Source organism: Paenibacillus nasutitermitis (genome assembly GCF_014641075.1).
Taxonomy (GTDB): domain Bacteria; phylum Bacillota; class Bacilli; order Paenibacillales; family Paenibacillaceae; genus Paenibacillus_Z; species Paenibacillus_Z nasutitermitis.
In genome coordinates, this window is sequence record NZ_BMHP01000002.1 from 1,152,762 (window position 1) to 1,268,104 (window position 115,343).

103 protein-coding genes and 1 other annotated feature (2 of these 104 cut by a window edge) are annotated in these 115,343 nt (G+C 52.5%); of the genes, 14 read left to right on the forward strand and 89 right to left on the reverse strand.

Annotation, left to right across the window (positions count from 1 at the left end):
* The 19 genes from glyQ to IEY46_RS15665 all read right to left on the reverse strand — a co-directional run.
* Positions 1 to 453: the 5' portion of a glycine--tRNA ligase subunit alpha gene (gene glyQ / locus IEY46_RS15575; RefSeq protein ID WP_188992890.1), read on the reverse strand. It extends 435 nt beyond the left edge of the window; only the first 453 of its 888 coding nucleotides appear in the window; its start codon is at positions 451 to 453; its stop codon lies beyond the left edge, outside the window.
* A gap of 360 nt (positions 454 to 813) precedes the next feature.
* Entirely contained in the window at positions 814 to 1,560 is a 747-nt protein-coding gene (gene recO / locus IEY46_RS15580) for a DNA repair protein RecO (RefSeq protein WP_188992891.1), read from the reverse strand.
* Positions 1,561 to 1,596: 36 nt separating this feature from the next.
* The gene (locus IEY46_RS15585; RefSeq protein ID WP_188992892.1) at positions 1,597 to 1,752 is read right to left on the reverse strand and encodes a YqzL family protein; all 156 of its coding nucleotides are present in this window, start codon (positions 1,750 to 1,752) and stop codon (positions 1,597 to 1,599) included.
* A 116-nt stretch (positions 1,753 to 1,868) separates the two neighbouring features.
* On the reverse strand, positions 1,869 to 2,786 hold the full coding sequence (gene era, locus IEY46_RS15590) for a GTPase Era (protein WP_188992893.1): 918 nt from the start codon (positions 2,784 to 2,786) through the stop codon (positions 1,869 to 1,871).
* Positions 2,787 to 2,812: 26 nt separating this feature from the next.
* On the reverse strand, positions 2,813 to 3,241 hold the full coding sequence (locus tag IEY46_RS15595; protein ID WP_373288814.1) for a cytidine deaminase: 429 nt from the start codon (positions 3,239 to 3,241) through the stop codon (positions 2,813 to 2,815).
* A gap of 42 nt (positions 3,242 to 3,283) precedes the next feature.
* Positions 3,284 to 3,643, reverse strand: coding sequence for a diacylglycerol kinase family protein (locus IEY46_RS15600; RefSeq protein WP_188992894.1), 360 nt, complete (start codon positions 3,641 to 3,643; stop codon positions 3,284 to 3,286).
* Entirely contained in the window at positions 3,643 to 4,140 is a 498-nt protein-coding gene (gene ybeY, locus IEY46_RS15605) for an rRNA maturation RNase YbeY (protein ID WP_188992895.1), read from the reverse strand. The genes IEY46_RS15600 and ybeY overlap by 1 nt, the downstream gene beginning before the upstream one ends.
* Positions 4,137 to 6,413 (reverse strand): HD family phosphohydrolase, encoded by a 2,277-nt coding sequence (locus tag IEY46_RS15610; protein ID WP_188992896.1) that lies wholly within the window; start codon positions 6,411 to 6,413, stop codon positions 4,137 to 4,139. Before IEY46_RS15610 ends, ybeY begins: the two co-directional genes overlap by 4 nt.
* Before the next feature lie 73 nt (positions 6,414 to 6,486).
* A complete protein-coding gene (locus tag IEY46_RS15615) occupies positions 6,487 to 7,458 on the reverse strand; it encodes a PhoH family protein (protein ID WP_188992897.1) in 972 nt (323 codons plus the stop codon).
* A gap of 6 nt (positions 7,459 to 7,464) precedes the next feature.
* Positions 7,465 to 8,658 carry a sporulation protein YqfD gene (gene yqfD / locus IEY46_RS15620; RefSeq protein ID WP_188992898.1) on the reverse strand — a complete coding sequence of 398 codons (1,194 nt, stop codon included), beginning with the start codon at positions 8,656 to 8,658 and terminating at the stop codon, positions 7,465 to 7,467.
* 100 nt (positions 8,659 to 8,758) lie between these two features.
* Positions 8,759 to 9,043: a sporulation protein YqfC gene (gene yqfC, locus IEY46_RS15625; RefSeq protein WP_188992899.1), complete on the reverse strand. Its 285-nt coding sequence runs from the start codon at positions 9,041 to 9,043 to the stop codon at positions 8,759 to 8,761.
* Positions 9,044 to 9,228: 185 nt separating this feature from the next.
* On the reverse strand, positions 9,229 to 9,723 hold the full coding sequence (locus IEY46_RS15630) for a hypothetical protein (protein ID WP_188992900.1): 495 nt from the start codon (positions 9,721 to 9,723) through the stop codon (positions 9,229 to 9,231).
* 53 nt (positions 9,724 to 9,776) lie between these two features.
* Positions 9,777 to 10,772: a flotillin-like protein FloA gene (gene floA / locus IEY46_RS15635; RefSeq protein WP_308422803.1), complete on the reverse strand. Its 996-nt coding sequence runs from the start codon at positions 10,770 to 10,772 to the stop codon at positions 9,777 to 9,779.
* 15 nt (positions 10,773 to 10,787) lie between these two features.
* Positions 10,788 to 12,173 (reverse strand): NfeD family protein, encoded by a 1,386-nt coding sequence (locus IEY46_RS15640; RefSeq protein WP_229750313.1) that lies wholly within the window; start codon positions 12,171 to 12,173, stop codon positions 10,788 to 10,790.
* Between the two features lie 110 nt (positions 12,174 to 12,283).
* Complete coding sequence (locus IEY46_RS15645) at positions 12,284 to 13,633, reverse strand: MATE family efflux transporter (protein WP_188992901.1); 1,350 nt, start codon at positions 13,631 to 13,633, stop codon at positions 12,284 to 12,286.
* A gap of 131 nt (positions 13,634 to 13,764) precedes the next feature.
* Positions 13,765 to 14,208, reverse strand: coding sequence for a GatB/YqeY domain-containing protein (locus tag IEY46_RS15650; protein WP_188992902.1), 444 nt, complete (start codon positions 14,206 to 14,208; stop codon positions 13,765 to 13,767).
* Between the two features lie 16 nt (positions 14,209 to 14,224).
* On the reverse strand, positions 14,225 to 14,398 hold the full coding sequence (rpsU, locus tag IEY46_RS15655) for a 30S ribosomal protein S21 (protein ID WP_188992903.1): 174 nt from the start codon (positions 14,396 to 14,398) through the stop codon (positions 14,225 to 14,227).
* A 160-nt stretch (positions 14,399 to 14,558) separates the two neighbouring features.
* A complete protein-coding gene (locus tag IEY46_RS15660) occupies positions 14,559 to 14,900 on the reverse strand; it encodes a histidine triad nucleotide-binding protein (protein WP_188992904.1) in 342 nt (113 codons plus the stop codon).
* A 148-nt stretch (positions 14,901 to 15,048) separates the two neighbouring features.
* The gene (locus IEY46_RS15665) at positions 15,049 to 15,444 is read right to left on the reverse strand and encodes a hypothetical protein (protein WP_229750314.1); all 396 of its coding nucleotides are present in this window, start codon (positions 15,442 to 15,444) and stop codon (positions 15,049 to 15,051) included.
* A gap of 332 nt (positions 15,445 to 15,776) precedes the next feature.
* On the opposite strand from IEY46_RS15665, the gene IEY46_RS15675 reads away from it, so the two are divergent.
* A complete protein-coding gene (locus IEY46_RS15675; RefSeq protein ID WP_229750315.1) occupies positions 15,777 to 16,355 on the forward strand; it encodes a hypothetical protein in 579 nt (192 codons plus the stop codon).
* Positions 16,356 to 16,367: 12 nt separating this feature from the next.
* Entirely contained in the window at positions 16,368 to 17,060 is a 693-nt protein-coding gene (rpiA, locus tag IEY46_RS15680; protein WP_188992907.1) for a ribose-5-phosphate isomerase RpiA, read from the forward strand.
* A gap of 104 nt (positions 17,061 to 17,164) precedes the next feature.
* Here the strand turns inward: rpiA and IEY46_RS15685 are convergent, their stop codons facing one another.
* The 6 genes from IEY46_RS15685 to IEY46_RS15710 form a co-directional block, all read right to left on the reverse strand.
* Complete coding sequence (locus tag IEY46_RS15685; protein WP_188992908.1) at positions 17,165 to 17,782, reverse strand: hypothetical protein; 618 nt, start codon at positions 17,780 to 17,782, stop codon at positions 17,165 to 17,167.
* 183 nt (positions 17,783 to 17,965) lie between these two features.
* The gene (locus IEY46_RS15690) at positions 17,966 to 21,451 is read right to left on the reverse strand and encodes an AAA family ATPase (protein WP_188992909.1); all 3,486 of its coding nucleotides are present in this window, start codon (positions 21,449 to 21,451) and stop codon (positions 17,966 to 17,968) included.
* Entirely contained in the window at positions 21,448 to 22,674 is a 1,227-nt protein-coding gene (locus IEY46_RS15695; RefSeq protein ID WP_188992910.1) for a metallophosphoesterase family protein, read from the reverse strand. The genes IEY46_RS15690 and IEY46_RS15695 overlap by 4 nt, the downstream gene beginning before the upstream one ends.
* 23 nt (positions 22,675 to 22,697) lie before the next feature.
* Positions 22,698 to 26,822, reverse strand: a complete 4,125-nt coding sequence (gene addA / locus IEY46_RS15700) for a helicase-exonuclease AddAB subunit AddA (protein WP_188992911.1) — start codon at positions 26,820 to 26,822, stop codon at positions 22,698 to 22,700.
* Positions 26,819 to 30,400, reverse strand: coding sequence for a helicase-exonuclease AddAB subunit AddB (gene addB, locus IEY46_RS15705; RefSeq protein WP_188992912.1), 3,582 nt, complete (start codon positions 30,398 to 30,400; stop codon positions 26,819 to 26,821). The genes addA and addB overlap by 4 nt, the downstream gene beginning before the upstream one ends.
* Before the next feature lie 212 nt (positions 30,401 to 30,612).
* A complete protein-coding gene (locus IEY46_RS15710) occupies positions 30,613 to 32,028 on the reverse strand; it encodes a class I SAM-dependent rRNA methyltransferase (RefSeq protein ID WP_188992913.1) in 1,416 nt (471 codons plus the stop codon).
* A 116-nt stretch (positions 32,029 to 32,144) separates the two neighbouring features.
* Here IEY46_RS15710 and IEY46_RS15715 point away from each other — a divergent pair, with 116 nt between their 5' ends.
* On the forward strand, positions 32,145 to 33,146 hold the full coding sequence (locus IEY46_RS15715) for a Na/Pi cotransporter family protein (RefSeq protein ID WP_188992914.1): 1,002 nt from the start codon (positions 32,145 to 32,147) through the stop codon (positions 33,144 to 33,146).
* Here the strand turns inward: IEY46_RS15715 and deoC are convergent.
* From deoC to gpr, 18 genes are all read right to left on the reverse strand, one after another.
* Positions 33,076 to 33,804: a deoxyribose-phosphate aldolase gene (gene deoC, locus IEY46_RS15720; protein ID WP_188992915.1), complete on the reverse strand. Its 729-nt coding sequence runs from the start codon at positions 33,802 to 33,804 to the stop codon at positions 33,076 to 33,078. The genes IEY46_RS15715 and deoC overlap by 71 nt on opposite strands.
* Positions 33,797 to 34,234, reverse strand: a complete 438-nt coding sequence (locus tag IEY46_RS15725; protein WP_188992916.1) for an NUDIX hydrolase — start codon at positions 34,232 to 34,234, stop codon at positions 33,797 to 33,799. Before IEY46_RS15725 ends, deoC begins: the two co-directional genes overlap by 8 nt.
* Positions 34,235 to 34,391: 157 nt before the next feature.
* Positions 34,392 to 35,768, reverse strand: a complete 1,377-nt coding sequence (gene mtaB / locus IEY46_RS15730) for a tRNA (N(6)-L-threonylcarbamoyladenosine(37)-C(2))-methylthiotransferase MtaB (protein ID WP_188992917.1) — start codon at positions 35,766 to 35,768, stop codon at positions 34,392 to 34,394.
* A gap of 4 nt (positions 35,769 to 35,772) precedes the next feature.
* Positions 35,773 to 36,561: a 16S rRNA (uracil(1498)-N(3))-methyltransferase gene (locus IEY46_RS15735; protein WP_188993897.1), complete on the reverse strand. Its 789-nt coding sequence runs from the start codon at positions 36,559 to 36,561 to the stop codon at positions 35,773 to 35,775.
* Between the two features lie 200 nt (positions 36,562 to 36,761).
* Positions 36,762 to 37,481, reverse strand: a complete 720-nt coding sequence (locus IEY46_RS15740; RefSeq protein ID WP_229750316.1) for a site-2 protease family protein — start codon at positions 37,479 to 37,481, stop codon at positions 36,762 to 36,764.
* Positions 37,482 to 37,551: 70 nt separating this feature from the next.
* On the reverse strand, positions 37,552 to 38,547 hold the full coding sequence (prmA, locus tag IEY46_RS15745) for a 50S ribosomal protein L11 methyltransferase (RefSeq protein ID WP_188992918.1): 996 nt from the start codon (positions 38,545 to 38,547) through the stop codon (positions 37,552 to 37,554).
* A 188-nt stretch (positions 38,548 to 38,735) separates the two neighbouring features.
* Positions 38,736 to 38,930, reverse strand: coding sequence for a hypothetical protein (locus IEY46_RS15750; protein ID WP_188992919.1), 195 nt, complete (start codon positions 38,928 to 38,930; stop codon positions 38,736 to 38,738).
* Positions 38,931 to 38,940: 10 nt separating this feature from the next.
* Positions 38,941 to 39,102, reverse strand: coding sequence for a hypothetical protein (locus IEY46_RS15755; protein WP_188992920.1), 162 nt, complete (start codon positions 39,100 to 39,102; stop codon positions 38,941 to 38,943).
* 105 nt (positions 39,103 to 39,207) lie between these two features.
* A complete protein-coding gene (dnaJ, locus tag IEY46_RS15760; protein WP_188992921.1) occupies positions 39,208 to 40,332 on the reverse strand; it encodes a molecular chaperone DnaJ in 1,125 nt (374 codons plus the stop codon).
* Positions 40,333 to 40,634: 302 nt separating this feature from the next.
* Entirely contained in the window at positions 40,635 to 42,473 is a 1,839-nt protein-coding gene (gene dnaK, locus IEY46_RS15765; RefSeq protein ID WP_188992922.1) for a molecular chaperone DnaK, read from the reverse strand.
* A gap of 48 nt (positions 42,474 to 42,521) precedes the next feature.
* Complete coding sequence (gene grpE, locus IEY46_RS15770) at positions 42,522 to 43,112, reverse strand: nucleotide exchange factor GrpE (RefSeq protein WP_188993901.1); 591 nt, start codon at positions 43,110 to 43,112, stop codon at positions 42,522 to 42,524.
* Between the two features lie 38 nt (positions 43,113 to 43,150).
* On the reverse strand, positions 43,151 to 44,176 hold the full coding sequence (gene hrcA / locus IEY46_RS15775) for a heat-inducible transcriptional repressor HrcA (RefSeq protein ID WP_188992923.1): 1,026 nt from the start codon (positions 44,174 to 44,176) through the stop codon (positions 43,151 to 43,153).
* Between the two features lie 521 nt (positions 44,177 to 44,697).
* Positions 44,698 to 45,159 (reverse strand): N-acetyltransferase, encoded by a 462-nt coding sequence (locus IEY46_RS15780; RefSeq protein ID WP_188992924.1) that lies wholly within the window; start codon positions 45,157 to 45,159, stop codon positions 44,698 to 44,700.
* 231 nt (positions 45,160 to 45,390) lie between these two features.
* Entirely contained in the window at positions 45,391 to 46,578 is a 1,188-nt protein-coding gene (hemW, locus tag IEY46_RS15785) for a radical SAM family heme chaperone HemW (RefSeq protein ID WP_188992925.1), read from the reverse strand.
* A gap of 207 nt (positions 46,579 to 46,785) precedes the next feature.
* Entirely contained in the window at positions 46,786 to 48,600 is a 1,815-nt protein-coding gene (lepA, locus tag IEY46_RS15790) for a translation elongation factor 4 (protein WP_188992926.1), read from the reverse strand.
* 68 nt (positions 48,601 to 48,668) lie between these two features.
* On the reverse strand, positions 48,669 to 49,133 hold the full coding sequence (locus IEY46_RS15795; protein ID WP_188992927.1) for a hypothetical protein: 465 nt from the start codon (positions 49,131 to 49,133) through the stop codon (positions 48,669 to 48,671).
* A 34-nt stretch (positions 49,134 to 49,167) separates the two neighbouring features.
* Positions 49,168 to 50,445, reverse strand: a complete 1,278-nt coding sequence (gene spoIIP, locus IEY46_RS15800) for a stage II sporulation protein P (RefSeq protein ID WP_188992928.1) — start codon at positions 50,443 to 50,445, stop codon at positions 49,168 to 49,170.
* Positions 50,446 to 50,652: 207 nt separating this feature from the next.
* Entirely contained in the window at positions 50,653 to 51,657 is a 1,005-nt protein-coding gene (gpr, locus tag IEY46_RS15805; protein WP_188992929.1) for a GPR endopeptidase, read from the reverse strand.
* A 191-nt stretch (positions 51,658 to 51,848) separates the two neighbouring features.
* On the opposite strand from gpr, the gene rpsT reads away from it, so the two are divergent.
* Positions 51,849 to 52,121, forward strand: coding sequence for a 30S ribosomal protein S20 (rpsT, locus tag IEY46_RS15810; protein ID WP_188992930.1), 273 nt, complete (start codon positions 51,849 to 51,851; stop codon positions 52,119 to 52,121).
* Positions 52,122 to 52,185: 64 nt separating this feature from the next.
* Here rpsT and holA read toward each other — a convergent pair whose 3' ends face one another.
* From holA to IEY46_RS15850, 8 genes are all read right to left on the reverse strand, one after another.
* Positions 52,186 to 53,208: a DNA polymerase III subunit delta gene (holA, locus tag IEY46_RS15815; RefSeq protein WP_188992931.1), complete on the reverse strand. Its 1,023-nt coding sequence runs from the start codon at positions 53,206 to 53,208 to the stop codon at positions 52,186 to 52,188.
* 263 nt (positions 53,209 to 53,471) lie between these two features.
* On the reverse strand, positions 53,472 to 54,590 hold the full coding sequence (locus IEY46_RS15820; RefSeq protein ID WP_188992932.1) for a zf-HC2 domain-containing protein: 1,119 nt from the start codon (positions 54,588 to 54,590) through the stop codon (positions 53,472 to 53,474).
* Entirely contained in the window at positions 54,587 to 55,135 is a 549-nt protein-coding gene (locus IEY46_RS15825) for an RNA polymerase sigma factor (RefSeq protein WP_188992933.1), read from the reverse strand. The genes IEY46_RS15820 and IEY46_RS15825 overlap by 4 nt, the downstream gene beginning before the upstream one ends.
* Before the next feature lie 322 nt (positions 55,136 to 55,457).
* Positions 55,458 to 56,411 carry a D-2-hydroxyacid dehydrogenase gene (locus IEY46_RS15830; RefSeq protein ID WP_188992934.1) on the reverse strand — a complete coding sequence of 318 codons (954 nt, stop codon included), beginning with the start codon at positions 56,409 to 56,411 and terminating at the stop codon, positions 55,458 to 55,460.
* A gap of 180 nt (positions 56,412 to 56,591) precedes the next feature.
* Positions 56,592 to 59,318 (reverse strand): ComEC/Rec2 family competence protein, encoded by a 2,727-nt coding sequence (locus IEY46_RS15835; RefSeq protein ID WP_188992935.1) that lies wholly within the window; start codon positions 59,316 to 59,318, stop codon positions 56,592 to 56,594.
* Between the two features lie 113 nt (positions 59,319 to 59,431).
* Positions 59,432 to 59,962 (reverse strand): deoxycytidylate deaminase, encoded by a 531-nt coding sequence (locus IEY46_RS15840; protein ID WP_188992936.1) that lies wholly within the window; start codon positions 59,960 to 59,962, stop codon positions 59,432 to 59,434.
* 30 nt (positions 59,963 to 59,992) lie between these two features.
* Positions 59,993 to 61,282 (reverse strand): homocysteine synthase, encoded by a 1,290-nt coding sequence (locus IEY46_RS15845; RefSeq protein ID WP_188992937.1) that lies wholly within the window; start codon positions 61,280 to 61,282, stop codon positions 59,993 to 59,995.
* Positions 61,283 to 61,349: 67 nt separating this feature from the next.
* Positions 61,350 to 61,982 (reverse strand): ComEA family DNA-binding protein, encoded by a 633-nt coding sequence (locus IEY46_RS15850; RefSeq protein ID WP_229750317.1) that lies wholly within the window; start codon positions 61,980 to 61,982, stop codon positions 61,350 to 61,352.
* 124 nt (positions 61,983 to 62,106) lie between these two features.
* Between IEY46_RS15850 and comER the strand changes: the two genes are divergently transcribed.
* Positions 62,107 to 62,946 carry a late competence protein ComER gene (gene comER, locus IEY46_RS15855; protein WP_188992939.1) on the forward strand — a complete coding sequence of 280 codons (840 nt, stop codon included), beginning with the start codon at positions 62,107 to 62,109 and terminating at the stop codon, positions 62,944 to 62,946.
* A gap of 58 nt (positions 62,947 to 63,004) precedes the next feature.
* Here the strand turns inward: comER and leuS are convergent, their stop codons facing one another.
* The 18 genes from leuS to IEY46_RS15940 all read right to left on the reverse strand — a co-directional run bounded on the left by leuS (position 63,005) and on the right by IEY46_RS15940 (position 80,893).
* Positions 63,005 to 65,446: a leucine--tRNA ligase gene (gene leuS / locus IEY46_RS15860; protein ID WP_188992940.1), complete on the reverse strand. Its 2,442-nt coding sequence runs from the start codon at positions 65,444 to 65,446 to the stop codon at positions 63,005 to 63,007.
* A gap of 76 nt (positions 65,447 to 65,522) precedes the next feature.
* Positions 65,523 to 65,766 (reverse strand) — a binding site (T-box leader).
* A gap of 178 nt (positions 65,767 to 65,944) precedes the next feature.
* Complete coding sequence (locus IEY46_RS15865; protein WP_188992941.1) at positions 65,945 to 66,718, reverse strand: class I SAM-dependent DNA methyltransferase; 774 nt, start codon at positions 66,716 to 66,718, stop codon at positions 65,945 to 65,947.
* A gap of 54 nt (positions 66,719 to 66,772) precedes the next feature.
* Positions 66,773 to 67,675, reverse strand: a complete 903-nt coding sequence (locus IEY46_RS15870) for a CvfB family protein (RefSeq protein WP_188992942.1) — start codon at positions 67,673 to 67,675, stop codon at positions 66,773 to 66,775.
* The gene (gene rsfS / locus IEY46_RS15875) at positions 67,672 to 68,019 is read right to left on the reverse strand and encodes a ribosome silencing factor (protein WP_188992943.1); all 348 of its coding nucleotides are present in this window, start codon (positions 68,017 to 68,019) and stop codon (positions 67,672 to 67,674) included. Before rsfS ends, IEY46_RS15870 begins: the two co-directional genes overlap by 4 nt.
* Before the next feature lie 3 nt (positions 68,020 to 68,022).
* A complete protein-coding gene (gene yqeK / locus IEY46_RS15880) occupies positions 68,023 to 68,592 on the reverse strand; it encodes a bis(5'-nucleosyl)-tetraphosphatase (symmetrical) YqeK (RefSeq protein ID WP_188992944.1) in 570 nt (189 codons plus the stop codon).
* The gene (gene nadD / locus IEY46_RS15885; protein ID WP_188993903.1) at positions 68,582 to 69,169 is read right to left on the reverse strand and encodes a nicotinate-nucleotide adenylyltransferase; all 588 of its coding nucleotides are present in this window, start codon (positions 69,167 to 69,169) and stop codon (positions 68,582 to 68,584) included. Before nadD ends, yqeK begins: the two co-directional genes overlap by 11 nt.
* A gap of 73 nt (positions 69,170 to 69,242) precedes the next feature.
* Positions 69,243 to 69,533 carry a ribosome assembly RNA-binding protein YhbY gene (gene yhbY, locus IEY46_RS15890; RefSeq protein WP_188993905.1) on the reverse strand — a complete coding sequence of 97 codons (291 nt, stop codon included), beginning with the start codon at positions 69,531 to 69,533 and terminating at the stop codon, positions 69,243 to 69,245.
* Positions 69,534 to 69,558: 25 nt separating this feature from the next.
* On the reverse strand, positions 69,559 to 70,467 hold the full coding sequence (gene aroE / locus IEY46_RS15895; protein ID WP_188992945.1) for a shikimate dehydrogenase: 909 nt from the start codon (positions 70,465 to 70,467) through the stop codon (positions 69,559 to 69,561).
* A gap of 49 nt (positions 70,468 to 70,516) precedes the next feature.
* Positions 70,517 to 71,638, reverse strand: a complete 1,122-nt coding sequence (gene yqeH, locus IEY46_RS15900; protein ID WP_188992946.1) for a ribosome biogenesis GTPase YqeH — start codon at positions 71,636 to 71,638, stop codon at positions 70,517 to 70,519.
* Positions 71,628 to 72,161 carry a YqeG family HAD IIIA-type phosphatase gene (locus IEY46_RS15905; RefSeq protein WP_188992947.1) on the reverse strand — a complete coding sequence of 178 codons (534 nt, stop codon included), beginning with the start codon at positions 72,159 to 72,161 and terminating at the stop codon, positions 71,628 to 71,630. Before IEY46_RS15905 ends, yqeH begins: the two co-directional genes overlap by 11 nt.
* Before the next feature lie 236 nt (positions 72,162 to 72,397).
* The gene (locus tag IEY46_RS15910) at positions 72,398 to 74,629 is read right to left on the reverse strand and encodes a DUF4129 domain-containing transglutaminase family protein (RefSeq protein WP_188992948.1); all 2,232 of its coding nucleotides are present in this window, start codon (positions 74,627 to 74,629) and stop codon (positions 72,398 to 72,400) included.
* Positions 74,626 to 75,888, reverse strand: coding sequence for a DUF58 domain-containing protein (locus IEY46_RS15915; RefSeq protein ID WP_188992949.1), 1,263 nt, complete (start codon positions 75,886 to 75,888; stop codon positions 74,626 to 74,628). Before IEY46_RS15915 ends, IEY46_RS15910 begins: the two co-directional genes overlap by 4 nt.
* Before the next feature lie 5 nt (positions 75,889 to 75,893).
* On the reverse strand, positions 75,894 to 76,850 hold the full coding sequence (locus IEY46_RS15920) for an AAA family ATPase (RefSeq protein ID WP_188992950.1): 957 nt from the start codon (positions 76,848 to 76,850) through the stop codon (positions 75,894 to 75,896).
* Positions 76,851 to 77,283: 433 nt separating this feature from the next.
* The gene (gene spoVAE / locus IEY46_RS15925) at positions 77,284 to 77,634 is read right to left on the reverse strand and encodes a stage V sporulation protein AE (RefSeq protein WP_188992951.1); all 351 of its coding nucleotides are present in this window, start codon (positions 77,632 to 77,634) and stop codon (positions 77,284 to 77,286) included.
* Between the two features lie 36 nt (positions 77,635 to 77,670).
* The gene (spoVAD, locus tag IEY46_RS15930) at positions 77,671 to 78,681 is read right to left on the reverse strand and encodes a stage V sporulation protein AD (protein ID WP_188992952.1); all 1,011 of its coding nucleotides are present in this window, start codon (positions 78,679 to 78,681) and stop codon (positions 77,671 to 77,673) included.
* Between the two features lie 2 nt (positions 78,682 to 78,683).
* A complete protein-coding gene (gene spoVAC / locus IEY46_RS15935; protein WP_188992953.1) occupies positions 78,684 to 79,175 on the reverse strand; it encodes a stage V sporulation protein AC in 492 nt (163 codons plus the stop codon).
* Between the two features lie 386 nt (positions 79,176 to 79,561).
* Complete coding sequence (locus IEY46_RS36785; protein ID WP_268239520.1) at positions 79,562 to 79,687, reverse strand: hypothetical protein; 126 nt, start codon at positions 79,685 to 79,687, stop codon at positions 79,562 to 79,564.
* Positions 79,688 to 79,768: 81 nt separating this feature from the next.
* Positions 79,769 to 80,893 (reverse strand): LacI family DNA-binding transcriptional regulator, encoded by a 1,125-nt coding sequence (locus IEY46_RS15940; RefSeq protein WP_188992954.1) that lies wholly within the window; start codon positions 80,891 to 80,893, stop codon positions 79,769 to 79,771.
* 139 nt (positions 80,894 to 81,032) lie between these two features.
* On the opposite strand from IEY46_RS15940, the gene IEY46_RS15945 reads away from it, so the two are divergent.
* Both IEY46_RS15945 and IEY46_RS15950 read left to right on the forward strand, forming a co-directional pair.
* Entirely contained in the window at positions 81,033 to 84,206 is a 3,174-nt protein-coding gene (locus IEY46_RS15945; RefSeq protein ID WP_188992955.1) for an alpha-amylase family protein, read from the forward strand.
* A 146-nt stretch (positions 84,207 to 84,352) separates the two neighbouring features.
* Positions 84,353 to 85,870 carry a DHA2 family efflux MFS transporter permease subunit gene (locus IEY46_RS15950; protein WP_188992956.1) on the forward strand — a complete coding sequence of 506 codons (1,518 nt, stop codon included), beginning with the start codon at positions 84,353 to 84,355 and terminating at the stop codon, positions 85,868 to 85,870.
* A gap of 171 nt (positions 85,871 to 86,041) precedes the next feature.
* On the opposite strand, the gene IEY46_RS15955 is transcribed toward IEY46_RS15950, so the two are convergent.
* Positions 86,042 to 86,608, reverse strand: coding sequence for a nitroreductase family protein (locus IEY46_RS15955; protein WP_188993907.1), 567 nt, complete (start codon positions 86,606 to 86,608; stop codon positions 86,042 to 86,044).
* 597 nt (positions 86,609 to 87,205) lie between these two features.
* Positions 87,206 to 87,640 (reverse strand): VOC family protein, encoded by a 435-nt coding sequence (locus tag IEY46_RS15960; protein ID WP_308422804.1) that lies wholly within the window; start codon positions 87,638 to 87,640, stop codon positions 87,206 to 87,208.
* Between the two features lie 242 nt (positions 87,641 to 87,882).
* Here IEY46_RS15960 and IEY46_RS15965 point away from each other — a divergent pair, with 242 nt between their 5' ends.
* On the forward strand, positions 87,883 to 88,773 hold the full coding sequence (locus IEY46_RS15965) for a sigma-70 family RNA polymerase sigma factor (RefSeq protein WP_188992958.1): 891 nt from the start codon (positions 87,883 to 87,885) through the stop codon (positions 88,771 to 88,773).
* A 124-nt stretch (positions 88,774 to 88,897) separates the two neighbouring features.
* On the opposite strand, the gene IEY46_RS15970 is transcribed toward IEY46_RS15965, so the two are convergent.
* The 8 genes from IEY46_RS15970 to IEY46_RS16005 all read right to left on the reverse strand — a co-directional run bounded on the left by IEY46_RS15970 (position 88,898) and on the right by IEY46_RS16005 (position 98,704).
* On the reverse strand, positions 88,898 to 89,734 hold the full coding sequence (locus tag IEY46_RS15970; protein ID WP_188992959.1) for a sugar phosphate isomerase/epimerase family protein: 837 nt from the start codon (positions 89,732 to 89,734) through the stop codon (positions 88,898 to 88,900).
* 91 nt (positions 89,735 to 89,825) lie between these two features.
* Complete coding sequence (locus IEY46_RS15975; protein WP_188992960.1) at positions 89,826 to 91,157, reverse strand: hypothetical protein; 1,332 nt, start codon at positions 91,155 to 91,157, stop codon at positions 89,826 to 89,828.
* A gap of 24 nt (positions 91,158 to 91,181) precedes the next feature.
* Complete coding sequence (locus IEY46_RS15980; protein ID WP_188992961.1) at positions 91,182 to 93,533, reverse strand: glycoside hydrolase family 2 protein; 2,352 nt, start codon at positions 93,531 to 93,533, stop codon at positions 91,182 to 91,184.
* Positions 93,534 to 93,583: 50 nt separating this feature from the next.
* The gene (locus IEY46_RS15985; RefSeq protein WP_188992962.1) at positions 93,584 to 94,807 is read right to left on the reverse strand and encodes a cellulase family glycosylhydrolase; all 1,224 of its coding nucleotides are present in this window, start codon (positions 94,805 to 94,807) and stop codon (positions 93,584 to 93,586) included.
* An 81-nt stretch (positions 94,808 to 94,888) separates the two neighbouring features.
* Complete coding sequence (locus IEY46_RS15990; RefSeq protein WP_188992963.1) at positions 94,889 to 95,719, reverse strand: carbohydrate ABC transporter permease; 831 nt, start codon at positions 95,717 to 95,719, stop codon at positions 94,889 to 94,891.
* A 5-nt stretch (positions 95,720 to 95,724) separates the two neighbouring features.
* Positions 95,725 to 96,609, reverse strand: a complete 885-nt coding sequence (locus IEY46_RS15995) for a carbohydrate ABC transporter permease (RefSeq protein WP_188992964.1) — start codon at positions 96,607 to 96,609, stop codon at positions 95,725 to 95,727.
* A 3-nt stretch (positions 96,610 to 96,612) separates the two neighbouring features.
* Positions 96,613 to 97,089 carry an Ig-like domain-containing protein gene (locus IEY46_RS16000; RefSeq protein WP_188992965.1) on the reverse strand — a complete coding sequence of 159 codons (477 nt, stop codon included), beginning with the start codon at positions 97,087 to 97,089 and terminating at the stop codon, positions 96,613 to 96,615.
* Positions 97,090 to 97,147: 58 nt separating this feature from the next.
* Positions 97,148 to 98,704, reverse strand: a complete 1,557-nt coding sequence (locus IEY46_RS16005; RefSeq protein WP_188992966.1) for an ABC transporter substrate-binding protein — start codon at positions 98,702 to 98,704, stop codon at positions 97,148 to 97,150.
* 230 nt (positions 98,705 to 98,934) lie between these two features.
* Here IEY46_RS16005 and IEY46_RS16010 point away from each other — a divergent pair, with 230 nt between their 5' ends.
* On the forward strand, positions 98,935 to 99,957 hold the full coding sequence (locus IEY46_RS16010; RefSeq protein WP_188992967.1) for a LacI family DNA-binding transcriptional regulator: 1,023 nt from the start codon (positions 98,935 to 98,937) through the stop codon (positions 99,955 to 99,957).
* 208 nt (positions 99,958 to 100,165) lie between these two features.
* Here IEY46_RS16010 and IEY46_RS16015 read toward each other — a convergent pair whose 3' ends face one another.
* Positions 100,166 to 101,023 (reverse strand): amidohydrolase family protein, encoded by an 858-nt coding sequence (locus tag IEY46_RS16015; RefSeq protein ID WP_188992968.1) that lies wholly within the window; start codon positions 101,021 to 101,023, stop codon positions 100,166 to 100,168.
* A 166-nt stretch (positions 101,024 to 101,189) separates the two neighbouring features.
* Between IEY46_RS16015 and IEY46_RS16020 the strand changes: the two genes are divergently transcribed.
* The gene (locus IEY46_RS16020; RefSeq protein WP_188992969.1) at positions 101,190 to 101,897 is read left to right on the forward strand and encodes a FadR/GntR family transcriptional regulator; all 708 of its coding nucleotides are present in this window, start codon (positions 101,190 to 101,192) and stop codon (positions 101,895 to 101,897) included.
* Between the two features lie 89 nt (positions 101,898 to 101,986).
* On the opposite strand, the gene IEY46_RS16025 is transcribed toward IEY46_RS16020, so the two are convergent.
* From IEY46_RS16025 to IEY46_RS16065, 9 genes are all read right to left on the reverse strand, one after another.
* Complete coding sequence (locus tag IEY46_RS16025) at positions 101,987 to 102,832, reverse strand: MurR/RpiR family transcriptional regulator (protein ID WP_188992970.1); 846 nt, start codon at positions 102,830 to 102,832, stop codon at positions 101,987 to 101,989.
* Positions 102,833 to 102,984: 152 nt separating this feature from the next.
* Positions 102,985 to 104,097 carry a serine hydrolase domain-containing protein gene (locus IEY46_RS16030; protein ID WP_229750318.1) on the reverse strand — a complete coding sequence of 371 codons (1,113 nt, stop codon included), beginning with the start codon at positions 104,095 to 104,097 and terminating at the stop codon, positions 102,985 to 102,987.
* A gap of 105 nt (positions 104,098 to 104,202) precedes the next feature.
* The gene (locus IEY46_RS16035; protein ID WP_188992971.1) at positions 104,203 to 104,907 is read right to left on the reverse strand and encodes a PIG-L deacetylase family protein; all 705 of its coding nucleotides are present in this window, start codon (positions 104,905 to 104,907) and stop codon (positions 104,203 to 104,205) included.
* A gap of 36 nt (positions 104,908 to 104,943) precedes the next feature.
* Complete coding sequence (locus IEY46_RS16040) at positions 104,944 to 105,756, reverse strand: carbohydrate ABC transporter permease (RefSeq protein ID WP_229750319.1); 813 nt, start codon at positions 105,754 to 105,756, stop codon at positions 104,944 to 104,946.
* A 56-nt stretch (positions 105,757 to 105,812) separates the two neighbouring features.
* Entirely contained in the window at positions 105,813 to 106,712 is a 900-nt protein-coding gene (locus IEY46_RS16045) for a carbohydrate ABC transporter permease (RefSeq protein WP_188992973.1), read from the reverse strand.
* Between the two features lie 78 nt (positions 106,713 to 106,790).
* Complete coding sequence (locus IEY46_RS16050; RefSeq protein WP_188992974.1) at positions 106,791 to 108,107, reverse strand: extracellular solute-binding protein; 1,317 nt, start codon at positions 108,105 to 108,107, stop codon at positions 106,791 to 106,793.
* Between the two features lie 54 nt (positions 108,108 to 108,161).
* A complete protein-coding gene (locus IEY46_RS16055) occupies positions 108,162 to 109,115 on the reverse strand; it encodes a GNAT family N-acetyltransferase (protein ID WP_188992975.1) in 954 nt (317 codons plus the stop codon).
* Positions 109,116 to 109,132: 17 nt separating this feature from the next.
* Positions 109,133 to 110,305, reverse strand: a complete 1,173-nt coding sequence (locus tag IEY46_RS16060; RefSeq protein WP_188992976.1) for an exo-beta-N-acetylmuramidase NamZ family protein — start codon at positions 110,303 to 110,305, stop codon at positions 109,133 to 109,135.
* A gap of 109 nt (positions 110,306 to 110,414) precedes the next feature.
* Positions 110,415 to 111,605 carry an anhydro-N-acetylmuramic acid kinase gene (locus IEY46_RS16065; RefSeq protein WP_188992977.1) on the reverse strand — a complete coding sequence of 397 codons (1,191 nt, stop codon included), beginning with the start codon at positions 111,603 to 111,605 and terminating at the stop codon, positions 110,415 to 110,417.
* 205 nt (positions 111,606 to 111,810) lie between these two features.
* On the opposite strand from IEY46_RS16065, the gene IEY46_RS16070 reads away from it, so the two are divergent.
* The 4 genes in view from IEY46_RS16070 to IEY46_RS16085 are tightly spaced (at most 46 nt apart) and all read left to right on the forward strand, a layout consistent with a single transcriptional unit that may run on beyond the window.
* Entirely contained in the window at positions 111,811 to 112,755 is a 945-nt protein-coding gene (locus tag IEY46_RS16070) for an N-acetylglucosamine kinase (protein WP_188992978.1), read from the forward strand.
* Positions 112,756 to 112,801: 46 nt separating this feature from the next.
* Positions 112,802 to 113,728 (forward strand): N-acetylmuramic acid 6-phosphate etherase, encoded by a 927-nt coding sequence (murQ, locus tag IEY46_RS16075; RefSeq protein WP_188992979.1) that lies wholly within the window; start codon positions 112,802 to 112,804, stop codon positions 113,726 to 113,728.
* Between the two features lie 30 nt (positions 113,729 to 113,758).
* A complete protein-coding gene (locus tag IEY46_RS16080) occupies positions 113,759 to 114,937 on the forward strand; it encodes a PLP-dependent aminotransferase family protein (protein WP_229750320.1) in 1,179 nt (392 codons plus the stop codon).
* Between the two features lie 24 nt (positions 114,938 to 114,961).
* Positions 114,962 to 115,343 carry the 5' portion of an amidohydrolase/deacetylase family metallohydrolase gene (locus IEY46_RS16085; protein WP_188992981.1) on the forward strand. Its footprint extends 773 nt past the window's final position, so 382 of the gene's 1,155 nt are visible here — the first part of the coding sequence; the start codon lies at positions 114,962 to 114,964; the stop codon falls past the right edge of the window.

Here is a 115,343-nt window from a genome sequence, read left to right on the forward strand (position 1 = left end):
ATTCACATCGAGACCACCAAGCTGCTGGAAGTAGGTAAACTGGGTGACCTCCATCCCATCAAGCCATACTTCCCAGCCAAGTCCCCAGGCACCAAGACCAGGATGCTCCCAGTTATCCTCAACAAAGCGGATATCGTGATGCAGCGGGTCGATCCCCAGTCTCTTCAAACTTTCCAGATACAGTTCCTGAATATTATCAGGCGATGGCTTCATAATGACCTGAAATTGATGATGCTGGTACAGCCGGTTGGGATTTTCTCCATAGCGGCCGTCAGCCGGCCTGCGGGACGGTTCGACGTAAGCGACATTCCACGGCTCCGGTCCGATCGTGCGCAGAAACGTCATCGGATTTAAGGTGCCTGCACCTTTCTCCACGTCATAAGGCTGAACAAGGATACAATTCTGCTCCGCCCAAAACTTCTGCAGCGTCAAAATCATCGTTTGAAAATTCATGGGATGGCCTCTCTCCTTTATTGTCCAATTGTTCCTGCTGGTTTTTTTCCCTCTTCATACCGGGTCCAGACGATATAAAAAGCCCTCGTCCTTATGTCTGACAAAGCTCAGACATAGGGACGAGAGCTATATCTCCCGCGGTTCCACCCTACTTGATTCCTGCTGCACCTGCATGCAAGCAGCAATCCGCTTTTTTTACCTTTCACGCGAACTCCGAAGCGCCTTTCACCGATAACGTCCGCCCAGGCTCCCACCACCCCTGGTTCGCTTCCACAGACAACTGTCCATCGATTACTTTCTTCATCATCGTTCCTGTTCATACTTGTATATGTTAGCTATTTGACCCGGGCATGTCAAGGCCTACAAGGGGTATTTATCCAACTGATCGAGAAAAGCCCGCGATTTAAGCGGAATATTAATATGCGTATCCACCAACAGCCGCATAGCCTGCTTCAATTGGACTTTGGTTTCATCCTTTACCTGGATATTGCCAAGCCGCGTCAAGTCCATTCTTCGGAACAACCGCAATAACTTGAGTACGCTGTCACCAAGAACCAGTGCGGAAGAATCCTTATAACGGCAGCGGCTGCAAAGCACACCGCCCGACCGCGCACTGAGCGCCATCTGCCCCTCCGTATTGCCGCAGGAGACACACTCATCGAAAATGGGACCGTACCCGGACACTTCGAGTATTTTCATTTCGTATAATTGAAGAATAGTCGGCCCGTCCTTGCCTTCAGCCAAAGCGCGCAAGCAAGCTAATAATTGCATAAACAGGTATCCGCTCGCTTCATCTTCGTTCGTCGTCCGGTCGGTCAGCTCAACCGCATAGGCCGCATAGGCGGTAAGCTCCAGCCCTTCACGCAAAACATGGTGAGATTCAATGATCTCACCATGTGTAAGTGTACCTAAGCCGCTATTGCGGTAATATAGATATTCCCCATGAGTGAACAACTGGGTCAGCGAACCATGACGGCTTTTGGCTTTTTTGGCGCCCCGCACAAGTATCGCCGCTTTGCCGTGGGTCGGAGTCAAAATCGTAATGATTTTGCCGCCTTCCCCATAGTCCATACTTCGGATGACAATGCCTTCAACCCGGTACTGCATAGACGTTCTCCCCTAACTCACGCAAGTAAAGATGCATCAAATGGAGGAAGCATCCTCCAGTTCAGACGCAAGCTGCGTTTCCTCGTTTGCCGCGGCAATATCGGCCTCCCCCAACTGATCCACATCTTTATAAAGCAAAAAAGCGTCCACATCCCCGGTAAGCGCAAAATACTTCCACGAAAAGTCTCGCATTCCTATCATCCCTTCCGCTTTGTATGATACGGATAGGATGCGCAAAAAGAGGGTTGTCCTATGCCAGACAAATAACGGGCATTATGCGCGAAGTCAGGGAGTGCGGGATGCTTGGTTTATTCGTTTCTGTATCCCAGATCTTTTAAAACCCGCTCCTGGTTGCGCCAGTCTTTCTTGACCTTGACCCAAAGCTCAAGGAAAACGCGCGAGCCAAGCAGCAGTTCAATATCCCGCCGTGCAAGGCGGCCTACTTCCTTCAGGAGCGCGCCCTGCTTGCCGATCACAATCCCCTTCTGCGAATCGCGTTCAACAAAAATAATCGCTCCGATATAAACTACCCCGTTATCCTGCACCTTCATATCCTCAATTGCCACAGCAATGGAATGAGGTACTTCCTCCCTCGTCTGATGGAGGATTTTCTCCCGGATCAGCTCGGCACAGACGAATTGTTCCGGATGATCAGTCACTTGATCCGCCGGATAATACTGCGGACCTTCAGGCAAGTATCGCGTCAGCACATTGAGCAGGGTATCAATATTGTTGCCCTGCAGCGCAGAGATCGGAATAATCTCGGCGAAATCATGAAGCTCCTTATAGGTTGCGATAAGCGGCAGCAGCTCTTCCGGGTGGATCTTGTCGATTTTGTTCATCACGAGAAAAATAGGCGTTTTGACCATTTTCAACTGCTCGATGATATAACGGTCGCCACCTCCCAGTCCTTCGGAAGCATCGATCAGGAACATGGCGGCATCCACCTCGCCCAATGTGCCGACTGCCGATTTGTTCATGTAATCGCCAAGCTTGGACTGCGGCTTATGGATGCCCGGCGTATCGAGAAATACAATTTGGGAATTGTCCTTCGTGTAGACACCATGGATTTTATTGCGCGTCGTCTGCGGCTTGTCTGACATTATGGCGATTTTTTGACCGATTACTTCGTTCATCAGTGTCGATTTGCCTACATTGGGCCGGCCAACGATCGCAACAAACCCGGAATGGTATTTCTCTTTTTTGCCTGTAGGTGTTTGATTCATAATAATGTTCCGATCCCCTTCCAAACTTAGCCTTTCCTTAATGAGAAAGCTCCCGGCAGCAGTTCTTCCACCGTCATGACTGACCGCCCGCCAGTCAGATTGCCCATGATGACAGGCATGTCCGGCTTGCAAAGCTCAACGAGCACCTGTCTGCATACCCCGCATGGCGTAATGGGATGGACCGTGTCCCCAATGACTGCAATAGCTGCAAACTGTCCTGGCTCCCGCCCGTCGGCAATAGCCCGGAACAAGGCGGTCCGTTCCGCACAATTAGTCGGTCCGTAAGCCGCATTCTCGACATTGCAGCCGAGGTGAATGTTTCCGCTGCTGTCCAGCAGAGCGGCGCCTACAGCAAAACCGGAGTAAGGCATATAAGCGCGGCCTCTTGCCTCAAGGGCATGCTCCAGCAGAGATTCCCATTCTGCAGGAAAAGCTTGCTTGCTGTCATCCATCATCTTTTTTTGGATGCTCCTCTCCACGTCAGAAATCAAGCAGCTTTATAAGACAATATTCCATAAATGCGGGATAAAAATGATGAATCCGATGATAATGGCTGCGATAACTGCCACCAGGACGGCTCCTGAAGCCGTGTCCTTGGCCGCTTTGGCCAGCGGATGAATATCCGGACTGGCCAGATCGACGACATTCTCGATGGCGGTGTTGAGCAGTTCGGCACATATGACGACTCCCATCACAAGCACCAATAGCGCCCATTCCATGGCCCGAATTCCAAGAATCATCCCCGTTGCGGTTACGATCAGAGCAGCAGTTACATGAATCCGCATATGTCGCTGCGTGCGCAGTGCCAGACGAATGCCGGCTGCAGCAAATCCGCAGCTCTGAATGAAACGGCGCATTAGCGGTGCAGACCTGCCCGCTGGAGAACCGCTTCCTGTTTGGCAGTCATGACTGCCTCACTCGCCTCATCCTGGTGATCGTAACCAATGAGGTGGAGGAACCCGTGAACGAACAGAAAACCCAATTCACGTTCCAGTGAATGGCCGTATTCCTGAGCTTGAAGTTTCCCGCGCTCGGCGGAAATAATGATATCGCCCAGCATCCCGTTCACAGACAGCGGATTATCCCCGTCCTCAACCTCGTAAATAATCTCCAGTTCTTCGTCCGTATGCTCCTGCATTGCAAAAGACAAGACATCCGTCGGCCGGTCAATGCCCCGGTAATCCCGGTTAAGCTGGTGAATTTCTTCATCATCCACGAAAGAGAGCGTCACCTCGCCTTCTGTCAGTCCCTCGGCTTCCCCCGCAAGCAGCAGCAGCTCCTCAAGACGCGCCAGGAACGCCTCAGGTATTTCCACCTTGTCCTGTTCATTATTCCACTCTAAACGCAAACTCATGCCAGACGCTCCTTTGGTTTACTGTCTTCCGGATATTCGATCCGCGAATGGAAAATCCCGATTACGGTTTCCTTCAGCGTTTGCGCGATTTGTTCCAATTCTTTGAGCGTCAGATCGCATTCATTGAACTGGCCGTCATCCAGGCGGTTTTTGATAATCTTATTGATCATCGATTCCACCGTCTCCATTGTAGGACTGCGCAAGCTTCTAACGGCAGCCTCGATGCAATCCGCGATGCCGACAATTGCTGCTTCCTTGGATTGCGCTTTAGGACCGGCATACCTGAAATCATCCTCGGTGAAATCTGTTACCTCACCGGCCTCTTCGGCTTGTTTCCATGCTTTGTGGTAAAAATATTGCAGGAATGTCGTCCCGTGATGCTGCTCGGCAATATCCCGGATCGGTTTGGGAATATTATGGTTCTTCAGCATTTCCACACCGTCGCGGGCATGTGCGATAATAATCGACTTACTCAGCTTGGGATCGATGGAATCATGCGGATTCTCGATATTGGTTTGGTTTTCGATGAAATAACTTGGCCGTTTGGTTTTGCCGATATCATGATAATAAGATCCCACCCGGCATAAGAGACCATTGGCCCCTATGGACTCGGCAGCCGCTTCGGACAAATTGCCGACCATAACGCTGTGGTGGTACGTCCCGGGCGTCTCCGTCAGCAGCTTGCGCAGCAGCGGATGGTTGGGATTGGACAGCTCCACCAGCTTCAAAGCCGACAAGATGCCAAAGGAAATTTCAAAGAACGGCATCAGGCCGATGACCAGAATCGCCGTCAGCAGGCCGCCCGCAAAAGCAAAAGCTATCGTGGTGACCATTTCGGTTTTCTCCGGCAGCTCGCCTCCCAGCAGGATCAATGCCAGTACGGAAGCTGAGCCAAGCAAGCTGACCATAATCCCTGCCTTTAGTATGGTTGACCGCTGGCTTGCCCGATGAATGGCAAAAATAGCGGCAAACGAAACGATGGTTGTAACAAAACCGTAATTGAAATCGAAAATACGGTTGGAATCCATGTTGAATATAATACTGCCGCTGATGGCGAACAGGAACGAGCAGACGACCGCGAGCTGAACATCGAGCAGCAGCGTGATGAGCATCGCGCCCATAGCCGTCGGGGCCAAATATCCCACATAAGGAATTGCATCGGTCTGCGTCAGTTCGACGATTCGCATAATCAGCAGATTCAGGATAAAAATAAGCAGCAGCATGGCAAGCTGGGCATTGTTATAGCGCACATTTGCCGTATTGAGCCCGGATGACTTATCCAGAAAACTGTATATAAACAAAAGGAACAATAACGTAAGCAGCAGCAGGCCAAGCTGAGGCCAATAGGACTTCTTGTCCTGCAGCAAATTAAACGAGGCAAGCCGCTCATACAATTCTTTGGTGACCATTTCGCCTTTATGCACAATAATGTCGCCCTGGTTAATGACTACCTCAGGCGTATTCTCCTTTGCCGCTACCTTCGCTTCGCTTGTTGCATCGGTATCAAGGAATTTATTCGGCATAATGGCGAACCGCGCCAGCTCCTGGACAATCTCCCTCGTTTTGCGTTCGCTGAGCGAGCTCGCATTGACCAGCTCGGCAACTTTGGTGCGGGCGGTCTCCGCTTCGCGCAGAGGATCACTCATCATTTTGCGTACGATGGCAAGGCCAACCTGCTGCATATCGGCTATCTGCTTCACGTTAAGCTGCGGGAGCTTGTAGTAGGTTTCTTCCGGGATGCGGTACTCCTGGTCTTTGACGGTCGTTGCCATTTCATCAAGCAGTGTACTGCTATAGGAATCCTTGCCGGCATGATTGCGTACGAATTGATCGACATAATCATTATAGAGTTGAGGGATTTCGGTCCGGTAAATTGTCACCTTGTTATCGGTCGTAACCTGATCATCCTGGTTCAACTGTTCCATGCGGGCAAATATCTGTTCCAGCAGCTGCTCGCTGCGCATCGCCAGAATGGTATACATCGGCTCCACGCGGTCGGCAGCTTCCTCCTGGGCTTTGATTCTCGCTTTATCGTCTTTAATTTGCGTTGGCGCCTCAATATCTCGCTCCATACGTTTGCCTTCTTGAATATCGTATGTTTTGGGAAGCAGATGAGGAGCCAGAACGGTATAAAACAGCACAACAAATAAAAACAGCAATATCCACCGCACTGCCGTGCTTTGCTTCCAACCGCTCCATGTAAAACGCACGTTTAGATCCCCCCTATTGCTGTGACCACCCCATAGGGTTGTTTCAACTGCGGGGCCGTCCATGCTGGGTATTATAAATCGGTTTCAGGTAGTAAGCTGGCGGCCCTTCTCCATTGAAAAAAAGCTGCCCTCGCGTTTAAACCTGACTCTCGGCGTCCTCGTTATACGCCACAATAATTTTTTGAACCAGCGAATGACGAACGACATCCTGCTCCGAGAATAGCACAAAACCGATTTCTTCGATATTCTGCAAAATCCGCTTCGCTTCGATCAGTCCCGACCGTTTCCCGCGGGGCAAATCGATCTGCGTAACGTCGCCGGTTACGACCATTTTGGATCCAAATCCAAGACGGGTCAGAAACATTTTCATCTGTTCCGGCGTAGTGTTTTGGGCTTCGTCAAGAATGATGAAGGAATCGTCAAGCGTGCGTCCGCGCATGTATGCAAGCGGCGCAACCTCGATCAAGCCCCGCTCAAAGGCTTTTGCCGTTTGATCCGGGCCAAGCACGTCATGAAGCGCATCATAGAGTGGCCTTAAATAAGGATCCACCTTTTCCTGCAGATCGCCTGGCAGAAAACCCAGATTCTCGCCGGCTTCAACCGCAGGGCGTGTCAGCATGATCCGTTTGACCGAACCTTCCTTCAGCGCGGCAACGGCCAGGACAACAGCCAGATACGTTTTTCCCGTTCCGGCGGGACCGATCCCGAATACAACATCCATTTTCTTGATCATTTTCACATAATGCCGCTGTCCGATGGTTTTGACACGGATCGGCTTGCCGCGGAATGTCGTGGTAAGCTCTGCTTTGAATAAATCCAGCAGCTGATCGGCCTGCATGACTTTCGCCAGATCAAGGGCATACATAATATCGCGCTCAGACGGGGTATATCCGCCCCGAAACAATTGCTGAAGAACGGTAAACAGCTGTTCCATGGACTCCACTTCACGAATAGGACCGGAAATCATGATTTCCGCTTCCCGCGACATAATGTCCGCTTCCGTCTGCTGTTCGATCAACCTTAAGAATTTGTCCTGCGGCCCAAAAAGCGCAAGCCCCTCCGCTGCGCTTGCGAGCGGGATTTTAATAATTCTGGTTTCATTTAGCAAAAATGCTCAATCTCCTTGTATATGAACTAACGGTCTTTCAGTTACGATCGACTGTTCCACCTCAAAAAGTACTTTCATATAAACTTTACCATTGTCCGCCTTTTCATGCAAAATGTTTTCCGCGCGGATCTTTGCTCCCGGACCGGCTTTAGTCAGCAAATCAGCCCTGGCCTGCAGCAATCCCGCCTGTTTGGCATCCTGCTCCGTCAGCTCCAAATGATCGAAACGGACTTCACGCACGGTTTCCTTCATACGGCCAAAGGGCATTTTTAACGTGCGCCACGAAGCCTGCTCCAGATGCCTTTGCGTTTCGTACTGCGTGTATGGAATCTTGCCAAAGCCGCCAATCCTCAAGCCGCGGCCCCATGCCACGGCATACCAGCGGACTTTGCTTTCTCCCGTATAAGCCTTCACCTTCTGCTGCAGGGGTGAAACAATCGAATATTCATGCCAGACCAGGCCTTTGACGATGCCTTTGGCCACAACCGTACGCGTGTGGGCTTCGTCCCCGTAAATTCCGGAGATGAGCACATCGCCTTCCTTGACTTTTGTATTCCTCTTGACGACAGGCCTGCCGGCTTCGGCCAGTATTTCGGTCACAACGGCATCTGCCGACGCCACGAGATGACGGGGACTGAGCAGCTTCCGGGGTTCGGGAATTGCGGTTTCTACCACCTGGATCGTAATTTTGGTTCCCTGTTTTTCCACACCGATCCAGGCGGCGCCAGGCAGTTTCTGCGTCAGCTTCCTGGACAGCACCTCGGGATTTTCAAGCCGGAATGACCATTGAAAGGGATAAAGCCCCTCCTGCCTGGCAGCTTGCATAATCTGTTCCTCCGAAAGACGCTCATTCCCTTTTATATCAATATTCCAAATTAGCGAAGATAACAGATACATACCAATAAAGAAGAGAATCAGACCCGCACCGAAGAAAAGCCTTTTTTCCAGCTTGACCAGCCAGAAGGGCAAACCGCGTCTGGACTGTACATGAATCCGGGAGCCTGTCCCTTTCAAAAGCGGACGAAGCTGAAAAAAATCCTTTATGGTTAAATCGGCAAGAAGCTCTCCCTGGCTTGTCCTGCGGATGGACCACAGCGAAAGACCGCTTGCCAACGCGCGGTTAACAAGCAATTCCAAAGCCTCTCCTCTAATGCTGACGGTAACAATTCCACGCAGCCATTGCAGCCACGAAGCATTCATAACGCTTCCCCCTAAAAGTTATTGTGTGGTTATACCTGGATGCTTGGGTTAACAAGCATTCAAGCAATAACTCACGTCGTAAGCATAAGCTGTCATTCATTTATCCCTGTTCCTTTATTTCTATATGCTTGATTTTCCCTTCCACGAAAACCTCTTCCGTCCATATGGTTCTAATGACCAGGCCTTCTCCTGTTATGACCAGCTCCCCTTTTCCAAGGGCAAGACGAAGACTTTCATCGGAGAAGTGGAGCACGCCGCGATGGTTCTCAATATAGAGCTGACGATCGCCTATCATCGTCACCCGGGGCAAATCGAATACGACATCCTGCGGTAAGTCCATCAGATCGGCAGCCATTTTACGCAGTTTGCGGTTTATGCGGCGCATGCGGACAACAAGCCCCCTTCCCATAACTGTACCAACCTATGCGAAAGATCTTGTAAATATGAGTCGTCAGGCGCCTCAACTCAAAACAAAGAAACCTCCAGTTCCGCTTTTAAGCGGTCTGAAGGCTTCTTTTGGCTGCTTCTATGGATGAATGCTTAATCCTAGGCATTTCTTGCTTGAGAGGCTTAGAACAGGCGATGGGAACGTTTGGCCCGCGGAGGGCCCAGCACCTCGGCAAGAACGACAGCACGCCGGAGTTCATCCTTCTCCAAATTCTTCAGCAAGGCTCCATTCGTTTTTCGCGCCGGGCGCGGGACTTGCTGTTCGGCAAGCGGGCTGCGGCGCGGCGCGGCTGGGCGGGCAGGAACACGTACTTTTGGTGGCTCGACATAGACGGGCGCTGCAAATTTTCGTTCCTCTTCATACTCAGCGCTTACCCCTTCGCCATCCCCATCGTAGGGGTTCTTGTAGGGAGGGGGCTCCACTGGGGAATTCATTGACTGATCATCCCTCCGCTGGTTTCCCTGGCTTTGGGGCAATCCGGGTCCTCCGCCAAAATCAGGCATTCTGCCACCAGGCGGTTTGGCTTTTTTGTTTTTATTAATTACGGAAAATATAAACCCGATTATGATAAAAACAAGAAAGAAATTTTTGGATATAAATTGAATCAGCTCGTTCACGAAATCACCTCCGGTAAAAACTTAACCGCCATCCTTACCAGGCAAGCTTGTATTTACTCTTCTTTATTATTGGACGAATTGTTATCCGGGGTTCCAATCGAACCGCGCATTTGCGTGTCCGCTTCGATATTTTTCAAGTTCATATAATCCATAACGCCAAGCTTGCCGCCCCTCAGAGCTTCAGCCATGGCAACCGGCACCTGGGATTCCGACTCCACAACCAGCGCGCGCATTTCAACGACCCGCGCCTTCATCTCCTGCTCATGGGCAACAGCCATCGCACGACGCTCCTCGGCCTTTGCCTGGGCGATTCGTTTGTCGGCTTCGGCTTGTTCGGTTTGCAGATGCGCCCCGATATTCTTACCTACATCGACATCCGCAATATCAATGGACAGAATTTCAAAAGCCGTTCCGGCATCAAGACCTTTGCCAAGCACCGTACGGGAAATCAGATCCGGATTTTCCAGCACATCCTTGTGGGAATTGGAGGAACCAACTGTCGTTACGATTCCCTCACCAACACGGGCAATGATGGTTTCTTCACCCGCTCCCCCTACAAGGCGTTCGATATTGGCGCGCACAGTAACGCGTGCTTTAACTTTTACTTCGATCCCGTTTCTGGCAACAGCAGCTACAATCGGCGTTTCGATAACACGCGGATTAACGCTCATTTGCACAGCCTGAAGCACATCCCGGCCGGCAAGGTCGATAGCCGCCGCACGTTCGAATACCAGTTCGATATTAGCCCGGTGAGCCGCGATCAGAGCATTGACTACACGGTCAACGTTACCACCCGCCAGAAAGTGGCTTTCCAGCTGGTTGATATTGAGTCCAAGTCCCGCTTTGGTCGCTTTAATCAACGGATTCACGATCCGGCTGGGAACGACGCGCCGCAGACGCATGGCCACAAGGGTAATGATTCCGACACGCACGCCCGAAGAAAGCGCCGCTACCCACAGCATAATCGGGAAGAAGCTAAGAAATACGGAAAGCACAATAATGGCCAGAACAATAATGATAATGACGGTTACAGTTGGATCCAGATCCATTTTTTCCCCTCCATGTTAAATGACTTCGTTCCATTGTTGCACAACTACTCGTGTACCTTCAACCTTTATCACTTTTATTGCCGTATTGGCAGCAATAAATTCGCCCAAAGTAACGACATCGACCCGCTGGTCGCCAATCATGGCTGTTCCCGCTGGACGCAGAGGTGTAATGGAATGTCCCTGCATACCCAGATATATCGCTTTGTCGGCAGTCGAGACATATCCCCGCTCTGTCGTCAGGCTCTCGCTGAGAATAAATCTGTTCCACACACCCCGGTGCGCAAAACGTTTGGCGATGATAAATACCAGAATCCCTGCAACCACAAGGGCTACAACCAGAGATACAACGGCTGATTTAGGACTCGGAGCCGCCAAAATAACCCCTGCGATAAGTGAAGCTGATCCCAGTATTCCCAATATCCCGAAACTCGACACAAAAACTTCGGTAATGAGTAACGCGACCCCGATTACGAACAGAATAACTTCTTCCATCCCGGCAAAGCCGGTGATGTAATGCCCGAAGAAATAGAGTCCGAATCCGGCCAGTCCGATAAGCCCAGGCGCCCCAAATCCAGGTACAACCAGCTCAATGGCAACACCGGCAATGCCGATGATCAGAAGCAGCGTTCTCACCACTGGCTGAGTCAGAAATTGTGAAATTTGCTCCAGCGTACTGGCTTTGATCTCCACCAGATTCGGCTGCTCGATACCCAAATGGGACAATACCTCATCGACCGAATTGGCGGTATAATCGGCATATCCCACCTTTAACGCGTCCGCAGCCGTCAGAGCAAGCAGTTCGCCCTTCTCTACAGTGCGGTCAAGCTGTTTGATTTCAAGCGTCACATCAGGGTTAACCATGGCGGTTGCCAAATTTGGATCGCGCCCGTTCAGTTCTGCTGCCGCTCTCATCTTCTGTGTCCAGTATGCAATGGTTTTCGGATTGGTGATCAGAGTACCTGTACCATCCACGACAGCGGCAGATCCAATAACACTGTTTGGCTCCATGGCCAGCTCGTCGGCATTAAGCGCAATATAGGTTCCAGCAGAAACCGCTCTGCCATGGACAAGCGCAGTAGTCGGAACCTTGCTGGTACGTACGAGATCGCCGATATCCTCTGCACTGATCACGCTGCCTCCAAGCGTGTCGATTACGAGCACAATGCGCTCAGCTCCGCCTTCTTCGGCTTCCTTGTAAGCGCGCTTGAGAAACTTCTCAAGACCTGATTCAATCGGCTGTTCCGCTTTAATGACATAGACAGTGGCCCCAATCTGACCGGTGCTTTCCTCGTTCTCCGCGGCAAATGCGGCTGGAACCGCGGCAGCAAACATCTGGATGAACAGGAACGCCGCAATGAACAATAATGCTCCTCTGGCCATCCACTTTTTAAATACTCTCAAGATTGAACCCCCTCTCTGAATAATGAACGGTAACACTTCTCTTACCTATATAATCCATCATACAACATTATAATCCTTCATACGATCTGAAACTGCTGCCGTTCCAAGTATTACACGTGAGCAGCCTCCTTGAGTCTGACGGAAGTCCAGTCCGTCCGGTAAAATCGGAGCATGACCGACGTGCCGAATACGGTGAGAAACGTGTAAAGCGCAATCCATGCGCCAAGACTTCCCCAATGGAATACAAAAATAAACAAATAGGCAAGCGGCACAAAAAGAAACCAGCTGAGAAAGAACGAAATGCGCATCAGAAAAGTGGTGTCGCCGATTCCCCGCAATCCGCCCGCATAGAAATTAAGCAAACCATCGAATATTTGCAGATAAGCAGAGACTTTGATCAGAAAAGCTGCCAGCTCATACACGCCGGGATCGCTGGAATACAAATGGGCGATCTGGTCCGCGAAAACCAGCTCGACGGTACCCAGCAGGATAATAAATATCGTGCCCAATATGGCTGTATCTGTTCCAGCACGGCGTCCGAGTAAAGCCATCCCTCTGCCTACGCTCTGCCCCACAAGAATCGTTGCTGTCGCTCCAAAAGCAAAAGCCGGCATAAAGCCGAAGGACATAACATTAAGGGCCACCTCATTGGCAGCAAGTGCGTGGTCGCCCAATCTGGCTACAAACACAGTAAAAATGAACATCGATACACTCAGCGAAAATTCCTGCAGGCCCAGTTTTCCGCTTTCCTGGGAGAGCAGCTTGAACTCCGGCCAACTGAAAGAAAAAGCGATCCTGCTGCGTGTCTGGTAACGTTTGTGCAGAACAAAGAAAAAGATATATGCACAAATGAGCAGTTGGAGCGCTTCGCCGATCAGCACAGCCAGTCCCGCTCCGGTCAGTCCCATTTGCGGGAACCCCAGATTGCCGAATGTCAAGGAGTAAGTCAGAAAAATCATCAGCAAATTGGAAATCAGCGAAACCACCATGGACATGGTGGTCGATCCGATTCCGCGCAAAAACCCATGAAAAGCAAAATTGATAATACCGAAAGACATCGCATAGAACCGCAGCTCTAAATAAAAGCCGCCTTGGCGGACCAATTCTTCCGAGCCTCCGGTCCAGCGGAGAATGTGATTGGCGCCAAGCCAACCTACCGCCAGTAAGACAACCGCAAAAAATAAACATAGATACATCGCCATATAAGTGCGCTGAATCCCTTTTCGCATATCATTGGAACCAAAATTTTGAGCAACCAGATAATTAATGGTATGGCCGATACCGGAGAAAATCGCGAAGGCATTGTACATAATAATATTGGAAACCCCAACAATTGCGATAATTACGAAACCCAGTTGACCCACCATGATGAGATTGATTGTCCCTGTTACAGTTTGAGTGGCAAAGGTTACTAACGAAGGTATTGCGATAAGCAAGATCTTCATCCAATTACGAAACATTTAAAGTTCCCCGTTTCCTTTCAGTTAGCCCTATTCTGGGCCAGTCGACAGCGTTGTGTCAATAGAACAGGAAAAGGGAATAATGAAAAAACACCCCCTCGTTAAAGGGAGTGTTTGGCTGTCAGCCTATGTTATTGCAGAAATTGCTGCACATATGTGTTTACTAGTTTACCATCAGCACGCCCTTTGGTCTTGGGCATGAGGGCACTCATTACTTTGCCCATATCGGCTTTCGATGAAGCACCGGTTTCCGCTATGGTCTGCTGAACAATTTCTTTGATTTCATCTTCGGTCAGCTGCTGAGGCAGGTACACACTAATAATTTCAATTTCTGCGGCGACGTCTTTTGCAAGATCATCGCGGCCGGCTTTTTTGAATTCTTGGAGGGAATCTTTACGTTGTTTGATTTCACGACTTATGATATCAAGCACTTCATTGTCATCAAGGGGTCGTTTCAAGTCAATTTCCTGATTCTTAATGGAAGCACGAATCATACGAATCGCGGAGAGCTTGAACTTCTCTTGACTTCTCATCGCTTGCTTCATATCGTCGTTCAATCGTTCGCTAAGGTTCATTAGTGGAAGGATCCTCCTAAAACTTTCTCTTACGCGCAGCCTCGGACTTCAGTTTGCGTTTAACACTAGGCTTCTCATAATGCTTGCGTTTCTTAACCTCGGCAAGGACACCATCTTTAGCGATAGTCTTCTTGAAGCGGCGGAGTGCAGCATCGATTGTCTCGTTTTTGCGAACTTTTGTTTCAGACACCAGTTTTCCCTCCCTCCGAGCAGACCGTCTAAGAAAGATAACACGGTTCATCACATTTAATTATATGATATAACCAAAGTCAGTGTCAACTTGAAAGGACATGCATATTTACGTCATTGCCGAAGCAGCCATTTTTCCTGATCTTCCCTCGAATCCAGGATTAACCGGCGAGCGATTTCATCTGATGGCCGCCCAGCAAATGCAGATGCAAATGATAAACGACCTGGCCGCCCTCCCTGTTGCAATTATTCACAAGGCGGTAACCGGATTCGTCGATATTCAGTTCTTTGGCGAGTTGCCTTGCTGTAGCGAACAGCTCTACCATAAGCGCGTCATCCTCATCCGTAACCTCATTCATCGTCGGTATATGTTTCTTGGGGATAATCAGAATATGTACGGGAGCAGCAGGCTGAATATCATGAAACGCCAGAACCCTCTCGTTCTCAAACACCTTCTTGGAAGGAATGTCGCCTTGAATAATTTTGCAGAATAAACAATCCATTTTATCGTATCCTCCTTCTGTCCGCAGCTCATTTTATGCCTCCATCATATCGAAAAAAGGCCTTCCCGTCCAACACCGTAAAGAAAAGAAGTACAAAAAAACCGGCGCGAAACGCCGGCTTTGCGCTGCATATTGGATAAAAGGCGGTTCAAAAAAAAGGCAGAAGCGACAAACCCAGCAGCGCAACAAGTGGAAAGACCTGACGGTAAAAGCGCCTGCGGGGATAATAGGGATAGGGATACAACGGCGGATACGGAAAGAATCCGGGTTGGGGAAAGAAGCCCCGGGGACTCGACCCTGCGTCGCTATGCGGCACCGCGATGATGACATTTTCATCGTCGATATGCTCGACAAATCCATCACAACACCAGCCGTCTTTGGTATGGACGAGCACATAACGGTGCATATGCTCCTTGCACCATTTTTTCATTTCATGTTTTTCCATAGGCTGCGTTACCGGCGCCGTTGCAGCCGGCATTTGTGCCATAGGCGCTTGTGCATTCGGCATTGTTGCGATTGGCAGTGTGGTAACCTTTTTTTCCATAATGTCATTACCTCCTTCTTCTCTTATATCCTATTCGCCCATAGGCGTTTGGCGCCTATGCTGTAAAAAAATAAGCCCATGACCCCGTTTGACGGAAATCCACGCACGAAAATATTGATGCTGAAACTTGCTTTGCGAGAGGGGCCTAACATCCGATAGGCCTTTCTGGGATGTGACGTGCTTGCTGCGGATGAATATCAAAGCAGCTAAAACGACGGGCAACGACTGCGAAGCAGCCCCTGCAACGGTTGGCAGGACCTCGGTTCGGAAGGTATACTTGCAGCAGGATGCCCGCATGCAGGGGTCAACAATGGGGAAAGGCGGAGAAATCATTGAAAGCCCGGACAAGGATGATTATGGTAGCCCTTCTGATCTTGGCAGCGGCATTTGCCGGCTATAAGATCTATGATTATTATCAGGAAGACAGCATGCTTTATCGGATCGTGACGCAGGACGGCTATGAGCTGGCACGCGCAGGCACGCCTGAAGCGGTATCGTTGGAATTTAAGGCGCAATGGCTGCAGACACCGGATAAAAAACTGAACGTTCCTGTCGGATACGGGCATCAGACGCTATTCGTGCTGGAGGAGCTGACGGAAACCTCGGAGAGCGCGACCTTCAGCTTAAAAGCCATACCCGAGCTTCGGAAAGAGAACGGGGAGTTTTTGTATACAACTATAATTCCAGCCAAGGGTGAAAGCGTCACTCCTTCTACTGGAGAAGGCTGGACTATGCTGGACAGCAGCGGAAGCCCAGTGAATGTCACCGGGGTTCGCTATAAGGCCGGACAGGTCGATGGTCCCTCTGCAAGGTTTAAGCTGGAAATCGATAAATCCGAGCTGGACAAGCTCCAGGATGGCTTTACCGCTGCATACTCCGGATTCATGTTGTATTCCTATACCAAGAATTAGCGGGTGATACGTATGGACAGCAAACGCATCGCGGCCGAACATGCCGTAACGTACATTGAGGACGGGATGGTCGTCGGTCTGGGTACCGGCTCAACCGCTTACTGGGCCATCCAAAAAATTGGCGAGCGCATCAAAGGCGGGCTTAAGGTGCGGGCCGTCGCGACCTCCCGGCAATCGGAACGTCTGGCAGTGGAAAATGGAATCCCGCTGGTCGGATTTGATGAAATTAACGGAATCGACCTCACAATTGATGGCGCCGACGAGGTCGACCAGGACCTGAACCTCATCAAGGGCGGCGGGGGCGCTCTGCTGCGGGAAAAAATCGTCGCCGCTTCCAGCCGCAAGGTGATTATCATTGCCGATGAGAGCAAATTGGTCGGCCAGTTGGGCGCTTTTCCCCTGCCTGTAGAAATTGCCGTATTTGGCAGTCCCTTGACCCTTCAGCACCTGGGCCGTTTCGGACGTCCCCTCAAGCTGCGGGCAGCAGATGGTCAGCCTTTTATAACCGACAATGGAAACTATATTATCGACTGTCAACTCAACGCTATTCCGCACCCCCTCAAGCTCCATGATGAAATCAATGCCATTCCAGGCGTGGTCGTAAATGGATTGTTTGTCCAAATGGCGGATCTTGTGATCATCGGCCGCCATGACGGCACGATAAATGAGCTGATACGGACGAAGCCCGGCACGGCCCAAAGCTGAAACAACTGCAATCGACCAACAAAAAAAAGAACCTGCATCCATGAAAATGGAGGACAGGTTCTTTTTTGCTGGTGATGACATGCGATGACAATGCTGCCATTGCTTTAGGTTTCTGGCTGATACATGACGTTAGCCGGCTCATCCATGATGGATTGAAGCTTCTGGGTCATTTTGACCCAGGAGTCGTCTACAAGAATGGTTTGGGCTGCAATTTCGGACAGCGTATCTTCGTCAAAGGTGGAAAGCGCAGCTTGCAATTGCGCATACCATTCTTCCACTTGCTTCAGATAGCTTCGTTCCGATTCGCTTAGCGCACCCTCATGATTGCCAATCATGCCGGTCGACTGCTCTACCTGCGACAAGAAAGTCGCAGATGTCCGTTTCGTAAAGGTGATCGGCTCCTTGCTTGATTCGTTTGCCTCATTTACCAGCGTATTCAGACTTTGCGCCTGCTTGAAGGCGGCCTGCAAAGCGGTTTTGGAGGAGATCCGGCCGGCAATATCATTCTGGTCCAGAAGCTCTTTCACATTGTATTGTACGGATTCCACATGCAGCTTTGCTTCATTCCCGGCATTAATAACAGCTAGTCCCCGGCTGACACGCTTGTCTTGATCATGATGCATCAACTTCGTTATCAGATATACGTTGCCGATCAGGCTGAATACCAGCAATACAAGTACAATAGGCGTGAATATATGCCGTTTTGTCTGTTGCTCTTCCACGAAAATACCTCCAAATCATAATTGGCGGCACAGCGTCTGTGCTTTCCTGCGAACTTTTTGCTTTACCTTCATTTACGTTACCCTGTTCCCGTCTGCAATGCAAGGGCGATTCCGGGCGCAATTGTGAGCAATTATTGCCGGGTTCAGAGCATGAAGGCTCTCCATGTGCAAAATGACCGCCGATCACATCGTTTCCAGCTCTACGCTGCTGCCCCGTACGGAGGGCTCGGCTGCTGTCACAATCAACCTGCGCGGCAGACGCGCCCGCAGCTCGGGAACATGGCTGATCACCCCGACAGACAACGTATCGTTATGCAGTTTCTCCAGAGCCGTAATAACCGTGTCCAGCAGTTCCGGATCCAGCGTGCCGAAACCTTCATCCAGGAAAAAAAACTGCAGCGGGTATTTGCCCCGCAGCTGGATCTGACTGGACAATGCCAGAGCGAGCGCCAGCGATGCCAGGAACGTTTCGCCCCCTGACAGTGTGGAAACCGGACGGCGCAGGGCCCCATTGGCATCATCGCGGATAACGAACCCCCCGCCTGAATCCACCTCCAGCGCATATCTCTGCTTCGTCAGAAATCCCAGACGCTCCGAGGCGGCGCGGCATACCTGCACGAGCTGCTCCTCGGCCACATATTCGACAAAGGCATTGCCCCGAAACAGGGTTTGCAGCGATTTCAGCCTTCCGCACAACTGTTCCATTTCAGCGCGTCTGGATTCAAGCTGCTGCCAGCGCTCCTGCTTGGTCTTCAGTTCGTCCCAGTCTCGTTCGGCTTTTGCTGCCTGCTGGAGCATGGCTTCATTGTTGATTCTGGCCTCCTGCAACGCGGCCGCGCACTGTTCCCACTGGTCGTCTGTAATGGTGCGGCCCTGCAGCTGATCGCGAAGCAGGTCAATTTGGGCCGCCAACTGCTGTTCAGCCTCCCGAAAACGGGTTATCTGTTCCGACAGGCTGCTCTGCTGCTCCAACAATGGCGCAAGGGCAGCCGCTTCTTCAGCCGTATCAAACGGAGACTGAAGAAGCGCAGTGTCCAACATTACTGCCGTTTCCTGACTTCTTGCGACAGCAGAGCTTTCCGCTTCCGTTGAAGCGCTTCTCTGCTCTGCCGCAGCTTGCAGGGCAGACTGGGCTGTTTCATGCATTTCTTTGCATTTCTTAAGTAATGAACGACTTTCCCGCAGCTCCTTCTCCGCTTCTGCCAGCAGCCGGGAAGCCGCCTGACCGCCAGTCCACTCCTCCAGTTGGCTGCGCATTCGCTCCAGCTGCCCGGACAGATGCTCGATCTTCGCCGTCAGCTCCACCTTCTCCAGCTCAGCTGCTGCCGCCTGCTTCTCGTCATCAGCGACCTGTCTGGCTGTCGCCTCAATAAACTCGATGCTTTTCTCCACTCTGCCGCGCAGTTCATGTGCGGCATTATCCCGTTTCTCGAATTGATCCAGAACCTCCTGAGCCCGCTCCGGAGGCAGCGTCATGCCGAACTGTTCCTGCCAGGATGCCAGTTCCCGCTTCATTTGCTCCTGTCGCTGCCCAGCCTTCTCCCCTGCAGCCTGCTCCATCCTCGACCGGGATGCCAGCTCGCCGGCGGCAAGCTCGCGGCGGCGCTGATCCTCATTGAACCGTGACCGAGCGGCCGCAAGTCCGGACTCCATCGACGTAAACCCGTTGTTATGTATGGCGTAGCACTCTGCCGCAGCGGCTATTGTCTGTTGAATTCTCACAAGAGCATCCTTACTTGGCCTATCCGGACTTGCCGGATCATCTTCTGCAATCTCAGAGGAGACTGCGGCTTCCTGCTGCGAGACCGACCATGATGCTGGAGAAAGACGAAGCGCAGCCTGCTCAGTGCCGGCATCCCCGGAACACAGCTCAAGCAAACGTTCATAGGTAGATTCTACCCTGCCCCGCAGCGGAGCGATCTGCATGAGCTGTGTCTGTGCCTGCTGCTGGAGAGCTTCCCAAGCTGCTATATCTTCTTCTGCTGTAACCGGAACTGCCCCTGCTCCCCCATTGCCGTGAAGGGAAGGATGCTCGCAGGAGCCGCAAACCGGACAGGCTTCTCCTGACAGAAGCTCCGCCGCCAGCTTGGCGGCAAGCTCATGTCTTTGCTGATGCGACTGTTCCCGGCGGACGCGCACAAGCCATTCCGGCAGACGGGCGTTCAACTGCTGCAGCTGCGCTTCAAGCTCATGAAGCCCGGCAAGCATCGGGTCCAACTGCGCCAGGCGTTCGTCCAGGACAGCCGCAGCTGAGGCTTTGGCTGTCTCCGCCGCATCCAGCGCGGCCTGGACTTCCGCAAGCTGGCGGACTTCCGATGCGGCTTCCATGCGCGCCGCATCCAACTGTTCGCGCAGCCCTTCCACCAGCTGCAGCCGCTTGGCAAGCTCGCCGCGCTGAGCACGCTCCGCCTGCGTAAGCTCGGCGGCTTTGAGCTCGGCCTTGAGCTCGCTCTGCTTCGCTGCGGCGCGGCCGAGCTTCTCCTGCGCTTTGGCGGCTTGCTCGCCAAAGCTTTGCTGCCGCCCGGCGGCGTCCGCGCAGCGGCGCTGGCCGCCGGCGAGCTCTGCCGCAAGCGCGGCGGCTTCGCCTTCCAGCCGCTGCGCTTGCGCGAGCTGATCGAGCCGCCGTGCCAGGCGCGGCTCGGAAGCTTCCGCGGCCTCGGCCGCCGCGGTCCACGCGGCGGCGGCCGAGGCCGCCTCTGCCAGCCGGGCGGCATGCGCCAGCCCGGCGGCTTCGCGGCGCGAAGCGGCGGCGCGCAGCGCCGCTTCGGCCGCTTGCGCGGCGGCGAGCGCCGGCATCAGCCGCTCCGCCGCCCCCAGGCGCTGCAGCTCGCGCTCAAGCGCCGCTATGCGCGGCTGATCGGCGAGCAGCTTGCCCTGCAGCGCCTCCTTCGCCCGCAGCGCCTCCACCCGCTCGCGCACATGCAGACGCTCCGCGTGGAGCCGCTCCGCATCGGCCAGCGCCAGCCGCGCCGCGGAAGCAGCGGACGCCGCTTCCTGGTGGCGCTTCTCTGCTGCGTTGACAGCCTCCGCGGATGCGTCGCCAAGCCCGAGCTGCTCCGCTGCCGCTTCGCTCAGTGCGCCTTCCGCCGCCTTCATCCGCTGGTTGAGTTTCAGCGACAGCCCATCGCCGAACCGCTCCAGCCGGAACAGACGCTGCAGCATGGAGCGGCGGTCTTTGCCCGTCAGAGACAGAAACTCGGCAAATTTGCCTTGCGGCAGCACAACGGCGCGGGTGAAATCCTGCATATTAAGCCCAATCCGCTCTTCCACGCAGCGCGTGACCTCAGCCAGCTTGTCGGCAATGACGATATCCCCGGCTTCCGCGATTTCCACAAAACGGCTGAGCGAGCTGCTGATCGTTTGGTCGCCGCTCCGCTTGAATTGCCTTTCCACCCGGTAGCGCCGCTTCTCGCCCCCTCCGGAAAGCTCGAAGGTGAATGCAACGGAGAGCTGCTTCTCCTCCTGGTTCATAATCCCCTGCGTTCCGCTTGCCGCCCGTTCAACCTTCCCGTACAAGGCCAACGTAACCGCATCGAGAATACTCGACTTCCCGCTCCCGGTCGAGCCAAAAATCCCGAATACCCCGGCTTCGCAAAGACGCTCGAAATCTACAACCTGCGCCTCGCGGTAGCTCTGAAGCCCGCTTAATCGAAGCTTGATCGGTTTCATCCTTCCACCTCCAATTCAGTCCGTCCGGAAGCAAGGCCGCCTTGCGCATCTGCGGAAGAATCATCAGCTTCTGCGACCAGCTCCAGAAACAGCTGCACCGTCTGCGCATCCGGTTCCCCCCCGCCGCTCTGGCGGACGAAGAAACGCCGGAATAGCTCCTCCGCAGGAAGCTGCTCGCGCATGCGCACATCATCTCCGGAGGAGGACAGCATTTCCGGGTATATCGGACGGATATGCACAAGTCCGTCATGGCGGCGCCTCAGCTGCTGAATATCTGCTGCCGTCATCGCTTCCTGCATCCGGATGTCCAGACTGATCCATGCCCGCGCATCGCGCCCTTCATCGAGCCATGCGTGAACTTCAGGCAGACCTTCCTTCGCTTTCCAGTTCACTAATGGACGGCCGCTACTCAGCAGAATTTCCTGCGGTTTGACCGGCTCACCCGGAACCGCGTCAAAGACCATTACGGACTTTGCCTGTCCCGCTTCCGAGAAGCTGTAGGCCAACGGCGAGCCGCTGTAACGCATCGTTTCATCGCCATCGACACGCTGCGGGCGGTGGAGATGGCCAAGCGCCACATATTGGGAGCCGATCCGCAGCGCGGAGGGATCGACCGTATACGCTCCGCCGATCTGGATCGGTCTTTCCGAATCCGTCTCCAGACCGCCCAGCACGTAGATATGGCTCATCGCCAAATTTACCGTGTTTGGACTGAACGCCTCGCCCAGCCTCGACATCAGACGTCCCACCCGCTCCGAATAGGCCGTGCGCAGCAGAGCCTCGTCCGTCTCTTCGCTCAGCAGCTCTCGTAACCGCGATTCCGAAGGATACGGAAGCGCAGCGATAACAGCACGCTCTCCCGTTCGCGAAACATCGACCGTCAGCGGTTGATCTGATGGCAGACCGACAAGCCGGATCCCGCTTGGCGCAGCCAGCGGTGACGATGCGGCGACCCGCTCCGGATGGTCGTGGTTGCCAGCGATAACCGCTATGGTCCGCCTGCCCCCATCGGCAATTCTGGATAGTGCCTCATAAAATAACTGCTCCGCAGCGGCCGGCGGGTTGACGGAATCATACACATCGCCTGCCAGCAGCACAAGATCGATCTCTTCCGTCCTTACAAGCGCGGCAAGCTCGTCCACGAAAGCCGCCTGTTCCTCAAGCCGGCTGCGCCCTTCGAGCGATCGTCCGAAATGCCAGTCGGCGGTGTGCAATATCCGCATTATATAATTCCTCCGTCCTTTGGTTAAAAAAGCTTGACGGCTTGCCCGCCGTCAAAAAAGAAAACAAAACAGGAGTCAACGGTTCTGCCCAGGATCATTTGGATCGCCTCGGCATAAAGCGAAAGCTGGAAACGATGCCGCTCGGCCGCCGCTTTCCAATCCTTGCTATAAATACGGTCCGTCTTGTAATCCAGCAGCACCAGCCCATGCTCATCTTCAAACATACAGTCGATAACGCCTTGAATAAGAATCGGCTCCTCGCCGACGTTCGCTGCGGCGCCGCGGTAAATGCGCGATGCCGGGAAGGTGCAGCTGAAGGGTGTTTCCCGCCGGATCCAGCTTGCCCGAAGCAGCCTTTGGCCGACATCGCTTGCAAAAAAAGCTGCGACTTGACCGGCATCTACGGCTTCGGCCTGTTCCGGCGAAAGCATGCTATTGTGAAGCAGGGCAGTGACTGTTTCCTGAACGACTCCTTCATCCACCGGCGCTTCCAAAGGAATATGCTGCATGACCAGATGGCTGACCGTTCCCCGTTCCGCAGCGGTGAGGGAGCGCTCCTCCATAAATTTGGGGCGGCGCAGCCGGAATGTATATTCCCCCCCGGACAAGGCAGCAGTCGTAGCTTCCGGGATGGTTCCGAATGCAGCTTCCACTGACGCACCGGGCTGTTCCGGCTTCGGCTCAGATATCGCTTGCGGATGAGCGCCCTCCTCTGTTTCAAGAGGAAAGGACGTCTCCATAAACGGCGAGAGCGTGGCGTGTTCGGGAAGCAAGACCACTGCCGCATCCTCGTCTGCAGCCGCTTCCGCATGCAGCCGCTTCATCTCGGTGACAGAGGTCTTGGCGGCTATTAATGCGGCGGCGGGATAAGGGTAGCTCCATGTCAGCCGACGCTCGATTTCAGCGGCGGCTTCAGGCGATGCCGGTATTGGCACCAGCTCCTGTACCGCCTGCATCCGCTCGGCGAATGCCGCTTCCGCCTCCTCGTCCGCTGCTACGGCAGCAGCAGCCTCCAGACCGAATAGGGAAGCGGGGACAATGCCGCTTCTCCAGGCTCTGCCTGTAATCTTGCTTGATTGTTCTACTGTGAACGAGCTCACTTTATCCATACCCGCCTCTTCAACATCAAGGCTGATATCCAAGTGCTCCTCCGCAGCCGAGATGAGATCGGCATTACCGCCGGATAAGTCATCGTCAGCCGATTCAATCGTGATCGAAATGCCTGCCTGGACGGCCAAAGGGCCGAGCCAATCGATGAAACGCTTGGCCTGGGATAACCGGTAATCCGGAATATTCCCGTCCGCATCAAACGAAGACTGCCAGCGGAGCAGCTGCTTGGAGGCATCCGCCACCGTGCCGACCAGATACATCTTCTCCTTGGGACGGGTAAGCGCCACATACAGAATGCGCATTTCCTCCGCAAGGGTTTCCATTCTCATGCGCTCCCGAATAGCGAGATAAGGCAGCGTTGGATAACTGACACGCAGCTCCGTATCCACAAAGCGGGGCCCAAAGCCGAGCTGCTTGTGCATCAGAAACGACCCGCTCAGATCCTGCCGGTTAAACAGCTTGCCCAGCCCCGCAACAAAGACGACGGGAAATTCCAGCCCTTTGCTTTTGTGGATCGACATAATACGAACGACATCTTCCTGCTCGCCCAGTGCCCGCGCCGTTCCCAGATCTCCGCCATTTTCCCGCATCCGGTCAATAAAACGCAGGAAACGGAATAATCCTCTGAACGAAGTGGCTTCATATTGACGTGTTCTATCGTGCAGGGCCCGCAAATTCGCCTGGCGCTGAATGCCCCCGGGCATTCCCCCGACGAGGTCGTAATAACCAGTTTCCCGGAATATATGCCACAGCAGCTCTGCGAGCGCTCCTCGCCGCGCTTTTTCCCTCCAGCGCTCAAGACGCGCCAGAAAATCAGCCAGCTTGACGCGTGTCGTTAGTCCGATAAGCGAATCCCCGGCCGCTTTTTTTACAGCATCGTAATAGGAAGTCCGCCCCCCGATAATACGGATTTGCGCCAGCTCTTCCGCCGTCAGTCCGAAGATCGGAGAGCGCAGCGCGCCCGCAAGCGGAATGTCCTGGTAAGGGTTATCGATTACGCGCAGCAGCGAGAGCATGGTCTCCACCTCTGTCGCCTCAAAATATCCGCTGCTGAGCTCTGCATAGGCGGGAATTCCGTAAGCCTGCAGCTCTTCAATAATGACCGGAGCCCACTGCTTGTCCGCACGAAGCAGAATTACAATATCACGCCAGGCAAGAGACCGTTTCCGGCGGCGTTTGCCGTCATATACTTCAAAGGGGGCCTCTCCTCGGCCAAACACGGAATCCATGCCTTTGAGCCGTGCGATTTGCGCTGCAATATAACGGGCCTCCAGCTGTACGGTCTGCAGATCAAGCGCTTCTTCGGCTGCCGAAGATGGGGAGCTATCGCTTCCATCCTCACTTTCTTCGCTGCTGAATGCAGCCTCGCTATCCTTTGCCCCGCTTCCGCGGTCAACCAGCGCAAATTCCACCTCATAACGCTCCGACGCTCCGCCTTCATCCGCGGGAGGGAACGATGCCCCGCAAACGAGCTCCGCCCGGTCGTCGTAGTCCATCTCCGCCACTTTCTCACGCATGATGGAACGAAATACATTATTCACGCCGTCTACAACCTGGGACCGGCTGCGGAAGTTTCGCGCAAGGTCAATCCGGATCCCCGAATCTGGACCTGAACTCCCGCTGCCGGACTCCGAAAGGGAGTAGGCCTTATATTTCTGAAGAAATAAATTCGGCTCGGCCAGCCGGAACCGGTAAATGCTCTGTTTCACGTCGCCGACCATGAACCTGTTGCCGGCGCCCTGCCGGGCCAGCAGGGAAACAATCGCTTCCTGCACCATATTGGTATCCTGATATTCGTCCAGCAGGATTTCATCGAACTGCCGCTGGTATTCAAGAGCCGCAGCCGAAGGGATGGTGAGCTCCGGCGTAGAGGCGGGATCGCGCAGAATGCGCAGGCAATAATGCTCCATATCGCCAAAATCGATCAAGCCCTTCTCCCGTTTTGCTTCCTCGAAACGGCTGCCGAAGGTAATGACCAGCTCCGCCAAAGTCTGCATAACCGGTGCCAGCTCGCGCAGCTCTGCGGCAAAATCTTCTGCCGAGCGCATAAACAGCTGATCCTTCATATCCGTAATGACCGACTTGGCCATATCCCGGATTTCTTTGACCTGCTCCTGGATCTCTTTGTCAAAATCCTCGCTCCTGCTGCTCTTCAGCTTGCCGAATCCGCCCACGGCGAAATATTCATACCATTTTTCCCAAGGCTGCTCGCGGACATTTTTGGACAAGGCGCGGACGAGCTCCAGGTCCTCCTGGAGAGTTGACGTATAATGACGGGGTCCCCGCGGTTGCTGTGTCAGCTCCAGAGCCTGCTGGAGCAAGCTCTGGGCGCCCTCAAGGGACAGCACCACAATGCTAGCCATACTGGCGACCCACTCACTGCGCCCGAGAGCAGCTGCATTCTCCACACGAAAGGCCGCAGCCGTCTCCCTGAGCCATGCTTCCGGCCAGGGATGGCTGTGTCCAAAGTTGTACAGCTGCAGAACAAGCGCATAGAGCGGCTCATCGCCGCGCTCGCCCCCGAAACGTTCCACCAGCTGCAGGAACCCGCTGTCGTTTTCCTCGGCAGCCAAATAGTTTTCTTCAAAAATCGCATCCAGCACATCGATCCGCAGCAGCTCGGCTTCGGTTTCATTGGCGATCCGGAAGCCGGGATCCAGACCGATCAAAGGATAATATCTGCGGATCGCATCCAGACAAAAGGAATGCAATGTAGTAATGGATGCCCGGCTCATCAGCGCCAGCTGGCGCTTTAGGTGAACCGAACCGGGACTGCGTTCGAGCTCCTTCTCCAGCGCGAGGCGGATGCGCTCCTTCATCTCGGCGGCGGCCGCTTTGGTGAAGGTTGCGACCAGCAGACGGTCGACATCGGTATCCGCTGAAATCTTGCGAATAATCCGCTCCACCAGCACGGCGGTTTTACCAGAGCCGGCGGCGGCCGCTACCAGTACATTGCAGCCGCCCGTTACAATCGCCTTCCACTGATCATCTGTCCAAGTGCTGCCTTCGGGCTTTTTTGCTTCGGTTGTCTCCGTCACTCCCGCTCGCCCCCTTTCGTATCACTTTCCAAGATCGCATCCGGATGCCACTTTGTTATCTCAAAAAAGCCATCACCCTGAATGCTCTCTTCGCCGGCGGCAAGCAGCTGCCAGACCTCGTCTTTCCCCTGTTTCTGCAGCTTGGAGAATGCATTGCCTTCAACGAGCGGATCAAATTGGCATACCGGCTTATAGGCGCAAAATTGGCACGGCGTTTTGGCGCCAAGCCGATAAGGCGTAATGGCCACATCTCCGCAGGAAATCCGGTCTCCGATCCGCCGGAGCGATTTGCGAACGGAATAGCGGAGCGTATCCCACTGCTCATGTGAAACCACCGAGGAGCTGCTGTAAAAGCTTCCATCGCGCTTGAGCGCCACCGGAAGCAATTCGGAATAGCCGGTTTCCAGTGCGCCGTCCATCATTCTGGCCGTCGTTTCGTCCGCCAGGACAAGCCCCTTCAACTTATACCGCTTCAGCTGCTCTGCTTTGGCTTTGCTGCTGCTGAGCACATTAGAGGACGAGATAAGCGGATTATGTACATGGAAATACAGGACGCCTGCCGGCTTGGCCGGCTGCCCGAGCCACTCCGGCGCTGCGCTGAGCAGAACATCCAGGTAGGTCAGCATTTGAAGCGCCAGTCCGTAAGCGACCTCTTCCAGCCGCAGCTGCGTCGCTCCCGACTTGTAGTCAATAACGCGCAGCAGCAGGCCATCGTCGGTTTGGGCTGCATCGACACGGTCGATCCTGCCGGACATTTCCAGTAGACGGCCATTGCTCAGTGGAATCGTCACTGCAGGCAGCGGCCCATCCGGACCGAAATCAATTTCAAGTCCAATCGGCTGAAATTGGGCACGCCGCGCATGTTCACCCAAAATAACGGCAGCCTGGCCGACAATATCCTTTAACTTGCGCGCCACATAGCGATGTCGGCTGCTGCTCATCAGAATCTGCGATTGCAGCCGCTCCGACAATTCGTCTACTACGATGGATGATTCGGCGCGGATCTGCTCAGCTCCGAGCATGCCCCACTTCTCTCCGAGCGACTGGGCGAGGCGGCTGAGCGCAGCATGAAACAGCTGGCCGATATCCGGCGCTCCCAATTGGAAAAGCTCCCTCTCGCGCAATCTCAGGCCATGGATGGCAAAATGCTGGAACGGACAGGACACAAACCGTTCCATTCGGGACACGCTTCCGCGCAGGAGCGTTCCATAAAGCTGATCGGCAGTATCAAGCGTCAGGGATGGCACATAGTTGGTATATTCCAATGATCGTACCAGACGGCCCAGCTTGGCCTGCCACTGGGGACGGACAGCAAACCAGTTGAAAGCCTCCCACCAGGCCGGCGCGATATCGGTGCCTTGGCGCCATATACGCAGCTGGTTGATGACATAGGAAAGCGTTCGCTCCGGATGCGAAACAAAGGACAGTTGCTCTCCTTCATTCATCCCCGGATCAGGCTCGCCGGCTATGCTGTTCTCAAGTAATCCCGGAAAAAGCAGTTTTATTTGTCGCATGATTTCGGAGGGATGAAGTCCCTTGCCCTCCTCGTCTGCAACCGGCCAACTGATCCATAAATGGCGGCTTGCTGTCGTCAACGCATTATAAATCAGAAAACGCTCATCTAGCAGCCTCCTGCGGACGCCTGGTGCCATATGGAGTCCGCCGTTTCCGAGTGTCTCCCTCTCCTGCTCCGTGAGTACGCCGTCTTCCTGGATTCTCTGGGGCAATACGCCGTCGTTGGCCCCCAGCACATAACAACCGCACACTCGTCCCGAACGGGTGCGATCAATACTTCCGATCAGCACCTGGTCGAGCGCAGGCGGAACGGCTGCCAGCTTCAGACTCTCAAGGCCTGTCTCCACCATGCCTGCGAACAAGGGCACTTTCATGGCTTCCCCGCCCGTCATCTCTGTCAGCTGATCCAGCACATTCATCACGCCATCCCACAGCATACGGTGCTCGCGGGCAGTTTGGGTTTGCCCCTCTGCCGCCGCCTTGCGGCTCCAGCGCTCCAATTGATCAGGAGTATTGATTCCCATAAGAAGCTGATATAGCGCCTCGCACATCTGTCTGACGTTGGCTGATTTCTTCAGGGCCCTTGTAAACTTGTGGAGCGGCGTCACCACCGCTTCCCTCGCCTCAAGAACGGCCGCAAGCAGGCGCAAATCGGGCTCGCGGGCTTCGGCTGGATCGCCGTCAAGCGAATCTCTCATCAAAGGCTTCCATTGACTGCGGGTCAGCCAGCGGTTTCCGTCAATCCCGGCTGCCAGGGCATAGTTCTCCAGGATGTCAAAGGATTCCCGTGTCAGGCTTCCGTCATCAGGCATCAGCAGCTCTGTTTTGATGCAGCGAAAAACCGCCTCGTATCTCCAGCCATGCGCCGCAATTTCCAAAGCGGAACGAATAAATTCCACAAGCGGGTGATGCAGCGCGGCATTCTTCTGATCGAGAAAATAGGGAATTCCGTAATCGGCGAATACCGCTGTTATATAATCGTTATAGTCCGGCGCGTTGCGCACCATGACCGCCAGATCCCGGTAACGGAGCCCCTCGTCCTGTGTTTTGCGGACGATATCGCGGGCTACCGCTTCCACCTCCGCACGACGGTGGACAGCGTTGTGGATGGTCAACTCGCCGCTTTTCAACTCCTCGTCCGTCAGCTTCAACGGAGTCCGGTCGTTGATATGCCTTTCCAAATGCGCCAGCATCGGACTGTTGCGGAACCGGTAAGGAATACCAGCATTCAGGATCACCGGCTCTGCAACGGGGATATCGTTCTTTAACGCCAGTTCACGCAGCATCAGAAAGGTCTCGGCCGTCGGACGGAACATATCCAGCTCATGGGGCTGTTCATCAGCGCCATACAGCCGGTCAAGGGTCAAGGTAACGGTCACTTCATCCGCCTGCAGCATCAGCGCCTCCAGCGCTTCAAACTCCCCGGGAGTAAAGCCGTGAAAGCCATCCACCCAAATTTGTGCGCGGCGCATCGATTGCGCGTCCTTGAAGCCCCGTGCCAGCCAGGACAAATAATCCTCGGCATCTATGTATAATCCGGATAACTCTCTTTCAAGCTGATCGCCGATCAGCCTTAGATCATGAAGCTTGCGGCCCAGCAGCTGACTGCCGCCCTTATCGCGGCTCTGGTCCAGAAAGTCTCCAATATCGCCTGGCTCAATCCCGTATCGTTTCCATTCGGTCATCAACTCGCCCAGCCGCTCGATGAAACCCGGCTGCGCCTGGCTTCCTTGATACAACTGCAGCTCGTCGTGAAGGCGGTGGACGATTTTGTAGAGCAGCATATTCTTGCCGTTCTCGCTGATTGGCACCAGTGCAGTCCCGCCGGTTTCCTGCATGACGCGGAAAGCAAGCCTCCGGAAGCTCAGTACCTGAGCCCGAATTGTGCCGCCTATCTGCGAGGTGCCAAGCAGCCCATATTCCGTCTGAAACGTGGCCTGCTCCGGAACCAGCATAACCAGCGGGGAACCGCCAGGATCCTTCAATGCCTGACTGCGTATCTCATCCAGACAAAACCTTGTTTTGCCAGTTCCCGATCTTCCTATTACAAAACGGAGCGCCATGCGTCCACCCCTTCGCTTTTTTCGATTCTATTATTCTATCACACCCATCTTCTGTTTTCACGCAAAAACACAAACATTTGTTCGTAAATAAACAGGTAAATAGTGTTTTATTCATAACCCGTGACTGCCAAAACACAGAAAAAACCGTCCCGCAGCGTAGACGAACACTGCCGGGGACGGCTTCTCTTCTTGTTGTTCAACTTACTGTCTGTCTAACAGCTGCGTACTTCAAATATACCGAATTTTAAATAGTGGCCTTCGTTAACGCCCAGTATTTGAGGATGATCCTTGCCCGCTGCCCGCCATTCAATCAGCCTCAGCTGCTTGCCTGCATCCACGGCGGCCGCCTGGATGGTTTCGAGGAACAAATCCGGGCGCATATGATACGAACAGCTGGCCGTTACCAGATAGCCGCCTTCATTTACCAGCTTCATGCCCTGCAGGTTGATATCCTTGTAGCCCCGGATCGCTCCGGGAACGGCGCTCTTGGATTTGGCGAATGCCGGCGGATCAAGAATAACGACGTCCCAGGTTCGGCCCGCGGTGCCCATCGGCTTGGAGGTGTCCGGCACTTTACCGCCCACCGCATTTCCAGCTCTGCCCCGCTCCGTCCGCTCGCCAAGCCCCTTTACCTGCGAACGCAAATATTCGAACGCATCGGCAACCACAAATTCTACCCGATCCGAGAACCCATTTCGCTCCGTATTACGCCGGGCGGTCTCAATAGCATGGGAGGAAACGTCCAGACAGGTCACTTTCTTGGCTCCATATTGGCAGGCATGCAGCGTAAAGCTGCCCGTATGGGCAAAACATTCCAGAACAGTTGCTCCGTCCCAATAAGGGAAAGTGACGATTTTGCCATTGGCGTTAACTGGAACACCGGTGCTCTCCTGCAGATCGGCCAATGCACCGGTATCGTCAGCCGCCTCGTCCAGGACGCGCTCCTCCAGCCGGATGCCGCTGCGCCATCCCCAGCCCTTCATCAGCGGCGCAATGGATGCGCGGTTCTCGCGCTGGTCGAAAAAGTACCCCGTTTTCTGCCCTTCGACGATATCCACCTCAAGCAGCAACCCGTTCTCGTGAATATCAACAATTGGTGGACAATCCCCATACATGACGCCGGTCCGCTCTTCCAGACCTTCAAGAGCGCGAACAGATACGTCGCTTCGTTCATAAATGCCTTTGGGAGCAAAAACCGCTACCAACGCCGCTGTAATTTCTTCACGATGCATATCCATGCCAAGCGTTAGCAGCTGTACGACAAGCACCTCGCCGAAACGGTCGACAATCAGGCCTGGAAGGCGGTCCGCTTCACCATAAACAAGTCGGCAGTCGTTGTCTTTCACGAACCGGCGGCGGTGCTGGGCGCACTGCTCAAACCGTTCACGGAAAAATTTCTCATCCATACTCGCAATGGGCCGATAAGAAATGATTCTTACCGTAATTTGCGACTTCGGATTCCAGTATCCTGTTGCAAGATAGCGTCCCTGATGGTTGTGAAGATCAACCAGCTTTCCCGGAACAGCATTATCTTCCACACGTTCTATTTCGCTGGCATATACCCAGGGATGACCTTGTTCGATCCTTTTTTTGCGATCACGCAGCAGTATCGCTTTAGCGTGTTCCATATCTGCTTCCGCCCTTCAAATAGTCAGTGCTTGTCATGGTTGTCTGCTTTTGCGCATATGTATCGGTACAACCCCTATGTCATTTCCGTACATTTGTGAAAAGGAGTTCTGCCCTCATGTTCCACTCCATTATTGCGCCCATGCTGATTGGCTTTGCTTTGTTCATGTTCGGCATGAAAGCGATGGAGCTTGCGCTTCACCGCTCCGTCGGCAAGCATCTGCATCATGTGCTGCAAAAAACGACGCAGACACCGCTGCATGGCCTTGCCGTCGGAACGGCAGCAACGGCCGTGCTGCAGAGCAGTACGGCCGTTACTGTCATGTCAATCGGTCTTGTCAATGCCGGACTGCTTACTTTCCCGCGTACACTCGGCATTATACTCGGGACTAATATCGGTACCTGTTTAACAACGGAGCTCATCGGCCTGAACATCAACCATCTGGCCTGGCCCCTGCTGGTTGTCGCATTGGGATTGTGGGTCTTCACCGCGCTGTTCGGCGAAATGAAGCTTTACCCTCAGGCAAGGGGCGGTTATGCTTTTGCGGCAGGCGGTCTGACGGAACACCGCTGGTTCCAGCCGCTCCGCAGCGCAGCTGTCATTATCGGAGGGTTCGCCCTGCTGCTGATCGGAATCAGCATCATGCAGTCCATCGCACCTGCCGTCCAGTCCAGCGGATTGTTCGGCGCCTTTCTCGAGAGGGCTGAACACAGCGTCGTATGGGGACTTGCCGCGGGCATTGTGCTATCGGCCGCCGTACACAGCAGCGCGGCAGTGATCGGCATCATTATGGGACTTGCATCCGTAGGAGCGATGCCCGTCGAAATCGGAATAGCGGTCGTGCTCGGGGCAAACATCGGCACCTGCATAACCGCGTTTCTCGCTTCATTAGGAGGGACCAAATCCGGCCGTTTTGTCGCTTGGTCGCATATTGCGCTGAATGTTGGCGGCGCTGCTCTGTTTGCACCCTTTGTAACCGAGCTGCAGACGGTGTCCGCTTGGCTGAGCGCAACGCCATCGGGACAAATCGCCCATGCCCAAACCGTTTTTAATATATTGAGCTCCCTGATTGCCCTTCCGGTGTGCTACCATCCGGCTTTGAAGCGGATGTCGGTGTGACAATCGCGATGCCAGCGCTGGTGCCCAGCCTGTTGGCTCCGCTGCGCAGCATAAGGATCGCCGTTTCTCTGTCCCGGATGCCGCCGGAAGCTTTGACACCGGTACCGGCAGAAACAGCTGACCGCATCAGCCTGATATCCGCTTCCGTCGCTCCTCCATGTCCGAATCCGGTCGAGGTTTTCACGTAATGCGCTCCGGCGGCTTCGGCTGCTGCGCAGGCCTCTGTTTTTTGGCGGTCATCCAGATATCCCGTCTCCAGGATAACCTTTACGATCGCCCTTTTCTCCACTGCTTTCACCACGGCGGCAATATCTGCCGAAGCCTTGTCGTACCGGCCATCTATAACATCTCCAATGGACAGCACCATATCGATTTCCTTGGCCCCATCTTCAACAGCATTAGCAGCCTCGAACACTTTAGTCTTCGTCGACATCGCGCCAAGCGGAAAACCGCACACCGCGCTGATTCGGACATCGCTTCCGGCCAGCTGCTTCCGGCAGTAGGAAACCCATGAACCGTTCACGCAAACACTGAAAAATTTATGAGACACAGCTTCCTTGCATAGCTTCAAGATATCCCCTTCCGTTGCAGTCGGCTTGAGCAGCGTATGATCAATAAAACGGGCCAGCGATGACTCAGGTGTCCACCATTCAACCATTCCCCCGCACCTCCAGGCCGAGCAGCTTGAGCGCGCCCGACAGTATACGATCATTATTGTTATAACCCGATTGCCGCTGACGGCGCCAAGCCTCGGATGGCTCAAACCACTCTACGCCGCGGATCTCTTCCACTTGGGCCTGCAGCTTGCCTCCTACCGCTTCCACCAGATAATAATGAACCTCTTTATCGATAATGCCTTTGGTTTCATGATGATATTTGTATTTAATTTGATCAATCGGGGCAACAATGACCCCTTCCATGCCGGTCTCCTCGACGATCTCGCGCAGCGCTGTCTGCTCAACGGTTTCACCAGGCTCCATTTTTCCTTTGGGAAGCGAGATTTTGCCGTACCGATCCTGAATCAATTGAATTTGCAGCCCGCCGTCAATGCGGCGAAATACGACGCCTCCTGCCGATATCTCCTTCATATACGCTTCCCCTCCGCTATTCAGGTGGCCTCATCTCAGGCGCATGAAAGCCCTTGGCCTGGTGCTGTACCTATGTAGAGCAAGGATTCTTTCCGCAGCCCGACTGGAGGGCGGATAAGAATCCTCGCAATTTTAATAATATAAGATGCTGCGCCTGCTATGCCCTTAAAGCCTGCGGCATGATAGAAGGCTGGCTTTCCCGCACATCGCCATTCTCCATCACCCGAACGAGCTGGCCAAAGCACTCGTTAACACCGGCTTCGGTAATTTTTACCCGGCACAGCTGTCCGATAAGCAGCTCAGAGCCCTCGAATACGACCTGAAGATAATTGTCCGTGTAGCCCATGACGCGTCCTGTTCCCGGAGCGCCCTTATAATCCCGCTCGGGAATAACATCCAGAACCGCACCGACATATTTCTTGGCATAGTCCAGCTGCATTTTTTCTGATAAATCAATCAGCTTGTGGACGCGTTCATTCTTCACTTCCTCATCCACTTGCTCCTCCATCCTCGCTGCAGGAGTACCCGTCCTTCGCGAATATGGAAAAACATGCATCTCCGAGAACTGCAGCTCTTCCATCAAACGGTAGCCGTTCTCGAACATTTCTTCGGTTTCGCCCGGGAAACCGACAATAACATCGGTCGTGATTGCAACGCCTGGCATCGCCTGATGCAGCAGCCGGATCTTCTCGGCAAACTCCTCCACCGTATACTTGCGGCGCATTCGTTTAAGCACGGAATTATCACCCGCCTGCAGCGGTACATGAAGGTGGCGGCACATTTTGGACGAACGGTTCAGCACATCGATCATCGCATCATCGATTTGGCTGGCTTCGATGGAGCTGATGCGGATACGCTCAAGCCCCTCGATTTTGTCCAGATCCCAAAGCAGATCGGATAAGCGGTAGTTCTCCATATCGTCGCCGTATCCGCCGGTATGAATCCCCGTCAAAACAATTTCCTTGTAGCCTGCAGCTACGAGCTGACGCGCCTGATTAAGCACGCTTTGAGATTCACGGCTGCGGGATAGCCCCCGCGACCAAGGAATAATACAGAAGGTACAGAAATTGTTGCAGCCCTCCTGAATTTTCAGGAAGGCACGCGTACGTTCCGCGAAGTCCGGAACATCCAGCTCTTCGAACTCGCGTGTCTTCATAATATTACGGACCGCATTGACCGGTCTGCGGTCGGCCTGAATGTCGCGAACATGATCCAGCAGCTTATCCCTGTCCTGGGTGCCGATAACCAAATCAACGCCATCGATAGCCAAAATCTCCGCAGGTGAGGTCTGGGCATAACAGCCTGTAACAGCGATAACCGCATCCGGATTACGCCGGATGGCACGCCGGATAATTTGGCGGCTTTTCTTGTCACCCGTGTTGGTTACCGTACATGTATTAATTAAATAGACATCAGCGGTCGTAGTCTCGAAATCAACCTGCTCATACCCTTCATTCTTGAACAGCTGCCAGATCGCTTCCGTATCATAGAAGTTTACTTTACAGCCCAATGTATAAAATGCAACCGACGGCATGTCGTTATTCGCCTCCCATTTCTCCGGATTCGTACATCAGGCACGCCAAGCCGACCATTGCCGCCGTCTCGGTGCGCAGGATGCGCCTTCCAAGCCCGACAATCACGGCGCCCTCCGCTTCCGCTTCCTCTGCTTCCCGCGGCGTGAACCCGCCCTCTGGCCCGACAATCAGCAGTACGCTGATCCGTGAAGCTAACCTGTCTGTCAAACCCTTGCTGTCATAATAAGATCCGATGGCGGCGCGCAAGCCCGTGCCTGCCGCTCCGCCTTCTTTCTCATAACAAAACAGCGCTAAATCATACTGCCCGATTTCCTTCAGAAGCTGCCGCCAAGGAAGAACCGGCTTCACATCCGGAATACGGCTGCGGTGTGCCTGCTCCGCAGCCTCCTTGGCTATTTTGCTCCAGCGCTCGATACGCTTCGCTTCTTTTTTGTCATCATATTGAACGATCATCCGCTGGGACTGGAACGGGATAAAAGCGGCTGCCCCGATTTCCGTTCCTTTCTGGATAACCCATTCCATTTTATCGCCTTTGGGCAAGCTCTGTGCAACCGTTATGGACCAGGACGGCTCGCCGTTCATTGGAAGCCATTCTTCAACCTCGGCTTCTACCCGTCCGGGCTCCGCCTTGCGGATCACAGCTTTTGCCTCGCGCGATATACCGTCGCTGACCATAAATTCATCGCCCGGCCCCATGCGCATCACGCGCAGGATATGGTGGGCATCGTCACCTGTCAAATATACATGATCATCGCCGTAAAGCTGCTCCGGCGTTACAAAATATCGCTGCATGCCATATTCGAAACCCTTCTTTATCGATTGTTGAAACAACAAAGCCGGGGATGTAAATAGAAGCTTGCCCCACCGGCTACTTCGCGGCAGAGCATTGCTTCCCATCCCGAAAAAACTACAACCTTTATCATACACGTTTTGCACCCGCTGCGCCAGAGTCCGCCTCGTAAGGCTTACTGGGACTGGGAGACGCAGTCAGGCTAAGATCTCGAATAGCCAAGAAAGTCCAAAATAAAACTTTGCCAGCTAACCGGGTGGAAGAACAGCTCATAGAAGCTCTGAAACCCGCCAATGATATCCCCTGATAAGGAGAACAGCGGCGTGATCGTGACCGCTCTCAGCTGCGGGATAAAAATAATGAGCAGAAAAAGGAACATCCCCCAGTGGACGTTCTGATCCATTTTGAAACGGACCTTCAGAGGCACGAGATCCTGGATGATGCGGTAGCCGTCAAGCGGTGGAACGGGAATCAGATTAAAAATAAACAGCATCAGATTAATCGTGATTAAATAATAGAGAAAATGAATAATTGCTCTGTGTACGCCTATAGAGCCTACGTCCATCAGCCCGGTTTGATTCATGACATATAATGCCAAAATCCCGATACCCGCAATCAGCAAATTGCTAAGAGGTCCTACAGCGGAGACGACGATGCCCATAAGTCTTGGATATTTGAATTTACCGCGGTTGACAGGAACAGGTCTCGCCCAGCCAAATCCGGCGATCAGCAGCAGAATCATCCCGAAAATATCGATATGGACACGCGGGTTGAGCGTTACCCGTCCCGCATCGTAAGCGGTACGGTCGCCAAATTTATAAGCGCTGTAAGCATGGGCAAACTCATGTACGGTAAATGCGATCATAATAACGATAAAAATAAAGGGTAAATCCTCAATGGGATACCAGAGAAAATTGGACACTATGGACCTCCTAAGAGTTTTGCGGAGCAAAACTCACTTCGTAAGCATAAGCTTCGTTTTGCGGAGCAAATTAAAGCCTGCCTGGCTCTTGCGGTTTCCGGGCAACGAACGCGATCCAATCCTGGTCACGCTGACGGTCCGTAATGATAAATCCGGCTTGCTCCAGTCCTGCCTCCACTACATCTTCCTTGTTTTTGAAGATTCCCGATGCAATGTAGATTCCGCCTGGCTTCAGGGCCTGATAAACGTCTTCGACAAACAGCAATATAATTTCCGCCAAAATATTGGCAACTACCAGGTCAACCGGCAGCGACACGTTGACGGCCGGGGAGGAGCCAGCGGAATCCCCGCCTTGCAGTACGCCCAGCAGATCACTGAGCTGGACTTGAATATCCGGCTCCAGATGGTTCAGCTTAACATTCTCCGCCGCAGAGGAGACCGCTACAGGATCCAGATCAAGCGCAAGCACCCGCTTAGCCCCAAGACGCACGGCCCCTATTGCGAGAATGCCGGATCCTGTTCCCACATCGATGATTTCTTCTCCGCCGCGAATGACGGATTCAAGCGTCCGCAAGCAGAGCGCAGTGGTGGGATGCGTGCCGGTACCGAAAGCCATACCCGGATCCAGCTCAATAATTTCCTCACCAGAGGAAGGCTCATATTCTTCCCAGGTCGGTTTGATTGTCAGTCTTGGCGATACCTGAATCGGCTTGAAGTATTGCTTCCACGCCGTGGCCCAATCCTCTTCATCCACAATGACCGTGGTTATCCGGTAATCGCCGGGATCAATACCGAACTCGCGCAGCTGGTCAATCCTCGGCCTCACTGCTTTCTCCAAATCCGCCATATCCGTACCTTCGGCAAAATATCCTTTTATAATGGCCTGGCCCTCCGGAATATCATTCAGCGGCGTTTCGTACCATTGCCCGAGCGAGGTGTCCCGCTGCTTGTTAAGCGTTCCCGATTCTTCAATGGATACGCCGTCCGCATCCATCTCATGCAAAAAATTAGTAATCATTTCAATCGCTTGCTCTGTAGTAGAAATCATTAGTTCATACCATTTCACAGCCGTACGACCTCCTATGTAGAAACCTTCGCCCGTCTATTTTACACCAGAAACCGCGCTTGCACAAAAAAAGCATCATGAAGTCATTCCCGTCCACCCTAAAGGGTGTCCCCGACAAACCAAAAAGGGCTGTGTGCAGGAACGGGAACATCCCGCTCGCCACACACAGCCCTTCTCGGAAGTATCTCTTAAAGCTCCGGTGTACCGCCCATTTGCCGGATGAGGTGAAGCGCACGATCCACCAGTTCATCCTCAACCGTAGCGGTCAGCATGGCTCCATCCGCCCCGCCTTCCACCTCAGTCGCCCGGAGCGACTGTAATTTAAGCTGGGCTTCGCGAGTCCTGCTTTCATCTTGAAAAACGGCAACGATTCTGGAAGTCATAATAGGACCTTCATTCTATTTCATGCTCCGCCTGCCGCACCGCTTCTTGCGCCGTACGACGACGAGTTTGCTGATTATAATGATCGTCCAGGGCTTCGGAAATCTCAGTATCCTGCTTATTATCAACAGGCAGGATAACGACACATTCCTCGTCTTTGCTTGGTTTGGTCAATTCCGTTACGCCTCCTCCGTGCTGAGAATACGACAATCGTTCACGGAAGTAGCATAACCGAACTTTCATTGCCCTATTCCAAACTTGGCGCCCTGGTATGAACATTTAATCTCCACGAAATGCTTTTTTCATCCGTTCAAAAATCGATTCATGGTGATCCTCTTGATTGGTTTCGCCAGTGCTTCCGCCGAATTGGCGAAGCAGTTCCTTCTGCTCATCGGTGAGACTGGTCGGGGTGACTATCGTCACTTTTACATGCTGATCACCTTGGCCGTAACCCCGCAAACGGGGTACGCCCTTGCCTTTCAAACGGAAATAAGTGCCGGTTTGCGTGCCCGCCGGCACCTTAAGCTTCACTTTTTCGGTGAGGGTCGGAATTTCGATTTCATCGCCCAGCGCCGCCTGCACAAACGTCAGTGGAACCTCGCAATAAATATCATCGTTCTCGCGTTCAAAGAAATCATGGGCTTTTACGCGTATCACAATATATAAATCCCCGGACGGGCCTCCGCGTGTTCCGCCTTCGCCTTCGCCCGTCATCCGGATTTGCGCGCCATCGTCAACGCCAGCCGGTATCTTGATATTGATTTTACGCTGACGTTTTACTTTGCCGGCACCGTGGCAGGTTGTACATTTCTCTTTGATAATACGTCCGGTTCCGCTGCAGTTCGTACATGCGCGGCGGTTTACCATACGGCCAAAAGGCGTGTTTTGCACGACTTCTTGCTGTCCCGATCCTTTACAGACCGAACAGGCCTCCGGTTTTGTACCCGGTTTGGCTCCGCTGCCGGTGCAGGTGTCGCAGGTTTCCGTGCGCGGAATCGTAATTTCGGTTTCCTTGCCGAATACCGCTTCTTTAAATTCAATGGTCATCGTATACTGCAAATCATTGCCGCGCTGAGGCGCGTTTGGATCGCGCCGGCCGCCTCCGCCGCCGAAGAACATATCGAAAATATCGCCAAAGCCGCCGGCGTCTCCGCCAAAACCGCCTCCGCCGAAGCCTTGATTGGGGTCAACATGACCATATTGGTCATAGGTTGCTTTCTTGTTGCTGTCGCTCAAAACATCATACGCTTCTTTCATTTCCTTGAACTTGTTCTCAGCATCCGGATCTTTGTTCACATCCGGATGGTATTGACGCGCCATCTTGCGGTACGCTTTTTTGATTTCTTCCTCCCCGGCATTTTTATCCACACCGAGCACTTCATAATAATCCCGCTTGCTTGCCAAAATCCGTCACCTCGTCTCCATATTCCCCTATGGCCCAAACTCTTTGCAATCCGTCCTTGCCCGGACAAGAAGAAACGCTGCCCCGCGTTTAGCGGCGCAGCATGCTCCCTCACAATCATAATTCCAGAAACATACGATTCTGTTATGAGTTTTCCATAAGTTCGGCTTTTCAAGAAGAAACGGCTAACGCCGTCCTTTCCCGCGAATCAAGTCGTATAAGTGAAAACTTATATGTTCCTATATTTTGTAAAGCGGGTTGCCGTCCTGTATAGGACGGCAAACTCCACCTTCAATAAATTTTATTATTTTTTGTCGTCTACGACTTCGTAATCAGCATCCACGACGTTGTCTTTTCCTTTGTCTGCGCCTGCATCGGCTTGAGGGCCTTCAGCACCCTGTTCAGCTTGAGCGGCCTGCTCATACAGCTTCACGGACAATTGCTGAATAATTTCAGTCAACGCTTCGGTAGCTGCTTTGATCTCTTCAAGATTGTCGCTTTCGATCGCCGTTTTCACTTTCTCTTTGGCTTCGTTTGCTTTATCGATCTCTCCGGCATCTACTTTATCGCCCAGATCCTTGATGGTTTTATCGACAGAGTACACAAGCTGATCCGCATTGTTTTTGGCTTCAACAAGCTCGCGGCGCTTGCGGTCTTCGTCGGCATTGAGCTCGGCGTCCTTCATCATGCGCTCGATTTCCTCATCGGACAGACCGCTCGAAGAGGTGATGGTGATTTTTTGGCTTTTGCCTGTTCCTTTATCCAGAGCGGATACATTAACGATACCATTGGCGTCAATATCAAAGGTAACCTCAATTTGCGGTACGCCGCGCGGTGCAAGAGGAATATCGCCCAGTGTGAAGCGTCCCAGCGTTTTGTTGCCTGCCGCCATTTCACGCTCGCCTTGCAGGACATGAATCTCAACACTTGGCTGATTGTCCGCATAGGTTGAGTAAACCTGCGATTTGCTTGTCGGGATTGTTGTATTGCGGTCGATCATTTTGGTAAATACGCCGCCAGCCGTTTCGATACCCAGGGATAACGGAGTCACGTCCAGGAGAACCACGTCTTTGACATCGCCTGTCAATACGCCGGCTTGAACAGCTGCGCCGAGGGCAACAACCTCATCCGGGTTAACGCCTTTATGCGGATCTTTGCCTGTCAGTTTTTTGATGGCTTCCTGTACAGCCGGGATACGCGTCGAACCGCCGACAAGAACAACTTTATCGATATCGCTTGCGCTCATGCCCGCATCTTTCAAAGCTTGACGGGTTGGAGCCAGCGTACGCTCAACAAGCGCTGCGGAAAGCTCTTCGAATTTGGCGCGTGTCAGGTTCATCTCCAAATGCTGGGGAACGCCGTCCGCCATTGTAATAAACGGAAGCGAGATGGAGGAAGCGACTGTACCGGAAAGCTCTTTTTTCGCTTTTTCCGCTGCATCCTTCAAGCGCTGTACCGCTGCTTTATCTTTGGAAAGATCTACGCTTTGCTCTTTTTTAAACTCGGAAACGAGGTAATCGATAATGACTTGGTCAAAATCATCGCCACCCAGGTGGTTGTCTCCGCTTGTCGCTTTTACTTCAAAGAAACCATCGCCCAGTTCAAGGATCGATACGTCAAACGTACCGCCGCCAAGGTCATAAACAAGAATGGTGTGGTCTTCGGTTTTTTCCAGTCCATAGGCAAGAGCGGCTGCTGTCGGCTCGTTGATGATCCGCAGCACTTCAAGACCGGCAATTTTACCCGCATCCTTCGTTGCTTGGCGTTGGCTATCGTTGAAATAAGCGGGAACGGTAATAACCGCCTGGCTTACGGATTGGCCCAAATAAGCTTCAGCATCGGCTTTGAGCTTCTGCAGGATGATGGCGGAAATCTCTTGCGGCGAATAATCTTTGCCGTCAACGGTTTCTTTATGGTTTGTACCAATATGGCGTTTGATGGAGCTGATGGTGCGGTCGGGATTCGTGATGGATTGACGTTTTGCCGCCTCTCCTACAACACGCTCGCCGTCTTTCTTGAAGCCGACAACCGACGGGGTTGTACGATTGCCTTCGGGATTCGGAATGACAACAGCCTCGCCGCCTTCCATAACGGCTACGCAGGAGTTCGTTGTTCCAAGGTCGATACCAATTACTTTGCTCATAATAGAAATCCTCCTCAATATGTTGTTTGATTATAATCTGCTGTCAGGTCAGCCGCTAACTTTTACCATTGCGGGACGAAGCACTTTATCCTTAATTATATAACCTTTTTGTACTTCTTCAACAATAATGCCTTCCTCATGCTCTTCCGATTCCACCTGCATGATTGCTTGATGGAACTCCGGATTGAACACCTCGCCGACCGTGTTCATCGGTTTGAGCCCTTCCTGCTCGAGTACCTGCTGGAATTGGCGGAAGATCATATCGACACCTTTGGCAAACGACTCCACATCACCGCCGCTTTTTGATGCATCAAGCGCGCGGTCGAAGTTGTCGATAACGGGCAGCAGTTCACCAATCAGCTTCATGGACGCATAAGCGCCAAGCTCTTCTTTTTCTTTGATGGTTCGGCGGCGGAAATTATCGAAATCCGCCTGAGCGCGCAGATAACGCTGCTGGTGCTCTTCCACCTGCTTCTGAAGCTCTTCATATCGTGTATCCACTTGAGCCTCGTCGGCAGCTCCGGCGTTTTCACCTGCTGCTTCAGCGGCATTCGCCTGCTCTTGCTGATGATCCAAATTTTCTTCCGAAGCGCCTGTCGTTTCATGTTTATGTTCTTCGCCTGTATGTTGTTCATTCACAGTCACGGGTCGCTCCACCTCCTTTATTTGCTTTTGCTTTACTTATACCAGCGTCCAAGCAGTACGGCCATATCTTTGGATAATATATCAATCAGGCTGATCACTTTCCCATAATCCATCCGGGTAGGACCAAGAATGCCGATTGTCCCCAGTGACTGTCCATCTACGGAATAGGTCGCCGTGATCAAACTGCAGTTGTTAATCGCCTCATGGGTGTTTTCCGTTCCGATCCTGACTTGAATGCCGCTTGGCAGAGCCGTGAACATGCGCATCAGCGTTGGCGTCTGCTCAAACAGATCAAGAAGGGTCTTCACCTTGTCAACATCCTTGAACTCAGGCTGCGTCAACATATTCGTTGTCCCGCTGAGAAAAACTCGATTGTCTTCCTCGTTTGCCAGCGCTTCGTCTAGAATGCCCAACAGCCGCTCGCAGCCATCCACATAGCGCCCAAGTTCTTGTCCGACCTCCGAATAAATTCTGGATTTAAGCCGTGAAATCGGTACGCCGACAAGCTTATGGTTCAAAATGTTGACTGCTTGCTCCATCTCTTCCATACTCATATCCGCAGGAAGCGAAACGGTCCGGTTTTCAACATGTCCGGTGTTCGTCACGACAATGGCAACCGCCGTATCCGAACTGATCGGCACCAGTTGAAAATGCTTGAGCGAATTCGTAAAGGTCTCAGGTCCCAGCACAATAGACGTATAATTCGTCAGATTGGATAGGATCATCGCAGCATGCTGGATGATTTCTTCCATTTGATTCATTTTATCCGCGAAAAAGGAACGCACCGTACTAAGGTCCTCTTCATTGACCTCGCCCAGCCTTACTAAATGATCCACATAATAACGATATCCCTTAATTGAAGGAATACGGCCAGCTGAGGTATGGGGCTGTTCCAGAAAACCGAGTTCCTCCAGATCAGCCATCTCGTTGCGGATGGTTGCGGGACTGAAGCCGACATCCCCGCGCTTGGAGATACTGCGGGAGCCTACAGGTTCTGCAGAACGGATATAATCATCAATAACAGCGCTAAGAATCATTCTTTGTCGTTCTGTAAGCATCGCAGCACCTCCAGTTTTTTTATCACGCTAATGCATGGGATGACAGCCATATTGCTGCACTCGTTAGCACTCGTTATCGATGAGTGCTAATCATTAATACAAAAATACCAAACCAACTCGCCAATTGTCAAGTCAGTTCAGCATTTTCAGCACCGCTATTTCATCGCAGGCATGTTGTTTGATACAGTCGATGATTTTGCAGCCCGTATTTTTGAGACGTTGTAAAGGGTACCTCCGGCAGATCTTCGTTTTTTCATTCACTTGAAGGTATACACAAATCAACGCTTCAATAACACGTACCGCTGATGACCTAACCGACCTGCAAACTCCCAGCCCTCTTGGCCCAAATAATTTAAAACATCGATCAGGTCTTTACCGTCACAATCCGCTAGATGTTTTTCATCCACAAACCATTTATGCGCAAATTCACAAGTAAGAAGGATATGTTCAACTGCCGGCACAAAGATCGCCCCGTTCCTTTGAATAACCTATATCATACGAACCGATTGCCTAATATCAAGTCAGTCCAGCGTTTTCAATACTGCTATTTCGTCGCAGGCATCCTGCTTGGCGCAGTGGACACAATCTTTCCATACTTTTTCAGGAAAAATTTCTTTGTCAACGATTTTGAAGCCGTTTTTCTGGAAAAAGGGGACTTCATACGTCAGCGCCATGACTTTGGTGATGTGCTGCTCCCTGGCTTCCTCGATCAGAAAATCAACCAGCTTGCTGCCGATTCCAAGCCCTTTGTGGCCTTCAGAGATACCGAGAGAGCGAATCTCCACCAGCTCCGCGCCAAGCTTGCATAACGAGCCGCAGCCCACTACTTCGCCGTTCACCTCGGCCACGATAAACGTATCAATTTGACGCTTCAGCACCTCACGCGAGCGCGGCAGCATGATCCCCTTTTGAGCATAGCCCGCAATCAGATCCGCCAATATATCAACATCTTCCTCCGTTGCTCTTCTGCAAACCGCTTGCACGCTCCCCGCCTCCTTCCCGTAACTCAACGAAAAAAACTAAATCTGAACGCTCCTGTTATGGATAATATGAATAAATATACACTACAACGCATATTACGACAAGAAAAAATTTATGCAGCGCTTCCCATTATTCACTAACAATCGAATACAGATGCCAAAGCAAATAGACACCCATCAAGGTGTCTGCCGCCTTCAAATCGATTACTCCATTAAACACCCGCAAATGCGGGTTCAATCCACTGCCAGTTCATCCTTTGCCCCAATGAACGCGGCAAAAACTTCATTTCCAAGCGGCAGGCCTTTCTCAGACAACCGGAATCCGCCGGGAATGCCTGAAGCCCCGCCGGTTCTTTCCAGCAGCCCGCTCGCAAGCAGCGGCCGAAGCTGGGCACCGAACTCTGCTTCAATGGATCCGCCAGGAAATTGGGCTGCAAAATCCGCCTCGCTAACGCCCTTCATCAGCCGCAGTCCGACCATCATGAAATCTTCCATCGCTTCATAATCGTGAACCTGATTGGTTTCCAGCCGCGGCAGCCTGATGCTGGCGGCATCAATGTAAGGCTGTACCCCTTTAATATTCATATGCCGCTCGCTGCGGGCATAGCCGTGAGCTCCGGCACCCAGCCCGTAATAAGGCTCATTTCGCCAGTAGGTTGTATTATGCCTGCTTTCGAAGCCGGGCTTTGCGAAGTTGCTGATTTCATAATGGTGAAATCCCGCCCCTTTAAGTTTGGCAATGAGCAGCAAATACATCGCCAGTTCATCATCTTCAGGCGGCAGCGGAAGCTCGTTGCGTTCATACATCGCGTGAAAAAGCGTGTTTTCCTCCACCTTCAGACCATACAGCGAATAATGCGGCAGCGCCAGTGCCAGCGCGCGGTCCACACTGTCTGAAAGCATAGCGACCGTCTGCCCCGGCAGCCCGAACATCAGATCTATCGACAGATTGTCAAAGCCGGCAGCGCGTGCATTTTCAATACTGCGGTAAACATCGTCCACATTATGAATGCGCCCGATACGCTCCAGCAGTCCGTTGTCAAAAGATTGCACGCCGAAGCTGATCCGGTTGACGCCTCCAGCCCGCATCGCCGCCAGCTTATCCGGATCTGTTGTGCCCGGGTTCGCTTCCATTGAGAATTCCACATCGCTGCTCAGCGGAAAATGCCGTTTCACGGAAGATAGAAACCGTTCCATCTGCACCGGATTCAATACGGTCGGCGTCCCGCCTCCTACGAAGACGGTACGGATCTCCTGCGGCGGAAGCAAAGCTGCCGTAAGCTCCATTTCATGTTCAAGGGCGGTCAAATAATCATCGACGGGCTGCCCTTTAAGCACATAAGAATTGAAATCGCAATAAAAGCATTTGTTTGTGCAGAAAGGAATATGAATATATAGCGCGTTTGGCGCGTGATTCAACATTTTTGCCGTTCACCTCCATAAAAAAACATTTCTGACCATTGCCAGCCTCGTGAGAGCCACCCCATTCCCATGCCTGCAGGCGGCTTTGGAAATCCGTCCGATAGGTTACCGTAGGGGATATGCTTCTAAAAGGCCGAAAAAGGGAGCACTTGGCTCCCTTTTTGCTTTGCATGGCCTTTGGCAGGGCCTCTATCGTCCAGCTGCCTGTTAATCGTCGATCTTCAGAACGGCCATGAAGGCCTCCTGAGGAACTTCCACGCTGCCGACCTGCTTCATCCGTTTCTTGCCTTCCTTCTGCTTCTCAAGCAGCTTGCGCTTCCGGCTGATATCGCCGCCGTAGCATTTGGCAAGAACGTTTTTGCGCATTGCTTTGACCGTCTCCCGTGCAATTACCTTCGTTCCGATGGAAGCCTGAATCGGCACCTCGAACATTTGACGCGGGATCAGTTCCTTCAATTTCTCGCATATGACGCGTCCGCGGTTGTAGGCGCGTTCACGGTGAACGATGACTGACAAGGCATCGACCTGTTCATTGTTGAGCATGATTTCCATTTTGACCAGCTTCGACTGACGGTAGCCCGAAAGTTCATAGTCAAAGGAAGCATAACCCTTCGTGCTGGATTTGAGCTGATCGAAGAAATCATAAACGATTTCCGACAGCGGCACATTGTAGCTGATCGTTACGCGGTTTGTATCCAGATATTCCATATTGATGAACTCGCCGCGCTTGTTCTGGCAGAGCTCCATAATCGCGCCGACATAGTCGTTTGGCACGATAATTGCCGCCTTCACATAAGGTTCTTCCACATATTCGATTTTCCCGATCTCGGGATAGTTGGACGGATTGTCGATCTCGATCATCTGGCCATCCGTCTGCATGACGTGGTACACCACGCTAGGAGCCGTCGTAATAAGCGGGATATTGAATTCCCGTTCGATCCTCTCCTGGATGATTTCCATATGCAGCAGGCCAAGAAATCCGCAGCGGAAACCAAAGCCTAATGCCGTGGAGGATTCAGCTTCATAACGAAGCGATGCATCATTAAGCTCCAGCTTCTCCAGCGCTTCGCGCAAATCGTTGTAGTCCTGGGTCTCGATAGGATACAGGCCGCAGAAAACCATCGGATTAATCCGGCGGTACCCTGGAAGCGGCTCTAGCGCCGGCTTCTTCGCGTCTGTGACGGTATCGCCGACCCGGGTGTCCTTCACGTTCTTGATCCCCGCAACGATAAAGCCGACATCTCCTATGGCAAGCTCTGGCACTATGGTCATCCGGGGCATGAACGCGCCCACCTCAATGACTTCAAACTCGGCGCCAGTCGCCATGAAACGGATTTTGCTGCCGGCTCTGATGCTACCGTCCACGACGCGGACATACACAATTACCCCTTTATAAGGATCATAATGGGAATCGAATATGAGCGCCTTGGTGGGATTGTCCGGGTTTCCGGCCGGCGCCGGCATCTTCTGGACCACCTGCTCCAGAATTTCCTTGATTCCGATACCCGATTTGGCAGAAGCCAGCACCGCATCGCTTGTATCCAGGCCGATTACGTCCTCGATTTCCTGTTTGACGCGCTCAGGCTCGGCGCTGGGCAAATCGATTTTGTTAATGACCGGTACGATCTCTAGATTATTGTCCAACGCCAGATACACGTTGGCCAGCGTCTGCGCTTCGATCCCCTGCGCGGCATCGACAACAAGCAGAGCGCCTTCGCAAGCAGCCAGACTGCGCGAAACCTCATAGGTAAAATCGACGTGCCCCGGCGTATCAATGAGATTCAAGATGTATTCTTCGCCGTCATCGGCCTTATATGCCAAACGAACAGCCTGCAATTTAATGGTTATCCCGCGTTCCCGCTCCAGATCCATTTTATCGAGGACCTGTGCCTGCATTTCACGCGAGGTCAATGCGCCGGTATATTCCAATATCCGGTCGGCCAAGGTCGATTTGCCATGGTCAATATGAGCAATGATTGAAAAATTTCGAATCTTCTTCTGTCGGTCACGTACGTCCGCCATGCCTAACCCCCACAAAAATGCCTAATTGCTAATCATTCTTATTATTATACCAGTTCGCAAGGGTGGCATCAATCCGTTACAGATTCAAAAAACGAAACAATCATCCGTATGCCTTTGCTGGACACAGATTGCAGCATGCCTGCCGTACCATCTGCCAGCTTGTTCACACTCGAATCGCTTGTCAGATCCGGGACACCGGGCAGCCGCTCGTCTGAGTAAGTTGCCTCAAGCCGTTTCTGGGCTTCCAACTGCCGCTGGGCTTCAAGCTTTACCCAGTCGGTCTGTCGGCCATGCTGGGCATCGATGACACGTCGCGCACCTTCTTGCCCGACATTATTATCATCAGACGGACCCGATGCAGCGGCATCAAGCGATGTTTGCGTGTCGGGATCCGGATACACAGGCATCGCCTGTTCTGACTTAAACGGCCCGTTAATCCGCTCGATTCCGCTTGAAGCCAGATCAATGCCGAATAACACGACCAGCGCCACGATACCGCCAACAACTGCCATTTTCAGTGAATGACTGCGCATATCTTCATTCCTCCTTGACTAACATCGACTGGCATTAAAGTCCTTCAGCTTTGTTTATATTGACCTTCTCCGCATTCCAATAGATCTGGGCAATCACCTTCGCCAGCGCATCGATGGTCCGATAGGACTCTTCAAGCGTATTGTCAACGCCCCCTACTTCAATCAGGACGCTTTCCGGAGAAACGGACTGGTTGTATTCGCCATTGCCGTTAGCTGTTGTTTTCCCCCAAATGCCCCGCGATATGCCAGGATACTGCTTTTCGAGCATCTCGTGAATCTGATTGGCAAACGCCTCATTCTGGCGCCAATCGGGATTTGCATGTCCGATAATAAAGAACACCTGCGCGTAGGCTTGACCCCCTATTGTGGTCGTTGTATTTTTACGGTGAAGAGAATCTCGGTGAATATCAAAGAAGAACTTCAATTCCTTATTGACAGACATCGCTTCAGTCACAGTTTTTTTGGAATACTTATAGGATAAGGCCCAATTGTATTGTTTAACCGATGTTGCATAATCCGTTCCGGAATGCAAGGATCCAATGCCTTTATCTATGAGCTTGTTCGCCAGGCGCTTGCCCAGCAGGGTGATGTTGGTTGTCGAGGATTCCGGCGTCTTGCTGTTTTTAATTTCCGGGAACCAGGATTCGCGGCTGTGCGAATGGTAGATAAACACAACATTGCGTCCTCCGGTCGTGGGTTGTGAGCTGTCCTCTTTGCCGGTTTGACCGTTGTCCGCGCTTCCCCCGGTTCCGGGTGCGCCATTTGCGCCCGGGTCCGTCTGGCCGCTATTGCCGGGTTCGCTTGCCGGACCGCCATCGGGTCCAAGATCCGGCCTGCCCGATTCTACGGGTTGTCCATCATCCGGAATGGGCTCGTGGTCCTCGGGCTCCACCGTCACGTCTGCGGCCGATCCGCCACGCAGCAGAATGGCATTATCCCCGCCCAGGCCAGGATATTCCGCAGCAAGCAGACTTTTGGGATCGGAAGGATTAACATCGGTAAGCAGACGGACCAGAAATGAGCTCATCTGCCTGCTGGACAGCGCAGACGAATGTTCGCCTTGACTGGCTCCCGGGATCTCCATGGCCAGCATATCGGCAAACACGCCGCTAGATACAGCTGCGGCAAAGCCTTTCATAGAGGATACAGGCGATTTCGCCGTTCTGGACTGCATGATTGCCCCTACACCGATTACAATAACGAGAATCATGGACCCAATGGACAATATAGCAAACGTTCGGCCGGCAACAAGCAAATTGCGGAGCTGCTTGCTGCCTTTTCCCAGATTCCACGTTAAGATCACTCGTTTCATACCTTCGTTTCCCCCTCAAGAAAATCCTCATTCCTTAGCCTACTATCACTTTATGAGAGAGAAACCTTTCATAGAACCGATAATTAATAGAATGCCAGTCGTAAGCTTTGTCCAATCGCTAGTTTGATAGGCTTTCAACGAAATAAGCGCACATTAAAATCCCTGCCTGAAAGCGGCAGGGATTCCTTGAAAGCAGTACGGTTCAGATCAATGCGTATAGGCGGCAACATTGCTTTTGTCCACCGCTTCATGAAGGGCAGCATTCAACCCGCTGGCGACAACATTCGCGATATCCTCGATGAACTGGTCAATTTCTTTAGGGGTTACGAGCAAATCATGGCCAAGCGGCCCCAGGGCTTCGCGTACAAGCTGCAGACGCTCATTCTCGGGCATTTGATTGATCAGACCGAAAATATGGTCGGTGTTGCCATTCTGAGCTTTGATATGATTGCGCATCAGCTCAATGGTATTATTCACGATGGTAGATGCATAGACCACCGTCGGTACGCCGATTGCAATTACGGGAATGCCGAGAATTTCTTTGGTCAACCCCCGCCGCTTGTTGCCGATGCCGGAACCTGGATGCACACCTGTATCCGCAATCTGGATGGTCGTGTTTACCCGGTCCAGCGACTTGGATGCGAGCGCATCGATCGCAATAATCAGATCCGGTTTGGAGCGGTCGATAATCCCCTGGACAATGTCGCTCGACTCAATCCCTGTCACGCCCAGCACGCCAGGGGCCACCGCGCTGACGCAGCGGTAGCCGGGAGCTACCTGGTCCGGCATAAGCTCGTAGTAATGACGGGTGACAAGCGAGTTTTCCACAACCAAAGGGCCCAAAGCATCCGGCGTTACGTTCCAGTTGCCTAGACCCACGATCAGCACATTAGCTGCTTTGCCGATGCCAACACGTTCCAGAAAGCCCGCAAACTCCTGGGCAAATCTGGTGGCGACGCGATCCTGCAGGTTCGTATCCTGCTTGCGCAGATCCGGAACTTCGAAGGTGACGTAGTGCCCAATCATTTTGTTCAGTGCCGCCGAACCTTCTTCATTGGTGATTTCCAGCCTTGTAATTGTCATTCCGTCATCCTCGGTCGTGTCCATCAGAACACCAGGTATCGGTCCGCTTCCTCCGGACTCCGCCTGCTCTTTAGCCTCCAATGCCAGATCAATGGCAACATTAAACTGCTGCAGATCAAGTTCTCCCATCGTATCCGCCGCGCCCCTTCCCAAAAATGTTTTCTTTAGTTTGCGATCCGAGAGCGTGAATTATGCGAAAGCACCGATGTGGCTGCTTCCCGTACACTTCAAAGCAGTATTGCTTTTTGGGCATGTGCGTGGTAGAATATTTCAAGTTGTGTTGTTAACAAGGGGTTTCTTTTTTACAGGAGGTGAATGCAATGCCAAACATTAAATCCGCTGTGAAACGCGTTAATACAAGCGAGAAACGTCGCGCTTTGAACGCTTCGCAAAAATCCGCGCTCCGCACGGCCGTTAAAGCTGCTGATCAAGCTGTTGTCGCTACTGATGTGGAAGCTGCCAAAGCAGCTCTTCAATTAGCTACAAAAAAGCTCGACAAAGCGGTTATTAAAGGTCTGATTCATAAAAATGCGGCTTCCCGCAAAAAGTCTCGCCTGGCGAAAAAGCTTAACGCTCTTTCGGCACAAGCCTAATTAAACAAATAAAGTCCTGCTCGCCGCTTCATTGCGGCTGCAGGACTTTTTTTATGGCTGGCTTTCATGCGGTCAAGGATAATAAAAACAACTCCAGACCCAGTGTTTTATCAATTTTGCCAGTTTTCATTTTATAATCCAGGTCTGCCAGTCGGTCCAGATGACCACCTAGCGAGCCTACCGAGAAATTCTTGGCCTTCTCTACGGACAGCTTGACGGCATACGGGTGAAGACCTAGCTGCCCGGCCATCTGCTGGGGCGAATATTGATGCTGCGACAGCTCCTTGATCTGCAGCATAATGCGGAGCTGACGGGCAATAAGTGCTGCGATTTTAATGGGCTCCTCTTTGCGCAGCAGCAGCTCGCCGTAGAGCTTGAGCGCTTTATCCACTTTCAGCGAAGCCATCGCATCAATCAAGGCAAATACATCCTCTTCCACTGTGGAGGCAATCAGCGTCTCAACCTCGCGAACCCCAATGTTTCCCCCGGGGCCCGTATGAAGACAGAGCTTGTCCACTTCATGGGCAAGCTGCTGCATATTTGTCCCGGTACGGGCAAGCAGCAGCTCCGCCGCTTCCTGCTGAAGGAGCCTGCCCTGCTCCTCGGCACGTTTGACCGCCCACTGCTGCAGCTCGCTCTCTTGAAGCTCCTGAAAGGGAATAAGCACATTCTGTTCCTTCAGAAGCTTAACGACTTTGCGTCGTTCATCAAGCTTCTCCGCCATGACCTGAAATACGATCACACTCGTCTCGCAAGGCTGCTTCAAATAAGCGATCAGCCGATCGATCTGATGCTCCATCTTGCTTTCCTTCCCCTGTGCCGTTGCAAGGACGGACTGGTCGCGGATCAGGACAAGCTTGCGGGAAGCAAAGAAAGGGAGTGTATCTGCTTCCGCCACCGCCTCTTGAATAGAGGTCTCTGCGGTATCGAATTTAACGATTCCAAGCTCCCTTTCCTCGCGTGGCAGCAGACGCTCAGTCAAATCCCCGACAAACTGGCTCATCCGGTAGCGGTCCTTCCCGTAAATGACATAGACCGGAGAAAACAGTCCCGTTTTCCACTGTTTCATCGCTTCTTTACTATCCAATCCTTATCCACTCCCATACTCCGATTTAATGAGATCGGCTGTCTATCTGATCAGGCCATAAAAACAGCAACAAAGGGATGAAGTCCACTGCGACTTCATCCCTTTGTTCCTAAACATCTATATAAACACCCACAGTACGGGCGGCCCATGGTACCGCCTGTGAATGGTCATACGACGTTAAGGTTTCTAAACGGTGACGGCTGTCGTATCCTGTATTATACGCGGGCATCACGTAATATGTGCGGACCTTGAGCTGTAAAAAATCATTCATCAGCCTTGAGGCTCTCCGACAAAGCGGTCAGATCCACCACATAGACCTCTTGCTTGCCGTCTGCGGCAGCCGTCTCATAGGTGAACGTCTTGCTGTCCGCGGCCCAGACCAGGTTGGTAAGTTCGGAAGTCCGCTTCTCGCCTTGAAAAATCTTTACATTATCCGATGTGGTATAAATCTGCATCGCGCCATCGACCACAGCAGCCGCATAACGTTTGTCCGGAGAAGGAACAACCGGATCATGAATAATGGCAGACATGCCTGCTGCTGAATCCGCGTTATTTGCGTCCGGGGGGGCTATGCCCGGCAGCGGCGCCGCACTGGTCGGCTCATCTGATTTGGCTGCGCCATTTCCGGAACTGTTTCCTAATCGGTCCGGTTGACTTGCCTCAGGTTCCGCGGCTGGAGAGGCACTCTTCTCCCCTTTCGCTGGCGAGTCTTGCTCTGCTATGTCTTTAGCTGCGGGATTCTCTGACCGCTGTATCTTATCAGAGGAAGCTGTGTCTTTGGAATCCGATGCCGCCTGATCCTGCACAGAAGCACTTTCTGAAACGCCGTTATTCCCAGACACACTTACCTCATCATTGGATTTGGGCGCATTGCTGTTTGCAGTGCTTTGAGAAGAAAACGTACCGCTTTTACTTGCTGTATCCGCAGAGAATGTATCGGCTGTCATTGCGCTGTCATCGCTGCTGTTTGTACGGATGAAGCCTTCGAAAGGATTCGCAATAAATACCAGACCAACCACGATTCCCGCAGCGACAACGCCGCCCATGATTCGGTAGGAAAATCTGTTTTTTCGTCTTTCCTGCGTTTGTCTGCGCCTGGGAATGGATCCTTCCGGCTCTTCACCACGAACAGGATCTGCGGCCATAAGCTCGGCGCTTGTTTGCAGCTCAAGCAGCTTGGGCATGATCGCATCAACCAGGCTGTAACCAGGTGTTACTTTGGGAAGATTATCGAGTCCGGCGGATAGCAGCTTCAACCTCTCAAATACAGCTGTGCATTCGGGGCAATGCCGCGTATGAGTCATCAAGATTTCGGTTTCCCGATCATCAAGGTCTCCATCCAGCTCTCGTTGCATATATTCCATCACCTCTTGACAATTCATCCTCGGACACCACCTTTCTGATAATCATGGAGGTAAGTCTGCAGCTGCTGTCTTGCCCGGAATAAATAAGATTTGACTGTATTTAATGGCAGGTCCAACGAATCCGCAATTTCATTGTAAGAAAAATCCTGAAGGTACCTTAACACGACAACGGCCCGGTGATGATCAGGGAGTTTGTCGATTGCCTTGCGGATATCCTGCACCGCATAGGCGGAAAGCACTTCCTCCTCAACGGAATGCGAATCCGGAAAAACCATGTCATGCTCATCAATCGATACTGTAGGTTTATTACGTCTGAATTTGTCAATACAAATATTTGTGACAATCCGTTGTACCCAAGTTTTGAACTGAGCCTTCTCTTCGTAGGATCCGATTTTTGTATAAACGCGGATTAGCGCTTCTTGAGCGGCATCCAACGCATCCTGTTCGTTGTTTAATATATAGTAGGCTGTCCGGTAAACATGATTTTCAATCTCTCGCAATAGAGAAATTAGAGCATCGCCATCGCCGGCTTGTGCCGCTTTAATTAGGCCGGGCTCTACCACGGAGGATCCCCCTCTCTTGCAACCTTTAAGACGCAAAGGAAGTTAATAATGTTGCAAATTTTCTAAGTGAAACTTTAAAAAAATTTTAGATTTGCATCCGTTCGGACACCTAGCACCAATTTTAAGAATATCAGAAAAGCAGAGAACCGTATAGCCTTCGAAGGCTGCCTAAAATCAGGATATTATGCCTGCTTGAATCCGGTGTCTGCCAGGGAAAAAACAAGAGCAGCAAATCCATGCTTGACAAGCACGAATCGCTGCTCAACGATTGCTGGCGCACCCTGTCCGGCAGCCTGGTTCATTCTGCCACGAAAGCCACATTCTAGTACTCGCTGTCCAAATCAACCACGCTGGACTCGGGGCTGCTTCCCTGGGCATATTGCTTCAGGTTATCGACAAAGATGGCAATCACGCGCTCAGTGTAATAGATGGTACTGCCCGCATGATGGGGAGTAATAATCACATTGTCCATCTTCCAGAAAGGATGGTCCTCAGGAAGCGGCTCCTGCTCGAATACATCGAGTCCGGCCCCCGCGATTGTCCCGTTTTGCAGCGCTTCAAGTAGAGCAGCGGTATCGGTCGTTTTTCCCCTGCCGATATTGATGTAATATGCTGTTTTCTTCATCGCCGCAAATTGGTCTTTGCCTAACATCAATTCCGTTTCCGGCGTGTGAGGCATGCAGTTTATTACAAAATCGCTTTGCTGCAGCACCTCTTGCAGCCCTTCGATTCCGTGCATCTCATCAACATTCTTTTCTTCCAGGCCTGATCTTCGAACGCCGAGCACCTTCATATTAAAAGCTTGGGCCAGCCTTGCTGTTTCCAGTCCTATGGCGCCGGCACCCAATATCCCCATTGTCCGGCCGTGAATCTCGCCCATGTCGCCCGAATGCTCCCAACTGCTCCGTGCCTGGTTGCGGATAGCTGTATGGAGGTGGCGGGTGAACGCGAGGAGCATGGCAAATATCGTTTCGGATATCGGATAAGGATGAACGCCGCTTGCATTGGTCAGCATAATCCCGAACTCCCTGAATTTGTCAAGCGGAAGACGCTCTACCCCTGCTCCCCAGTTCTGCACCCATTTCAAACGGGAAGGGCCTGATTTTACAAATTCAGCAACGTTTGAATTCCAGCCCAATATAATCTCAGCCTCAGGCAGATGCTTGTCGACGGTTTTCCTATCGCTAGCATCAATAAGCTCCCACCCCGGAGCAGCTTGCTTTATCTGATCGGCAAATTTCGTATCAAGCGGATGCACGGCAACAATTTTCCCCATGTTCCTATCCCCTCCTGTATGGATCTCACAAGCAATTATCGACTCTCACTATCATAAAAAAAGAGACTATGAATACAGTACCCTCTCAGGACTGGATTCAAGCCTCCTGTCTTCATATATATACCGGATAATAATAAGTAACCAAATCGTACCACTGCCGCGAGCGGGCTGTCAAATCCATTAAGGCCCCAGCATATGCCGGACAAACAACTCACCGCGGGCTGTTATCCGAAATTCAACTTCTCCGTCCAAATCTGTGCGTTTGATGTCCGCTCCTGCAGCTGTGATCCGCTCCATAACCTCGTTATTGGGATGACCGTAGGAGTTGTTCCTGCCCACGGATATAACGGCTGTCGACGGATGCCAGTAAGACAGCCATTCCGCAGTGGAAGACGTCTTGCTACCATGGTGGGAAACCTTCATCACATCGATGGCTGAGGAGGGGACAGACTGCTGAGCTATGGAGTGGTTCCCCTCGTCCTGCAGCTCTGCTGCAGCCAGAGAACCGGAGCTGGCCGTACGTGCCAAAATGGCCCGTTCCTCCGCAGAATCGGCATCGCCGGTCAGCAGGAACGAACGGTTGTAAAGCTCAACAATCATCGCCACGCTATGTCCGTTCTGCTCTTTTAGGTAAGGAACACTACTGTGATCATAATCGTTCCTCTGCTCGCCCAGCAATCGAATCACTGCCCCCTCGTCAATTTTCCAGCTTAATCCGCCATCGCTTCGGTACATCGGAATTCCCTGCTCTGCGGCAGACCCCAACAAATTAACCGCATCCTCCGACTGCTTGACGGTGCCGTTCCAGAGCATTCGCTTAACCGGAATATTGGCCATGACAGCACGCAGTCCTTTGATATGATCGCTGTCCAGGTGGGTCATGACCAGGAGATCGATCTGCTGCACGCCCCGTTTTTGCAGCAGCGGGACAAGCACCTTGCGGCCTACTTCAAAAGGATCTCCCCTCTCTTTCCACTCATCTCCTTTCTTCCGAAAGGTTACCGCACCTCCTCCGTCGATCAGTATATTTTTGCCGTGTGCGGTCCGGATCAGAATGGAATCCCCTTGGCCCACATCGAGGAAACTGACATAAGCATCCCTGCTGTTCCACTCCGGGTCATATGCCCATAGTACGGGCACAGCAAGCGATGCGATCAGCATCATATACAGCAAAGCCGGCATGCGCTTATACCAGGAACCCCCGGTTGCCGGATCCTTGTTGTTAGCTCCCGTGCGGTATTCAGGCAATCCCAGAGGCTGGGTTTCAGCTTCACCCGCAGGCTCCTCCCCTCCATGCAGCGGACGATTACTCCCATGCTGTTGCAGGGAGATATCAGGCAAGGTACGCTTGCCCCTGCGGTAAAGAACGGACAGGCTCACTCCCATAGCAGTGTACATGTACGCCACCCACATCAGCGGCGGGGTTCCGATGATGAAATGAAACTGACGCATGCCGCTCAGCTTCAACACAACGCCGAAGGACAGGCGGTTCGCCACAGCAGCGGCCGAACCTATCCCCAGGGCTCCGCCATGCCATAAGGCGTCCAGCACAAGCGCCACCCCGCCAAGAGGCATTACAATGAAGCTGATAAAGGGGACCAGAATAAAATTCGCCAGCAGCGACAACAAATGGATCTGGTTGAAATAATAGATCGTCAGCGGGAACGATACCGCCTGAGCCACCACCGTCACGGCGATCATATCAAAAAGTCCCTTCAGCTTCTTTCCCTGAGGCAGCAGACGGCGAAAGGGCTGGACGCCAACAATAAGGCCCGCCGTCACCAAAAACGACAGTTGAAAGCCGACATCCATCAGAAAGTAAGGGTCCCAAATCAGCATCAACAGAGCCGCTGCCGCAAGCAGATGTAGTCCGTCCTTCAGCTTATTTAATCGGGCCGCAAACAAACCCAGCATCGCCATAATTCCGGCGCGGACAATGGAAGGCGCAGCGCCGGTGAGCAGCACATAGAACGGAATTGCCGTTATCATAAAGAGCAGCATCCGTTCGCGCGTCATGCGCAGCAGCTTCAACAAACCCCCAAGCACATACAGAAATACGGCCACATGCAGGCCCGAGACCGCCAATATATGAGTCAGGCCCAGCTGGGAAAATTGGCGGAACTGCTCGGGATCAAGATCCTCGCGCATTCCGAGAATCAGCCCTTTCATATAACCGGTCTGCTCCGCCGGAAACAGCACGTCCATACGTCTTCCCAGCGAATTGCGGAAATCATCGATATGGCTCAGAAGCGAAGGCTTGCTGAAGCGGGCTCCGGGACTTACGACCACAGATGAAAGGCCGCTCGCCTTAAGCAGCCAATGAATACGCTGGCCAAGCAGATAGTTACGATAATCGAAGCCGCCAAAATTGGTAGCTTCGGCCGGCAAATTCAACTCTCCGCTGATTACCGCATAGGAGCCCCGTTTCCAGCCGGCTGCAACGGCCTGATCCTTTTGCTGTGCAAGCTTGATATGTACAAGCAGAAGCTCATCGAGCTGGCGCGGCGCACCTTCCCCCGCTACAGCAGCGGTTTTGACATTCATTATGAACTGGGCACGGTCCCCATCGACCTCTACGGCAGACAGAATAGTTCCCGCTACTTCCACCTTATAAGCTGAAATTGAGTCTGAGCCTGAGCCGGAGTCGGCAGCCGTTTGCTCCGTTCGTACAGGGAAACCCGTCACATTGTGCTTGTCCGCCCACAACCGTTCTGCTGACGCTCCTGCAAATGCGGCCAGGCATGCGGCGGCCAGCAGCCAAGAAGATTTGCGACGAAGCACCTGCACATAGAGCAAGGCAGCAAGTCCGGCACCGGCCAGCATTAAGCCTGAGAGCAACAGTCCTGCTCCAGCAGCGCTTCCCAGTACCCAGCAGAGTGCAAAATAAACCAGCGGGCGGCTGTTCATCCCTTATTCTCCCTCCCTCCTAAAGACAAAAAAAAGAACCTTTCGTAAAGCGCCAAAAAACGGCGCCCACGAGAGATTCTTTCTCACCATGGCTTGATTTTTCTTCCCCGGCATCAGGATTTCACGTTTATCTTAGCCTGTTCAGGCGGTTCATAATCCGCCAACGAGCGGAATTGAATGCCTTTTTGCTGCATCAGATTAACGACCTTATCGCTGTCCTTGGGATAACTACGATGGTAGACGATTTCATTGATGCCGCTGTTTGCGAGCATGTTGGCACAAGTCCAGCAGGGCTGATCCGTTACATAAACGGTTGAGCCTTCCCGGTCGATGCGGTCCGTGAAAAGCAGCAGGTTCTGCTCGGCATGAATGGTTCGGATACAGCGCTGCTTCTTGATCATCTGCTCTTCCCCGCCGGTTATCTGAAGCTCCAGCTCCTCGACAATCATGCAGCCGGCCTCGGAACAGTCGGCTACCCCCATGGGCGCGCCATTATAGGCTGTTCCGAGCAGCTTCTTTCCCTGAACCAGCACTGACCCTACATGCCGCCTCAAACAACGCGAACGCGTGGAGACCATGTAAGCAATATCCATGAAGTAAGTATCCCAGTCTTTGCGCGCGCTCTCGCGCGAATCCGTAACCATCGTAAATCTTCCTTTCCTATCTGGTCTTTCCTACTGTTGGCTGGCCGACAATGCCTGTCCCAGATCATGCAGAATATCGTCAATGCCTTCCGTTCCGATGGACAGGCGAATCATTCCCGGCGCTACGCCGGCAGCTTCCTGTTCCTGTTCGGACAGCTGCTGATGGGTTGTGCTCGCCGGATGGATGATCAGCGACTTCGAGTCTCCAACATTGGCCAAATGGGAGAACAGCGTTACGGCATTGATCACTTTCTTGCCGGCTTCGGCTCCGCCTTTGATTCCGAAGGTCAGAATGGCGCCTTGGCCTTTCGGCATATATTTCTGTCCCAGGTCATACGAGACATGGCTTGGCAGCCCCGGATAGTTGACCCATTCCACCGAATCATGGGCTTCCAGGTACTGGGCTACAGCCAGCGCATTGGAGCTGTGGCGTTCCATCCGCAGATGCAGCGTCTCCAGCCCCTGCAGCAGAAGGAAGGAGTTGAATGGCGAAATAGCTGCGCCCATGTCGCGAAGCAGCTGTACGCGCATTTTTATAATATATGCAATCGGTCCAACTGCGTCCGTATAAACAACGCCATGATAACTTGGATCCGGTTCGGTCAAGCCGGGAAATTTCCCGCTTGCTTTCCAGTCGAACGTCCCTCCATCCACGACGACGCCGCCGATGGAAGTCCCGTGACCGCCAATAAATTTGGTCGCCGAATGGACAACGATGTCCGCGCCATGTTCGATCGGACGGCATAGGTAGGGGCTTGGGAAAGTATTGTCAACGATAAACGGAATGCCATGCTTGTGGGCGATAGCCGCCACCGCTTCAATATCAATAATGTCGCCTTTAGGATTGCCGATCGTCTCGGCAAATATGGCTTTGGTTTTGTCAGTAATCGCTGCTTCGAAGTTGTTCGGATCCAGCGGATCGACAAAATTAACTTTTATGCCGAGCTTGGGAAGCGTTGTTGAAAATAAATTAAACGTGCCGCCATATAAGCTAGCCGCGGATACGATTTCATCTCCGGAGCCGGCGATATTCAGAATCGCGTATGTAATGGCTGCTGATCCCGATGCGACGGCCAAAGCCGCAGGTCCGCCTTCAAGTGCCGCAACGCGCTTCTCGAAAACATCGCTTGTCGGGTTCATGATGCGGGTGTAAATATTTCCGAATTCTTTCAGTGCAAACAAATCTGCAGCATGCTCGGTATCGCGGAATCCATAGGACGTTGTTTGATAAATCGGTACTGCCCGGGATAAAGTGGTAGGATCGATTTCCTGGCCTCCGTGAACGGATAGCGTTTCCAATGAAAGTTTGTGTTCAGACATTTAAGAATCCTCCTCGCAGGAATTTAACTGTAAGCGGCTCGCCGCTATCCCTCCCATTGTCGCACAATCAAGGCGTAACAACAATGGAAGCTTTCATTTTTTCCAGTAGTTTGGGCCCAATTCCTTTGACACGGAGGAGATCGTCGACTGAGCGGAAGGGACCATTTTTTTCCCTGTCCGCCACAATTGCCCTGGCTTTGGCTTCGCCGATCCCGGGAAGCGCATCCAGCTCGGCTGCTGTGGCACGGTTAAGATTGATTTTCCCGTCTGCTGTCATACCCTCATCCTGCATTGCCGCAGGGGCTGTTTTGTCCGCTCCTGGTCCTCCATCATCCGTATCGGATCTGTCCGCGCCAACCGCTTGCTGCTGGAGCGGCTGCTTTGACGCAGTCTCACCGGCTTCCGGCCCGTTCGGTTGCGGATCTTTGTCTATCGCCTGGTTCCCAGTCGGGGATGGTAATTCTTTTTCGGACTCCGCCTGTTTCTTCTCCGCAGATGTAAAATCTGCTGCCGAGGAATCCGGCTTGCTCTCGTCAGGGTTCAGGGCCGCCTTCACTTGACTGTTTAAGGGCACCCAACCCGGCGGTTCTCCTGTACCGGCTTGATAAAATGCTGAGATGATCAAGGCGGCACCCAGAAGGCCCAGCGAAGCAATCGTATACATGGGATTCCAGGGCCTTTTTTTTCTATTCGCTTGCATCAGAAAAGTCACCTCCATTTAGTTGCGTACCCGGCATTAATCATAAATCTTTCGAAAACTGGTCATGTCGGCCTTGCTCCGGCGCATAAGGTAGTAAGAGCATTAGTGCCAAGGAGGGGTAACGATGAAGGTTGGATTTATTGGAATCGGAAGTATGGGTAGCTTGCTTATCGATTCCTTAGTCGGTTCAGGTGCCCTTGAGCCGTCAAATATCACCGCCAGCAACCGTACCTTCGCCAAAGCGGAAAAGCTTGCCATGCAGCATCCCGGCTTGCATGCTGTCCAGCATAATAGCGATGCCGTGATCGGTCAGGACATTATATTTCTGTGCATAAAGCCGCTGGAATTCAAACCGGTGCTGGAAGAAATCAGCGGTATTGTAAGGGAAGACCAGATTATCGTCTCGATAACCAGCCCTGTTATGATTAAGCAGCTGGAGGAGCTTTTGCCATGCAAAATAGCTAAGGTTATTCCCAGCATCACCAATTACGTATGCTGCGGGGCAACCTTGTGCATGTTCGGCAATCGGTTAAATGAAAGCGACATGAGCCGCTTGAAGCGCCTTTTCTCTGCGATAAGCACGCCCTTGATCATAGATGAGAAGCATACGCGAATCGTCTCGGATATTTCCAGCTGCGGTCCGGCCTTCATGGCCTATGTCCTGCAGTGCTTTATTGATGCGGCCGTACAGGAAACCGGAATTTCCAGAGAAGAGGCGGTAGTAGTGGCAAGCGCTATGCTTCTGGGAACGGGTCAGTTGCTGACCGATGGCGGCATGTCCCCCGAAGCTCTTCAGGCAAGGGTTTCCGTGCCCGGCGGCATAACCGCCCAGGCGCTGGCGCTGCTGGAGCAAGAGCTCTCGGGCGTATTCAATGCCGTCATCCAAACAACACATGCCAAATACGAGGAAGATCTGGAGCGGGTAGCTCTCTCCTTGAACGGCAAAGAGGTGAATGGCCCTTAACGCATGCTTTGCGTTAATAAGCCCTTCACCTCTTATAATATCCCTGTAGCGTGTGGATCTAATTGGCTACAATGTTGACAAGTTTGCCTTTGACGGCAATCACCTTGCGAATGGTCTTGCCTGCAATGGCTTCCGCGACTTTGACGGACTGCTTGGCGATACTCTCCATTTCAGCCTCGTCCGTGTCGGCCGCAATCGAAAGACGCTCCAGAATTTTGCCATTCACCTGAACGACAATCTCCACTTCCTGATCCACCGTCCAGGCTTCATTATAGGAAGGCCAAGCCACGTAAGAAACCGATCCCTCATGACCCAGCTTCGACCACAGCTCTTCGGCAATATGCGGAGCAAGCGGCGACAGCATCTGCACAAAATGTCCGACTGCTTCCCGGGGAAGAGATTCCGCTTTATACGCTTCATTAACGAAAATCATCAGCTGGCTGATCGCCGTATTAAAGCGCAGATGCTCGTAATCGTCCGTCACTTTCTTGATTGTGCGGTGCCAGGCGCGCTTGAATGCATCGGAGGCTTCGGTATCGGTGATTTTCGCATGCAGATTCCCATCCTCGCCGATTGCCATCCGCCAAACGCGGCTGAGGAACCGGTACATGCCTTCCACCCCGTTGGTGTTCCATGGTTTCGTCGCCTCAAGGGGACCCATGAACATCTCGTACATCCGCAGCGTATCTGCCCCGAACTCATTGACGATATCATCGGGATTAATGACATTGCCGCGAGATTTGCTCATTTTCTCATTGTTCATGCCCAGAATCATGCCCTGATTGACAAGCTTATGGAACGGTTCCTTCGTGTCCACGATTCCCAAATCATACAGCACCTTATGCCAAAAGCGGGCATATAGCAAATGGAGCACGGCATGCTCGGCTCCGCCGATATACAGATCCACAGGCAGCCACTGTGCCTGCTTCTCCTTGGAGCAGATCTCGTTCTGATTATGAGGGTCTATGAAACGCAGGTAATACCAGCAGCTGCCTGCCCATTGCGGCATGGTATTGGTTTCCCTCCGTGCTTTCATTCCCGTTTCCGGATCAACTGTTTCTACCCACTCGGTCACATTGGCAAGCGGCGATTCACCTGTTCCTGAAGGCTTGATCTGTTCGATATCCGGCAGCAGCAGCGGCAGCTGATCCTCCGGAACCGGCTTCATTGTACCGTCCTCCAGATGAAGAATCGGAATCGGCTCCCCCCAATAGCGCTGGCGGCTGAACAGCCAGTCACGCAGACGGTAGGTAATCTTGCCTTTTCCTTTTCCGCTTTCCTCCAGCTTGCGGATCATCATAGCGATCGCTTCTTCATTATTCAGCCCGTTCAAGTACTGCGAGTTCACATGCGGACCGTCTCCGGCGTAAGCTTCCTCGGTAATCGTACCGCCTTGCACAACCTCCACAATCGGCAAATCGTATTGTTTGGCAAATTCCCAGTCGCGCTGGTCATGTCCCGGAACAGCCATTATGGCACCGGTACCGTACCCGGCCAGAACATAATCGGCGATCCAAATCGGAGTTTTGGCGCCGCTGACCGGATTGATGGCATAAGCACCAGTAAACACGCCTGTCTTGTCTTTGGCCAAATCAGTGCGTTCCAGGTCGCTTTTGCGCGCAGCAGCTTCCTGATAAGCCTCAACGGCGTCCTTCTGCTTGGATGTTGTGATTTGGGCGACAAGCTCATGCTCCGGCGCAAGCACGCAGTAGGTTGCGCCAAACAGCGTATCGGGCCGGGTCGTAAACACGACCAGCGATTCCTCATAGCCGTCGATGGCAAAAGTGACTTCAGCACCCTTGGATTTGCCGATCCAGTTGCGCTGCATGTCTTTAATGCTTTCGGTCCAATCCAGGTCCTCCAGATCCTCCAGCAGTCTTTCCGCATATTCGGTAATCTTCAGCACCCATTGCCGCATCGGTTTGCGGATAACAGGGTGATTGCCGCGTTCGCTGAGGCCGTTAATGACCTCCTCATTGGCAAGCACCGTCCCCAGTGCCGGACACCAGTTGACAGGAACCTCCGCCACATAGGCGAGGCCTTTATTGAACAGTTGGATGAAGATCCACTGTGTCCATTTGTAGTAATCGGGATCGGTGGTGCTGAATTCACGGTCCCAGTCATAGGAGAAACCAAGCGATTTGATTTGTCTGCGGAAATTATTGATGTTCTTGACCGTAATTTCCCGGGGATGCTCGCCTGTATCAAGCGCATGCTGCTCCGCCGGCAGACCGAACGCGTCCCAGCCCATCGGGTGCAGGACATTATAGCCTTTCATCCGTTTGTAGCGCGATACGATATCCGTCGCCGTATAACCTTCCGGATGGCCTACATGCAGCCCTGATCCGGATGGGTACGGAAACATATCCAGCGCGTAAAATTTCGGCTTCCCTGCATCTTCTCTTGTCTGAAACGTTTTGTGCTCATCCCAATACTGCTGCCATTTCGGCTCAATAACCAGCGGGTTATAACCTTGTTGTTCCGGTCGTTCCTGTGACATTACCATTGCCTCCCTGGCTTCATTTGCTTGCAACCATCCAGATGCATAAAAAAAACCCCCCGCCCCCAGCGTAAACGCTAGGGACGAGAGGATTACGCTCCCGTGGTACCACCCTAGTTAACAGCAGGCATGCTTTGCCGCTGCTCACTCTAACCCTTAACGCGGGCGGGACGGCACGCTTACACAGGGCACAATAATACGCGCCTGCTTGCACGTGCGGCTCCAAGGCGAGTTCATCCCTGTCCTGGACCGGCTTGCACCAACCGCCGGCTCTCTTCTTCCAGTCCAATGAGACTACTACTCCTTATCGACACCTGATCCTGAGTTAAAACATATAAGAAAGTACAAGTACCCGCCTAATCACTGCTTTTATTTCAAAGAAGGAAGAACCTTACTGCTCTGCCAGAATAAGGCGGCAGCCGTTTCCTCCGGTAAAATGATTAGTTCGATTATAAAGAAGCGAGACCGTTTATGTCAAGAGCAGCTATGAAGGATTCATCATTTTATGGCAGCGTAGAAGAGGCGCTCGGACTGGTCATCCGGTGCTTTCAGCCTGAAATCCGCAAAGGCCTCCACCTTGCTGAAGCCTGCCCTGACGAGTGCTGCCCGAATCCATTCCGGTTGGTAAGCACGCTGTATATGTACTTCTTCAAAACGGCTGTAAACTGACGGTCCCTTGCTCTCATCGCGGACAAAAATGGACAGGTGATGCTCAATCTCCATACGTGTACGATCCAGTTCGCTTGTCCAGATGTAGGAGATATCGCGTTCGTCCAGTACAAAAGGCTGCTCGTCCGCATAACGCTGCAGCGTTTTTGGCGGATGGACATCGAAGAGAAACGCCCCTCCAGTCTTCAAACCTTCACAGGTAGCGCGGAAAGCCGCTTCCACATACGCCTCTTCCGTTAAATAATTGATGCAATCGCAAAATGAAATGACGGCATCAACCTGCTCCGGAAGCTCCCAGCTGCACATATCCTGCTGCAGCCAGCGGATGGAGCCTGAACTGGAACGAATCGCCTGCTGGGGACTCGATTCCCATTTATTGCGGCCGATACTGAGCATGTCCGCGGAAAGATCGATCCCGAATACGTGAAAACCGGAACGCGCCAGCGGAATCGCGAGACTTCCCGTCCCGCAGCCCAGATCGACGACGGATTGCGGAATGCCGTAACGATCCCAGCATTCTCTGGCAAATCGCAGCCAATCGGAATACGGCATATCTTCCATGAGCCGGTCGTAAACAGTGGCAAACTGCCGGTATGCACGCATCGCTACTCTCCTCTATCCTTCGAAAGCTGACTTATCCTGTGCAGCTTTCAGATTTTAACTATCTTCTGCCGGGGGAGTCTCCTTGACGAGCGAAGTCCAGCTTCCGTCCTGTACCACCAGACCTTCTCTCATCAGCTTGCCGACGGCCCGCTTGAAAGCGGATTTGCTGATATTAAACTTCTGCTTGATGATATCAGCGGATGTTTCATCCGAATACGGCATAGCCCCATCGGGACGTTCCTTCAAAAAAGCGAGGATACGCTCCGAATCCTCCACCCGTCCCACTTCCTTGCGCGGAGTCATCGACAGGTTGACCCGTCCGTCTTCGCGGATAAAGGTTACTCTGGCCCGGACGCGCTCGCCCAAACGCAGCAGCTTGGTCCGCTCCTCTGCCGGGATGAAGCCCATGACGCCAAATCCCACGACACCCCCGTCAATGAGCACGAAGGACCCGATCTTCAATGTCTTGGTGATGAAACCTTCCACCCAAGTGTTGCGCCAGGATTCCGGAGCCGGAAAAGCAAGCTCGGCCAGTTCCTCCTCAAAAGCCACTTTGGCGACAAGCCGGCCGATTTTGTCATGCGCCAGAATCACATGCACTTCGTCTCCGCGCTGGGGACGAAGCTCCTTCAGCTCGGGCTGTTCCGAGAGCGGGAGCAGCAGCTGGCGGCCAAGTCCCATCTCCAGAAAAGCGCCAATTCGCGGATGAATGTCCGCAACCGCCAGACGGGCCACCTCACCTAGGGTAATGAGCGGCTTCTTCATGGTTGCCGCTATCCGGTCATCGGTATCATAGAACACGAACGCTTCAACCTCGTCGTCCGCCTTGGGACGGTGCCCAACAAGCTCGGTGTAATGCAGCAGCACTTCCGATTCGCCATCGCTCAAAAAAAAGCCGTAGGGCGACACTTCACGCGCCACCCTGAATTTTTGGATCGTACCAGCAATTAAGCTCATGCAAACTCCACAACTTTCGCGTCGGACCAGAGCCGTTCGATATTGTAATATTCACGCTCTTCCCGGTGGAAGACATGGACAACGACATCGCCGATATCAATGAGCACCCAGCGCCCCGAGTCCATCCCTTCAATACCGCGCATCCGTACGCCGTGGGATTCCGCCTGCTTGCGGATCTCTGTAGCAATCGCCTGTACCTGTGTATCCGAATTACCATGACAGATGACAAAAAAGTCCGCCACCAATGAAATATTCTGCAAATTGAGCGCCACGATATCATGGGCTTTTTTTTCTTCTGCCGCTGCAACTACAAGATGCAGCAGCTCTTCTGGTTTTACCGTCATTGCTTAAGCCTCCCTGGCTTTTACTATTAAGTCATTGCGTGCGGCTATCGTCAGCGGATAAATCCGCTTCCCCTGTGCCAGCAAATAGGTGATCGTAGAGTCGAAACCGGCGATCAGCGCCTTATTCAAATCATGCCCAGACAGCTCGCGAATATGATCGACTCCCGGAAACTCCCGTCCCGGCTCCATATAATCGGCCAGACAGACGATTTTGTCCATCAGCGTCATGTCTTCCCGGCCAGAGGTATGATAACGGATCGCATCGAGTACCATGGAATCGGTTATGCCGAAATGATGCTCGGCGACGAAAGCACCAACTGGCGCGTGCCAAAGCTCTTTGTCATAAAGGAGCAAATCGGCAGGAAGACCCTGCTCGCGAATAACGGCTTCCATCCGCGAGGTCTGCCAATACTTCGCCACATCATGCAGGATCGCCGCAAGCTCTGCCCGCTCCGGATCCCCGCCATAACGTTCTGCCAACAGGACGGAAGTCTCCATGACACCCCGCGTATGCTTCCACCGCCGCTCCGGCATCTCGGCTTGCACGGCCGTTATCATAGCCTTACGATTCATACAGACCATTCCTTTGGATAAAAGAATAGACCTTCTCGGGGACCATGAAACGAATCGATTTGCCTTCGGCCCGGCGTTTGCGGATATCGGTCGAAGATAATCCGATAAGCGGCATTTCCGCTATTTGCAGCCGGTCGGACAGTGCTGCCGGAAGCTTCGATTTCTCAATCGGCGCTCCGGGCCGTTCTACACCGATGAAGCTCACCAGCTCAGCCAATTCCGCGACCCGGTGCCACCCCGGCAGATCGTTAATCCGGTCGGAGCCGATTATAAAGCTGAACGAACGCTCCGGGTGATGTTCGACAAGCGCTTCTGCTGTATCGATGGTATAGCTTGTGCCGCCTCTCTCCAGTTCAATGTCAAGGGCGCGGAAATAGGGCTGGAAATCAATGGCCCGGTAAACCATTTCCAGCCGTTCATGCCCCTCGGCTCCAGGCTCGTTGTCTTTCAGAGGCGGGATAAAGGAAGGGATAAACCACACCTCATCAAGGCCGCAAGTCTCACGGGCCGTTTCCGCCGCCAGCAGATGCCCATAATGAATGGGGTCGAATGTTCCACCCATGATGCCAACTTTAATCACTTGTGACCGCTCCTTTCCATTACCGTTGCGGCAAGCTTTAAATCTCACCGTGTGCGCATTGCGCTTTCGTTCAGGGCAATACGATTGTTTTGTAATCCTTTGACTCCTTGTAGAGGACAATCGTCTTGCCGATTACTTGTACGAGCTCCGCTTTCGCTTCTTCCGCGAGCCAAGTGCCTACTTCTTTCGGATCCTCGATAGAGTTATTGAGGACCGATATTTTGAGCAGCTCGCGTTTTTCGATCGCTTCTTCCACATGTCGGACCAGATTTTCGTTCATTCCGCCTTTGCCCACTTGAAAAACCGGCTGCAAATGGTGGGCGAGTGCGCGTAAATGCCTTTTCTGTTTGCCTGTAAGCATGGTATTGGTTCCTTCTTTCATCATTTTAACGTCCTGTCCGGAAGGCTTCGAGTACAGCAGACCGCATGGCCTCGACGGGTGCCTCCTGGCCAGTCCAGAATTCAAAGGCATAAGCCCCCTGGTAAATGAACATGCCCAGTCCGCTGTGAATTTTGCAGCCCTGCTGCTTCGCCTCTGCAAGAAAGCGTGTCGTCATGGGATTGTAGATTAAATCACTGGCAATGGTTCCGGGAACCAGCCATCCGGCATCGGCTGGCGTTTCATCGACCTTGGGATGCATGCCGAGCGAAGTCGTATTGATCACAATATCCGCATCGCCGCATGCCTTCTTCAGCCCTTCATGGCCAATGGCATGCAGGCGCAGCCCCTCTGCCTGGCCCTCGAAGGCGGCTGCCATCTCTTCAGCCCGCGCAACCGTGCGGTTTGCGATCGTAATGGAGGATACTCCCTCGCGTGCCAGCGCGTACAATATCCCTCTTGTCGCGCCGCCTGCGCCTACAACCAGAATCCGTTTCCCGCTTAAATCCGGCTCCGCTTCTTCCTTCAGGGAGCGGACATAGCCGATGCCGTCGGTATTATAACCGACAAGGCGTCCATTATTGTTGACAATCGTATTAACCGCCCCGATTGCCTGTGCACTCTCATCAATTTCATCCAGCAGCGGCATAACAGCCAGCTTGTGGGGAATCGTCACGTTGATGCCCCTGATTCCCATCGCCCGCACGCCAGTAATAAAATCGGGCAATTGCTCCCCTGTAATATGGAAAGCGGTATAGATCCCGTTCAGGCCCGTTTCCCTGAAAGCCCGGTTCATCATAACGGGCGACTTGGAATGTTGTATCGGGTCGCCGATGACGCAGTACAGGACGGTATGGCTGTCTACCCTGTTCCCGGTTTGCCCGGCATGGAAGGTGTTCAAATTTGCTGCACTCATCCGTTCGCTCCTCTTCGCGGAAGTTGTACAAATACAATTCATGCTGTCTCTATATCAGTGCATCACGCAGCATTACCCGTATGCCTTTGGGCGCGTAAATATCCAGAAGCGCTCCTTCTGTGTCGTTGATTCTAATCCAGCCTAACCCGGATATGACGATATCCTTGTCGGTTCCGCGCTTGATTGTCATCCGGTGCCGCGTCCAGCCCGGAATGTCCTCCAGCTGTTCCCGGGTAGGCGGGGCTAGCATTTCCCCCCGGTGGTTGGCATACAGCTCGTCGGCCCGTTCAAGCTTGGTGCGGTGAACCGGAAGCGCATTGGACAGATAGAGCGTGAAGGACTGTCTCGGCCCCTCAACAAAATCGAATCTGGCCAGCGATCCGATAAACAAGGTCTGCTGCTCATTCAACTGGTATACGATTTGTTTGATCGGCTTGTCCGGCAGCAGGGCCTGCAGAACCCCGCGAGGAACCATTTCGGTCAGCCGGTGGTGGTAAACAATGCCCGGCGTATCGATAATATCATGTCCGTCGTCGAGCGGAATGTGAACCGCATCCAGCGTTGTGCCCGGATAGCGGGATGTGGTCAGCTCGCGGTCCAGATCGCTGTAATCGCGGATGATGCGGTTGATCAGTGTGGATTTACCGACATTGGTCGCACCCACAACATACACATCGCGATCGCCGCGATGCTCGGCCAGTGCCTGGACCACCCGGTCAAACCCGATATTGCGCTTCGCGCTGCACAAAACAATATCCACCGTTCGCAAACCCTGCGCTTTAGCTTGTTTTTGAACCCAATTAAGCAGCCGGTTCATATTCATGCCTTTGGGCAGCAGATCGACTTTATTGACAACCAGCAGTACCGGATTATTGCCGACAAACCGCTGGAGCCCCGAGATCAGGCTGCCCTCAAAGTCAAATAAATCGACAATATGAACGACCAGGCTGTTGGTTTCGGCTATGCCGCCCAGCAGTCTTAGAAAGTCGTCCTGATCAATGGCGACGGAAGACGCCTCATTGTAATTTTTGATACGGAAACAGCGTTGGCAGATTAAAGGCTCTCTCTCCAGCGCGGATTGCGGGATATATCCCAAATTTTCCACAGATTCCGTCTGCAGCTTCACCCCGCAGCCGGCGCATGTTCCCAGCTCTAATAACTCATTTGTCAAACTTATGTTCCTCCTCGGGCCACAGCCCTTTTTTGCGCAAACGGGAAAGGGCCACTCGCTCGATCCTGCGGTTGATCCTAGTCATGAATCCTTCATCAGCCGGTGAAATCGGGCTGACCAGAATCGTGAACAGTCCCATCCGCCGGCCGCCAAGAACATCTGTCATCATCTGATCGCCGATAACAGCCGTATGTTCCGCTGGCAGCTCCATAACCGTAAGCGCTCTGACAAACGCTCTGTTGGATGGTTTGCGGGCCGCATGGACAAATGGAATACGCAGCGGATCAGCGAATTTGGAGACGCGTGTTCGATGGTTATTGGATACGATGACAACCGTGAAGCCCAAATCGCGTACAACATCAAGCCATTTCACCAGCTCCGGTGTGGCAAGCGGCACTTTGGCGCCAACCAGTGTATTGTCCAGATCGGTTATGATCCCACGAATGCCCTGTTCCTTCAAGGCATGCAAATCGATATTGTAAATGGTATTGACGCGCATATGCGGCAACAGCCGTTCAAACATATTTTCGACTCCCCTGCTATCGCTATCAGGAAAAACTATACCATACAAAGGGAATTTGTTGCAAAGCGGATTGTTTCGGATGCTTGGACCTGATCCCGGAGAATTCCAACGGCGCACTGCCAAAATCGTTAGGATCTGCAAGGCAAATAACCGGAAGGCTCCTATGGGTGTCTTCCGGTTATTCTGTCCGCTATAACGGATTGAGCATGCATTTCCAATCAAGAAAAGCAACGCGCCTATCCAAGATGCTCCCGGATCTGCTTTACATTGCTGTCGAAGCGGTCCGCTTCTTCCTGGGTCAGCATTTGGCTGCTGTACATCGCTTTTTCGAATGTCCCGAGCACAACCCCGAACTCTGGCTGCAGGGAAGTTAATCTTCCGGACCAATGGGTCATGGTTTCCCGGACGGTCTCATGTTCCCGATGATCAAGGCCTTTTTTCCGGCAATATTTAATCAGTCGGTTCGTCTCTTTTACAATCATTTCATTCCTATTGCCGGTGCCTCTTCGATAACGGTGCCAAGCCGCGAGGATGGAGCGGAACCGAAGCAGCACAATGAATGCAGCGGCAGCGGCCAAGCCTGTGATATACACCCAGACCGGGATGCGGAAACTTTCCGCCGCTACCGTCTCTTCAACCTTAGCCGTATCCGTAGCTTCAACTTCCGGCAAAGGAGCGGCTTCTTCCTCCGGCACCATGTAAGGATACAGGAACCCTGCCGTCGGCTCGAAAGGCAGCCAGCCATAACCTTCAAAATAAACCTCTACCCATGAGTGGGCGTCCGCATTGCGAATCGTATACGTTCCGGCGCCATCCGGATTAGCCTCAAACCCCGGTACGCCCTGCATGCCCTGCATGCTCGGATCCATCGCTATCGAGCCGGGCGCATAGCCTTTTACCCATCTGGCGGGAACACCGGCGGAACGGGCCAGCACCACCATCGCAGAAGAGAAATAATCACAATAACCTTCCCTGATTTCAAACAGGAACGAGTCCACAAAATCGCTGCTGTTTTTCTTTGTTATATCCGGTTCGTTCGTGTACTTGAAATTCATCTGCAGGTAAGCTTCGATCACTTTGGCTTTATCATATGGCGTCGCCGCATCTTTCGTAATGTCCGCCGCCAGCTCCCTTACTCGCTCCGGGAGCTCAGGAGGCAGCTGCAGGTACATCGCATCGAGCTCTTTAGCCTGTTGAGCCGCTTTGCCTTCGCGCAGCGCTTCTTCATCGAGCAGCGTCACGTCAGACACAATCGAATAGGTCTGGGGATATTTGCCTGCGTTTCTCTGCGGCAGCCTCAGCTCCCAGGACTGCGGCAGCCAGTTCAGACGGGGAAGAGCGCCCTCTTCCTCATTTACGGAAATCACGCTTGATATCGGCCCGGCCCCGAACAACACCGGATATTTGTCCTCGCGCAGCATCGCAAAGGTCTGTTCCACTTGAGTTTTCTGCACGGAATCCGGCTGTCCGGCCGTCGGCAGCTTCTCATTCCTGGATATGGAAACCATCACATCTTCCTGACGTTCGCTGCGGGCTTCCTCCCACCCGCTTCCATTATAATAAGCTTTCGTTTCACCGCGCCAATAACTGCGTTTGGAGGTGGTCACGGTCATGACGGGCGAATAATCAAAAGTAAAGCCGCCGCCCAATTCATCGTCATTGCGGCTGTAGCCGGAGCGGGCGTCTCCCGGTTTTTTGACGACCGTTGCGCCTACGCCCTTATCCCCTACAAAAGAAGGCACCGTTTCCCCTCTGGATTCCTTCCAGGCCGTATAAGGGTCCGTCAGAATCGGTTTGATCGGAGGAACGAACAGCCCCGCCCCCATGAAAATGAGGAAGATAAGCAGCACGGGCAAAAATAGGCTTAGCGGGTAATCCAGCAGATGTCGCCAGCTATCGGGATGGTTTTGTTTAAAGCTCGAGAAATGACTGGCTACTAGCCAGGCAAGCCCTGTAAAGAGAATCCAGGCAATCTCGTCCCACAAATAAATCGGCGTGAACAAGGAATCCATGATGGCCAGGGAAAGCAGCGCAAGACCGGAGATCAAGATAATACCGGAGCGTTTCACCCGAAAAACCAGAATCAGGCGATAAATAATCCATACGGCCAGACTGATCCACAAAATCGGCGACAGCTGATTGAATTGCTCGCCAGCCCAGGACACCCAGTCCGCCGCTTTTCCTTTCTCACCGGTAAAAGAAACCCAATTAAAATCCGTAAACACGATATTCAGTACAAGAACAGCCAGCACCTGCAGAATACCCGAGATGATAACGGACGGAATGAATGCGATCAACAGAAAAGTGGTCAGCAGGAGGCCGTTGACGACGGTATAGGTTTCATCCCACCAGTATTCGCCAAGGCAGTTGATCCATTGGTAGATAATGATGCCGGTGAACAGCGCCGACAGCTTCAAATAAAGATCATTCATCAGCCATCTGCCCGGCCAGCGGGATATCGGTTTCATGCGCTCCCCCCTTCCAGGACGCCCGGAAGCTCATGCAAGGCGCCTAGCGAATGCGCCGCGTAGCCGCTTCGCTGCAGCAGCCTCAGCCAGTCCGCCCCTTTGGCCATTGTATCGGCTATATTTCCCGCGTTTATCGGGCTGGTAAGATGGATCAGCACGGGCACAGCGCTTTTACGGCTCAGCCACTCCATCGACCGCACCGCCTCCTCGCCGCCTTGCGGGCTTACTACCACCACAAAGGAACCGGCTGGTATGAGGGAGGAAGCTTGTCTGAGCATGCGGTATAACGGCGTCGCTCCGTCCGGCTGCACCTTCACAAGATGATTCATCAGCATCTGGCGGTGGTCGGACGAGGACTGCGGCGCGAAGCTGTCCATACTCTCTCCGGCGGATACCAGACCGACAGCTGTAGCACGCCGGAAGCCGAAATCCAGCAGGGAGGCAATGACGGATACGCCGGTTTCAAATTGCTCCTGATTGTCATAGGAAGCGGCGTAGCGGTCAAGGATAAATACCGTTCTCGGAAGTGATTCACGTTCAAATTCTTTTGACTTCCACTGCCCCGTTCTTGCTGTGGCGTTCCAGTGAATACGGGAGAGCCTGTCCCCATAAATATATTCGCGAACCCCGTTGATCTGGGTTGTCTCTTTCGCCGACAGACGGGATGAGGAAGTGGAGTAGGGACCTTTGACGCCCTGCTTCAGCTGCCGCCACTGCCGGATGGATACCATTCTCGGATACACGCTGAAGGGTACGGAAGATTCGAAGGACCCCGCATGCTCGAACAAGCCGAAAATATCGCGGGTCGAGCATTCCGTCGGCGCGAACTGATAAACGCCCCGCTCCAGCGGCGGCGTCGTATAGCTGACTTCCCCCGCTCTGCGGTAGCTGGGTACAAAAGAAGCTTCAAAAGGAACCGAGCTGCCGTTCTGCCGGATCAGCCGGTCGCGGACCAGAATATAAGGTATCGGCCATATGCCCGGCACCCGGATGGACAGTTGAACGTCCATTCTTGCTCCAGCCGCAAATGTCCGCCCGGACTGGGAAACGCCCCCCGCCGCATTGGATAGCCGCCGTTCGCCGGTCACGCTGCCGATCCCGCTCCATCTGCCCAGTACCAGATACAACAGCAGCACATTCAGGATACAGAACAGCATCAAGGAGGTTTTGCCGCCCTGAAACAACAGAAACATCAGGGAGCCGATATAGATCATGCCAAAAACCCGCCATCTGAACATCGTTGCTTTGGCCGTAAGCATATCCGTTAACGCTCCATCCGGACGGGTACGTTCGTTTCGCGAACGACCGTCTCAATAACTTCCTCCGCCGTAAGTCCATTCACTCTTGATTCCGTGTGAAGCATCATCCGGTGAGCGAGCACCGGCGAAGCGAGATGCTTGATATCATCAGGTATGATGTAATCGCGTTCCTGCAGAAAGGCGCTCGCTTTGGCTGCGGCTATGAGCGAAATGGCCGCGCGCGGGCTCGCGCCAAGCTGTACGCCTCTATGCTCGCGCGTGGCGCGTACAATGCGGACCAGATAATCGGCGACCGCTTCATCGACATGAACCCTTTTCACGCTTCCCATCATGAGCGCGATGCGTTCTATATCAGCAATGGGCAGCAAAGAATCCGCCGGTGCGGATGAGTTGGGGGAAAGCACCATCCGGCGTTCCGTTTCCTCGTCCGGGTAACCGAGCGTGATTTTCATCATAAAACGGTCCAATTGGGCTTCCGGAAGCGTATACGTCCCTTCGAACTCTATCGGGTTCTGGGTGGCGATCAACACAAAAGGAACAGGCAAAGCATACGATTCCCCATCCACGGTCACATGCCGCTCCTCCATGGCTTCAAGCAAAGCCGATTGCGTCTTGGTGGTTGCGCGGTTGATCTCGTCGACAAGCAGCAGATTGGCCATGACCGGGCCCGGCCGGAATATAAAAGCCTCATCTCTTGGATGGTAAATAGCCACTCCCGTAATATCGGTCGGAAGCAAATCAGGATTGCATTGAATACGCCTGAAGTGACCCCCGATTGTTCTGGCGAGCGCTTTCACAAGCTGCGTTTTACCCGTGCCGGGTACATCTTCGAGCAGAATATGCCCGCCTGCCAGCAGTGCGATCAGCAGACGCTCGATTTCAATTTTTTTACCCAGGATACAATTTTCTAGATTGCGGCGTATTTCACTGCATAACGAAAAGTCAGCGTTACGGTTGTCCATAGAAAAAAAACCTCCCGGATGATATAATCTCTAATCTGAAAATGATTTGGAAATAGAAGAAGAAACAGCTGTTCCCGGTACGAACCATATACGGCAATTAGCTGCATTTGGTTGCGTTCCACACGGTAAACGAAGCAAGTTTCTTCAAAATAGCCTATCAGGCTAACCTTTTTAAAATATCAGAACGTATAAAATTTGCCTATCCTTTTCTGATATTTCTGTGGGAAGAAACTTCTTGCACCAGTAAAGACGGCGTCAAGCCGTTTCTTCTTATGACGATTTTTAAATCAGAAGCAAATATGAATAAAAAAATGCATCATGTTATTATTTTACAAAATATAAATCCGGTCGTATAGCTATATATCCAACAAAAAAAATTGGAGAATCCCACAGGGGACCCTCCAATCCTGATTTTTCCCGCTCCGGCCTCTCGTTAACCTTTGGGTTTGACGACAAGCGCCGCCAGGAACGAGAAGATGATCGCAGCGGAAATCCCCGCGCTTGTCACATCGAATATACCCGTTATAACCCCAATCCAGCCATCGCGTTGAAGCTCGGTAAGGGCACCATGCACAAGCGCGTTTCCGAAACTTGTAATCGGTACGGTAGCCCCGGCGCCGGCAAACTTGATAAGCGGTTCATACCAGCCCACTCCATCCACTATAGCCCCCACAACAACCAGGGTTGCCATTGTGTGAGCAGGAGTCAGTTTAAAAACGTCAAACATCAGCTGGCCAATGACGCATATCGCGCCTCCAACAATAAATGCCCACAAATAAATCATGTACAGGATGCTCCTTTGCTAAAATATAGTTGCAGCTTAATGCGGCTGTTCAATCGCTACGGCATGGGCAATGCAGGGGATGCTCTCTCCCTGCTGATAAGACAATGGAGACAGCAGCGCACCCGTAGCCACTATGAGAATACGCCTCAGTTCCCCTCGTTTCATACGCTTCAGCAGATGGCCGTAAGTTACGACAGCGGAGCAGCCGCACCCGCTTCCGCCCGCTTGCACCTTCTGTTTGGCAACATCGTAAACCATCAGGCCGCAATCGTTAAAGACGGTTTGTTCCATCTGGACGCCATCGCGGCTGAGCAGATCTCTGGCAATAGGGAATCCTACCGAAGCCAGGTCCCCGGTTACGATCAGATCATAGTCACCTGGCTCGCGCCCGGTGTCCTGGAAATGCGTCTGGATCGTGTCCACCGCCGCAGGCGCCATTGCAGCTCCCATATTGAACGGATCCTTGATACCAAGGTCAGCGATTTTGCCGATGGTCGCGCATTCCACAACCGGTCCTTCCCCTTCGGCCGCCACCACCACAGCCCCTGCGCCCGTAACGGTATACTGGGCGGTAGGCGGCTTCTGCGAGCCGTATTCGGTCGGATAACGAAACTGCTTTTCCGCTGTGCAGTTATGGCTGCAGGTGCCCGCCAGCACATAGGAACCCGAGCCGGAATTAACGATCAGCGAGGCGATGGCCAGCGATTCCATAGAGGTCGAGCACGCCCCGAACACACCCAGATAAGGAGCGCCGACGGTCCGGGCTGCAAAGCTGTTGCTGATGATCTGGTTCATCAGATCGCCGCCGACATAAAATTGCAGCTGCTGCTTGGTCAGCCCGGCGCTCTGGATGGCCAAATCAGATGCCTGCTCCAGCAGAAGCCGCTCCGCCTTCTCCCAAGTTTTCTGCTGTAAATCCAGCATGGGATGGATCAGATCGAAATCGGCAGCCAAGGGCCCGTCCCCTTCATCAGGTCCGACAACGGTTGCGGAACCGATTATCACGGGCCGTTTGTCAAACCACCACGTTTGCTTGCCTCGCAGCATGGTTAATGCCCTCCTATTCCGAACACCCAGTAAATGATGCCAACAAAAAAGGCAGCAACCGTTCCGAATACGATAACGGAGCCTGCGAGCTTGAACATATTTCCTCCTACCCCAAGCACCAGTCCCTCGCTGCGATGCTCCAGAGCGGCTGAGCTCATGGCGTTGGCGAAGCCCGTAACCGGAACGGCGGAGCCGGCTCCCGCCCATTGGGCAAGCTTGTCATATACACCCAGGCACGTCAGAATAACGGAAATCAGAATGAGGACAGCTACCGTGGGGTTGCCAGCCTCGGTTTGCGTCATCTTGAAGGCGTAGGCGAAAAAGTCCTGCATGGCTTGTCCGACCAGACAGATCAAACCGCCGACCACAAAGGCTTTCAGACAGTTCTTTGCAACCGGCCTGCCCGGCTCACGCGACTTGGCGAAGGATTGGTATTCTTTGGGTGACATCGTCATTTTTTTGTATTTGCTTTTCTCTGCACTTTTGGTTGTCATTGTTCACCCCATAACTATATTCTTACAGGCTTTTTTTTGGAAAACACGTTTGTCGACCAATTTCCAATTAAGCAAGGCATAAGCTGGTGCTTGTAGTATTTGTTATGACAGAAGAGCTTATGCCATAAACCTGTTTTTAGGCTGCCTGCACATGAAAGAAAGACAATAAGGGAATGCAGTAGAAAAGGGTGATTTCACCCCCTGATAGCAATTAACTGTAAAATAAAGGAATACAAGAAGAAAAGGCTGCGCCGTCCTCTGGCGGCAAAATTAGTTTCTCCCCTTAGACCTTATAGAAATTTATAGTTTGAAACGTATAAATCCTATAAGGTCAGCAAAAAACCTCCGGCCTCAGCCGAAGGGAACTTGTTTGCCCATGATTCTATTTACCAGCCTGCCATCATTGCAATCAGCAGCAGGACAAGCAGAACGTAAAAGACCAGCACCAGCAGCAGAACCATTTCTCTTGTTTGCCGCATATTGTACCCCTTTCGGCTTTTAGGAATAGGCATTTGTTGCATCCTATGCGGGCAGGGGCACACCTGAGCCAGTCCTGAGCAAGATTAACAGCACAGCCAGAAGCAAAGGCATGCTTAACCCGAATATCGGACAATCAGTTTTGCTGAAAGAATCACTTTCTCATAAGGTGCTTCCGGGTACCTGCATCTGCGGACAAAGGTTTCAACCGCACGCATGCCCAGCCGCTCCTTCGCGAGGTCAATTGTCGTCAAGGGGACCGCCGCCTTCAAGCTCGCAGCCGTGTTATCAATACCAAGCACACGGCATTGACCGGGGAACCCGACGCCATATAGCCGAAGGAGATCCAGCAGCTCCAAGGCAATGTCATCGTTGGCGCATATCATACCGTCCGGCAGGTCAAGGCTCTCGATAGCCGCTCCTATGCGTCTTTTGAGCGACTGTTTCCAGGATGAAGAAGCGCCGTAAGGAATGGTCCATTTCTTCAATTGTATGGGAGTACCAGCGCCTGTTGGACTGGCGGCATGCTTCAATCCCGTTGGTATCAGCTTTCGTCTTCCCTGCCCGTTATAATCGTCCAATGCAATCCGGCAGCCCCAGAACCGTTCTCTGAAGCTGACGGCAAACCGGTCATGACCGACAAAAACAATCGATTTGCAGCCCTGCGTTGCCAATTGGCTGCAGGCCATTCTGCCTGCCTCCACATTATCATTGAGCACCGCATCGGCACCTGCGACCGTTTCTTCATGATCGACGAGCACCATGGGCAGTCCTGTCCGTTTAAGTCGTAGCAGCAGTGCAACCGGGCACTTGCCCGCAATAATAAAACCTTTTGTCTCAGCGAGCGGAAATCCGACCAGTTCACCCAGGCTGCTTGCTTTCTCGCCAATCTTGTCCAATATGAAATAATGCGGGATCAGACCGAACTCCTTACAGCCTGCGTCAATTCCTTCCTTGACCCGACGCCAAAATAAAGGTTCCTCCGCATGGAGCCCATTCAGGCCGATCAGGATGGTTTCCGCCGCTTCCTTCGGCCCGGATGAGGCATTCGATTCGGCGCCGGAACCGGATGCTGCAGGCCCCCGGGACTGAATCCGGTATCCCAGAGCGGCTGCCATAGCCGTCACTTCGCGGCGTGTCGCCTCGCTGACTCCCGGTTTGCCGGACAAAGCCTGGGAAACCGTATACTTGGAGACCCCCAACCGGTCAGCAATTTGCTGCATGGAGATTTTTTGCGCCATGATCTTTCTCCTTTCAAAAAAAAGTTGACTTTTACTTGCCGTATCACTATTGTATGCGCCAAACAGAGAAACAAACAACCTAACAAAACAAACAAATCTCGCTCACTTGCAGAGAAACTAAAATGGGATGGTGTAAAAAATGAACAAAACCGTGCTTTTCTATGATGAATCGTTTCCTTATCAGGGACAAAGACCAGGCAAAACACAGCTTTCCCGCATGAAAGAGTTATTTGTAGTGGCAGACGCCAGTCAGCTGGCTGAAGCGCTTGCCGATGCCGAGGTGCTGGTGCACCTTCATGGCGCTTATTTCCCCAAAGAAGCCTGGACGGCTATTTTCAACCATGTCGCACAGGGCAAAGGCCTGCTGCATGCCGGGGGAGCTCCTTTCAAAATACCGGTATACCGCGAGGTAGACGCCTGGGTGGAAGAACCTGAACAAACCGCATACCACCAGCAGCTGCATATTCATGAGACGCTGCCGGTTTCCTTAAGCGGCATAGAGAAGCTTGTCCACAATGCGGATGTGCCGCTTTTTGCCAATGACGAGAAGCTGTTCACCCTTGAGCCTACTTTCGGACTTGTGCTGCATGTCACCCGCACCGATGACCATCCCGCCGAAGGAGGGACCGCAGGCCCGATGGACGCCCATATTTATCCGCTTCTGCGAGGCATCGGCGGCGATGGCCTGGAACGTGAGCTGTCTGCGCCCGCCGTTCTGCTGGAGCATACGAAAGGATTGTTCAGCGGCGGACGCTGGGTTTTGATCAATCAAGTACTGCAGGGGAATTTCTGGGAAAATGGTGGTCTGGATGCACTGGCAAAATGGGCTGCATTTGCCGCCAGCGGCGTAACCGAGCTATGGCTGAAGCCGAATTACGGCTCCTACGAGCCCGGCGAACGGGCGATCTTCATGATTCAAGGTCAGCTGATGCCTGCTGCACGCAAGCAATCCAGCCAAATGGACAAAGAGGAATGGACCTTCAAGCTCCGCGTCATGCGTTCGCTTCAAAGCACGGAAGCCAATCCGAATCCTGTCTTCTCATACGGCTCCGACCGTTTTACGGAAATCTGGAAGGCGGAGCAGGTAATTGCCATCGGGCGCGAGCTGACGATTAAGCGGATTGCGATGCCGATATCGCTGGAAGCCGGCTATTACGCAGTTGAATGCGAAGCGGTTTCCCCGTCCGGCGAGCGCCGGATTCTTCGGCAAGGATTCTGGGGATTTGACCAGGAGCTGCTTTCCACCGGAGACTACATGACCTGCGACCGGGATTATTTCATCAAGGACGGCCGTCCGCTGCCAATCGTAGGCATGACCTACATGACCAGCGATGTGGCACGAAAATATTTATTCCTGCCGAATGCCGCCGTTTGGGACCGCGATATGGCCCAGATGAAACGGGCCGGAATCAATCTGATCCGTACCGGAATCTGGACCGCCTGGCGCAGCATCATGTTCGTGGACGGCCATCCTTATGAGGAAGTGCTGCGGGCTATCGACGCCTTTATTCTAACAGCCAAACGCCATGATCTGGAGGTCACCTTCAATTTCTTCTCTTTCACTCCGGAAACCTGGGAAGGCGTTAATCCTTATCTGGATCCGCGCAGCGTGGAAGCCCAAAAGCGATTCATCGCCGCGATCGTTTCGCGTCACGAGCAATCGAAGCATTTGCATTGGGATTTGATCAACGAGCCGAGCATGTTTGATCCCAAACGGATTTTTGAAGGGCCTCGTTCAGCCCATGATCCGTTCGAACACGCTCATTTTGTGGCATGGCTGCAGGAGCGCCACGGTACGATCCGCCTGCTGCAGGAACGGTGGAATATGACCCCTGGGGAGCTTCCGTCCTTCGAGGCGGTGCGACTTCCGGAGCCGGAGGACATTAATTTCCTAACGACTGAACGCACAACCAAACACGGCGGCCCTTGGCTTGATTACACCTTGTTTACCATGGACATGCATAACCGCTGGGCAGCCCAGCTGATTGAAACGATCCGCTCGATCCAGCCGAAGCAGATGGTTACGGTCGGACAGGATGAAGGTCTTGGCGCACAGCGTCCGTCACCATTCTTCTATGCCGAAGAGGTGGATTATACAACGGTCCATTCCTGGTGGAAAATGGATGACCTTGTCTGGGACGGCGTATTTACCAAGGCGCTCGACAAACCCAATCTGATTCAGGAAACCGGCATCATGTATGTGGAAACGCCGGACGGGCGGGCAAAACGCAGTGAAGAAGAGCTCCGCAACATTCTGGAGCGCAAATACGCCTACTCTTTCTCTACCGGAGGAGCGGGAGCGGTGCAGTGGATCTGGAATATCAACTTCTATATGAACAACATCAACGAATCCCATATCGGCGCCCTGCGTGCTGACGGAACGGAAAAACCGGAAGCGGCGGTTTCCTACGACTTTGGCTCCTTCATCGCGCAAATCCGCGATTTGTTTCAGGGCAGGAAGCTGGAGGAGGTTGCGCTTGTCTATCCGTATTCCAATGATTTCTCCAGCCGCAATTTGGCTTATGACGCCACTACCCGACTGGTGAGAACCTTGTCCTACGCCATGAACGTCCATGCGCTGGGCATCAGTGAATATCATCTGGAACAGCTGGGCGAAATCAAGCCCAAGCTCATCATCGTGCCTAGCCCGCATAACTTCACTCAGGCAGCACTGGATGCTCTAACAGCCTATGTCCGTGAAAACGGCGGTGTCCTACTGTTCACTGGACCTGCCGGACTGGATGAATATTGGCGGCCTACCGGGCGCAAAGAGGATGAATTCGGCGCCCTGGCAAACGATACGAAGGTCAGCAATCTGCTTCGCGAGGAACTGCTGGAGGTGGGCGGCTCGCTGCTCCCGGTCTCATTCGGAGGTACGAGAATTGCTGACAGCAACAAGCAGACCGATCCCAATTCCAACGGTCCGGCCAGTCTTGCGGACATTGCGCTTGGGAAAGGAAGGCTGCTCTATTGCCCGCTTCCACTGGAGCTTAATGAACGCATCGAGCCGCTAATCGCGGTGTATAATGAAGCGCTCAATCGCGCCGGCGTAAGCAGCGAACTCGAATGGCTGCGCGGCGGGGAGCTGCCAGGGATTTACGGACGCAAGCTGACGTTTGCTACAGGCGCCCTCTACATCTTCGTATCGGAGCTGGGTATTGATGCGGATATCGAAGTTCGCGATCCGCATACCGACAAAATTTACTCCTTTACGCTGGAGCAGGAGCGTTCCGTCCTGTTTGCCGCAGATCAGGCAGGCACTGTGACAGCCGTTTACCGTCCGGGCGAAGTACAGATCCACACACAAGATTAATTTACGTTTCCCGGCCTTTTCGTATGATTGTCCTGACAATCATGCGGAAGGGCTTTTTTTACTTCCTTATATTGACAAAATAGCCCAGGCTCTTTAGGATACAACGATAGGAGTTCTTTATTATAGAGAAAATGAGGGATGAAGAGATGGAGAAAACAACTGCGAAGAGCAGTCCTGCTGCGGAAGAGTTTCGACTGACGAGTATCATGGTCCCTCTGCTTGCCATTATTGCGGGCGTGTTTATGGTTATCCTCGATTCCACAGCTATGAATGTGGCGCTGACAAAGCTTGCCGCGGATTTCAACACGGGACTGCCGACCCTGCAGTGGACCGTTACGGCTTATCTGCTTGCACAAGCGGCTGTTATCCCCTTAGCCGGCTGGCTGTCGGACCGGTACGGAGCCAAAACTATTTTTCTGACATCCGTTTGTCTTTTTACTATCGGATCTGTCTTGTGCGCCACCCCGAATAAAGCGGAATGGCTGATCGTATTTCGCGTCCTGCAGGGACTCGGAGGGGGGTTTGTGCTTCCGGTAGCCATGGCTTATGTGTTTCGTCTCAGCCCGCCCCATAAAGTCGGAGCCGTCATGGGTATGATGGGCGTTCCCATCCTGTTTGCTCCCGCCATCGGTCCCACTTTATCCGGCTGGCTGGTGGAATATCACTCCTGGAGATGGATTTTTCTTCTGAACATTCCCATCGGTATTATATGTCTGCTGATCGGCATAAAATATCTCCCGAAAGTTACCCGCAATTCTGTTGCCGGGATGGACTGGATCGGGATGATTCTTGGTCCTCTGGCTTTCGCTTCCTTATCCTACGGCGTTAGTGAAGGCGCCCACAGCTGGACATCGGACAAAACCCTAACCGGACTTATTGTAGGCGGTATCGCCCTGGTCGCCTTCATTATCGTGGAGTTGAAAGTACGCACCCCCCTGCTTGAGCTGAGGGTTTTCCGATCTATTGACTTCTCTCTCGGTATCCTGGTGCAGTGGGTGGGACAGTTCGCTTTATATGGCGCAATCTTCCTGATGCCTCAATTTCTGCAGCAGGCCCGCGGGTATGGAGCCTTCGATACGGGACTTATCCTCATTCCCCAAGCACTGGCATCCGGTTTAATGATGCCGCTATCGGGATTCCTGTTCGATAAGATCGGCGTCCGCTGGCTGGTAGTCGCCGGACTCAGTCTCGTATCCGGCGCCATCTATCAATATTCCCTGGTAGATGCCACGACGGTGGGCAGCGACCTGATTCTGCCGCTTATTATGGCGGGAATGGGCATGGGGCTGATGATGATGCCGCTCAATACGCATCTGATGAGCAAAGCGCCGCGAAATCTGGTCAGCCGCGTTACGGCCTTGACCAATGGCTTGCAGATGGTCATCAACTCCTTGGCTGTCGCATCGCTCGTCACCATTTTGACCTCGAAAATAAAGCATAATGTGAGCGATCTTGCGGTCAGCACCGCGGATGGGGCTGCCGTTGATCCTAAACTCATGCTTGAAGCCAGTATCAACGGATACGCAGGCACCTTCCACATCATGATCTTCATCGCCCTGTTCGGCGCCGTCCTTGGCCTGGTGCTCAGACGCGGCAGCCAGCAAGCCGTCGAAGCCGCCGCATCACCGGGAGATAAAGCGCAAGCTGGAATCATGCACGGATAGCCATTAGCCGCGGAACGGGTGTGGTTTAGGAATGGGATCTGTTTGAGAGAAAGACCTCAAAACAGCAATGACCCGGCAAAGAGGCGCTTGATGCAGCGCCCTTTGGCCGGGTCATTTTTTGAGTGGAACATTCTATTCCTCTATATAGGTGTTATCGGCTCCCTGAGTTTCTTATTCTATCCATTCCGTCTTGCTTGCCGCGCTTTCACGACGTCCCTGCGGCTGCATGTCCGGCACTCCCAGATAGATGAAGCCTAACATCTTGTCCTGCGGGCGCAGGCCGAAGCTCTCATTCATCATAGGATGGAAACAGGGCTCTCCTGTGCGCCAAACGGCGCCCAGCCCAAGTGAATGAATCGCTAGCAGCATATTCTGTATAGCCGCGAACACCGCACCGTATTCCTCCAGCTCAATTACGCCTTTGGCATCGCTCGGTTCAACAGCCACCCCGATAATAACGGGTGAACGGAACGCCTTCTGACGGGCCGAATCGGCTTTCTTCACGCTTTCATCCGAGGTTGGATCAGAATCAGCAGCAAGCGCAATGCCTGCATAAGCATCACCCAGACGCTGCCGTCCGTTTCCCGACATAACAAAAAAACGCCAAGGCTGCGTCAATCTATGGTTCGGCGCCCAAATCCCGGCCTCCAGAATCGTTTCAATCTGTTCTTTGGCAATGGGCTCGTCTTTCACTTTCCCGATGCTTCTTCTCGTATGAATCGCTTCAATAATATTCAACTTGATCATTCTCCTTCCACTCTCATGTCCGCTCTCTTCATCCTAACATAACCGGCCGTTGTCTGCATGTTTGACTCAAAAACCCGCCAAAAGCCTCGATTACAAACGGCGCGTTCTTCGACGCCTCTTGTGTTTCCGGTTTATTCTTCTTATGTATTTCATTCCTGCGCAAAACAGCCCCTGATCCACAAGGTGGACCAGAGGCTGCCGCTAATTATTATGCATGGTCTATCGCTTTACCGTAGGAACGTTGCTTCTCCTAGCAGAGGAAGGAACGAGTGATGATGACGAGCAAGATGAACAGTACCAGGATACCGCCTGCACCAGTGAAACCACCGCAGCCACCGTAGCCACCCACGCCACCTACCGGCGCACATGCACCAACACCGCCAACTTGGTTACCATATCCGTATGACACCTGCAAAACTCCCTTCGTTTTTTACTACTCTGCATTGTATGGGGACGGCAGGTATCATGCCTGTGCGTTTGCCCCTCCATGGCAAAAGCCCAGCGGTATCAGCAAGCTGATGGAGAGATATGAGGGCGATCTCAAGAAGTGAATGTGTTTATGAGGCAATAAATCAATGGAGCAATAGATCACTGACGTCCTTTTGTAAGGATCCGGAACGTGATACCGAATTTATCCGTTACATTGCCGTAAGCGGGGCTGAAGAAACTTGCCTCTAGCGGGTTATTCACTCGACCGCCTTGCTTCAATGCTTCGAAATATTGGGTAGCTTTTTCTTTATCGTCGGTTTGAACAACGATAGTGATTTGCGTTCCCTTCTCGTAGGTGCTTCCGGTAACATTATCGGTAATCTGTAGTTCGGAATCGCCAATTCTCAAGACAGCGTAATTCACCCAGTCCTTCTTTTCCGGCAGCAGTGGAACTTCCGGATTTTCCGGCATGTCTCCGAATCGAAGGATATAAGTGACCTTGGCATCGAGCGCCTTCACATATAAATCGATGGCTTCATTCGCGCTTCCATTCATTTCAAGAAAAGGGATCAAACTCGCACTCACAACAATCATCTCCTCGGGTTAAATGTTTTCAACAAACAACCGGTAGACTCTTCTTTCACATAGCCCGGTTTTCCATGTCACTAACTATGTCGTAAGTCATGAAGGTAACGTGACAGAAATGGCGAAAAGTGCGTTAATGAAAAAATTTGAAAATCAAAACTGTAATTTTTCGTAAATTCCCGTCACATTTACTGAATTTCTTACGACAAATAAGTAAGTAAATAAGAAACGTAGGGAGGGATTCGTGGCGCATGAACGATCACAACTGGCTTATTGAACAATTCGAGACGCATCGGAATCATATACAAGCGGTGGCTTACCGGATGCTCGGATCACGGAGCGAAGCAGATGACGCTGTACAGGAATCATGGATCCGTCTTATTCACTCAAATACGGGCGAAGTCGAGAATATGGGAGGCTGGCTGACAACCATTGTCTCGAGGGTGTGTCTTGATATGCTGCGAACACGCAAGTCGAGGCGTGAAGAGCATGTGATGGCTAACGCACCGGAACCGGTTACTGGTCATCAAGACGGAAGCGATCCCGAGTATGAAGCGCTGATGGCTGACTCCGTCGGACTTGCGATGCTCGTAGTTCTCGAGAAATTGAATCCTGCTGAACGCGTTGCGTTCGTACTTCATGATATATTCGCCTTGTCTTTCTCGGAGATCGCTCTCATTATTGGACGCAACGAGGCCGCAGCGAGACAGCTTGCGAGCCGCGCTCGCCGCCGAGTCCAGGGTACCAAATCGACTTCGGATTCTGCGGAGCTTCAGCGAAAAAGGGAGCTTGTCGATGCATTCCTCGCCGCGTCGCGTAACGGAGACTTTGAGAAACTGCTTACGGTATTGGACCCGAATGTCGTACTTCGAAACGACCCCGTATTCGCGCCAGTCGCAAATGCGCCGGTTGTTCGCGGCTTAGAGGCCGTGGCCAAGCAGGCCAAGCAATTCGCCGATCGTGCCCGGGGCGGCATGAAACCGGTGCTCGTGAACGGATCGGTAGGCGTCATCGCGGGTCATTTGGATCAACCGATATTCATTCTCGCATTCACGGTTGTCGATGGCAAGATCACCGAGATCGGCATGATTGCCGACCAGGCACGCCTTCGCGGGCTCGACATCGCCGATTTGAACGATTGATGGCTGAAGAGCTAAGGAACTGTAACAACACGGCGGCTTAAGAACAATCAAAAAAAGCGGAGGCATCTAACTTTGCCCCCGCTTTTTTTTGATTGTTGCGCTCGTAAACCTTGCAATGGTGTGCTTATAAACCCGCAGCCTGAAACACTTTATCAAAACCCGCTTTGGACCGCTTGGCCAACTGCTCCGGCGAATCCGATGGCGGGTTCGCCGAGAGGATTTCCTGGGCGACGGCTCCGCGGTACCCGATTTTGTTCAGCGCCTGCAGGAAACCTGCCAAATCGATGACGCCTTCGCCAGGATAGATGCGGCCGTTGTCCAGCGCTTCCGATACCGGCACATCCGGAGCATCATTGATATGGACATGTACGATCTGATCGGCGCGAAGAGCTTCGATATCCGCAACTGTCAGCTCATTGGTATACCAGTGGTATGCATCGAACAACAAGCCGACATTAGGCTCTCCGATCGCCTCGATCCAATCCAGTGTCTCCTGTACGGTCCAGATAAACGGATTTTTCCATGCGGTACGCAGATGATGAGGACCAACGAACTCAAGGCCCAGTCTGATTCCATAAGCGCCTAAAATTTGTGCGCAGATCCGCAGGCGGCGTGTAGCCAGCGTCATGAAATGCGCCGCTTTGTAATCCGTTGACGGCAGGATGTATGTGCAGCAGCTCGTGCAGCCCAGGGATGCAGCCGCGGCAGCCACCTGCGTCAATTTCGTCAAGCCCTTCTGGAAATCCTCATCCGTCTTTCTCCACTCTACAGGAAGACCGATACTGCCGATCACAAGATTATGGCTTGCGAGCAGTTCGCGAGCTCCTTCAACGCCATGGCGCTCCACCAAGCCTTGCGCATCCACATCCACGGCTTGAAAGCCATATTCAGAAGCCAATGCAATAAGCTGTTCATCATTTTCAACTTTGCCGAGTCCGGCGGAAGTCAAACCTCTAAGCATTCTCTGCACCTCCATATAATAGAAAGGAATACCTATTTACGTTCCTCAATAAGTATATCAGTTTCATAGAAGGCTTCAACCTTAACCTTAATTAATCGAACCAGATCAGCTGAAGATCCTTGACAACGGATGGGTGCAGAAATGATCCGTCAGCCCGCGCATAAACCTTGACGTTATGAGTGCCGGGACTCAGCGCCCCGCTGCCCGCTGCCAAATAACTGGCCGTCAGCGTCCGCTGGCTGTCGCCGTTCGGCGAGGCCAGCTGCTGAACGCCAAGCGAGCCGACATCCACCCCGTCAATATTCAACCATAGTTTAACCGTCCCGCCGAGATCCGTTTGATCGCATTGGATACGCGTTTTGGCCATGAACATGACGGTGCCGTTATGGCCGCTCGGAACCGTAAGCGTGGAGCCTGAGATCTGATAGTCTGTACCTGTCCCGATATTCAGCCAATCCACGGCATTGTTCGAGCTGGTACTGGTCGGGGCCGATCCGGCAACCGTCATCCCCCCATTCAGACAAATCAGCGTGCTTCCTGCTCCTACCTTGTATTGCACGCCATCCTCTCCCTGCGCTCCGCTCCATGGAAATTCCGAAGCATCCAGCGACAAGGTATAAGTCCCAACCGTATTGATCAGCGCATGGGTGTACAGTGGAGCCTGATTCTCGGCGCCTGACCATAGATCATTCACCGTCCACATTCCTTCGTTATTAGGGAGTGCCGTGCCACTGCGGTAAATACCGAGCATGGCGTCGCCTGAACCGCCGGACATATATGCTCTCGCGGACCCCAATGCAATGACCGGACCCGATGCGTTCGTCACGCTGCAGCTTAAGAGGGAGCTGTGCGGCAGCACCGTTGTTCCCGGTATATAACCGGTTCCGGTAGAGAAATTGAAGACTCCGCTGTCGCTGGTCAAGCTGCTTGCGCTTACGGAAGCCGCAGGCGTAGCCAGGATCGACAGATTGGAACGGGCTCCGACTGTGAACCCGACTCCGTTCAGACTTCTGGCCTCCAGGGAAATCGTATGGCTTCCGGACGGCACCGTCACCGCCGCAATCGCGTTATAGGAATGCTGCTGACGGTTCGTACTGACGCTCCAATCCATAATGGCGTCGCTGCCCGGATAAGCGGAGTCCACCTTGATCCGAACGCCGGCGATTGCGCCGCCGCCGGATGGATAGTACCGCCCGTCAGATTGAATGAGCAAAGTGGTTGTGGCGGAAAAGTTAATGGTTTTGGTCAGCAGCGTTGTCGCACTGTTGACGGCAGTATCGCCAGCAAGCTGCAAATAGGCGCTTGTGCTGCCCGCTGCGTAGGTCTTGTTCGTGCCGCCAGTACCAGGCAGCATGGAAACCAAAGTAAAAATAAACAGGAATGCGATTCGAATCCCTACATGCTGACGTTTCGGGTTCTTCATGCCATTGACCTCCTAATTTTTTTCTCAGGTTGCGTCGGTGCTCCCGCTGCTTTCCGCCTTTCCGTGATAGTCCAGACCGCTGTACCGCGCAAACTCAGCGGAGATCCCTGCCATTTTGCCCATCCACTTCTTATAGCCCGCAAGCGAGAATCCCGGGAAGCCTAGCAGATAATGATTGTGGAAGACCTGACCGTCTATTGTCCACTGAATAAAGAACATGCGCTGCTGGCTATGCGAAATGCGGATATGCCCTAGATTGATATTGTCATTGACAGCCGATTGGAACGATCCTTCCAGCAAGGTTTCGTCAGTGTCAGCATCCCAAATTCTGTAAGTCCCCTGCTTGCTCGTCAGGGAATCATTACCCAGCACAACCCGCACCTGCCAGTTATCCGGCTCATCGATCATAATACAGTGGTCCTGGTGGACTCTCTTCAAATAATGATAAGCCAGCTTCTTGCCGCCATAATAATCGACTACGGCGTCGGAAAATTGCGGCCAGCCGTCAATCATATTCCACCAGAGAATACCGGTCCTTCTCCATTTCCTGAGCCGTATCATTTCGACAAAGAACTTCTTTGCTTCGGCCTGGGAGAACTGCGATGCCAGAACAAAATCTCCGAGCTGCTCCGGCACTTCGCCGAACAGCTCCTTCACTTGATTCGCCATCAATCCGATCCGGTAGGACCACACACCGCCAAGTCCGATAGGATCCGAGCTGTGCAAGGCCCACTGCTCATTATTTTCCATTGGCCACAGATGCTCCGGTTCGATGAACTTCTCGATGGATTCAAGGTTCGGGCAGCCGTGGTAGCCGATTTCACTGACGAAATGCATCTTGCTTCCGGTGTAAAACCGGCTTTTGTAGTAATCGCGCGGCCCCCATAAATGCTCCTCGGGCAGCAGTGCCGGATTCTTGGTTTTCCAGAATTCAGGCGAGTAATAGGGAGAGCTGGGCAGATAAGGACGGTATGGATCGCATTGATACAAAACAGCCGGCAGGACTTCACGCGAAATCTTGTTACCATTGGGATCTATATGCCGGTTGAGGCTGAACTGATCAATTTCGTTATCGCCACACCAGAGCACCAGCGACGGATGGTTGCGGAGCTTGCGGACGATAAAACGGGCTTCCTCCCGAATCATCTCGTAGAACTGCTCCGTCTGCGGGTATAAGGCGCACGCCATGGAGAAATCCTGCCATACCATCAGACCTTCGCGGTCACAGCGCTCGAAGAACGCATGGTCTTCATATACGCTCCCGCCCCAGACGCGCACCATATTGCAATTCATGTCCACAAATAAATCCAGCATGGCCGGAATCCGGGCGGCATCCTTGCTGTGGAACATATCCGCCGGCACCCAGTTCGACCCTTTGCAGAAGATCGGCGTCCCATTAATAACAAACTTGAATTCGCCGGGTTCCTCATCGGAGGTGATTTCCGTTCGGATCAGCTCAAGCTTGCGGATACCGAAGCTATCGGTACGCTCTGCCAGCACCTTGCCATGCAGCAGCAGCTCGGTCCGCACCTCATAGAGATTGGCCGCTCCATAACCGCGCGGCCACCAAAGACAAGGCTCCTCCACCCTGAAATCATGCGCCCCCGCAGCAAAATTCACCCTTGTCTCCTGAACAAAAACAGCCGTGCCGCATGTTCCGGTGAAACGGAGGGTCATTTCCCGGAAATGTGCCGGATCAGCTGCAAGCTGATAGAAAATTCCGACCTCGGCACCTCGGCGGTCAGCATCCTTCGTATAGAAGTAAAGGTCCTTGATCCGGACCTCGTCATGCACGACGATCTCCACTTCGCGCCATAACCCGGCAGAAACCGCGCGGGGCATAATATCCCAGCCATAGCCATGCCCCGCTTTGCGCACCCACAGCTGGGACCAATTATAGCTCATGGCCGACATCGACGGATCATATTCATACTTAAGCGCTTCTAGAATAGGAGATTGCAGCCGGACATGCAGTGTGTTCATTCCTTCTTCCTTGAGCATTTCCGTCACGTCGAAGGTGTGCGCGATCAGCATATTTGCGGTGCTTCCCAGTTCTTGGCCGTTCAGCCAATAGGTCGCCATGCAGTCCACACCGTGAAAGACAAGCTCGGTCCGGCCTTTCTGCAGGGGCGCTTCAAACTCTTTGACATACCACCATTCATGGAGCTCATAATCCTGCAGCTGGCGGACGCCGCTTCCTGTATACGGGTCTGTGATTTCACCAGCCTCTTGCAGATCCAGCTCCACATTACCAGGCACACGGGCAGGGATCGCCTGCAGCGATGCGCCTTCCAATTCTCCGGGATGACGGACCTCTGCGGATTGCTGCGGGAAATAATAAAGCTTCCATTCTCCGTTTAAACTGATCTTCTCCAAGGTATCTCCTCCATACTCCATTCTCGATTGTAACCATCCTGTTGGAATGACTATCCTTTTTTCAAACGCTCATTCCATTCCTGCAAGGCTTGAAGCTGATAGGATCGTTCATTGTCTCCCGTGACATTCCAGTCCTTCTGTCCCCAGTAGTCATAGACCCATAGGGCCGATAAGGGAATATCCGCTTTGGCCAGGGAAGCCAACAGATCTTCGAACCGTTGTCGGGCAAGCTCATGATCGGTCACGCCGCCGTCTTCAACAGCCTCTCCGATGCCGAACTCCCCGACAAACAGCGGTTTTTTGGCTTTCCGGGCGATTTCCTGCATCAGGGATAATGCGGCATCGGCATCTTCCCCCTGGCCGAACCGCTTTTCCCCCCACAAATAATAATGAACCGACAGGATGTTCAGGGGATCAGGGTTTTCGCCAAGCAGAGCCTCGGCAAATTGCTCCTCCGTGTCCTGATTGAAGGTATGATTCTCTTTCTGATTCCATGCGCTCGGCCGGGGTATGCTGTTCCCGCTAATGATAATGCGCTGTTTATCGTATTTGCGGACTTCCTCGGCAAACATGCTCAAAGCCCGATTCACCATATCCCCGGTAAGATCATCCTGCTCCGAGCGGGAGCCCGCCGTACCCAGCTCGGGAACCACAGGCGGACGATTATCCGCCGCATTGGGCAGATCGATCTCCAGATTGTATTCGTTGCCGAACTCCCAGCCCCATATTGCAGGCGAATCCTTGTAGCGGGTGACCATTTCGCGGATATATTCCCGCATGAGCGCCGTCGTTTTGCTGTTTGGATCGCCCCAGGCATTTCGCGGCTCCTTCACCATGTCCGGCAGGGCAGAATGATACCAGAACAAAGAAGGGATCAAGCCGACCCCGCTTTCTTGTGCAGCCTTCACCACATCGTCCAGCAGGGAGAAATATTTCTCCTTATCCTCAAAATACAGCTTATAGTCATTGGGCCAATACCCCCCAGCCATAAAGCGGGCAAAAGGAATGCCGTATTTGCCCAGCATCTCCAAGCCGTACTGGTAGGATGAATCGCCGGGATCGGATAATGTGCGGGCAAACGCATTGAAATAATTAACGCCCGAGCCCTTGAAAGGTTTCCCTTCCCTGATCAGCGTCCCTTGTTCATCCACGCACAGCCCAGGCGAGCCTTCGCATACGGAAGGGCTGCCACCGTCTGAACAAGCGGTCAGGACTGTACTTAGCACAATCATAGCAGACATGACCCATCTGCTCCGTTTTCTGATTGGTTTCAAACGAGCCAACTCCCTTCGATCGCGAGGGGGCTTTTTTTAAGCAATCGGCATAGGCTGCTGCACTGGCTCCGTTAACCGTCGCTACAGCTTCATACCTGATGAAGTCAGCCCTTCCACATAATATTTGCTTGCAAACAAAAACAGCAGAATAAGCGGAATGGACGAAAGCACATAAGCGGAGAACAGCAGCGGGTAATCCGTCTGCGAGCCTTTGGTGCTTAGTTCCGTGGCAAAGTCCCGGAGGGCCAAGGTAATAATATAATTGCTTTTATCCGTCAGGATGATGGAGGGGCCCACCAGATCGTTCCAGATCCCCATCACCTGCATCACAGCAAGCGTGGCGAGAATGGCCAGCGATACCGGTACGGCTATCCGGAAATACAGCTGAAGATTGTTGCAGCCGTCGATTCTTCCCGCTTCGAAGAGTTCCTCCGGAATCGCTGCGAAGAAGCCTCTGAGCAGAAAAATACCGAAGATCGGCGCACTGAATATTCCCGGTAGAATCAGGCCCCAGAGTGAATCCAGAAGACCCAGGTCACGAATCAGCAGATACCAGGGGATAAGCCCCAGAATGCCGGGAACCATCATCAGCGCAATAATAAAGTAGAAGATATACTCCTTGCCGTAGAACTTCATCCGGGCAAACACGAATCCCCCCAGCGAGGATAGAAAAACACCTCCGACGGTTGTGAGACCGGCCACTGCAATGGTATTCCACAAGGCTCTGTCAATCCGCTCCCAGGCAGGCACAATATTGGAGAACCATAAGGGCAGCGAAGGAGAGAACGGATTGTACTGAAAGGTAAGACTGTCCTTGGTAAAACCGAAGATCAGAATCAGAATGGGATACAAGCTCATAAATAACAGCAGCATGATGACTGCGTTCAACATCAATTGGCTTTTGTTTGTCACCGTCCTCACCCCCTGTCCGATTGAATGTATTTCATGCTGATGACCGTAAACAGAAAAGCAAATACAAACAGCACAAGACCAATTGCACTGGCATATCCAAAGTTGTTATAAGTGAACGCTTGTTTGTACATATGATAGCCCGGCACCATGGAGGAATAACCCGGTCCCCCGTCTGTCAGCACAAGCTGCCGTCCGAAGTCCTGGAGACCGCCAATCATGCCTGTCACAATAAAAAACTTGATCTGGCCGGTAACCAGCGGGATATCGATATGAAGCACCCGTTTCCAGCCCGTCGCTCCCTCCAGCCGGGCGCTGTCCAGCACCTCTGTGGGAATATTCATAAGTCCCGACAAATAGATCAGCGGCGCAATACCGGCAGCCCATGGAAAGCCCAGGAAAAGCATGGCGTACAGTACGGTTTCGCTATCGCTCAGCCAGCCATGTTTCCAGGAGTCCAGCCCGACAAAATCCAGCAATGAGTTAATAAGCCCAATATTGGGATCATAGATAAAATTCCATACCAGCAGGCCGACAATCCCCGGCACAACCAGCGGAACCAGCAGCATGACCCGGTAGCTGTATTTTAATTTTTCATTCTTGACGAAGAAGATAAGCTCCGCCACGACAAGCGGCACGGTAACTCCGATTAATATCCCGCCAAACAGCAGAATCAGCATATTGGGGACCGAGGCAATCAGAACGTCATCCTGAGCCAGCTTGCTGAAATTATTAAGTCCAACAAAGGTCCATTGATCCGTCGCAGGAATCCATTCAAAAAAAGCCTGCGCAAGCCCGCGGATCGGCGGATAATAAGAGAAGATAAGCAGCCCCGTAAGGATGGGCGATAATAACATATAGGCCTGCAGGCTTTCCCGCATTTTCCGACTCATTTCTTACCCTCCCAGTTGAATGTGGGATTCTTTATCCTTTTGACCAGGCTGCATATCGGATTTCTCCGGTTCTACAACGGGAACATCAAAAAGAACTCTCTTCTTGATCCCGATTATTCGTCCCACCGAATCATCAGTTACCATAATTTCATTCGTTACCGCAGGCGAATAGGAGCCGACGCGATACGAATAATAGTCAATGCTTGCTTTACCCTCGGCATCCGTTTTCACCCGGCTGGCCTTCAACTGACCGTACCCCTTCATCCGCACCAGTCCCAGCTCATCGCCAGCGCGCGGCGAACCGTCGGGATTGGTCACAGTAATATGGAACGTGATTTGACTTTTTCCGTCCGCTACAAGCTCCTTGGGGTCCAGCTCCACCTCGACGACGATTTCCCGTTTATTCTCAATAAACCATATGCCGGTCAAGAGGCCGGCAAACAAAGCAACAATCAATAACAGGATCAGCTTCGTCTTCACCTCATGCACCTCGCAGGGAAGAAGGGGCGGATGCCCCTCCTTAGGTATAATAGGCCGTTTACCATTTGGAGGTATCGATCCCATCGGATTCAATCACTTTTTTGACGCCGTTGTCAAAAGCTTTCTGGATGTTCGCAAAAAATTCCTTGTCATCCATTTTGTTTGTAATCCAGGTCGTCACATTGCGGCGTATCGCGTCATTGGCTTCCGCATTGAACCAGACATTCATGCCCAGATTGATTTCCGGGAATACCGCCGTTTCGGTCTCCTGAATGGCATCGAATACGGGCAACGAAGCTGCTCCCTGAACCGTAGGACGGCCGGCGGGAATCTCGTTCACCATATATTCGTTTACATCCACCTTGGTCAAATAATGCAGAAACTTGACCGCAGCATCCGTTGAGCCTTTCTTCTCGACGGTAGGCTTGACAATCGCGAGATTGAACATCGCCTGCATGTTTTTAGGGAAACCTTTCTCCTTCGGATAATCGGATGCATAAGGAGTGGAATCGGAGCCCAGGACAGGAATGGGAAATACTCCCCAACGGAAAGTCCGCTTCGTATCGCTCAGTTCCTCGGACAGCTCCCACATTCCGCCTTCGCGGATGGCTGCTTTTCCTTCGCGCCACAGCGGCTTCATATCCTGGGTGGCCCAGCCCTGCGGCCATGTTTGGGCAAATGCCTTATACTGCTTCCATACCTCCTGGACCTCCGGTTTATCCTGCGAGATAATCCCTTTGTTGATCGCGCGGATAAATTCGTCGCCCTTCATATCGCCAGGAGACTGCGCACCTGTGTAGTTGAAATCATTGATAAACTTGTTGGTAAGAACCGGAACCGAAACCGAGCCGAGCTGCCACATAGTTGGCCCTTTATTCTCAACGGATGGAATAATGGGGACGTAGCCGGCTTCCTTGATGGCAGTCGCCGCATCAACCAGCTGCTTCCAGGTCTTGGGGACCGGCAGGTTCAGCTTCTCAAAAATATCGATATTATAATAGAACGTGGTGGAAGCCCCTGCTGCCTGCATGATCGGGATCGTGTAACGGGAGCCGTTATTGAACTTCTGGATCAGCTCATGATTCGTGAAGGTATCGATCCATTTGGTTGTCTCGTCGAAATAAGGATTGGGCTGATCCATAAAAGAATCTACTGGTAATAGCCAGCCTTTCTCTGCCCATCCTTGCGGCTGGTCAGTCGGCCATGCGATGTCCGGTGCGTCGCCCGAGGCGATCTTGGTTGTCATCCAGGTTAAATATTCGTCCTGGGAGGACGAAGGCGCTTTCACAACCTCGACTTTAATGCTGGGATTTTCCTTTTGAAAATCCTCAATGATTTTGTCCAGCGCCACTCTTGGCGTCGGAGTCGCTTCCGTTGGCGTTTTATCCTCAGTCGGCGTGAAGATTTGGGTGGTGATTCTCAGATTGACCGGTTTCTGATCATTGGGTTCATTCCCCCCATTGTCCGCAGCGTTCCCGTTAACCGCCGGTTTATTTGCTCCCGCCTTCTGATTGTCATCCGTCTTCTCATTGTTTGCGCATCCAGCCAAAGCAAGGGCAGTCACAATTGACAGACAGCATAAGACCCACAACTTTTTTTCCCATTTCTTTCTCACAGCTTAACCCCTTCCGAATCGAAATGATTAATTACGAGTTAATATTATGTCTACAAATTTAATTTGTCAATCATTTTTTAGTTAATTTTTTAACCTGATATTAATCTCCCATTATTATTAACCATATACATCTAGCTAGATTAAAAAGGCATTCATCATTCATTAATTTATTGATTTTTTTTAATTAAATTGTTAACATATATATAAATTACAGAAGTTGAGGGGTATGTATGTCCAAAAAAATCACGCTTGATGATATATCCAAACAGCTGGGCTTATCGACTGCCGCCGTTTCCAAAGCTTTGCGGGGTCTTGACGGAATAAGCGAGGAGACAAGGAAACTGGTCATCGACACTGCAAAAAGGCTTAAATACAAATCCTTTGCGGAACTGCCTGCGGAAACAAAAAACGTAACGGGAAAAGTGATGTTCCTTGTAGATCATCGGGTTATAACGGAGCCGCATACGATGGCCTCATACTTCTACATGGACAAAGCCTTTAAGGAATACGGGATGCAGGTTACGCTCCAGGTGCTGCCTTCAAACGATGATGAGCTGCTGGTTGAACCCCTTCTCCGCGATCCGGACATCATCGCCCATTTCATGTTCGGCAGAACTTCCGCCCACATTGCCGAGCTGCTGGGAAAAGCCAATAAGCCCTTAATCATCATTGATCATTTCTTTCCTTATTCCAATATCGATTCGGTTATGGTGGATGATTATTACGGCGCCTTCCTGGCCGTCAAGCATTTTGTGAACAACGGTCATGTGCGGATCGGTTTCATCGGGGACAACAAGCTATCCCCCGGATTTCATGCCCGCTACCGGGGTTTTTGCGATGCTTTGGATTATTGGGGTCTGGACCTGCATCCGGAGTTTATGTACGATATCCGGTTTGTGAACGCATATGGGGATATCCGCTTCAATATTCTGCAGGAGAAACTGGATTTCAAGCATTTGCCGACTGCGTTCTTCTGTGCCAATGATCCGATTGCCTTCGTTCTGAACAATGCTTTGATCGCCGAAGGCATACAGATTCCCGATGAAGTGTCGATCATCGGCTTTGACAATCTCGATTCCTGCCAGTGGCAGTCTCCGCCGCTGACCTCTCTTAACTACCCGAGAGAACAAATTGCCGTTCAGACGCTCAATTTGCTGCTCTGGCGAATGGAGAATCCCGGTGAACCCTGCAATAAAATATTGATTCAACCGGATTTGGTGAAGAGGCAGTCCGTTTCCATTGCCAAAAAATAATGGTCGAACGCCATCATACGACGCCACACCGCGCCAGGAGATGCGCGGGGCAGTGTCTACAAAAGACGGCTTTAACCCGGATTATCCTGTTAGCCCGACCCAATTTTGGCAACAACAAACAGCCAACCGACTCGCCGGAATGATCCGGTTTGCCGGTTGGCTGTATGACTTGGATGGGCAATACAATTTGAATAAGCGGCAACAGCGGTTACAAGTTATAGAAGGATACAGCTGTCCCGCCCAGAATTGCCTCGATCTCGCCCTGCGAGCGACCCTGCAGGGCTTTATTGGTCTCCAGCCATACCCTGCCGTAATCGCCTGCCAGATTCGCCACCGGCCAGTCGCTGCCGAACATTAAACGGTCTGCCCCGAAATGGTTAATCGCATAATCGATGTAGGGTTTAATATCGGCTGCCGACCAGTTGTCCGGCGCGGCGGTATTAAGGCCGGATACCTTGGCATAAACCTGCGGATAAGCAGCTGCGGCTTTGAGCTGGCCGGCCCATGGCTCCATCTGCCGCTCTTTAATCCGCGGCTTCGCCAGATGATCGATGACCATTCTCAGGTCAGGCACCTTCTCCGCGAGCGTAGGCACATGCTTCAGATGATCGGGAAAAACAGCTACAACATCGAAGGTCAAACCAAAGCCTGCCAGCACCTTCAGCCCTTCAATAACCGAATCCTGAACGACCCAATCGGGATCCTTCTCTTCATGAATTAGATGGCGAACGCCTTTGAATAAAGGATTCCTGCTATATTGCTCCAGCTTTTTCGCAGCTTCTTCCGGCCTGTCCAGCGGGACCCAGCCGACAACCCCAGCCACCCATTCATAGCGGGATGCCGTGTGCAGCATATAATCGGTATCTTCATAAGAGTTCATGGCCTGAACGATAACGGTCCCGTCCATACCTGCGGCCTGGAGCAGGGGTTCAAGCTCCGGCGCTTCAATCGTCCGGTAAATGGTTCCAAAATCGGGGGTCAGCCAGGGATAGGCCACTTTGTCCAAATTCCAAAAATGCTGGTGCGCGTCGATTCTCGGTTTCGACTGATCCGGGAGAGCTTCCATCGTTATCATCGCTCCTCTTGTCCATAGATTCACCGCATGCAAGTTATGATTTAACGGTACTACCAGAGAACCGTAAGTTGACCTTATCATACGTTCTTGTGGCGTTCAATAAAATTCTGTATAGTAGGCAACATAACAGATCTGCAACGTTATCGGAGGCTATTATATGTTTGAAGTCATTCCCGTCAAGAAAGTTACGGTTACCGAACAAATTATGGAGCAAATCGCCGGCTTGATCACTTCCGGCCAACTTCGTCCAGGCGAGCAGCTGCCTAATGAAAGGGATCTAGCCGAGAAATTCAAGGTAACGCGGGGACGTGTGCGGGAAGCGCTGCGGGCTTTATCCCTGGTCGGACTGATTACCATCAAAGCGGGAGAAGGAAGCTTCGTCAACGAGCAGATGGTCCCGCTCCCTGCAGAAACGATTATCTGGCTGTTCCACAGCGAAATTCATAACCTCGATGAAGTTTACGCCGCCAGGCAGCTTATCGAATCCGAGGTGTACCTGTCCGCCGCCGCCCGCGCGACTGAAGAAGATTTCACCTATCTGCAGGGGCTTCTGAAAACCCTCGCCAAATCGGCGAAAAAATCCGAGCCCGCTGCTTTTCTAGACGGGCTGGATACCTTTGACCTGTATATGGGTGATATTTCCGGCAACCGCATCTACGCCAAGCTGATGCAGACGATCGTCCATCTGCGCCGGGAAACGAGCCTGCGTCTGCTGCGGGTTCCCGGGGCCATCGAGAATAGCGTGGAGATGCGCTCCGCCCTGCTGAAATCCGTCAAAACCGGAGATATGGCGTTAGTAAAGGAATCCATCGAAGCTTTCTTCCAAAATTCCCGCCGCTTCTATGATAATATTATTGCGAAATAGAGTCATACAAGCCCCGGATCAGCTCATCAGGTGCCATCGTCTATACTAAGCAAAAAAAGGGGCACGTCTGTGCCCCTTTCGCCTGAATCTTATTTGCCTTTTAATTCATTTACTGTCTCCCGGCTTTGCTTCAGGTATTTAGCCGACTCCTCGTAATCGATGCTCGCCACGCCGAGATACAAGATGTCGATGACGTTCAGCTGGGTAATCCGCGAAGACATCGCCCCGATCCGGATCTCGTTCTCCGTCGACGTGATATACAGCGGGATATCCGCCTCCGTGCTGACACGGGAGTGCCCATATTTCGTGATGCTGATCGTTATCGCACCAAGCTCCCTGGCTTTCTTCAGACAAGAAGCCACATGGGCGGTCTCCCCGGAATATGAGATCCCCACCGCCACATCCCGCTCTGTTATGGTAACGAGCGAAGTTAATTGCAGATGGGTATCCGAGAACGAGAAGCCGGGCTTGTTTATCCGCATGAATTTATTCTGGGCATCCTGTGCAATCAGATTCGATGCACCTACCCCATAATAAAAAATGCTCTTGGCGCTGTGCAGCGCCTCGATCGCTTTGGCCACCATGGAGACATCCAATATTTTCAACGTATCGCGTATGGACTGAATATTATTGTTGGATACATTCTGTACGATTGTCGCTATGGAATCCTGCGGCCTTATCTCCTGATAACCTTGAACGGCTTCTTCCCGCATGTCGCCCGCTACTTTCAGCATCAGTTCCTGATAGCTTTTAAGCCCCATCGATTTGCACAATCGGATCACAGCCGCTTTGCTGCCGCCGCTTTCCTCCGCCAGATGGGCGATCGACATGCCGATCATCCGGTCGGGATAATTCAGAACAAATTTGGCTACCTTCTGCTCCGACGGAGTCAAATCGTTTATGATTTCCCTGAGTCTAACCAGCCCTCCGTTCAAACGCATACCTCCACAACTATTTTGTTACCCCTGAATCAATTTCATAATTAGGTAAAATCTCTTTATGAAATTGATTCCCCTTTATTAAAATTCCCGATGATCCATTATACTGGAATACAAACCCATAGATAAAGAGGCTATTTTCAAAAAAATTAACGGTCGATGATGGATGCTGCGACCGCGTTGTGAAACACATCCCGAATCCGGTAGATATCCCTGTCCCGGCCAAAATGAACCCGGTTCGTAAGCAGCACGATCGTGATCCGGTTGTCCGGATCCACGTATATGCTGGTACCGGTGAAGCCGGTGTGGCCATAGCTCGCGGCGGACAGCAGATCCCCCGATGCATCGAAGTTGTCTCCTTTCAAGGCCCAACCCAGACCGCGGCTGCCTCCGCAAGCCGCAACCGTATGATTGCGTACAGCCAGCCCAATCGCGGCAGGCGACAGAATCCGCCGCCCCTCAATTACGCCCCCGCCGAGCCACATGGTTGCATACCGCGACAGGTCAGAGGCGGTGGCGAACAATCCGGCATGACCGCTCACGCCTCCCATTGCATAGGCATTCTCATCGTGAACATCACCCCAACGCGGACCCTTCTCGTAAGGATACCATTCCGTTGCGGCAATACGCCAGCGCAGTGCGGCAGGCGGACAGAACTGCGTATCCGTCATCCCCAGAGGGATTAGCAAACGGTCTGCCGCAATCCGGGATAGAGGTCCCTCATAGAGCAAGGACGCAATATGACCAAGCACAATATAGCCCATATCACTGTAGGCCACCTGCTTTCCCGGCGGATTTTCCAGGGGTTGGGAAAGGACAAAGTCGATGATGGCATCCAGGTCCCACCCATGGGAATGCATATCGGTGAAAGGAATAAGCCCTGACGTGTGCGTGAGCAGATGCCGGATCGTAACATCCGATTTCCCGGCCTGCGAGAACTGTGGCAGAAAACGGATGACCGGATCGTCCAGCCTTATCCTTCCTTCCTCCAGCAGCATCAGAATCAAGGGCAAGGTGACGACGATTTTCGTCAGGGATGCACAATCATAGAGCGTATCCGGCCTGACCGGTATAGGACCTGCTGCTCCGGTAACCGCTTCACCCGCTGTATACGAGACAAACTGCCCGTTTCTGCCGATTGAAGCAACTGCGCCCGGAATAACGCCGGCTGCAATTCCCTCATCCAGAAGAGCAAACGCCCTGCGGATACGGGCATCGTCCAGGCCCATTGCGCTGCATTGGCCGATTCCTTCAATTCGCACGATTACCTCCCCCCTTATCATGCCCTCCCGATCCCGCGCCAAGGAGACAGCCTATGGCTGCCTCCTGCAAGTTCTGGAGCATAAGCTCATGTCTGTTTGCTGCCATTACATAAAGTACTGGAGACGCTGATGAACGCCGCCTGGTCCAACCGCAAAGGCTTGGGCGCGTTTAAACCCGTTGACGATCCCGCGGACAACAGTCAGCGCTTTGTAGTAATCGATATAAGGGAAGCCGGTCTCTCCGCGGGCAAACGCATAGCAGTGCAAGCCTTTGACCCAAAGCTCGAAAGCTTCCTCGGGGATATCGATGAATACCTCAGGGTTAAAGCCATACATGTCTTCCCAATTCTCGGAATAATACATTCTTTTGATCCGGTGGTTCGGAAGGTCCCGATTGATCGCTTCGAGTGCGGCATACAACCTCGCATCATTGACAATATGATGCGTGTTCGAATGATCCTTGTGCATACTGCCGGACCAGTGTGTGACGACGATCTCGGGCTTCAGCTCGCGGATAATATCGGCAACCTCGTATTTAACCGTTTCATCGACAGGAAGCTCTGCGTCCTTATAGCTCAGGAAACGGACATCTGCGCCGATAACATCGGCAAACTGATGGGCTTCTTCCGTTTTCTGCTTGGCATACTCCTCGGCGGAAAGCAGGGGATGGCCTTTCTCCCCCGGTGTCAGATGCAGCATCGTGACCTTATGGCCTTCCATTACATATTTGGCCAGAACAGCTCCTGCTGTCAAGTCCTGATCCCCTGCGTGCGCGCCAATAGCCAGAATATGCTGTTTCGTGTTACTCATTTGACATCTCTCCTGTCTTTTAGTGGAATCCTACTGTCACTTCAGTCCTACATTCGTTAATCCGCGTACATAATATTTCTGCAAAAGGATGAAGATCAATAGAATAGGCACGGTGCTGATGACAAGTCCCGCCATCACAAGAGGCTGCGTAAGCGTCGGATCGAGGTTCGATTTCAACGTTTGGATTCCGACCGGCAAAGTCGCCAAATCCGGGTTGATAGAGCTGAGAAGAAGCGCCCATATGAATTCATTCCAGGAACCGATGAACTCAAAGATGGCCAATGTGGCCAGTGCCGGCACCGTCATGGGAAGAATGAGCTGGGCAAAAATCCTCAGCTCTGACGCCCCGTCTACCCTCGCTGCTTCCAGATAGGCGTCGTTGATTGTCATGATGAACTGGCGCATCAGGAAAATACCAAAGGCACTGACCATGGACGGAACGACTAGTCCAAACACCGTTGTTGCCAAGCCTCCGTTGCCTCCGTTGCCGAATATATCGTTGCCGCCTGCCATCGGAAAATGCACAATAATATAAAAATTCGGAATCAAGAACAGAAACCCAGGGAACATCATCGTACTAAGAATAAATCGGAAGATGATGGCCTTGCCGCGAAACCGCAGCTTGGCCAGCGCATAACCGGACATTGAACTCGTTAACAGCACCAGTATCGTCAAGATGACGGAGCGGGTCAGACTGTTCCTGAATAATACGAGCATATTCAAGTTGTTAAACGCGGTCCGGTAATTCTCCCATTGAAACGAATCTGGAAATAAACTGTACTTCATTTTGCTGTATTCGGCGACGCCCTTAAAGGAAGAGAAAAACATATCCAGAAAGGGAAATATCATAATAATGCTTCCTAAAATGATTACGAGGTAAGAGAACCAAGGAAATTTTTTCGGTTTCATTGATATCCCTCAACCCCTCCCTTTTTAAATGCAAACAACTGAATCATCGTGATAATGAAAATCACAACAAACAATAGGACTGCCATGGCACAGGCCATACCCCAGTTACCGAATGAAAACGCCTGATTATACATCGCGAGCCCTCCGACATTGGTTGAATTGCCCGGTCCACCGGTTTTCGTCATGACCAGAATCAAGGTGAACGACTGCAACCCGCCTATAAACGATGTGATGAGTACGAATAGAATGGACGGCTTGAGCAATGGCAGCGTGATCGTCATAAATGTCTTCCCCAGACCAGCGCCTTCCATATCAGCGGCTTCGTACAAATCTTCCGGGATCGCTTTGAGCCCCGCCGTCAAAATCAGCATGGAACTGCCTATACCGAGCCAGCCGCCAACGATAATCAAAGCGCTCAGGGCGATATCAGGCCGGTCCATGAACGGGATAGGATGATAGCCGAGCTTGCCGATGATATCGTTTATAAGACCGCTAGTCGGATCATACATGTAGCTCCAGACGTTCCCGACTGCGACGACCGTTGTTACGGAAGGCAGGAAATAAAGCGTCCGCCAAAAGCCTTCGTGCTTCAGTCGGGATATGGTATAAGCAACGGCAAGTGCACAGATAAAGGAAATCGCGACGGTGCCGAAAGCAAAATACAGGGTGTTCGTTAAAATAGGATGAAAAAAATCAGTTTCGCCGGAAAAGAGCTTTTGATAATTATTCAGGCCGACCCACTTGATATCGCCTAAATCGAAGCCTCCCCATTCCGTAAAACTCAAATAGATGGAAAAGAAAAGCGGAATGGTGAAAAACAGGATATAAAAAGCAAAAGTAGGCGAAAGAAAGGCATAAGCCAATGAACCTTGGCTGCTTAACTTGTTAGATTTCATAGGTTACCTCACTTTGCTTAGAAAGGTAGATTGATGGATATGGGCATGCCGCTTCCTACCCGGGATCTTAAGCATAAGCTAATTGCTCTCGGCTAATTTCTTCGTGACCACGCTTTGAATCGCGCTGATCATTTGATCCGGTGTTTCCTGGCCCGTCCACATTTTTTCGATTTCTTTGAACTGCAGATCGAACAGCTCGGTAGCTGCTACAGGCGCTTGTTCCGGATGGGCATAAAACATAATTTCATTAAACTTCGCGAGAATCGGATCGGTCGCCAGTTTGTCTTTAATGACTTTCGTCTCTTGGTCCGATTTACGCGATGAAACCTGGTTGAAGGTGTCCAGCAGGAACTTGCCTTCAGGCGTAAGCCCGTCATAAACCGGTTCTGTGTTAAACCAGGTAAGGAATTTCCAAGCGGCTTCTTTGTTTTTCGATTTTTCGCTGACACCCCATGAGAATGTGTATGTCAGTGAGCCTTTTCCTGTGCCATCCATCGAAGGCAGATCGGTTACGGCAATATCTTTGAAATTATCGCCCATTTTAGCTCGGAGCGAACCTGAATACCATCCGGCGTGAATCATCATGCCCAGTTTGCCCTCTGACATGGCCTTTCCTGCAACAAACCCAATATCCGATGTGCCTCCTTTTCCATAAATTTTGCTGTAAACGTCAACCAGCTTTTTGGAGGCGTCGCTGTCAATCATTGATTTCGTCATATCTTCCGAATATAAGTTAACACCAGCTGTCGAGAGTAGAGCCGCAAATGGCTTGACTTCATCCGTCGCTGCACCTCTGGCCAAGCCCAAACCTTGCTGAATAGGCTTGCCACTGGCATCGTTTTTGTTTAATTTTACCGCTACTTCCAACATCTCATCCCAAGTTTTAGGAGGCTCTGCGATGCCTGCTTCTTCGAAGAGACGTTTGTTATAGAAAAATCCGTAAGTTTGCACTTCGGTTGGCCATCCCAACAGTTTCCCATCAAAGTAGGAACCTTGTTTGGCTCCATCCGGATACTGCGCTTCCACATCGGCTTTCACGGATTCCGGTGCTTCGGCAAGCATTTTGTTTTTCTGCAGTTGACCTGACCAAAGCGTATAGAAATGAAGGATGTCTGCGCCTTTTCCTGCCGTCGATTTTGCCATGATCGTCGGTACCAAATTTTCGAAATCGACTGGATCCAGTTTCACTTGAATGAGTGGGTTTTCCTTATTCCATTTGTCGATGATCGGCTTCAAAAATGTCTCGTTCGTCCCGTTATAATGGGATTGCAGCGTGATGGTGACAGGTTTGTCGCTTGTATCGTTACCTGTTGAGTTACTGCATGCGGCAATGCTCATGGCCAATAGCCCGAATGCCAGAGGCATCAAAACCACCCGTTTAACGTTCCTTTTCATTAAAACCCCTCCAAGTTAAAATATATTCCTGCAAACCGTTTGTTGCTTTGAAACTCAAAGACTGGTCGATACGATCTCAAAACTGCGTGTGACCTCAAAGCCGGTCTTCTTGTACAGCTGACCTGCAGGACTTTGCTCGCCTGTCCATAGAAACCAGGCGCCATGCATGCCATGTGACCGCATAAGCTGCAGACAATCAAACAGCAATATTTTGCCGATCCCCCTCCCTCGCTGACCTGGGTCGACGCCGAAGGGCCCGAATCGTTCGCGGACGCCCTCATAACCGCCATGCAGACAAAACCCGACCAACTCCCCTTGGTGTCTGGCAATGAGGATTTGGGTCATTTTAAGCTGTTGGAGCAGACCTTCCCGGATCGCCCGCCCCCAATCAGGATTGAACTCATTCGTCGCGAATTGAATCACCTCATACAGGTCGCTGTCCGCTGCGACGGCAAACGAGTAGCCTTCCTGGATACGCTGCTCTTTCAGCTGCTGAACATCGTCGGGATATTCAAAGCCGACAAGCGAATAGTCCATCGCAACCGAAGTATACATCCGCTGAAAACCGCGTTTTTCCAGAAAAGCCGATCCCGCAGGATAAGCATCCTTATCGATCCCCGGCACAATATAGTTGGGGGCATAGCCAGAGAATAGCAGCCTGTCCCGTTTGTGTGCCCGCAGAAAAGCCTTGGCGTCCTCAAGCAGACGAGTGGCGATTCCCTGTCCGCGGAAAACCGGATCAACAAAGAAGAACGGCGACCAGCCCCTGTCGTCTTCCAGTTCGGTGCCATGCATCGGAAGCAGCCTGCGGATCGTATAGAAACAGCCTACAATCCGCTCCTGCGAACTAGCGATCCGCAGCCCTTCGGGATCAAAATTCGGGTCAAGCAGAACAAGATTCCGCAGCCGCAGCGCCGTAATGGGGTCGCGGGTTAAACACCGGTTCCACAAGATAACCAATTGTTCTTCATCTCCCGGAACATAATACCGGTAGTCAAGCTCTGGCATTTCGTTCACCTCCATTATTATTCATCGTAAAGAAAATAAGCGGTGCGAATATCCTCAAAGTGCAGGCGGTCAGCTTCCCATTCCTCAAGGATGCCATCAAGTCCCCCTGGGAGGTGCAGTGTTGTTCTCACCTTATCGCTGCCGCTGAGGATATCGATAAAGCAGGGAGACTCCGGCGAATATGGAGGCAGCCATTCAAACTCCTCTGGATGCAGCTTCATAATCTGATGGATCAAATGAAGACTGGCCGGGATCGGTTCGTAAATCGACTTATCGGTCACAAAGGTCATAACGCCGTTGCACAGATCGCCTTTATGCTTGGACGACAAAGGAACAAAGGTCACCGGATGGAAATAAACGCCGGGCAAGTGCAGCCCGTTCAGCCTGCCGCACAGCTCTTGACTGCGCAGCCAGGGCGCTCCAATCATCTCGAACGGCCGGGTCGTGCCCCTGCCCTCCGACAGATTGGTTCCTTCGAACAGACAGTTTCCGGTATAGACACGAACGGTATCCATGGTCGGCATATTGGGAGACGGCAGCAGCCAAGGAAGACCGGTGTCCGTGTATTCCATACCGCGTTTCCAATTCTGCAGCGGAACGACCTGCAAGGTGCAGGGGTTTGCCATCTGATCATTCACCAGACTTGCAAACTCCCCGATTGTAAGACCGGTAGCGAAAGGAATTTTCCAGGCACCGACCATCGAATGAAAACCTTCATGGAGATAGCCGCCCGCCGCCCTTCTGCCGCCGAGCGGATTCGGCCGGTCCAGCACAATAAGCTCTTTGCCATGCTCGGCGCATGCCTGCATCACATATACCAATGTCGACAAGTACGTATAAAAGCGCACACCCAAGTCCTGAATATCGAACACGACAGTGTCCAATCCTTCCAGCATGGCCGCAGTCGGCTTGCGGTGTTCCCCATAAAGGCTGTAGACGGTTAATCCAGTCTCGGGGTCTGTCTCATCGGAGAACTTGACGCCTGCCTGCTTATCGCCTCTTATTCCGTGTTCGCAGGCGAACAGCGCTACCAATTCGGCGTTTTGTAATCCAGCGCATATCGAGATCGTGGAACGATACTGCGAATCGATACCTGTCGGGTTGGTCAGCAAGCCAAACCGCTTTCCTGACAGGTTCTTCTCACCCCATTCCGGCAATGAGTCGGCGCCGGTCATAACGAAGTTTGCCATTACAGATCCCTCTTTTCTGCGAAGAACATTCTTCATGATTTCTTCCTGTTCTAGCTGTTGTACTCAGTCGTGGTAACGATCCTTCAACGGGAGACCCGCCGCCTGCTCTTCAAGGAAGAGCCAGTTTCCCCATGACCACCGGCCGGTCTGCTCCAGTGACGGCTGGAAGATTGCTTGGTTTGCGACGAACAAAGTTGTCCGCGAGCATGGCAAAAGCGATAGCTTCCTTGGCGTCGCCCGAGATACCTAAAGCATCGGAAGCGGTTACCGTTTGCCATGGCAGCAGCTCCGCCAGTCTTCGCATCAGTACAGGGTTCTTCGATCCGCCTCCCGAAATAATAATGTCCTTGATGTCATGTACGGGAAAGATAAAGTCCTCATAGCTTCGGACAATCGAACATGCTGTAAAGGCAGTGAATGTAGCGACTAAATCTGCGGGTGAAAGACCCTGTTGCTCGCCTTCGGCAATCCAGCTCCTCGTATAAGCCGCTCCAAACATTTCCCGGCCGGTTGTCTTCACCGGAGCTTGTTTGAAATAGGGATGGCTGAGCAGCCGGCCAAGCATGTCGTGATCGACACATCCGGTGTCTGCCCATTCGCCGTTATGATCATATTCCTTCGTACCTCCGGATAAGGTGACGACCGCCTGATCGATTATCATATTGCCCGGCCCCGTGTCGAAAGCCGTCACTTGTTCCAGTGCTGCGGACCGCGGCAGGACGGTACAGTTGCCGATGCCGCCGATATTTTGGACTATTCTGCCTCTGTCTGGATGGCCGAATAATTGATGATCCGCGTAAGGCGTGAGCGGCGCCCCCTGGCCTCCGGCGGCCATATCGGAAGGACGGTAATCGCCAATGGTGACTACACCTGTAAGCTGTGCGATAACCGATAAATCACCGATTTGCAATGTGGACGCTTCAGCATACGGAATATCGCAGCCCTTCAGGGAAGGCTGATGCCAGATGGTCTGTCCATGAGAACTGATGATATCCACTTCCTGGAGCAGAATCCCCGATTGGGCGGCGACTGCGGCGGCTGCTTCGGCAAACATCCGGCCCAGCCGGAAATTCATGGAGCATATCCCTGCCGCATCAGCCCCTCCCGGCCCGCAAAGTCCCTTGAGCTGCTCCCGGAAAGCGGCTTCATACGGTATCGTTATAAAACCGCAGGGCTCGATCGTGTTATCGCAGCCATTACCACTGATACGCACAACTGCGGCATCAACGCCATCAAGCGAAGTACCTGACATCAACCCGATTATCGTTCTGACTGATTTTGCCGCAATCTGCTCCAGCATCGTCTCCCTCCTTTCGCAAAGACGCCGGTTCATGCCGGCAGAACTTCTTCCTGAAGATTTAATTATGTAGGGTTTGTTAACATCTATTATAAAAGATTGAAATAATATTTCAATATTTATTTTTATTATAATATTTAATTTTACAGATGAGCTTATTATCGTTTATACTGGTTCTCAAAGCCAACCTAAAAGGAAGGTGATAACTATGCGATACGTCATCGGAGTCGATGGCGGCGGCACAAAAACGGAAGCCGTTCTGGCAGACGAAAGCGGCCATGTAGTAGATCGCCATCTTACCGGCGCGAGCAATCCCCACGCTGTCACCTTTGAAATCATGGAGATGAGGCTTGCTGAAATCATCGACCGTTTCCTGAAACGGATCGGTCCTAAAGGAAGGCTTGGGGCCGTGTGTCTGGGACTGGCGGGGGTATCTTCAGAACAGGAGATTGGCCGGGTAAACGAAATACTAAATTGTTATGGACAGCAGCGAAATACAGCTTTCCGGACTTTCATCCGCACGGATGCGGAAATCGCCTTGATGGCTGCAGGAGTCCACTACGGGACCGTTGCCATTGCGGGTACAGGTTCCATTATTTATGGAATTACACCGCAGGGCGAGCAGTATCGTGTCGGAGGATGGGGCCACCTTCTCGGCGATGAAGGCAGCGGATATGCTGTTGGCGTGAAATCCCTTCAAGCCGTCATGCAAAGCTACGACGGCGTACTGCCCGCCACCGAGCTGACTCCCCTGATTCTGGAACGCTACTCCTTCGCCGCGATTACGGACCTGAAAGCTTATATCTATGATCCTTCCATTAGGAAACGGGATATCGCCGAATTCGCTTCATTATGTATGGAAGCCGAGCAGCGCAGCGACCCTGTCGCCCGCGGCATTCTGGAGTCAACCGCCTGTGAGCTGGCGGTTCTTGCCCTGACTCTCCGCCGAAAACATTCTTTATTAGGCAGGTCGCCGATTGTCTTGTCCGGTTCACTGTTTAAGCACAGCCCTTGCTACCGCCAAATGTTCATCGAACGGATCGGGCGCGAAGACGGCGAAGCCCAATTTCAGCTTGCAAGCCTGCCGGCTGCCGAGGGGGCAGCCAGATTGGCGCTGCATGAACTGAAAGCGCGTGGTTTGCTGGATCAATAGAAGCTCATCCCCAACTGGATGTCATACCCGCTATCGGAGGTTATTCATGAATGAATATATTGATTTTTTAACTACGGAACAAAGAAACCCCGCCTCCAGCCGCATCGACCAGCTATCCACCGAGCAAATCCTGCGCCTCATTAATGATGAGGACAGCCGGATCGCCGAGAAGGTCCGCGCAAGCATTCCACAGATCACCGCAGCGGCAGATCTGATTATCGAAGCCTTCCGGCGAGGGGGACGCCTGTTCTATTTCGGAGCCGGCACAAGCGGTCGGCTGGGCATATTGGACGCATCCGAATGCCCGCCCACATATGGCACGGACAAGGATATGGTCCAGGGCATCATTGCAGGCGGTGCTCAGGCCATTCAGGAAGCGGTTGAAGGCGCCGAGGACGATACGGAGCTGGGCGCTTCCGATGTGGACGGCCGCGGAGTTACGCCGCTCGATGTTGTCGTGGGACTTGCCGCCAGCGGGAGAACCCCCTATGTTCTCGGTGCCATGAAGCGCGCCAGAGACATCGGCGCATCCGTTATCGGCATCAGCAATAACGATGGAACGCCGATGGGTCCCTTCGCCCATGTCATGATCGAAACGGTCGTTGGCCCCGAGGTTATTCTCGGCTCCACCCGGATGAAGGCTGGCACAGCCCAGAAGCTCATCTTGAACATGCTCACGACGACTTCGATGATACGGACAGGCAAGGTTTATGACAATTTGATGGTCGATCTGAATCCCTCCAATGAGAAGCTGATCCTCCGCTCGAAGCGGATTATCCGGATGGCGACTGCCGCTTCCGATGAAGAAATTGAAGCGGCCTTCAAGTCATCCGATAACCAGGTTAAGACCGCTATCGTAATGATCAAGACAGGCAGCGGCGCCGATGAAGCAAGGCGTTTCTTAAGCAAAGGCGACGGGTTCGTCAAGCAAGCTATCAACCTGTGGGAAGAGGAACAGAAAGCCGAAGGTTAATCTCTCGGGAATTTAGGAGTGATGATGAAGGTGGACATTTATCAGAAGCTCGGCTTGAAGCGTGTAATCAATGCAGCGGGCACGATGACCTATCTCGGCTCATCCAGGGTCAGCCCACGCGTTATCGAGGCTATGAACCTGATTCTGCCGGAATTTGTAGATATGCGGGAGCTCCAGCAGAAGGCCGGCAGCCTGATTGCCAGAGCGACCGGAGCCGAAGCCGGCTGCATCACGGCCAGTGCCGCCGCCGGTATTGCCGTTGCGACTGCCGCCTGCATGACGGGAAGCGATCTGTGGTACATTGAACAGCTCCCGGATACCGCCTCCATGCGCAGCGAAATCATTATCCAGAAAGGGCATTCGGTTTCTTTCGGCGCCGGCCTCGCCCAAACGATCCGCATTACCGGGGCAAGCTGTGTGGAAATTGGCTCGGCCACACAATGCGGCTGCTACCAGCTGCGCGGCGCCATAAACGACAACACGGCAGCCCTCGTATATGTCGCCTCGCATCACGCTGTACAGAGCGGATTGATCTCACTTCAGGACTTTTGCGCAATCGGCGCGGAATACGGTATTCCCGTTATTATCGATGCCGCCTCGGAATACGATCTGAAGGGATTCCTGGCTTGCGGCGCCCAACTTGCCGTTTACAGCGGCCATAAATTTTTGGGCGGGCCGACATCGGGCATCATTGCAGGCTGTCTGCCTTTGGTCAGAGCTTGTTACATGCAGGAGAAAGGAATCGGAAGGACGATGAAGGTGGGGAAAGAAAGCATCGCAGGCGTCATGGAGGCACTGGAGCAGTGGCTGCAGCGGGATGCAGGAGCGATTCGTACCGTAGAGGAACAACGAATTGATTATGCTTTTGACTTTTTGAAACAGTTCAAGGGCATCCACGTGGAACGGACTGCCGATCCGACCGGGAACCCTGTCACCCGCCTGAAAATTCACGTTCATCCGACCGAAGCAGGGCTTAGTGCATTCGAGCTTTGTCAGCTGCTGGCTGCCGGTAATCCGACGATCCGCGTAAGGGCTCATGAAGCGGATACCGGCTCGTTTCAGCTTGATCCCTGCCAACTGCTTGACGGAGAAATGGAGCTGGTATGCGAACAAATCCAAAGGAATCTGGAAGCTCCCGTCCATCCGCAATTGGAATCGACCAACCCTGCCGATCTGAGCTATCAGTCATTGATCCGCTGGCCTGACTGAAATAGGGTACAAGGAGGGAAATTCATGAACGGTTTACTGATCCGCAATGCCGTATTATGCGGTTTCCATCATCGGCATGATACCGGACTAACGGATATACTCATCAATGAACACGGGATCGTGGCACAGGCAAGGCAGAATCTGCCTCTGCACACGGACCTGAAGATCATAGATCTGAACGGCGCTCTGCTGTCCCCCGGCTGGATTGATATGCATACCCATGTCTATTACGGAGTGTCCAATATTGGTCTCCATCCCGATGAAATCGGTCCCCGGACTGGGGTAACCGCACTGGTGGACGCGGGCAGCGCCGGAGAAGCGAACTTTACCGGCTTCCGGGAATATATTGTCGCGCCGCGCTCCTATCCTATCTTCTCCTTTATTAATCTGGGCTCGATCGGTCTGA

Excerpts from the sequence above, each read along its gene's own strand:
- IEY46_RS16015 (WP_188992968.1), bottom strand. The coding sequence starts at position 101,023 with ATGGAAGCTCTCCCGGATCAGTCGAAACCGAGAATCGACGCGCACCAG.
- IEY46_RS16050 (WP_188992974.1), bottom strand. The coding sequence starts at position 108,107 with ATGAAAAGGAACGTTAAACGGGTGGTTTTGATGCCTCTGGCATTCGGG.
- deoC (WP_188992915.1), bottom strand. The coding sequence starts at position 33,804 with ATGGTTGAATGGTGGACACCTGAGTCATCGCTGGCCCGTTTTATTGAT.
- IEY46_RS15820 (WP_188992932.1), bottom strand. The coding sequence starts at position 54,590 with ATGAATTGTCAAGAGGTGATGGAATATATGCAACGAGAGCTGGATGGA.
- hemW (WP_188992925.1), bottom strand. The coding sequence starts at position 46,578 with ATGTTGAATCACGCGCCAAACGCGCTATATATTCATATTCCTTTCTGC.
- IEY46_RS16010 (WP_188992967.1), top strand. The coding sequence starts at position 98,935 with ATGTCCAAAAAAATCACGCTTGATGATATATCCAAACAGCTGGGCTTA.
- IEY46_RS15840 (WP_188992936.1), bottom strand. The coding sequence starts at position 59,962 with ATGGTTACGGATTCGCGCGAGAGCGCGCGCAAAGACTGGGATACTTAC.
- aroE (WP_188992945.1), bottom strand. The coding sequence starts at position 70,467 with ATGAGTGCAGCAAATTTGAACACCTTCCATGCCGGGCAAACCGGGAAC.
- murQ (WP_188992979.1), top strand. The coding sequence starts at position 112,802 with ATGAATGAATATATTGATTTTTTAACTACGGAACAAAGAAACCCCGCC.
- era (WP_188992893.1), bottom strand. The coding sequence starts at position 2,786 with ATGAATCAAACACCTACAGGCAAAAAAGAGAAATACCATTCCGGGTTT.
- IEY46_RS15610 (WP_188992896.1), bottom strand. The coding sequence starts at position 6,413 with ATGGACGGCCCCGCAGTTGAAACAACCCTATGGGGTGGTCACAGCAAT.
- rsfS (WP_188992943.1), bottom strand. The coding sequence starts at position 68,019 with ATGACGGTAAAACCAGAAGAGCTGCTGCATCTTGTAGTTGCAGCGGCA.
- IEY46_RS15950 (WP_188992956.1), top strand. The coding sequence starts at position 84,353 with ATGGAGAAAACAACTGCGAAGAGCAGTCCTGCTGCGGAAGAGTTTCGA.
- IEY46_RS15660 (WP_188992904.1), bottom strand. The coding sequence starts at position 14,900 with ATGGATTGTTTATTCTGCAAAATTATTCAAGGCGACATTCCTTCCAAG.
- IEY46_RS15645 (WP_188992901.1), bottom strand. The coding sequence starts at position 13,633 with ATGTTTCGTAATTGGATGAAGATCTTGCTTATCGCAATACCTTCGTTA.
- IEY46_RS15835 (WP_188992935.1), bottom strand. The coding sequence starts at position 59,318 with ATGAACAGCCGCCCGCTGGTTTATTTTGCACTCTGCTGGGTACTGGGA.
- hrcA (WP_188992923.1), bottom strand. The coding sequence starts at position 44,176 with ATGCTTACAGAACGACAAAGAATGATTCTTAGCGCTGTTATTGATGAT.
- IEY46_RS15585 (WP_188992892.1), bottom strand. The coding sequence starts at position 1,752 with ATGCGAGACTTTTCGTGGAAGTATTTTGCGCTTACCGGGGATGTGGAC.
- gpr (WP_188992929.1), bottom strand. The coding sequence starts at position 51,657 with ATGGGAGAACTTGATCTGCAGCAGTTTAATGTTGCCATTGATCTGGCA.
- spoVAC (WP_188992953.1), bottom strand. The coding sequence starts at position 79,175 with ATGACAACCAAAAGTGCAGAGAAAAGCAAATACAAAAAAATGACGATG.
- IEY46_RS15970 (WP_188992959.1), bottom strand. The coding sequence starts at position 89,734 with ATGCTTAGAGGTTTGACTTCCGCCGGACTCGGCAAAGTTGAAAATGAT.
- IEY46_RS16055 (WP_188992975.1), bottom strand. The coding sequence starts at position 109,115 with ATGCCAGAGCTTGACTACCGGTATTATGTTCCGGGAGATGAAGAACAA.
- IEY46_RS15865 (WP_188992941.1), bottom strand. The coding sequence starts at position 66,718 with ATGCGTGCATACCGGCAGTTTGCCACTGTTTACGACCGGCTCATGGAA.
- IEY46_RS15735 (WP_188993897.1), bottom strand. The coding sequence starts at position 36,561 with ATGCAGCGATATTTTGTAACGCCGGAGCAGCTTTACGGCGATGATCAT.
- IEY46_RS15600 (WP_188992894.1), bottom strand. The coding sequence starts at position 3,643 with ATGCGCCGTTTCATTCAGAGCTGCGGATTTGCTGCAGCCGGCATTCGT.
- IEY46_RS15690 (WP_188992909.1), bottom strand. The coding sequence starts at position 21,451 with ATGAAACCGATCAAGCTTCGATTAAGCGGGCTTCAGAGCTACCGCGAG.
- spoVAE (WP_188992951.1), bottom strand. The coding sequence starts at position 77,634 with ATGATTTATTTGTGGGCATTTATTGTTGGAGGCGCGATATGCGTCATT.
- yqfD (WP_188992898.1), bottom strand. The coding sequence starts at position 8,658 with ATGAATGCTTCGTGGCTGCAATGGCTGCGTGGAATTGTTACCGTCAGC.
- IEY46_RS15915 (WP_188992949.1), bottom strand. The coding sequence starts at position 75,888 with ATGCTTACGGCCAAAGCAACGATGTTCAGATGGCGGGTTTTTGGCATG.
- IEY46_RS15725 (WP_188992916.1), bottom strand. The coding sequence starts at position 34,234 with ATGAAGGAGATATCGGCAGGAGGCGTCGTATTTCGCCGCATTGACGGC.
- IEY46_RS16040 (WP_229750319.1), bottom strand. The coding sequence starts at position 105,756 with ATGATATTTCCCTTTCTGGATATGTTTTTCTCTTCCTTTAAGGGCGTC.
- spoVAD (WP_188992952.1), bottom strand. The coding sequence starts at position 78,681 with ATGCTGCGAGGCAAGCAAACGTGGTGGTTTGACAAACGGCCCGTGATA.
- IEY46_RS16045 (WP_188992973.1), bottom strand. The coding sequence starts at position 106,712 with ATGAAATCTAACAAGTTAAGCAGCCAAGGTTCATTGGCTTATGCCTTT.
- IEY46_RS15960 (WP_308422804.1), bottom strand. The coding sequence starts at position 87,640 with ATGATTGTTGTGAGTGCGAGTTTGATCCCTTTTCTTGAAATGAATGGA.
- spoIIP (WP_188992928.1), bottom strand. The coding sequence starts at position 50,445 with ATGAAACGAGTGATCTTAACGTGGAATCTGGGAAAAGGCAGCAAGCAG.
- dnaK (WP_188992922.1), bottom strand. The coding sequence starts at position 42,473 with ATGAGCAAAGTAATTGGTATCGACCTTGGAACAACGAACTCCTGCGTA.
- IEY46_RS16035 (WP_188992971.1), bottom strand. The coding sequence starts at position 104,907 with ATGAGTAACACGAAACAGCATATTCTGGCTATTGGCGCGCACGCAGGG.
- yqeK (WP_188992944.1), bottom strand. The coding sequence starts at position 68,592 with ATGAATCGTAAGGCTATGATAACGGCCGTGCAAGCCGAGATGCCGGAG.
- leuS (WP_188992940.1), bottom strand. The coding sequence starts at position 65,446 with ATGTCACAGGAACGACCGGAACAACAAGGTTATAACCCGCTGGTTATT.
- IEY46_RS15650 (WP_188992902.1), bottom strand. The coding sequence starts at position 14,208 with ATGAACCTTAGCGAACGATTGAACGACGATATGAAGCAAGCGATGAGA.
- IEY46_RS36785 (WP_268239520.1), bottom strand. The coding sequence starts at position 79,687 with ATGCCTATTCCTAAAAGCCGAAAGGGGTACAATATGCGGCAAACAAGA.
- IEY46_RS15995 (WP_188992964.1), bottom strand. The coding sequence starts at position 96,609 with ATGAGTCGGAAAATGCGGGAAAGCCTGCAGGCCTATATGTTATTATCG.
- yqfC (WP_188992899.1), bottom strand. The coding sequence starts at position 9,043 with ATGCGCCGCATAAACCGCAAACTGCGTAAAATGGCTGCCGATCTGATG.
- IEY46_RS15845 (WP_188992937.1), bottom strand. The coding sequence starts at position 61,282 with ATGTCTGAACACAAACTTTCATTGGAAACGCTATCCGTTCACGGAGGC.
- IEY46_RS15965 (WP_188992958.1), top strand. The coding sequence starts at position 87,883 with ATGAACGATCACAACTGGCTTATTGAACAATTCGAGACGCATCGGAAT.
- IEY46_RS16060 (WP_188992976.1), bottom strand. The coding sequence starts at position 110,305 with ATGGCAAACTTCGTTATGACCGGCGCCGACTCATTGCCGGAATGGGGT.
- comER (WP_188992939.1), top strand. The coding sequence starts at position 62,107 with ATGAAGGTTGGATTTATTGGAATCGGAAGTATGGGTAGCTTGCTTATC.
- rpsT (WP_188992930.1), top strand. The coding sequence starts at position 51,849 with ATGCCAAACATTAAATCCGCTGTGAAACGCGTTAATACAAGCGAGAAA.
- IEY46_RS15920 (WP_188992950.1), bottom strand. The coding sequence starts at position 76,850 with ATGGACAACCGTAACGCTGACTTTTCGTTATGCAGTGAAATACGCCGC.
- yhbY (WP_188993905.1), bottom strand. The coding sequence starts at position 69,533 with ATGCTTACAGGCAAACAGAAAAGGCATTTACGCGCACTCGCCCACCAT.
- IEY46_RS16020 (WP_188992969.1), top strand. The coding sequence starts at position 101,190 with ATGTTTGAAGTCATTCCCGTCAAGAAAGTTACGGTTACCGAACAAATT.
- IEY46_RS15975 (WP_188992960.1), bottom strand. The coding sequence starts at position 91,157 with ATGAAGAACCCGAAACGTCAGCATGTAGGGATTCGAATCGCATTCCTG.
- IEY46_RS16070 (WP_188992978.1), top strand. The coding sequence starts at position 111,811 with ATGCGATACGTCATCGGAGTCGATGGCGGCGGCACAAAAACGGAAGCC.
- IEY46_RS15695 (WP_188992910.1), bottom strand. The coding sequence starts at position 22,674 with ATGCGGATATTGCACACCGCCGACTGGCATTTCGGACGATCGCTCGAA.
- rpiA (WP_188992907.1), top strand. The coding sequence starts at position 16,368 with ATGGACAGCAAACGCATCGCGGCCGAACATGCCGTAACGTACATTGAG.
- floA (WP_308422803.1), bottom strand. The coding sequence starts at position 10,772 with ATGGATCTGGATCCAACTGTAACCGTCATTATCATTATTGTTCTGGCC.
- IEY46_RS15850 (WP_229750317.1), bottom strand. The coding sequence starts at position 61,982 with ATGCAAGCGAATAGAAAAAAAAGGCCCTGGAATCCCATGTATACGATT.
- IEY46_RS15905 (WP_188992947.1), bottom strand. The coding sequence starts at position 72,161 with ATGTTTGAACGGCTGTTGCCGCATATGCGCGTCAATACCATTTACAAT.
- lepA (WP_188992926.1), bottom strand. The coding sequence starts at position 48,600 with ATGGCGGACGTACGTGACCGACAGAAGAAGATTCGAAATTTTTCAATC.
- IEY46_RS15665 (WP_229750314.1), bottom strand. The coding sequence starts at position 15,444 with ATGGAAAAAAAGGTTACCACACTGCCAATCGCAACAATGCCGAATGCA.
- IEY46_RS15715 (WP_188992914.1), top strand. The coding sequence starts at position 32,145 with ATGTTCCACTCCATTATTGCGCCCATGCTGATTGGCTTTGCTTTGTTC.
- IEY46_RS15710 (WP_188992913.1), bottom strand. The coding sequence starts at position 32,028 with ATGGAACACGCTAAAGCGATACTGCTGCGTGATCGCAAAAAAAGGATC.
- IEY46_RS15940 (WP_188992954.1), bottom strand. The coding sequence starts at position 80,893 with ATGGCGCAAAAAATCTCCATGCAGCAAATTGCTGACCGGTTGGGGGTC.
- IEY46_RS15910 (WP_188992948.1), bottom strand. The coding sequence starts at position 74,629 with ATGAAACCGATATCCCGCTGGCCGGGCAGATGGCTGATGAATGATCTT.
- mtaB (WP_188992917.1), bottom strand. The coding sequence starts at position 35,768 with ATGCCGTCGGTTGCATTTTATACATTGGGCTGTAAAGTAAACTTCTAT.
- IEY46_RS15750 (WP_188992919.1), bottom strand. The coding sequence starts at position 38,930 with ATGACTTCCAGAATCGTTGCCGTTTTTCAAGATGAAAGCAGGACTCGC.
- ybeY (WP_188992895.1), bottom strand. The coding sequence starts at position 4,140 with ATGAGTTTGCGTTTAGAGTGGAATAATGAACAGGACAAGGTGGAAATA.
- IEY46_RS15870 (WP_188992942.1), bottom strand. The coding sequence starts at position 67,675 with ATGAGCTTAATTGCTGGTACGATCCAAAAATTCAGGGTGGCGCGTGAA.
- IEY46_RS15595 (WP_373288814.1), bottom strand. The coding sequence starts at position 3,241 with ATGATGGATGACAGCAAGCAAGCTTTTCCTGCAGAATGGGAATCTCTG.
- IEY46_RS15795 (WP_188992927.1), bottom strand. The coding sequence starts at position 49,133 with ATGCGCAGTCATTCACTGAAAATGGCAGTTGTTGGCGGTATCGTGGCG.
- IEY46_RS15830 (WP_188992934.1), bottom strand. The coding sequence starts at position 56,411 with ATGGGGAAAATTGTTGCCGTGCATCCGCTTGATACGAAATTTGCCGAT.
- addB (WP_188992912.1), bottom strand. The coding sequence starts at position 30,400 with ATGGCGCTCCGTTTTGTAATAGGAAGATCGGGAACTGGCAAAACAAGG.
- IEY46_RS15945 (WP_188992955.1), top strand. The coding sequence starts at position 81,033 with ATGAACAAAACCGTGCTTTTCTATGATGAATCGTTTCCTTATCAGGGA.
- IEY46_RS16065 (WP_188992977.1), bottom strand. The coding sequence starts at position 111,605 with ATGCTGGAGCAGATTGCGGCAAAATCAGTCAGAACGATAATCGGGTTG.
- recO (WP_188992891.1), bottom strand. The coding sequence starts at position 1,560 with ATGCAGTACCGGGTTGAAGGCATTGTCATCCGAAGTATGGACTATGGG.